This window comes from Nonlabens tegetincola, assembly GCF_002954355.1.
Taxonomy (GTDB): Bacteria; Bacteroidota; Bacteroidia; order Flavobacteriales; family Flavobacteriaceae; genus Nonlabens; species Nonlabens tegetincola.
Genome location: NZ_MQVV01000010.1, coordinates 57,672 through 173,014, shown reverse-complemented (window position 1 = coordinate 173,014; position 115,343 = coordinate 57,672). Strand labels below are relative to the sequence as shown.

Genomic DNA, 115,343 nt, shown 5'->3' with positions numbered 1-115,343 from the left:
ATTGTGATTATATGCATACAATCCAGCCTCAGCCAGACGTTTTGCCTGATTCTCCGTAATCATTCCTAGAGTACAACATACTTCCATATCTAGTTTATTGATGGTGCGCACCATCTCTAGAACTTGATCAAATTCTGGTCCATCCTTAACATTACGCCATGCAGCTCCCATACAAACTCGAGAACTTCCTCCAGACTTTGCACGTAAGGCTTGTGCCTTTACTTGCTGCACACTCATGAGGTCGTTTCCTTCAATGTCAGTGTGGTATCTTGCTGCTTGTGGACAATATCCACAATCTTCAGGGCAACCACCTGTTTTGATGGATAGTAATGTAGATACTTGTACTTGATTAGGATTGTGATGTTGCCTATGAACACTTGCTGCTTCATAAAGCAACTCCATCATAGGTTTGTTATATATTTCTAGAATCTCTTCCTTAGTCCAATTATGTTTCATGGTCTTCATTTATCAAGGGTAAAAATACACTTTATCAGTTGAACAGCCTTGACAGGCATGTTTACTTTAGTTTTTCAATTAATAAACTTACTGCATTACCACCAAAACCAGTTGCATTTACCAGAATTTTTTGTGCAGTATTAATCTTATGATTGTTCAAGTATGGTGGTGATACAATACATTGCTTTTCTAGCATTTCAATTGCCATACACACGCTTAATGCACCGCTTGCTCCTAGCGAATGTCCAACTTGCCATTTATTGTTACACAGTATCGGAGTCGTGCTACCAAAGAGTTTTTTAATAGCATTAAGTTCTGCACGGTCACCTTTTATCGTACCAGGAGCATGTGTGATCACTGCGTCGATATCATTTAATGGAGTTTTTCCTATAGCCTGCTTCATTGATTCTTGCAAACATGTACCTGTGTCTGATACGGATGTAGCGCTGGTTAAGGGCTCTATAGCAGTACCATATCCAGTGATTGCAATGTTAGTATTCTCTTGCTTTTTTGAAAGTAGTAATAGGGCAGCAGCTTCACCTAAAATCATACTATTTTCTTTTTTATCAACGTCCAGTGCTTTACATGGATATTCATCATCAATAGCTTCACTATAGATGCGCAACGCTTTCATTTGTGCTATGGTGAATTCTGTTAATGGGGCCTCGCTACCACCAGCAATAACTTGTTGTGCCATTCCGCTTTCTAACCACGCGATACCATTGACAATAGCATGCGATGCGGTAGCGCAGGTAATACTGTGTGACATTGCCATTCCCTTAAGATCTAAATCCTGTGCCACCCAGCTAGAAATATTACCCAATGTAGTGAGTGGTGAGGTAGGAGTAGGAACAGTTCCGCTTTCGCGAAAGCGAGAATAAAAATTTTCCCATAGTCCTGTAGCGCCACGACTACTGCCTATATTCACAGCAGTTTGTGTATTATTAACTCCTAAATCCTGCGCGCAGAGTAAAGCTAATTGAACACTACGATCTAAATTCTTGTAGGAAGAATGAGTTTCTAGAAAGCTTTGTAACCGCTCCTCATCTTTAGGATTAATACGGCTTACCAATGCGTTATTCTCTACAGTAAATTGAGCGTGTTGCGGTTGTATAGTAAAACTATCAACTGCAGCAATAAATGCAGATTTCTGTATGAAAATGGGTGATTTCAACAATGTAAATTTGTTTAAGGGCAAAAATCGGTAATAAACCCGACATTGCTGTTGAATTCTAGAATTCGTTTAGGAATTGCAGCATAGTTTCATGTAAGGATTTTAACTGCTCGGGCGATGTCGTAAAAGGCGGAACAATATAAATAGTATTGCCTAGTGGTCTCAAAAACACACCGCGATCCCAAAACCATTTAAACATTTTATCCCTTTGATTTCCGTAACGCTCCATTTTAATTGCAAGGTCCATTGCTAGTATTACTCCTTTACTGCGCGCATTACTCACTCGTGAATGGCTGGATAAAACATGTTTAAATTCTAGGTTTTTATTTGTAATATAATCTATATTCTGTTGAATGGAATTACTGGTCAATTGATCGATTGCTGCCGCAGCAACTGCACAGCCTAATGGATTACCACTGTAAGTGTGGCCGTGAAAAAGACCACGAGCCATTACATCATCATAAAAAGCGTCAAACACTTGCTGCGTGCATGTTGTTATTGCCATAGGCATAACTCCACCAGTTAAAGCTTTTGATAGACACATGATATCAGGCTTTTGATCTATTTGATCGCTTGCAAAATAAGTTCCTGTTTTACCAAAACCTGTCATTACTTCATCGGCTATGGTAATGATTCCTTGTTGCTTGCACAATTCTATTACCTGAGACAAAGCAGCTGCATCGTTAAGTTGCATTGCAGCCGCACCTTGGACAAGTGGTTCATAAATGAAACTTGAAATTCGGTTATTCTCTATAAGGTCTTTTAATGAATTGAGAATTTGTTCAACATTGTTTTCCGTGGGAGCAGGAATGCGAATTACCTCAATAAAGAAATCTTCAAATGGTCCGTTGTATACCGATAATCCCGAGGCGCTCATAGCACCAAAGGTGTCTCCATGAAAACCATTCTCTAGCGCGATGACTACATTGCGTTTTTCTCCTTGATTGTAGTGAAATTGAAAAGCCATTTTTAGAGCTATTTCAACGCTGGTCGATCCGTTTTCTGAGAAAAAAAGTTTCTCTTGATTATCAGGTAAGATATTTATTAAGCTTTTGCTTAATCTAGCAACCGGTTCATGTGTCATACCTGCAAAGACCACATGGTGTAGTTTATCAACTTGGTCTTTTAATGCCGTTGTTAATGCTGGATTCACATGTCCATAACTACAGGTATACCAACTTGAAATAGCATCAAAATAAGCCTTGTTCTCAAAATCATACAAATAATTTCCTTGCGCCCGTTCAATAGGAAGTGGATTACCTGCTGTCTTGTGCTGTGTAAGTGGATGCCAAACGTGTGCCTGATCGAGGGCTTTTATTTGTTCTTCTCTCATAAAGAGTGTAACGTCTCTTTAAATTCTTGTGCGTATTGATTAATAATTTGCTTATTAATCTCATTTTCTTTTTTCAAATGGCCCAAAGTAGGCACACCAGTCATTTTTTCAATAACCTCGATGGTACCATCCAAATCCACGTGGTTATATATGATTCCAGAACATGTTAATCCTCGTGATTTTAAACTTTCAACAGTAAGCAAGGTGTGATTGATACTTCCTAAATATCCTGAGCTCACTACTATGATTTTGTCATCTGGCAAAATTAAGTCGGCGATGGTTTGATCTTGATTAAGAGGAACTAGTAACCCACCAGCACCTTCAATGACTAAATGATTGTTAGTGTGTGGTCGTTTGATTTGTTGTAAATCTATAAGTACACTATCAATTTCGGCAGATTTATGAGGACTCATAGGTGTATTTAAACGGTATGATTCTTCATGAAAATAACTTTGGTCGTTGTCTACAAGCGAGGCAACGGTTCCTTTATCTGTTGTGTCTAGACCGCTTTGTACTGGTTTCCAATAATCGGCTTTTAAGGCTTGTGTAACTATAGCTGCAACTACTGTCTTTCCTACATCTGTTCCTATTCCGGTAATAAAATAGCTACCCATTTATATCAAATTTATGATTGCAATTTCTGCAAACATAGTGCTCGCTGCTCGTAAAGGGAAAAATGCTCAGGTATATTGCTGTTATTGTTTCCTTAAAATTAGTTGCGGTGTGCACATCATGCTGTTCCCTAACTTGTCTTTTTTTACAGTTTGGGCATTTTATTAGTTGCGTTACAGTAGATAAAATTTCAGGATTTACTGTTTCAATTATATTAATGGCTTTAAGATATTCCTCGCGGTAAACATCCATTTTAATTCCTCCTATAGCATTTGTAGCAAATGGATCGGTGGCGATGGTAAATTCATCTCTTAGAATTACAGTAACGCCTTCACTCTCCAGCTTGCTTTTGATCACAGCGGCATCGGCTGGATATGAGAAGATAGCAACTGTTTTAAATTTACTCATCTACTCAAATGTTTTTGGCAAGTAGTTGTAACAAATCTTGCATTTCGTTTTTAGTGTTAAAGGAGTGCAGGCAAATACGCAACCTCTCTTCTCCTTTAGGAACTGTAGGTGATAGTATGGCTCTTACATCAAAACCTTTTGCTTGTAATACACTAGAGAGTTGTTTTACTTTATGGTTATCTGGTATAATACATATTTGTATAGGTGTTACGCTTTCGCGAAAGCGTAATCTCAATCCCATTCTAACTATACATTTATTGAAAAACGCAATGTTTTCTTGCAGTTGTATAACGATTTCAGGTTGGTCTTGTAATTTTTTATAAGCCGATTGTATATAAGCAATTGCGTGCGGTGGAATAGCCGTAGTATAAATGAAAGGTCGAGAATAGTTTATTAAATATTCTTTGAGATCCTCACTACCTAGAACTGCTGCGCCGTGTGCGCCCATAGCTTTTCCATAGGTGATGATGCGTGCAAAAATAGCGTTATGCAAGTTTAAAGACTGCGCAAGTCCTTCTCCTTGATTTCCATGAACTCCTAGACTATGAGCCTCATCTAGGATGAGGTGAGCATTTTTAAATGAGGCAGTAATTTCTATTAACCTAGCAAGATCGGGTGAATTACCATCCATAGAAAACACGGATTCGGTAAGGATGTAAACCTCTCGATCTAGTCCATCATGAAACTTCTCAAGTAAAATTTTAAGATGATCTAGATCGTTATGTTTGAACTTAAGTGCCTTGGCTTTAGAAAGCTGTATTCCATCTCTTATACTAGCATGAACTTTTTCATCATACAGAATAAGATCCATACGATCTGTAAGTGATGAAATTACTCCTAGATTTGCATCATAACCTGAGTTGAAAAGCAATGCTGCCTCAACATCATGAAAGGCTGCAATTTGTTGTTCTACTTGTGTGTGGAATTGACTGTGACCCGTTATCAATCTAGAGCCTGTCGATCCTGATGGAAAATGTTTATGTTCTATTTTAAGAGAGTTGGAAAAGCCTAGATAGTCATTTGAGGCAAAATCAATTTTCTCATGAACCTCGCTTAATTTCCTTAGACTTCCTGAAAAATGCCTGAGTCCAATTTTACGATAAAGTTTATCTGGTAACACGTTATAAATGTAAGGATTAAACGTGATATTTTTTTACTATTGATCGGCAGCGTGCCACTCTGCATAACTGGTTTCAGTTTCTCTTAATCTAAGAGAATGTAGCTGTATTTCCTGTGGTAATCGTGCCTTAATTTTATCAGCAAAATCTAGGATCATCATCTCGCTGGTAGGCTGGTAATCTACAAGTATAACCTCGTGACCACGATCTGATAGTTCTTTTGCCAATTCTACGTGAGGTGTGTTTTTGTTAAATACAGTTGCATGATCAAATGGGTCTACAATTTCCTCTTTAACAATTTTCTTTAAGTCTCCAAAGTCGATTACCATACCATGCTTTACATGTCCTAGCTCATCTTTTGGTGTACCAATTACGGTTACCGCAAGTTTATAACTGTGTCCATGTACATTACGACATTTACCGTCATAACCGTATAAGGCATGACCAGTTTCAAATGTAAATTCTTTAGTAATACGTACCTTTTTCATCGACGTTTTCTTTTCCATTTATTATATAACACCACTACAATAAGAACGATTCCTAAAATTAGGAAAAGTCCATTACCACCTAGAAAGCCTAAAGCATCTGACCACGTCATGATTCGTATAATTTTGTCGCAAAGATAAGTTTTTACTTGGGTTGTCTACCTATCCTTTGTGTTTATAGAAGTTCTTTTATTTTTTGTTTAAACTTCACATGAAGTAAAATCGATCGTCCTAGCATCCATGCAAAAAAAGCGAGCCAGATAGCAAATAACTCAAGATTAAAGTAGTCTAAAATTAGTAAAACAGGTATGAAAACAAACCCAGTAAGAATCCATAATAAATTACGCAGGTAACTAGCCTCGCCCCAACCTTTAAAAATGCCGTCATAGACAAAAGCTACCGCGTTGATAGGTTGCATAACAAGCACAAGCCAAAATGTAATGGATAAAAGCTTTAAAACCTCACTATTATCTGTGAACAAATGTCCTAGAAAGGGATAGGCTACACCGCATAATATAGCCAAAATCAATGCAATCGCAATTCCATAACCGTTAGTCTTTTTTGATAGGTACAGTAATGAATCTGGATCTTTGGAGCCCAGAAGTTTTCCACCTAGTGCGTTTCCAGCATTAGCAAATCCATCAATTAAAAAGGAGAAAAACAACCAGATATTCATGAGAATGGCGTGTGTGGCCGCTTGTTCTATACCGTAATTGTTTGCATATCGATAGGATAAGTAAATTGCCACATTGATGGCAAGAGTGCGTAAAAAGAAATTTGCAGTAAGTTGAACGTGCTTTTTAAGTAAGTATAGATTTTTAAAATCTGGTAGGGTGATCCTATAACTAGTTTTTTTATAAAGAAAAAACAGAGCTACTAGGAGCAACGTGGCTTGTGCAATTACACTAGCAATTGCAGCTCCTTCTATCCCATAGGATTCGGAAAAAGGACTTCCTAGTACTAAAATATAGGTAAGAATAATGTTTACCGCTGCACCTGTTAAGCTAGCTATCATAGCCCAACTCGTATTTTGAATTCCTCTAAAGATTCCAAAAATTGCAAATGCACATAGAGTAAATGGAAACCCAAAAGCTCTTATTTTATAATATGAAACGGCAATGTCCAAAACCGGTTTCTCATTGGTATAAAAGTGAAAAATAGTTGGCGCAAGGAAATAAGTAATCACATAAATAAGTAATCCCAAACTTATATTCAACCATATAGCTTGTGGTATTAAAACGGATGCTTTAGTTAATTCACCAGCACCTAGCGCTCTTGATACAATACTAGAGATACTTGTTTTTGTTTGTGCGATTGTCCAGATGATGGCACTTAAAAAGGATCCTACAGTTCCCACAGCAGCTAGCGCAGTAGCAGAGTTTTCTGGTATTTGTCCAATGATTGCGAGATCAGTTAAGCTAATAAGCGGCTCTGCTATTCCTGCAAAAATTGCAGGAATAGCGAGTGACAAAATTTGAGAGGTTGTAATGTTTGGTTTATTTTGCACACTGCAAACTTAATATTTCAAAATAAAAGGGGAATTAGCTCAGTTGGCTAGAGCGTTTGACTGGCAGTCAAAAGGTCACCGGTTCGAGCCCGGTATTCTCCACTTTACTTATTTAAGAAGTTTAAACTACATTGTACCACACGTTGTAGGTCATTAGGCAAATTACTTCTATTCCAGGGATGCATGGCACCAAAAACATGATTTGCGCCATTTATAAAAGCCATTTCTGCGAGAGAATTAGCTTGTTTTAATCTATATGCTTCGTTGATAGAAACTGTTGGGTCTAATGTTCCATGAATAATAAGATGCGGACAATTTAACCGTGTGGCTTGGTCTAAAATTGTAAGCTCGTTTTCATGAGCGATAAAGTCTTGATAGAATTGATAATAAAGTGGCATTTCCTGTTGGGTGCGGCCATTTTTAATGTGCATAACGCCCTTATTCTCCCAATCTTTTAATTCTGTTCCACTAGGAAACCTTGATTTATAGTCTGCGACACCAGCAAGTGTGATTAGCTTTTTTATTCTTTTATCTTTAGCAGCGGTTATTGTGGTGATTCCACCAGCCCTAGAATGTCCCATAATTGTTATATGATCATGATCAATAGGTAAATTACTAGAGGTTATTAAATCTAGCATTCTGGTTGTATCACGTAGTTCAATATTGTAATTGTTATTGCCAAAGGCCTCTAAATCTGGAAAATCTATAGGTTGTTTTAAAGTACCGCCATTGTGGGAATAATTGAACTTGATTGTGAGATATCCCGCTTTCGCGAAAGCGGAACACATCAAATCCCACGCACCCCAATCTTTAAAACCTTTAAATCCATGACAAAACAAGATGACCGGATGTTTATCAGATACTTGTGGATCAAAAACGTCATATACTAGAGGACGATCATTTTCCCCTAAAACGGAAAGATTTCTTGTGACTTTCATGCTAAACTGTTTTTTCAATTATAGGTTGGTTAGGATCCATGATGTCACTTAACAGTAGGAAAAGTTGTTTTTCAAATTGGTCTAAAATTTCTATAGTGATTTGATGTTTGTTATCCACTTGCTCATCAGAGAATTTAATGAACTTCTCTTTAAAATTTTTAAAGCTAATGATACCAGCTTGATCTGGAAGCACGCCATATTCTTTTTCATATAAATATGCATACATGAGTACTTGAAAGGCCTTACTATACTCATAATCTAGTATGATATCTTGATAATTAGCATCCTTAATTTTGAGTTGATTGGACTTAACTTGTCCTGTTTTATAATCAATAATGCGTATTTGATTATTGTACAAATCAATACGATCTACATTTCCACGTAAGTGTATAATTCCTAATTCAGGATGGTCAATATGTGCTCTTATATCCTTTTCTAAAGATTTAATGATGAGCTCACTACCTGCTTCAATAGTTTCTAAATCTAGTTGCAATAGTTTATTAATATATTTACGGCACACCTCAAAAATTATTTTGTTTTTGCCTGTAGGAATTTGGTTGGTATTATAGGTTTTATAATAGGCTATTTGTAGTTGTTCATCGACCTGCTTAAATAATAATTTAAAGTGTTCTTTTTTGAGTGCTTGATTGATATAGGGTTTGTATAATTCTTCTAGAGCAGAATGGATAATGGTACCCATCGTATTTGCTTCAATATTCTCTTCTACTTCTTCTAATTGATCTACACGCAAAACTTTTTGACGGTAAAAGTCTAAAGGATTGCGCACAAAACTAGTTAATGCACTAGGGCTAAAGCCGCTTTGAGCAATCTCTTTTAATCGGTTGATCAAATGATCATTTTTATCAATAGAAATAAGTTCCCTAGAGTGAATTTCATTAGGCACCTCATAGCTTTCAATCACAAGTTGATGCTCATTTTCTTGATCGTTTATCAGTTGAACCAGAAATCGACTTTGTTCTTTTTGACCTATACTAGACTTAGTGTCTGAATTAAATATAAAACTCGCTTTTTGTACTCTATGTAATAGTCTATAAAAGTGGTATGCGTATACACTGTCTTTATCAGAATAGGTAGGTAGTTCAAATTCTTTTTTTACATCAAAGGGAATGTAGGAGTTAGTTGATTTTCCTGCTGGTAACGTACCTTCATTAACCGATAACATAATTACATTCTTATAATCCAAACCTCTCGTTTCTAAAAGCCCCATGATCTGTAGGCCTTGTACTGGTTCGCCTATAAAATCAAGCGTCTTTGAACTTATTAATTTATCATAAAGAAATTCAACTGTACGATAGTCACTTATTTCTGGGTAGTCGCTTAAAAGATTCTGTATTTGTGTGATTACTTCATAAATACCAACCAATTGTTCAAGCTCAAAACGTTTGTTTTTTTGATCAATCAAAACGTTTTTTGCATGAGTAATAAACTCTAAGGCATACTTTACTAAATCAGAAGGTTTATTTAAGGGTTCAAATAATATTGACCATGGTTCGTCTATGACGTCAGCAATGATTTGTTTATTTAGAACGACTAAATTTTCTTTATGGATTTTATTTTGTAGGGTATTTGAAGATTTTGAAAGGACTGTTTTAAATAACAGTGTATTGCACAAGGCTTGAACATCTTTATAATAAAACCCATTGTTTGTCATGCTGGTATACAAAGTCACAAGCTGTTTAAAAAAAGAACTGTATCCTACCGTTTCTAGAGGTAAGCCCATGGTAATATTATAGTGTTCTATTTCACTAGGGAGAGCATTAATTAAGGGTATAAGTAATTTTTCATCGGCTAAAATGATGGCAGTCTCACTGAGTTCATTGTTTGGTAGCTCAAGTAATTTTTTTATAGCTATTTGAACTTGAGTAAGATTTCCAGTAGCGCCGGTAATATGGATTTGTTTGTTTTTTGAGTAATTGTCACCAATAAACTGTGGACTGTTCCTTTCAAAATACTTCCAAGTATTAAAGTGTTTATTTAAAAAGTTACCAGCTTCATGGTACGGTCTAGACAAAAAATATTGGTCTGTATCCCAATAAATTTTTGCCTTTCCAGTATCTAATAATTCCTTTATAATATTTTCTTCTGCTGTGTTAAGAGCATTAAGACCTAGAAATACATAATTATCTTTTAGATTGGAAGCATTGTTCATTATAAGCTCGTGAGCTTGACGATAAGCTAATCCCTGATAGGATACACCAACTTTTTTACACTCATCTACTAGGGCTTGATAATATAAATGTAAGCGCTTCCAAAATTTTAAATAATCGGAGACCATTTTAGTTGGATTTGCCTCTAAGCTCCAGTGTGGATCGCTCAACTCTTTAATGTTGCCTAAGTAGGTAAAGAATCTGTCAGTTGGTAGGATATAGCGATCTATTTCATTGAAATCTTGTAATACCGTCATTGCCCAAGATAAAAAGCTTTCAAAGCTTTCTGCCTGAACACCTTCTACAGATTTATATGCTTTATAAAAATGAGGAATGATTTCAAGATCAGGCTTTATTTCAAGCCCTGATTCTCTAGAAACGAATTCCTCAATACTTAAAATTTCAGGTTGAATAATAGGTTGATCATAACGGCTAGCTATATACCTTGTAAGGAAAACTCCAACTCTTCTTGATGGTACTATATAAGTAAGTTCTAGGAGGTTTTCACCTTTTCTTGTAAGGTCGTCAATTATGTGTTCAAGGAAAGTTTGCATAAGTGAAAAGTACTAAGAAGTGAAATGTTTATCAATTAAAAAACCCACTCTTTTTCAAGAATGGGCTTTTCGTTTTTTGATTGTTAAAAGTTTATCTCTTCGTGATCGTGAATTCTGATCTACGAGATAATTCGTATTCATCTTTGGTACATTTTTTAGCTGTACAATCAACGATAGGGTTTTCTTCACCACGACCTTTAGCTTCTAATCTTGATGAGTCAATACCTTGTGATACCACATAATCAACAATAGATTGAGCGCGTCGTTGTGTAAGAGCTAGGTTGTATGAGTCAGAACCTCTGATATCTGCATAAGTTTCAGCTAGTACTTCTAGAGTTGGATATTTCTTCATTAAGTTAACTAAGCGATCAAGTTCAAGCGCAGCATCAGGTCTAATATTAGACTTATCTAAATCAAAGTATATTTTATTAAGAATAATCTTTTCTTCAACTATTTCTGGTTCTGGCATCATAGTAACTTCAACCATTGCGGTTTCCTCTTCTACAATAGTTAATGATGCTTCACCACTTTCATACTTGTCTTTTGCGCCACGAGCAGTAAGCTCTTTATTACATTCAACCATAAACACGGCTTCTCCATTACTATCAGTAGTTTGGCCTGGCATAGTCATACCATCAGCATCTTGTAAGGAAACGATAGCACCTGGAATAGGTTGATTCGTTTGTTCATCAATTGCTTTAACAGTTACAGCAACTTCGCAAATTTCAATTCTTGTAGCACTATAAATATCATCACCACCTTTACCGCCTTTGCGGTTAGATGAGTAGAATCCTTTTCCAGTATTTTCAGAATATGAAAAAGCAAAATCGTCTAATGATGAGTTGATAGGAGCACCCATGTTAGAAACTTCTCCATCTTTATATTTGAAGATATCAAGAGCACCTAGTCCTAGATGTCCATTACTTGAAAAATATAATGTACCATCCTCTGCAATGTACGGGAACGAATCGTCACCAGCTGTATTAACCTTAGAACCTAGGTTTACTGGGTTAGAGATTTTACCATTATTAAGATCGGCTTTGTAAATATCAGATCCACCTTGTCCACCTGGAGCTTCACTTGCAAAATAAATAGTTTTACCATCTGCAGTGATGCTAGGATGACCTACACCATAGGCTCTTGCTTCTAAAGAAGTAGTTTGAACATCTTTCCACTCACCGCCTACATTTGTAGCTCGATAAATGTTAAGTTTACTTTCACCATCTTCAGCTTTTTCATAATCACCATTGTAGTAATCTACTCTTGTAAAGAACATGTACTTTCCATCAGGAGTAACCGCTAGTGTGCCTTCGTGATATTTAGTGTTAACGTCTCCTTTTAAAAGATTTGCTTCACCTACCACACCAGCTTCATCAACAGTTGCTTCGTATATATCAAGGTAAGGTTCTTTATTCCAAGAGTAATTACCTCTTTTTTCATTACGTGAACTTGAGAAATAAACTTTATTACCTACCTGAACGGCCGCAAAGTCACTAGACTCACCGTTAGCTTTAAAAGCTTCACTGGTAAATCCAGGCTCCATTGCCATGATATCATTAAGGTAATTAGGATTTGCTTTAAACATTTTTGCTCTATCGTCGTTTGGAGCAGCACTAGCAAATTGTTTCATTATAGTGTTAGACATATCAGTCTTACCATTTGCTTTTAAGGTTTGTGCGTATCGATAAAGAGTTTCTGCGTCTCCTCCTTTTTTAACCGCACGAGCATAATTGCGCTCCGCATTAGTAAAGTCAGAGTTAAAGTAGTACGCATTAGCTAATTGAGTGTATACATACTCAGAACGCTCACCATTTTTAAGGACTTTTTCATAAGCCTTGGCAGCATCCACATAACGTAATTGGTCATATAGTTTGTCTGCTTTTTTAGTAGCATCGCTTTGCGCGAAAGCATAAACTCCAGCAAACAATACAATAAATATGAAGGTAAATTTTTTCATGATTCTTTGGTGATTATTTTAGAAGAAACGAGGTGATTGCATTACTCTACGTGGGAATGATAGGTCGAAAGTCACAAAAACTTCATGAGAACTATCAGAAGCAACAGAGATGTCAGAGACAACTCGGTCATAAGCATAACCCACTTTTAAAGTGTCTGTAAGATTAACACCAAAAAGACCTGTAAAAGAATCCTCATAACGGTAACCTACACCTAATTCAAAGCGATTATTAAATAAGAAATTAGTATTCACATCAAAACTTATAGGAGCATCAAAGGCACCTTTAATTAAGGTATGAGGTTTAAACTTTACTGTGTCGCTTAGATCAAATACATAACCTGCAGTTAAGAAAAAGTGTTGTGTTTCACTTCCAAATTCAAGGCCATTTTCATCAAGGTGAGTAGCACTTAACATATTAGGTACTGAGAAACCAGTATACCAATTTTCCCCATATAGAAAAGCTCCAGCTCCAATATTTGGATAAAGTTCATTTAATCTTTCACTAAATAAAGGGTCGCCTGGTTGTGTGGTGCCTACCGTTGCTAGGTCTACGTTATGAAAGGTAACACCAGCTTTAAGACCTAGTGCCAAAGTAGTTTTTTGTCCTACTTGTAATTTATAACTAAAATCAGCATAAATGTTTTTTTCATTTACTGGACCAATAACATCATTAATAAAGGATAATCCTAGTCCTACACGATCACCTACGGGTGCACTACCTGAAAAGGTGATGGTTTCTGGGGCTCCTACTACACCGGACCATTGCTGTCTGTAAAGTGAAGTAACTGATAAGCCTTCTTTAGTACCAGCATATGCTGGATTAATAATGTTTTGGTTGTACATGTACTGGGTGTACTGAGGATCTTGTTGCGCTTGCACTACGCTGGTACAGGCTAGTGTTAAGAGTATCCCCATTGCAAGTAATTTTCTCATTCTTACAAGTTGGTTTAATTATGTAAATTAAGTTTTCCGTTTGTTTAATTATCAAATGTAGTATAATTGTTTTAATACAACACTCCATAATGTTCGAATATATGAAAATTGATTTTCTGGAAGCCTATAAGATTTCCTTAATAGATTAAGAGCATCGTTTTGAGGACTAATGGATGTTAGTTTCGTCTAAAAACACTATAAACGGGAAAATGATCACTATATCCACCTTTGTATCTTCTTCCTACAAAAGTTCTTGAAGGTTGACCTCTATATTTACCTTTCCATTGTCTTAACATGATGTCGTCAAAAATATTGGCTTTTGAAAAGTATAATGACTTAGGGATATCATTTTCAAGACTTTGACTTATAATGATTTGATCAAATAAATTCCACTTAAATTGATGGTTTAGGGTACCTCTATAAAAAGTTTTAAGTGGAGCTGTTACATTTTTAAAGCCTTGTGGTATAATCACATTTTTAATACTATCATTCTCAGGATCGTCATTAAAATCACCTAGAATAATTATGTTATGACTGTCATGTGTATCGTGAGTGTTGCTATATCTCTTTTTTTCAGGGTCATTGTTGTTGATATGAGCTATTAATTTTTTAGCAACTTCGACTCTTTTATGATTGGTCTCTTCGGCGCCATCTCTTCTCGACGGCCAGTGATTTACATAAATATCTAAAGGCATGCCAGCTAGCTTTCCTTTGACATATAAAATATCTCTGGTATAATCCTTAGTTCCGTTCTCTTCTATAAGTTCTATGCTTATAGGAGCACTATGATGTACGGTAAATAGATCCTCGTTGTAAATAAGGGCAACATCGATTCCTCGTTCATCGGGACTGTTGTAATGAATAAAGTTATAGTTTTGATGAGACAGTTTGGGTTGACTAAGTAACTCTTTAATAACTTTTTTATTCTCAATTTCAGCTATACCTATTATTACTGGCAATTTTCCTGTTTCTTCAAAACCAATTTTACTTATGCAATCACTTATTCTATTCAGTTTTTTTTGATACCTATGTGGAGTCCATTCATTTCTTCCAAACTCAGTAAAATCATCATCTAAAATATTAGGGTCGTTTATTACATCAAAAAAGTTCTCGAGGTTATAAAACGCGATGGTGTATTGTTCAAAAGCATGACTAGGTATCGCTGCTGACATAGTGTTGTTGATTTAATTTTTAAAAGTAAGATCCTTGTTTTTACAAAGTAGTGGTTTAAAATACCAAACAGTATCCAACAAAATTTAATTTAAATGGAAATGGATAGATTGTATTTTTTTAAAAAGTCAATACAATTGGTAATTGCCACCGTATCTCTCTCTAATTTACTCATCATTACGGCGCCTTCCAATGTTGCGATATAAACGTTTATTAACTGCTCCGTATTTATATCAGCTTTAATTTGTTTATGTTTTATTCCTTGTTCAATAATTCGTTTTATGGAGCTTTTTAAGTTTACAAGCATTCCAAAAGATTGCTGTCTGAGAACAAGATTTGCGTCATCACTTTCAATGGCGCTATTAAGCAACGGGCATCCTCCTTCAAATGGTGGATCTACTAGATAATTCTCAAAAAAATCAAATACTACATTCATTCTAGATATAAAATCTGTGGCTTGTTTGATGTTTGTAGTTAAAGTGGAGAACATTCTTTTATTTAAGCTGCGTAACGCCTGTTGTTCTAGGTCTTCTTTATTCTTAAAATGTTTGTAAATGGCTCCTTTAGTAAAGCCTGTAGCGTTAGTAATATCACTTAGTGAAGTGGCTTTATATCCATGCTTATTGAATAAATTTGCACTTGTATTGAGAATATGTGATTTTGTTTTTTCTGGATTGCGCATACTCAAAAATACCAAATGGTATCATAACATACAAGTATGAAATTAAGTTACGAATTAGTGCCAGGTAATAAAGAAAGCATCGTTTTGTTACACGGTTTTTTAGGATACAAACAACAGTGGAATGGATTATTGCCCTTTCTAAAGGGGTTTAATCTAATTTTTATAGAATTACCTGGTCATGGAAACAGTGCTAGTCAAGATGAGCCCTATTCAATTGAAGATCTGGCAAATGAAATAAACACGCTTATTGAATCAATTGGAGTATCTAAATTTCATGCGGTAGGTCATAGTATGGGTGGATATGTGTGGTCCGCTTTCGCGAAAGCGCAATCTAACAAACTATTGTCGCTTACATTAATTAACAGTTTGGGTACTCGTGATACCGATCAGCGTAAAGAAGTACGTAATCATTCATTAAACTTTATTGATAAATACCAAGAGACCTATATGAAAATGGCTATTGGAAATTTATTCACTGTCCAAGAGAAGTCGGTTCATAAGGGAATTATCCGTGATATGATCAATAAAGCAAAAGAAATGGATATTACTAGCGTACGTCATGCTATAGTAGCAATGCGTGATAGACCTTCTTATTCAAATGAGCTAAGTAAGGTGAAAAATTTAATCTATATAGCAGGTGAAGAGGATGAAGTTGTTCCTTTAAATAGGATTAAAGAAGAGATTAAATTAACTCGAGGAGATCTTGTTGTAATAGCGTGTGGACATATGAGCCTGGTAACTCATCCTGAAGAAATTGCAAGAAACATGCATTTCATCGAATAAAAATATCATTTAATAGGTTTTTTCCTTAAATAAAGCATAAATTCATCCTCGTAATTAATCATTTGTCAATTATGAGTAAGAAGTTTTCCTCTAAATCCTTGCTTTGTTCCATCACTGGACATAAATACCGAGTGAGTAAAGAAATAACCGAGCACGTGAAGGAGTATACATGTTGTAAGTGCAACAAGAAAATGACATCGACCATTTATGGTCAACTACTACCTCTTAATGATCAGTACTCTAGATTGAATAGAGCGCTTAGCTCATTACAACAAGCCAAAGTATTAAAAGAAAGCTATTCTTGAAAGCTGTTCCAGCCCATTGCCTTGATCTCAATTTGTTCTCCACCTCTTGTGACTAGATGGTTGCCAAAGCTTTTATCCACTACATGTCCAATCACCGTTAGATTAGGGTTTGCCTTGATCTTTGGATAATCTTCTTGACTAATAGTGAATAGCAATTCATAGTCTTCGCCGCCACTTAAGGCGATAGTAGTACTGTCTACGTTAAACTCTTCACAAACATTAATTACAGTTGGATCTAACGGTATTTTTTCTTCATAAAGTTTGATACCAACATCGCTATTTTTACTAAGGTGTAAAATTTCTGAACTTAAACCATCACTCAAATCAATCATTGAGGTAGGAACTACGTCTAACTGTTCTAATAGTAGTGGAATATCTTTTCGGGCTTCAGGTTTTAATTGCCTTTCCAGAAGATAACTGTAAGGCTCCATATCGGGTTGATTATTTGGATTTGCCTTAAAAACGGCTTTTTCTCTTTCAAGAATCTGTAATCCCATATAAGCCGCACCTATATCTCCAGTGAGTACGAGTAAATCACCATCATGTGCGCCGCTGCGTTTTACAATTTTACTTTCCTCTTGATGACCTATCGCAGTTACAGAAATTATTAGACCGCTGGTGGATGATGTGGTGTCACCACCTATTAAATCAACACCGTAAGTTTTACAAGCAAGGTGAATTCCTTGATAGAGTTCTTCAAGGGCCTCAAGGGGAAAACGGTTAGATACAGCTATAGAAACAGTTACTTGAGAAGCCTGGGCATTCATAGCATAAACATCAGATAAATTAACCATAATAGCCTTATACCCTAGATGTTTTAATGGAACATAAGAAAGGTCAAAGTGTATACCTTCTACCAGCATATCAGTAGTTATGACATTAGGTTGTTTGGTATGAATAATTGCAGCATCATCACCTATTCCCAGTAATGTACTGTCATTATTAATTTCCACTTGTTTAGTAAGAGTCTCTATAAGACCAAATTCACCTAAATTCTCTATACCTGTACGGCTTTGATTTTTATTCTCTAGCATGATGCAAAATTACAATTTACTAACGGTTTTACCCGTGTACAATCTCTATCTTGTTATAGGTAGTATTTATAAGTGTATTAACCCTTTGTATGCCCTTGCTGTCGTATATTTGCACACATTTTGATTAATCAAATAATATTATGATAAACGTTTCAGAAACAGCTAAGGTTAAGCTAGCTCAACTTATGAGCGAGGATGGATTTACCATAGATAAGGACTATGTGCGTGTAGGAGTAAAAAGTGGTGGTTGTAGTGGTTTGTCATACGAGTTAAATTTTGACGACTCAACAACTGATACAGATAAAATTTTTGAAGCAAACGACGTGCGTATAGTGGTCGATAAAAAAAGCTTTCTTTACCTAGTAGGAACAACTCTAGAATATAGTGGTGGACTTAATGGAAAAGGGTTTGTGTTCAATAACCCAAATGCACAACGCACATGCGGTTGTGGTGAGAGCTTTTCGCTTTAATTTTTAAACACATTTAAGATGTCTAAGTACACAGAAGAAGAATTAAAAAAGGAACTCGAGACTAAAGAGTACGAGTACGGCTTTTATACCGATATTGAATCTGATACGATTCCCGTAGGTCTTAATGAGGATGTGATAAAACTAATTTCTCAAAAAAAGAACGAGCCACAATGGATGACAGATTGGCGATTAGAAGCGTACAAGGCTTTTAAAGATATGGTCGAGCCAGAATGGGCAAACGTACATTACAAAAAACCAGATTTACAAGCTATATCATACTACAGTGCTCCTAATAAAAAGCCTAAGTACGAATCTCTAGATGAAGTGGATCCAGAATTGTTGGAGACCTTTAATAAATTAGGAATTTCCCTTGATGAGCAAAAGAAATTAGCAGGAGTAGCTGTGGATATTGTAATGGATTCAGTTTCTGTGGCAACGACCTTTAAAGAAACCCTAGCCGAAAAAGGAATCATATTCTGTTCAATTTCAGAGGCTATTCAAGAACATCCAGAGTTAGTTAAAAAATATATAGGAACTGTTGTACCACAAAAGGATAACTACTATGCAGCGTTAAATAGTGCTGTGTTCTCAGATGGATCTTTCTGTTACATCCCAAAAGGTGTGAGATGTCCTATGGAGTTGTCTACTTATTTTAGAATAAATCAAGCAGGAACTGGTCAATTTGAACGCACCCTTGTAATTGCCGATGAAGGTAGTTATGTTTCTTACCTTGAAGGGTGTACAGCTCCTAGTCGTGATGAAAACCAATTACATGCAGCAGTGGTAGAGCTCATTGCACTTGATGATGCAGAGATTAAATACAGTACCGTTCAAAACTGGTTTCCAGGTGACAAAGAAGGTAAAGGTGGAGTATTTAATTTTGTAACAAAAAGAGGTTTGTGTGAGAAAAATGCAAAAATCTCATGGACACAAGTTGAAACCGGTAGTGCTGTTACATGGAAATACCCTAGCTGCGTATTAAAAGGTGACAATTCAATAGGTGAGTTTTACTCCATTGCAGTTACTAACAACTTTCAGCAGGCAGATACAGGGACCAAAATGGTTCACCTAGGAAAGAATACTAAGTCCACGATTATTTCAAAAGGAATAAGTGCTGGAAAATCTCAAAATTCATATAGAGGATTAGTTCACGTAAGTCCACGTGCTGCAAATGCTCGTAATTTCTCTCAATGTGATAGTTTACTTATGGGGAATGAATGTGGAGCGCACACTTTCCCATACATAGAGAACAAGAACAGTAGCTCTCGCATAGAGCACGAGGCTACAACTAGTAAAATAGGTGAAGATCAAATATTCTATTGTAATCAACGAGGAATAGATACTGAGAAGGCAATCGCCCTTATTGTAAATGGTTTTTCAAAAGAAGTACTTAATAAGCTTCCTATGGAATTTGCTGTAGAGGCTCAAAAACTTCTTGAAATAAGTTTAGAAGGATCTGTAGGATAAATTAATAATAAAAAGTAGTTGTTTAGGATATCGCTTTCGCGAAAGCGTACTTAAAAAAAACCAATCATCATTTTATTCACTATGAGAAAAATACTAGCGATTACACTTTTAACAATCATCTCACTAGCTTGTAAGCAACAATCCAAGGATGAAGAAAACACGGACGCTTCTGTGGTTGAAATGGACAATACAAGTAGTATTCCTGAAGGTCAAGTTGAATTGCGAGGAGAATTTATTGTATACGAGGATATTATCGTTCTCAATACAACTAGTAAAATTCATGAAGTAGAAAGAAATGATGTGGCGTTACAACTAGTTGATAGAACAAATCCACTTAAAAAGAATGAGTACGACGCGCCTATAGTTACTCTTCAAGGTAAACTTAAACCAAACCCAAAGCTAGAACGAGGTGAAGAAGGATGGCCAGAAGTTTTTACCATTCATAAAATAATAGAAATTAACCCAGCTCTTGAGAGCAACGTGATCACAACAGGATCCAAAGTAGAATTAAAAGACATCAAGTAGATCGATATGTTAAAGATAAAAAACCTTAAAGCCTCAATTGAGGACAAAGAAATCTTAAAAGGAATAAATCTAGAAATTAAGCCTGGAGAAGTGCATGCTATAATGGGACCTAATGGTTCTGGTAAATCTACATTTGCCAATGTTATTGCAGGTCGCGAGGAATATGAAATGACAGATGGTTCTATCGAATTAGATGGTGAGGAAATTTCTGAACTTGATCCAGAGGAAAGAGCACACCGCGGCGTTTTTCTTTCGTTTCAATACCCAGTAGAAATTCCAGGTGTATCAGTAACAAATTTCATGAAAACTGCGATCAACGAGACTCGCAAGGCACAAGGTAAAGATGAAATGCCTGCAAAGGACATGCTTAAATTGATTCGTGAAAAATCAGAGCTACTTGAAATTGATCGTAAATTTTTGTCTCGATCGCTAAATGAAGGTTTTTCTGGTGGTGAGAAAAAGCGTAATGAAATTTTTCAAATGGCGATGCTAGAGCCTAAACTATCTATTCTTGATGAAACAGATTCAGGATTAGATATTGATGCATTGCGCATTGTTGCAAATGGTGTGAATAAGCTTAAAAGCAAGGATAATGCAACCGTAGTGATTACTCACTATCAAAGGTTACTTGATTATATAGTTCCAGATTATGTACATGTACTATATAAAGGTAGAATTGTAAAGTCTGGTGGTAAGGAACTAGCTCATGAGTTAGAAGAAAGAGGTTACGACTGGATTAAAGAAGAGGTTGACGCCTAGTAGTCTAATAATGATTTTTGCAGTTGATCAAACATTTACGATAATACTGTAAAAACATAATAAAAAGAATTATGAGTTTTAAAGACAATATTATTTCCTCCTTTATAGCGTTAGAATCTCAGGTAGATACAGATTCTTATGTACATGGATTGCGCAGCGATGCTTTAAAGCAATTTGAAACAGTAGGAATACCGCAACGCAAGGATGAAGCTTATAAATACACGAGTTTAAAATCTCTTTTTAATAAAGACTATTCTTTATTCCCAAAAACAGATTCTCATATCGAATATCGTGACATCAAAAAGTATTTGATGCACGAGATTGATACTTACAAGGTGATTTTTGTAGATGGTGTTTACAATTCCCAATTATCACAAACTACACACGACAAGTATGATATTTGTTTGATGTCAAGTGCGTTAAGCAAGGATAAATATGCTCCTGTAATTGAGAACCACTACAATAAAATTGCTGGTAATGATAGCTTAACTTCTCTCAATACAGCATTTGCTCGTGAAGGTGCTTACATACATGTTGGTAAAAATGTAGCAGTACGCAAACCTATTGAGATAGTTTATTTCTCAACAGGAAATGAAAATGCTGCAATGATGCAACCTAGAAACCTAGTTGTAGTAGGTGAGAATTCTCAAGTTCAAATTATAGAACGCCATCAAAGCCTGAGTTCAAACTCTGTGTTGACAAATGTTGTTACAGAGATTTATGCAGATCAACGCGCTATGGTGGATTATTACAAAATACAGAACGACAATGTTGAAGCTTCTTTAATAGATCACACAAGCGTTGAGCAACAGTCAAATAGTGAGGTAAGATTGCATACTTTTTCATTTGGCGGTTCTATAACACGTAACAATTTATATTTCTATCAAAAAGGAGAGCACTGTAATTCTTTACTTAATGGTGTGACTATATTAGAAGGTAAACAACATGTAGATCATAGTACACTTGTTCATCACACACAACCTAATTGTGAAAGCTATCAGGAATACAAGCAAATCTTTGATGATAGATCTGTAGGTGTATTTAATGGTAAAGTTTATGTAGATAAAATTGCCCAAAAAATTAACGCCTTCCAGCAAAACAATAATATTTTAATTAGTGATAAAGCAACTATAAATGCAAAACCACAATTAGAAATTTTTGCTGACGATGTAAGATGTTCACATGGTTGTACTATTGGCCAATTAGATGAGGATGCTATGTTTTACATGCAGTCTCGTGGTATTGGTAAAAAGGAAGCTAGAGCTTTACTCATGTTTGCCTTTGCAAACAGTGTATTAGAAAGTGTTAAAATACCAGAAGTAAAGTCTAGAATAACCAAGATCATAGCTCTTAAATTAGGAGTAGAAATAGGATTGGAATTATAAAGATTATTAGAAGTAATACTTTAAAAACCAGTCCTTGAGACTGGTTTTTGTTTTAAAAAATTAAACTTAAGGAAAACACTATTCTTATCGTAGTGTTCACTTACAGAACGTACCTTTGTAATATGTTTGATGTACAAAAAATAAGACAACAGTTTCCAATACTTCAAAGAGAAGTCAATGGAAAGCCTTTAATATATTTTGACAATGCTGCAACCTCACAAAAGCCCCAAGCAGTAATTGATGCCATCGTAAAATATTACAGTCATTACAATGCAAATATTCATCGTGGTGTTCATGCTTTAAGTCAGGAGGCGACAGATTTATTTGAGCAAGCCCGTGAAAAGACAAGAGCATTTTTTAATATACCACAGGCTAAACAAGTAATCTTCACATCGGGTAATACACATTCGATAAATGCAGTTGCCAGTGGAGCACATGTTTTTGTCTCAAAAGGTGATGAGGTGATTGTAAGTGCAGTTGAACACCATTCAAACATAGTTCCTTGGCAAATGCTTTGTGAAAAAGTAGGAGCTGTACTTAAAGTGATTCCAGTTTTAGACGACGGTACATTAGACATGAAAACCTATTCTAATCTACTAAGTAATAAGACTGCATTTGTAGTTGTAAACCATATTTCAAATGCACTAGGTGTTACTAATCCTGTTAAGGAAATAATTAAACAAGCGCATGAGTTTAATGCTTTAGTTTTAGTTGATGGTGCTCAATCTTGTGGACACATGACTGTCGACGTGCAGGCTCTTGATGCAGATTTTTACACAATGGCCGGTCATAAAATGTGCGGTCCTACTGGTATAGGAGTTTTATACGGTAAAGAAAACTTGTTAAACCAATTACCACCTTATCAAGGTGGTGGCGAGATGATTGATCAAGTAACTTTTGAGCACACTACCTACGCAGGTTTACCTCATAAATTTGAAGCAGGAACTCCAAATATTGCTGGTGGTATTGCCTTAGGAGCGGCTATCGATTACCTAAATGAAATAGGTATGGACAATATTGCAACATACGAGAATGAGTTATTAGAATACGGTACAGCACAGCTCAAAACAATTCCAGGTGTTACAATTTTAGGCGAAGTAACTGACAAAGCGGCGGTAATTAGTTTTGTTGTAGATAAGCTGCATCCATACGATATAGGAACCATTGTAGACAAATTAGGCGTTGCAGTACGCACGGGTCATCACTGTGCACAGCCAGTTATGGATAGATTTCAAATTCCAGGAACTATAAGAGCAAGCTTTGCTTTTTATAATACTAAAGAAGAAATAGACATAATGGTACAAGCTTTGCAACGAGCTGTTAATATGTTAGCTTAGTGTAAGCTTAAATAAGTGAAGTTATGATGAAAAAAGCAGCAATTTTTGTAATGATCATTTTTACAACCTTAAGTTGTAAAACGATAGAAGACATGAATGGTAATTATAAAGTAACTACTGTAGGTGGTAATAATTATGGTGAGTATGATATCACTTTAAATATTGAAACCGATGGAACAGTGAATAGAATCTCTGGAAAATCTGCTTGTAACCAGTATTCGGGTGAATTTAAATACCAGGGAACGTCTATTGAGATTGGACCACTTATGGGCACAAAAATGTATTGTAGGGAATTGGACAAAATCGAAAGAGATTATACCGCACACTTGGCAAAATCAGTGCAAGTAAAACCTACTGAAGATGGTCTAGAATTATTTGATGAATCAGGTACACTTACTATAAAAGCAATCAAGATTAAATAATGGCTACTATACAAGATATACAAGAGGAGATAGTTGATGAGTTTGCAATGTTTGATGACTGGATGCAGAGGTACGAGTACATGATTGATCTAGGTAAGAACTTACCATTGATTGACGAAACTCAAAAAACCGAGGACAAACTTATTAAAGGTTGTCAATCCAAAGTTTGGGTTGACGCGCAATTAGATAACGAAAAAGTACATTTTACGGCAGATAGCGATGCTATTATTACCAAAGGAATTATAGCTATACTTATAAGAGCTTGGTCAGGTCAAAAACCACAAGATATTATTGCCGCAAATACAGATTTTATAGATCAAATAGGTCTCAAGGAGCATTTATCTCCTACCAGAGCAAATGGTCTTGTATCAATGATTAAACAGCTTAAAATGTATGCTGTAGCATACCAATCACAATTAAATTAAACCATGGAAGAAATAAACGGTCAGGAAATAGGAGAAAAAGTAGTACGAGTTCTTAAAACTATCTACGATCCAGAAATCCCAGTAGATATATACGAGCTAGGACTTATATATGATGTGATGGTAAGCACTGATGCCGATGTGAAAATCCTCATGACCTTAACATCACCTAATTGTCCGGTGGCAGAAACTCTACCAGTTGAGGTAGAAGAGAAAGTAAAAACTCTCAAAGAGGTTAACGATGCCGAGGTAGAAATCACCTTTGATCCACCATGGAGTAAAGATCTCATGAGTGAAGAGGCAAAACTAGAATTAGGCATGTTGTAGTATGGAGGAAATCGTGAATCGAGTAGCGCAAAGCAAGCTGCGCACCATTGACCTTGAAGATTTTTATTTGCCAGGAACACGCAGTGTTATTGATATATCACAATGGTTACTTGAAGGTCTGGTAGTGGTAGAATCTCGCTTTCGCGAAAGCGTAAAAAACACTGATTTCTCTATTTATAAAGACCACTATGTAGCCATTCATTGCAGTACCGATGCAATCGTGCCACAGTGGATATGGATGTTGTTACAAAGTCACCTTACTGGAATAGCAAAAAAGGTGGTTTATGGAGATCTTCAACACCTTGAAAGCGTGTTGTATACAGAAGTTCTTAATAACCTTGATTTATCAGAATATCAAGACCTACCAGTAATCATTAAAGGATGTTCAAACAAACCAGTACCGGTAAACGCCTACTTAATGCTTACTGAAAAATTACAACCTATCGCCCGATCTATAATGTACGGTGAGGCATGTAGCGCCGTTCCTATTTTTAAAAAGCCTAAAAAATAACAATGTCTTTTATAGGGTATATTGCTGTTTTCTTAATCTTAAGATGGTTATATGTGAGCTTTATGGGTGGTTATACCCAACAAAGCTCTACCCAACCTAGATATCGCAGCCATTCTAATAATACAGTAAGTCCACAAGATTTTGAACTCAATTTACTTTCGCTTACTAGTATAGTCATTAAGGCAGATGGTAGTGTAAGTCAACGAGAACTGGATTATGTGAGAAATTACTTTGTAAGTTCTTATGGTAAGGAAAGAGCCAATGCTGTTTTTAGGGTATTTAACGATGTGGTAAAAAAGCGACAAGTAAACGCACAACGCATTTGTCAAATGCTTAATACTCGTACCACCTACGAGACACGATTGCAAATTCTTCATTTTCTATTTGGTATAGCACAAGCCGATGGTCACGTTAGTGACTCAGAATTGCGAGTCCTGCAAAACATAGCTAGTTACTGTAGATTAAGCAGTAGAGATTTTATATCTATTAAGGCCATGTTTGTAAAGGATCGTGATAATGCTTATAAAATCCTTGAGATAGAAAAATCGGCAACAGATAATGAGGTGAAAAAGGCCTACAGATCAATGGCCAAAAAGTATCACCCAGATAAACTTGTCCACATGGACGAGGCGTACCGTAAAGGCGCCGAAGAAAAGTTCCGTAAGGTACAAGAGGCTTATGAGAGTATCAGGAAAGAACGCGGCATGAATTAAATCTCTTTCCTTTAAGATACTTATCCTGGTGAATTTTCCTTTGAGATAAATTACTTTTGCAGGCAAATCACTTTTCACATGAACGTACTTATTTTAGGTAGCGGTGGTCGTGAGCACGCATTTGCCCACGCTATTGAAAAAAGCGAATTACTAACCCAATTATATGTTGCACCTGGTAACGCAGGTACGGCAGCAATAGCAACAAATGTTGATCTAGGTGTCACTGATTTTGATGCTATCAAAGAGTTCTCGTTAAAAAACGATATTAATATGATTGTTGTAGGTCCAGAGGCACCACTAGTTGCCGGGATTTATGATTATTTCCAACAAGAAGAAACATCACATATTAATGTTATAGGTCCTTCAAAGAAAGGTGCTGTTTTGGAAGGTTCTAAAGAGTTTGCCAAGGAATTCATGCAGCGCAACGGTGTTCCAACGGCTGCCTATTCTAGTTTTACGGCCCAAACTGTAGAGGATGGAAAGAGATTTTTAGAAACTCTAAAAGCTCCTTATGTGCTTAAAGCCGATGGTCTAGCAGGAGGAAAAGGTGTACTTATAATTAAGGATCTTAAAGAAGCTCAAGATAACCTAGAAGAAATGCTTGTAGGAGGAAAATTTGGTGAAGCGTCCAATAAAGTCGTGATTGAAGAATTCCTTGACGGTATTGAAATGAGTGTATTTGTAATGACCGATGGAGAGAATTATAAAATATTACCTAATGCTAAGGACTATAAACGAATAGGTGAAGGCGATACTGGTTTAAACACGGGTGGAATGGGCGCCGTGTCTCCAGTACCATTTGCAGATCATATCTTGATGGAAAAGGTTGAGCAACGTATTATACAGCCTACCATTTCTGGATTTAAAAAGGAATCGATTACTTATAAAGGTTTTGTATTTATTGGCCTAATGATAGTAAATCAAGAACCCTATGTAATAGAATACAACGTGCGCATGGGTGATCCTGAAACAGAGGTTGTTCTACCTAGAATTAAGTCCGATTTATTAAGACATTTGTCCGCTTTCGCGAAAGCGGAATTAAACAAGGAGCAACTTGAAATAGACAGTCGTAGTGCTACTACAGTAATGTGTGTGTCTGGTGGATATCCAGAAGCCTATGAAAAAGGGAAAGTGATTACAGGGATTAATGAAGTTGAAGACAGCATTGTGTTTCACGCAGGTACAACTGTTAAAGATGGTGCTGTTGTCACTAATGGAGGTAGAGTTATTGCTGTAACCAGTTATGGTGAAGATTTCAAACAGGCACTAAAAAAATCTTATCAAAATGTAAAACAGTTACAATTTGATAAGATGTATTATAGAAGTGATATAGGATTTGACCTATAAAACTTATGATTCAAACGTCTTACTTCAAAAACGAGTGAGACGTTTGTGTTTTATCTTCTTCACCATTTTGGTCAAAGATGCGCAATTGCTTCATCCAGTAACCTAATGCTACGATAAGTATAATGATGGCGATCCAAGTAATAGAGTTTGCAGCCCACCAATTTTCATTTTCTAGCTCTCTTAAAAAATCTAAAGGAGCAAATAAAAGATCTACAAATAAGTATTCGATTCCTTCTAATAATTCTTTCATTGCAGTAAATTGCTTGTTATCCTGCAAAAGTAATATAAAAAGCTGATGCTACATAGATTTTTTGAAACTACTCAACCTATTCATTACGCACTTTATAGTGGGCTCGTAATTGTTGCTGGATTTACATCTGTATTTTGGTTTGAGCAACTCTCGTTCCAGACGGTTATAACCGTTTTGGGATTAGTCTTTTTATTGCTGTTGACTCAGTTCATTCTAATAAAAAATGAACTTACTCAAAACTCTAGTTATGCTTTTATGAGCATGTCTGTGTTATTGTGTTTGTTGTTTCCTGATGTTTTTTTGGATTGGTTGTGGTTAGCTAATCTTTTAATATTTATGTCTTTAAGGCGATTGCTTAGTATGCGTACTAGGCATTCCATATTGGCCAAAATTTTTGATGCTAGTTTCTGGATAACTATAGCTTCCTTAATTGAACCAAAATTTTGCCTTTTTTTTCTTCCAGTTTTTGTTGGAGTCTTTTTGTGGGCTCGCAATAATTATAGATTCTGGGTTATTCCATTTTTAGGGATTACAACCGTGTTAATAATTAGCTGGGTAATTCAATTATATTTTAATATTGACTTATTACCTAGATTAATTTTGAGTTCTTCCTATGAGTTTGCGGAATCACATGTTTTACAACTTAACTGGGTTTCTATCCTATTGCTATCACTTATTGTAGCAGGAATAATTTTATATGTAGGATCAATAATAAGTGTCATTCATAAGACTAGAGCAAAGTATTCAGTGTTATTCTTTTATAGTCTAGTTTCTGCAATAATTTTTTTATGGTTAGATAAAAATCAGACAGCCAGTCAACTATTACTGTTTTTACCAACTGTTCTTTTTCTAAGCTACATTTTTACTTCTTCATCAAATAGAGTTTTAAAAATCATTCTGGTATTAATCCCTATTACGATTTTAGTAGTGAGAACGATATTCATTTTGTAAAACACTCTTTACAGGCATGGTAAAATAAAATAATTGTAAAATAATTGCCGTTCTACTATAAATCAGTGATAACTGTATTAACTTTAAGACATTATCCGATTACTAACCATACCATTATGAAAAAACTTCTTTTATTGTCGTCTTGTTTATTATTACTTTTTTCATGTTCTGAGAAAAACCCTAAAGAACTTCAAGAAGAACAAGCTGCCGAGTTTTTTAAATTCCGAACTATAATAGATCAAGTAACCGATAATGTTGTAAGTGCTCATGAAAATATAACTGTAAGATTTACAAATCCACAAACTAATTGGAATTCTGGACAAATAGTACCAGAAGATGTGTTTAAAATATCTCCAGAGGTTAAGGGAAAACCCATTTTTATTGATAATCAAACAATTTCATTTGTTCCGGACGAACCTTTAGAAAACAACACTAATTATCAGGTCAAACTTCAGGTTGGTAAATTATTACAGGTAGAAGACGATTTAAAAGAGTTTAATTTTTCTTTCAAGACGATTAAGCAAGATTTTATAGTAAACATTGAGCCTGTTATAAGCGTTGACAAAAACACACAACGTGTTATAGGCTTTATACGTGCAAGCGATATTCTTACACTTGAAGATGCAAGAAAAATCGTTACAGCCAGGATTAACAGTAAAGAACAAGATATTAGCTTTCAATCTGATATTGAAAAAGCCAGTTCTTTTAGCTTTATAATTGACAATATTAAACGCACCGTCGACGATCAGGAGCTTAAAGTTTTTTGGAATGGTACTGCAATTGGAGTAAACGATAAAGATGAAGTATCCATTACCTTACCAGGAAAGGATAATTTTTTAGTCACTGATATTCAACTTGTCAATTCAGAATCATCTTATGTTGCTGTGCATTTTTCTGATCCTTTGAAAAAAACACAAAATTTAGATGGCTTAATTTCTATAGAAGGACAAAAAGATCTCAAACTAGAAATTGAATCTAATACTGTTAAAGTCTACACACTAAATGCTATCACAGGTTCCAAAATGGTCGAGGTTTTCAATGGTGTTGAAAGTACTGATGGATACAAATTGAAAAAACCATTTTCTAGCTATATCGCTTTTGAGCAAGTAGAGCCAGAAGTCAAATTGATTAAGTCTGGTGCAATTTTACCTAGTTCACAAAATACTAGCGTTCGTTTCAAAGCGGTAAACTTAAACGCTGTTGATGTAATGGTTTATCGTATATATGAAAATAATGTTTTGCAATTTCTTCAATCTAACAATATAGCATCTACTGGGAATATGAGAAGGGTTGGTAGGCCTATTGCACGTAAGGTACTTGATTTGAAATCTTCCGTTAAAAATATCAGTACATGGAATGTATTTTCAGTTGATTTAAATGAACTTATTACACCAGAACCTGGCGCAATATATCGAGTAGAATTGGATTACAAACTAGCTTACAGCGCCTACTCTTGCAACTATACTGCCGAAAACCAACCTGAAATCGAAGAAATAGATTATAACGATTCCTTTGAAACAACAAATTGGGATAGTTACCAAAACTATTATTACGATGAATACGATTATTCCTATAACTGGCGAGATAGGGAAGATCCTTGTACACATAGTTTTTATAGGAATAAAACAGTAAGCACAAACATATTAGCTAGTGATATAGGAGTCACCGTTAAAAAAGGACAGGATAATAGCTTTTTAGTAGCTGTGACTAATTTACTTTCAACAAGTCCTCTTGCTGGATCATTAGTGACCTTTTATAACTACCAGCAACAAGAAATTGCAACTACTAGGACGAGTGCCAGTGGACTCTCGCAAATTAAACTAGATCAAGTCGCTTATTTTGTTAAAGTTAAATATAAGGATCAATATGCTTACGTAAGATTAGATAACGGGCAAGTATTACCGGTAAGTAAGTTCGACACGTCTGGAGAACAATTGCAAAAGGGAATTAAAGGATATATCTACACAGAACGTGGAGTATGGAGACCAGGAGATCATATTTATTTATCATTTGTTTTAAATGATAGTGATAATAAACTGCCTGCTAATCACCCTATCAAACTAGAGTTAAGAGATCCTAATGGTAAAATGATACATCAAGAGGTTCAAAAAAATGGCTTGAATAAAGTGTATCAATTTGATTTACAAACAGACGAAACAGCACCTACTGGAAATTGGAATGTACAAGTTCAAGTAGGAGGAATAAGCTTTTATAAAACTTTAAAGATTGAAACGATAAAACCTAATAGGCTTAAAGTGCAGTTAGATTTTGAAGATGATCTAATCACCAGCGGTAAAAAGGTTGATATTGATTTATCTGCTATGTGGTTACATGGTGCCAAGGCTAAAAACCTAAAAGCAAATACTACTGTAAAATACTATAGTACATCGACAAACTTTCCTAAATATGACAACTATAATTTTGATGATCCATCTCGATATTTTGAAATGATAGAAAACGAGGTTTTTGATGGCAAATTAAATAATGATGGAAAGGCAAGTTTTTCTATTAATCCTGAGCTGAATAGTCAAGCACCTGGAATGCTAAAAGCTAACTTTCTCACTAAGGTTTATGAAAACGGTGGTGATTTCAGCACCAATGTTACTTCATCGTCCTACTCACCATATACACATTATGTCGGGTTAAAAGTACCACCAGGAGATAAAAGACGTGGGATGTTAGTAACCGATAAAGACCACACCTTTGACGTGGTCACAGTTAATGAGAAAGGAGAGGCAGCTGCTAGACAAAACCTTGAAGTGAATGTATACAAAGTATCGTGGAGATGGTGGTGGCAAAGCACGTCAAACTCATTATCGAGATATGAGTCAATGGAATCCAGGCAATTAGTAAATTCTCAAAAAATATCCACAAACGGCTCTGGAAAAGGTAGTTTTAAAATGCAAATCAAGTACCCAGAATGGGGTAGGTATTTTGTTAAAGTTTATGATCCAGAAAGTGGTCACAGTACAGGTAAAATAGTTTACGTGGATTGGCCAGGTTGGGCAGGGAAATCACGAAAAGCTGATCCAGAAACGGCAAGTATGCTGGTTTTTAATGCAGATAAAGAATCCTATAATGTAAATGAACAAGCGCAAATAACATTTCCTAGCAGTTCCGGTGGAAGAGCTTTGATTACCATTGAAAATGGAACAGAGATTTTAGACGCAAAATGGGTTCAAACCAACAAGGATAAAACGACCACCACATTAACAATAGATAGCAGGTATGTTCCTAATGTATATGTACATATAACATACTTACAGCCTCATGCATCAACAGCAAACGATTTACCATTAAGAATGTATGGAGTAATACCTTTAATGGTAGAAAATAAAAACACGCATTTACAACCAGTTATTAAAATGCCTGAAACGTTACAACCAGAAAGTAAGGTTTCTATAACCGTAAGTGAAAAGAATAACAAGCCTATGACCTATACACTGGCTGTTGTGGATGAAGGGCTACTAGACTTAACAAATTTTAAAACACCAAATCCTTGGGATAAGTTCTTTGCAAGAGAAGCCCTAGGTGTAAAAACCTGGGATATTTATGATGATGTAATTGGAGCTTATGGTGGTAGAATAGATGCGGCATTTGCAATAGGTGGTGATGGTACAGCACAAGCGGCCAAAGCAAAAAAGGCCAATCGATTTGAACCTATGGTGCGTCATATTGGTCCTTTTGAGGTAGCAGCTGGTAAAAGTCGTACACACACCATTGATATTCCCAATTATGTGGGATCAGTGCGCACTATGGTTGTTGCTTCAAATGTTAAAGACGAGTCTTATGGAAACGCTCAAAAAACAACACCTGTAAAAAAACCATTGATGATGCTGGCTTCGCTTCCGCGAAAGCTTACTCCAGGAGAAACTGTCAAATTACCAGTAACAGTGTTTGCGATGGAAGACAATATTAAAAATGTAACAGTCAGCTTTAAACCATCAAATCATTTTGAAATAGTAGGGCCTAAGCAACAACAGTTAAAATTTGAAGAAGTAGGAGATCAATTAGCTTATTTTGATGTTAAAGTAAAAGATCAGGTAGGAATTGCTCAATTAGAATTTTCTGCGAGTTCATCTGGTGAAAAGGCAAGTTATAAAACTGAAATTGATATTGTCAATCCCAACCCTTTTACCACAAGCAGTCAGCAGGTATTACTCAAGGCAGGAGAAAGTAAAACAATTCCTATAGAGCCTTTTGGAAGTAAAGGAACAAATTCGGGAAAAATCACAGCCTCAACCTTGCCAGAAATGAATATTGGTAAACGATTGAATTATTTAATAAGGTATCCACATGGTTGTGTGGAACAAACCACTAGTGCAGCGTTTCCACAATTAGGATTGTCTACTGTTGCAAACTTGAATTCTCAAGAGCAATCGACACTCTCAAACAATGTAAAGATGGCCATCAATAGGTTGACGAGTTTTCAACGCCCTGATGGTGGATTGTCATACTGGCCAGGCGCAGGAAGTCCAAATGATTGGGGAACAAGTTATGCTGGTCATTTTATGTTAGAGGCAGAACGTGCAGGATACGCCATCCCAGTTACTTTCAAATCAAATTGGATAGCTTATCAAAAACAAGCCGCTAGTAGATGGCGTTACAATGATCACAATGACTTTAATCAAGCGTATCGATTGTACACACTAGCGCTGGCTGGTGTTGCAGATTTAAGTGCTATGAATCGCTTTCGCGAAAGCGGTAATTTATCAAACAATTCTAAGTTACGACTAGCAGCAGCCTATGCTATGGTGGGACAGCAAAAGGTAGCAAATGAACTTTTAAGCAATTCAAATATAGATTTTACACCCTATCAATGGGATTACAGGTCATATGGGTCGCCAGAAAGAAATCGTGCTATGGCATTGGAAACTTATGTCATCATGGGTAAAAAAGAAAAAGCAAGAGAATTACTTGAGAATATTGCCAAACAACTAGCTGACAATCGATATATGAATACGCAGGCAATAAGTTACAGTCTGGTATCAATTAATAAATATGTAGAGAGTTTAGGCGGTACAGGATTTAGTATCGAGTTGCTTGATAAGGGTAATAAGGAAGTTATTGAGTCCAAGAAAAGTATAGTGATGCGAGATTTACAAGTGGCTTATAATCCAACAACTATTCAAGTGACCAATACAGGGAATGTAGACGTGTTTCTAAATACAGCTTTAACTGGGAAATTACCCGTAGGTAAAGATAAAGTAATCCAAAGTAAATTGTCAATGGTTGTTGCTTATACAGACAAAAATGGAAATCCAATAGACGTTAGTAATCTTTCTCAAGGAACCGAGGTTACCGCAATAGCTACCATAACAAATACAACAGGTGTCACTATTAGAGATGTTGCTTTTTCACAAATTGTGCCGTCTGGTTGGGAAATGGTAAACACTCGATTTACTGAATACGGTGACGAAGAAAACAATCAGGTAGAATATAAGGATATAAGAGATGATAGAGTGCATTACTATTTTGACTTACAGCCTAAAAAATCCATTAGTTTAAAAACGGTTATTAACGCAAGTTATTTGGGAGACTACTACTTGCCAGGTTCACAAGCTGAGGCTATGTACGATGGTGATTATGTTGTGCGCAGTCAGGGAAAATGGATTACAGTAAAGCGGTGATAAATGATAACAACTCCTTATTATGCAGTAATCTTCACTTCAATTCTTAAAAAAGATGATCCTGAATATCATTCAATGGCCAGTTTAATGGAACAGGCTGTTACTAACAATGACGGATTTATACAACTTGAAAGTGCCCGTGATGATTTAGGGATTACTATATCATACTGGAAGGATTTGAGCTCCATTAAAAAATGGAAACATAATTTGCAGCATTTGAAAGCGCAAAAATTGGGTAAAACCCTATGGTATTCCTATTATAAGGTTCGCATTTGTAAGGTAGAACACGAATATGAATTTAAAATTTAAATACATTAAAATTAGTTTATTTTCTTTCCTTTGCAAGCTATGACACAAGCTGACAATCCTTTTTCACAAGGTAAAGTGATATTAATTGATAAGCCGCTAGAATGGACTTCATTTCAAGTAGTGAATAAAGTGCGCTGGCTGATTAAAAGAAAGTTTAAGCTTAAAAAGATCAAAGTAGGTCATGCAGGTACTCTAGATCCACTAGCAAGCGGATTACTTATATTGTGTACTGGTAAAGAGACTAAAAATATTACTACCTATCAAGCGCAACGTAAAGAATATACCGGTACCATTACTTTAGGAGCTACTACACCTAGCTACGACTTAGAAACTGAGATTGATAAAAGGTTTGATTACGATCATTTAACTGAAGACGACATTAGAAAAGCGGCAAACAGTTTTGTGGGCACCATTGCTCAAAAGCCGCCGATATTTTCGGCTATTAAAAAAGGTGGAAAACGTTTGTATGAGCTAGCTAGAGCTGGTGAAACTACCGAAATAAAAAGTCGAGAGGTGACCATTCATGATTTTGCAATCACTAGAATTGATTTGCCAGAAGTGGATTTTAAAGTGAGTTGTAGTAAAGGAACTTACATAAGATCTCTAGCTCATGATTTAGGCATCGCATTAAATAACGGAGCTCATTTAAGTGCCTTGCGTAGAACTGCAATAGGTGATTATCGAGTAAAAAATGCTATGACTGTTAAAGAGTTTGAAGAACAATTAGATTAGCTTAAAAATTAAAAAATTATTGTTTTTCGATAATTAATTATATATTTGTTATCGAAAAACGATAATTATGAAAGCTATTCAAGTTCTAAGAGCTATTTTAAGATTGCTTTATTTTTTTGCCATATTGAAAATAGTATTTCTTCCAATTGAGTTTTTACTTACTGTAAATAATATAGAAATATATGAACTATCAGGATTCTTAATAAGTAATCACCATTGGTCATTCTATCCAGTTTTACTACTTTTCTATGTTGGTCTTGTATTCTTCGTAATAATGCTGTATCATTTGAAAATTGCTGCGTTTACAATTACACCTAAACATTTATTTAATCTTCAAACAGGAGAGTCGCTTAAAAAGGCTGGGTGGTTTTGTATAACAGGCGTTTTATTAACGAATATTCCAGTATGGGCATACCATATTTACTCGCTTACTTTGAAAATCAAATTTTTTGATCATTCAGTAATTAGGGTAGGGTCTGGCTTTGGAGCTACTTTAGTTATTATTTCTTTTGGTCTATTCTTAATCATCTTGAGCAAATTAGCTTCTGAAGGAGTGAAATTGAAACAAGAAAATGACTTAACTATTTAGCCTATGCCTATTGTAATCGAATTAGATAAAATTCTCGCAGAGCGAGGTATGAGAAGTAATGAACTTGCTCAAGCAATAGGAATTACCACGGCAAACCTTTCTATTCTAAAAACGGGTAAAGCCAAGGCAGTTAGATTTTCTACTTTAGAGGCTATCTGCAAAGTATTGGATTGTAAGCCAGGTGATATAATTAAATTTCATTCATAATGTAAAGGTTGATTAGGTAGTATAAAACGATTTTGTTTAATTATTTTAAAGATATTCTTAAGATATCAGTATATTTATCTTTTAAATTAAAGAAAGAATGAAAAAAGCACTTTTGTTAATAGCATTTATTGCAGGAACTTCGGGAGTTTTTGCACAAGATTTATCTAAGGAAATGACTATAGCTCTCAAAAATGATGATGTTAGAGCTATTTCTTCATTAGTTAATGATTCTAACAAGGATGCATGTCTAGTATCTGGAAGTCAGGAATACAACCTTCTTCAATACAGTGCTATGATGAAAAGTAATGATATAGCTGTTTATTTAATACAACAGGCTAAAGCAGATGTTAATGGCACTTGTAACAACATGACTCCATTAATGATGGCCGCTAAAGCAGGGAATAGCTCTTTAATATCTACATTGTTAGAAGCTGGTGCAGATGCATCAATAAAGATAGATGGTAAAACAGCACTAGATTATGCTGAAGAAACTAAAAATATTGCAACTATAGCTGCACTAAGAAAGTAATATATACTCTTAACTATAACCAACGGAAACCCTGACAGTTTTGTCAGGGTTTTTTTTTTGAATGATTCTAAAAAACTGAACTCAATTATTGTTTAAATTTTATCAAATAAAACTAAACAAGTATCTTTACTAAGTTAAAAAATTAACGATGTTAAAATCTTACCCTAAAAAAATTGAAATTTCTACATGTGAAGACGAGCCTATACGTTTTATACATAGAACTCAATCACATGGTGTACTATTAGTCATAGATAATGATTTTAACATCCTACAATATTCTAAGAATGCAACCGATTTTTTGAATGTTCAGATTGATCTTTTAAACAGTAACTTATCTACGTTACTGCAGGAAGAGGTAATTTATAAATTGAAAATACAGCTTATAAATAACGATTTCAAGACAGTAGTAGACGGTGAATTTTCTTATAAACTTTCTTTGAGTAATGAGGGATTGTTGTTGGATATTGAAAAGTATGATTCAAAATTAAATCTTCTAGAAGAGCAACAACTAATTATAAGCGCTCTCAATAAAATGTCTTCGTGTAATAGTGTTCAGGAGGTTTTAAATACTGCAGTAAATGAAATAAAACATTTCCTTAATTATGATAGGGTTATGGTTTACAAGTTTGATGCAGATTGGAACGGAGAAGTAATAGCAGAAGCGGCTAATAATGATTTGCACTCCTGGTTAGGTCTACATTATCCTGCCGGTGATATACCAAAAAACGCACGTGACCTTTTTAAGGAACAAGGTGTAAGAATTATATCAAATCTAAAAGAACCAGATTACCCTTTATTTCCTATGGTAAATCCACAGTCAGGTTTTTTAACTAATTTAAGTAACTCTATTCTTAGAGGTTCTAGTGATATTCATAAAGAATATTTAGGGAATATGGGAGTTTGTGCAACTTTAAGTTGTGCAATAGTGATCGAGGATAAATTATGGGGATTAATTGCTTGTCATCATTATAGTCCAAAGTTTATCGACTTTCAAAAACGTCAAACCTGTTTTTTACTTTCTGACATAATAAGCAATCAAATTACGATAAAAACGTCAAATGACTTTATATCACGTTTGAATCAAAACAGTCATGTACGTTCTAAACTTGTTCACTATATGAGTGAAAAATGGGATCTCGTGCACGGACTTACAAACAATGAGGTTACCGCACTAGATTTGGTTAAATCAGATGCTTTTATCATTAAGTATGACACTCAATTAAGCTCAATAGGTCTGTCATTGGAAGTCACAGATATTAAAAATATAATCAAGAAATTTGAAGTTCTATGTGATGAAAACGGTTTTTATAGTTCTAATTCCTTTAGCAAAGAAACTTCCATTCCTAGTTTAGAAAAGTTACAATTCGCTGGTGTGGTCTTATATAAAATAAGCAAGAAGAAAGGTGACTGTATAGTATGGCTAAGAAAAGAACAGATTGCTGAAATTAATTGGGGTGGTAATCCAGACAAAAAACAAATCCAAGGAAATCTAACTCCTCGTAAATCATTTGAAAAATTCACAGAACAAGTAAGAGAGCATTCCATACCATGGCAAACACACGAAATAGCAGCTATTAAAGCCTTTGTTGAGGATGTTAAAAATATAATCGTAACTAAATTTTCTGAAGTATCTAAACTAAATAGACAGCTTTTGTCTTTAAATCAAGAATTAGAAAGTTTTAGTTACAGTGTATCGCATGATTTGAGAGGTCCATTGCGTGGTATAGATGGTTTTGCTCAAATACTTATGGAGGATTACATGGATCAATTAGATGAGGATGGTAAGCAGAGTCTTCAAATAATCATTAATAGTGCCGCTAGAATGAACGATTTAATGGACTCTATTTTGAGTTATAGTGGTCTTAGTAAGCTCAGGAAAATTGATGATGATATCGATGTTGAGAAACTTTGTAATGATATCTTAAAAGATAGTAATATGAAAAGGCGCTATCCAAAGACTCAATTTAATATTCAAAAAGGAATACCTTCAATATATGGAGATAGAGCAATGTTGTACCAGTTGTTTTTTAATTTACTATCAAACGCTTTTAAATACAGTTCCAAAAAGGAAGCTCCACAAGTAACCGTATCGCAATACAACGACGGTGAAAAGGATGTTTATGTTGTAACTGATAACGGTGTAGGATTTGATCCTAAATATGGTAAAAAGATTTTTGGTGTATTTACACGTCTTGTTAAAGAAGAGTACGAAGGTACAGGTGTAGGACTGGCTATTGCGCAAAGGGTGGTGTTTAGACACGGTGGCGATATCTGGGCAGAAAGTGAACTAAACAAAGGAACGACGATAAAATTTTATTTTAAATCAATTAGGTAGAATGGATTCAATTCAAAGAAAAAATATTGTCTATATAGAAGATAGGTTAGAAGATATACAATTGTTTAAAAGAATCATTAAGAAAGAATTTTCTGACTCAAATTTTATATCTTTCGATGATTCAGAAAAAGTACGGCATTTAATTGAGAACAATGAATTTGAAAAAATTAGACCAGATTTAATTTTTATTGATTTGAAAATGCCAAAAGTTTCTGGATTGGAGCTTTTGGGAGATTTAAATAAACAAGAATTCCGTAGAATTCCAAAAATAATGTTTAGTTCAAGTACTATAAATAGTGATATCGAACACGCTTATAATCTAGGTGCTAACTCTTATGTGGAAAAACCTAAATCTTTTCAGTCGTTGAAATATACCGTTGTAAACGCTGTAAAGTATTGGGTTGAAATTAATCTAAGTTAAAATGATCAACCAAAATCTACGAATCCTTATCGTTGAAGATCTAGTAAGCGATACCATTCTACTGCAACGACAGTTTGAAAAGTTTGTTTCAGAACCTGAAATTAGAATTTCTGATAAGCTCAGTAATGTGCGTTATGCTCTTAAAGATTTTATACCTGATTTGGTTTGTACAGACTATGATTTGGTTGGGTTTACAGCAATTGATGTAATTAATGCCGTAAAAGAGATCGAGCCTAGTACTCCTATAATTGTAATAACAGGTACATTGAATAATGAAGAATTAGCAGCTAATGTTATTTTGAGTGGAGCATCTGGTTATTTATTAAAGAACGATATCAGTAATCTTCATAAACGGTTAGAACCATTAGTCCAGGATATCATTGTAAAAAAGCAAAAAACATTGGATAAATTAAACGAACTAAAATTAAGGAGAGAGGAGTTACGACGTATTCATGAAATTTTAAAATCTGCTGCAAGAACAGATGAAAAAGATCTTAAATTGAAAGAGTATTATGATAAAGTAATACAGGATCTTGATGAGAATATTTCTTCTTTTTTTAGGGTATGACACTAATTAATAACCTAAGATCGAGAACCAAGGAGTTACATGAGAAATTGGATAAGGCTCCTCATTCTATTGCCATTTTTAATCAGAATATTTCAAGAGAATATTTTTTAGAAATATTAATGCTTAATTATAAAGCTTATCTACCAATTGAAAAATCATTAAGTATGGAAAGGCAACCCATATCTAGGTGGATTGAGCATGATTATTTTGAACTTACACAACGAGATATTCACTTGCCAAATATAGAATCCATTTCTTTCACACCTTTAGAAATGATAGGTGCGTTATACGTAGTAGAAGGATCTTTATTGGGCGGTGCAGTAATAGGTAAAAAGCTATCAGAGAATAAAAACTTAGATTATAATATCAATTCCATGCAGTTTTATACTTCTTCTAATGAAGAAAGACGGGCTAGATGGAAAGCTACTTTAAAATTACTTAAAGAGGATTATTCAACGTCTGAAATGGATGAAATCGTGATGGGAGCGATAAAAACATTTAATCACTTTATAAATATTATGACATAAAAAAACCAGCTCATTGAGCTGGTTTTTTTTATAAGTAAGTTGTATTAGTCTGCCAGTACAACTGCTTTGTTATCTTTCATTTCAATCACACCACCAGAAATTTTATAATTAGTTGTGCCATCATTAGAAACAAACAACTTTTGTTGATCTTCATTTAAAGTAACTGATCCATAAATACGAACATCGCCTTCTACTAGAAGAGAAACTACAGGCGCGTGATTGTCAAGCATCTGGAATTCACCATTGACACCAGGTACAGCTACAGATTCCACTTCACCACTAAAAACAGTTAATTCTGGAGTTACAATTTCTAATTTCATAATAGTGTTTTTCAGAATTAAGCTTCAGCAAGCATTTTTTCTCCTGCTTCAATAGCTTCCTCAATAGTACCCTTAAGGTTGAAAGCACTTTCCGGTAAGTGATCTAGTTCACCATCCATAATCATGTTAAATCCTTTGATAGTATCTTTAATATCAACTAATACACCTGGTATTCCAGTAAACTGTTCTGCTACATGGAAAGGCTGTGATAAGAAACGTTGAACTCTACGTGCACGAGATACCGCAAGTTTATCTTCTTCAGATAATTCTTCCATACCTAGGATGGCGATAATATCTTGTAGCTCTTTATAACGTTGTAACAACTCTTTTACACGTTGTGCACAGTCATAGTGCTCGTTACCTAAAATATCAGCAGTAAGAATACGAGAAGTAGAATCTAATGGATCTACCGCTGGATAAATACCAAGCTCAGCAATCTTACGAGAAAGTACCGTTGTCGCATCTAAGTGAGCAAACGTTGTTGCCGGTGCTGGGTCAGTAAGGTCATCCGCAGGTACGTATACAGCTTGTACAGATGTAATCGAACCTTTCTTAGTTGAGGTAATACGTTCCTGCATAGCACCCATCTCAGTAGCAAGTGTAGGTTGATATCCTACCGCCGATGGCATACGACCTAATAGTGCCGATACCTCAGAACCTGCTTGAGTAAAACGGAAAATATTATCAACGAAGAAAAGAACGTCTTTACCTTGACCATCGCCTGCTCCATCACGGAAGTATTCAGCTATTGTAAGACCAGATAAAGCAACACGAGCACGTGCTCCTGGTGGTTCATTCATTTGTCCAAATACAAAGGTAGCTTTAGATTCTTTCATTGCTTCCTTATCAACCTTTTGAAGATCCCATCCACCTTCTTCCATAGAGTGTAAGAAGTCATCACCATACTTGATAATTCCCGATTCAAGCATCTCACGTAAAAGGTCATTACCTTCACGAGTACGCTCTCCTACACCAGCAAATACAGAAAGTCCACCGTGACCTTTTGCAATGTTGTTAATTAATTCTTGTATAAGTACCGTTTTACCTACTCCAGCACCACCGAAAAGACCAATTTTACCTCCTTTTGCATAAGGTTCGATAAGATCGATTACTTTAATACCAGTGAATAAAACTTCTGTAGAAGTCGATAAATCTTCAAAGGCTGGCGCTGCACGGTGAATAGGTAAACCATTATCACCTTCTTTAGGTAATTCACCTAATCCGTCAATTGCACTACCTATTACATTAAAAAGACGACCGTATACATCGTCACCTATAGGCATTTGAATTGGGTTACCCGTAGCTACAACTTCTGCACCTCTACTTAATCCATCAGTAGAGTCCATAGATATAGTACGCACAGTATCTTCACCTATGTGAGATTGAACCTCTAATACAAGTTTTGTACCGTCAGCTTGCGCTATTTCTAGTGAGTCATAAATTCTAGGAAGGGCACCTTGTGCCGCGTCAAATGTTACGTCAACCACCGGTCCGATGATCTGTGAAACGCTACCTTTTACTTGAGACATTTATATAATGTTTTAGTACTTAAATAATTGCAGCTCATTAGAGCTGTTTTTTCGTCGTGCAAAGATACTGCTTAAAATGTTTAAATTGTATCTATTGATTTGGATTTTTTTAGCCTATTCTGATGTGTGGTCTAAATAGCTTGTATTAAGACTGTTGTGTTTTTGTATTTTGCTTTCGCGAAAGCGAAAACCATCTTACAAAACGGTAATAGCAATCTTGAGTTTCTCATTATTAATTATTTCTTAAAGGCCTTACCGTCACTGTTTATGATATATTTTTGTAGGCTTAAATTTTTATTTCATGAATATAGCAGTAGTAGGTGTTACCGGAATGGTAGGCCAAGTGATGTTACAAGTGCTGGAAGAGCGAAACATCCCAATTTCAAACTTGATACCTGTTGCCTCAGAAAAATCAGTAGGTAGCGAGATTACTTTTAAGGGTAAACAGTATAAGGTAATAGGTATGAAACAGGCTATTGAAATGAAACCTGCAATTGCCTTATTTTCTGCCGGCGGGAACGTTAGTTTAAAATATGCTCCTGAATTTGCTGCAGTAGGAACCACAGTTGTTGACAACTCTAGTGCTTTTAGAATGGATGCAGATAAGCGATTAATAGTTCCTGAAATTAACGCGCATACCTTAACTAAAGACGATAAAATTATTGCAAATCCCAATTGTTCAACTATTCAAATGGTGCTTGCTTTGTCTCCTTTACATAAGGAGTATCGTATAAAAAGGCTTGTAGTTTCTACCTATCAATCTATAACTGGGACTGGTGTAAAAGCTGTTCAACAGTTAGAGAATGAATATGATGGTAAAAAAGGAGAGATGGCTTATCCATATCAAATTCACCGTAATGCCTTACCGCATTGTGATGTTTTTGAGGATAATTTGTATACCAAAGAGGAGATGAAGTTAGTAAGGGAAACTCAAAAAATTCTTGATGATAATACAGTTGCTGTTACAGCCACAGCTGTTCGTATACCGGTTGTAGGTGGCCACTCAGAATCTGTAAATGTTGAATTCAGGTCTGATTTTGATGTAAAAGACGTGCGTCGATTACTCTCACAAACTGATGGTGTTACAGTGCAAGATAATGTTGATGTGAATAATTATCCTATGCCACTTATGGCACATGGTAAGGATGATGTTTTTGTGGGTCGTATACGTAGAGATCACTCGCAAGAGAATTCACTTAATATGTGGATTGTGGCAGATAATCTGAGAAAAGGAGCTGCGACAAACGCTGTTCAAATCGCTCAGTATTTAATTGAAAACAAGTTAGTATAGTGGTTGTGATTAGTTTTATCAGGTAGTATCTTTACTTCTTAATGTAAAGATTTTACTAAGTATGAAACTAGTACTTGCACTAATAGCAGTAGTATTTACAACATCAACGGTTCAAGCTCAATTTTGGCGTGTAGAAGCTTCGGGATTTTCTAATACCTCTAGAGGTGTCAATAAAATCCACATAGGAACTGCTACAACTGCATGGGGTGTTGCTTATGATGGAATAACTCCTAGTAACAATATTCAGGAATTTGTTAGAACAAATGATGCTGGCCAATCATGGATACCAGGAAGTTTTGATTTAGGAAATGTCAATCTTGGTATATCAAATGTTTGTGATGCAGGAGGAACTACAGCTTATGTAGCAGCTCATCCATTAAATGCAGGAGATCAAGGTGGTGTGTGGAAAACTACCGATGCTGGATTAACTTGGACACGACAGTCAGGAGCGCTATATCAAGATTCAAGTAGTTTTCCCAATTTTGTGCATTTTTTTGACAACGCAGGTGTGACGGCAGGTGACCCTGTTAATGGGTTTTGGGAAATATATGTTTCTAGCAATGGAGGTTCTACTTATACAAGAGTTCCTAGTGCAAATATACCAGCTGTTTTACCAGGTGAATTCGGATATTTTGGACAGTATACTTACTATGGTAATAATATCTGGTTTACTACTAGTAAAGGACGAATCATTCACAGCTCAGATCGTGGTGTGAATTGGACAGCATATCAGTCACCGTTATCAGATTTTGGTGGGACAACTGTTTTTGGAGATATTTCATTTGCTGATTCAAACAAAGGGATCATTCAGGATAACAATGGTAACTTATATAGAACCAATGATTCAGGAGCTACCTGGCAAGGAATTAATATTTCAGGAACCGGATTTCCATATGGTGATTTTATAGCATATGTGCCCGATTCCAATAGAATTGTGAGTTGTGGGCAAAGAACTACTTATTCAGGAAGTTCATACAGTCTAGATGATGGAGTAACCTGGATTAATATTGATACAAACCAGCATTTAGATGTGGCGTTTTTTAATGAAGATACGGGATATAGCGGTGGTTTTAATATATCCTCAACTGTTGACGGTATGTTTGTTTATGACAGCAACGTTCTTAACTTGGCAGAAGAAGAGCACGCATCACTCACAATGTTTCCTAATCCAGCTACCGATATCGTTAGGTTCACAATAGCAACTTCATTTGACGCGATTATGATATACGACCTAAATGGACGAGTAGTTAAGCAGGAATTTAATGTAGAAGAAATATCAATAAGTGACCTTAAGACAGGAACTTATCTATTAACGATAGAAAGTAAGGAGGCTTTAAATAGTGGAAAAACGGTCAACTCAACTAGTTATAAGACCTTTAAGCTAGTTAAAATATAAAAAACCAAAACTGAAATACTATGAAAAAAATTCTTTTAGGAATGGCCGCAGTAGCTGTGTTCATTTCTTGTGAAAATGAAAACAAAAAGAATGATGACGCAACAATGGCGATGACTTATCCAGAAACTAAAAAAGTAGACACAGTAGATGTTTATCACGGAAAAGAAGTAAAAGATCCTTATAGATGGTTAGAAGATGATAAGAGCAATGAAACTGCACAATGGGTAGCTCAACAAAACAAAACAACCTTCTCATTTCTTGACCAAATAAGCTATAGAGATAAAATAAAAAATCGATTAACTGAGCTTTTTAATTATGAGAGAGTGAGCGCTCCATCAAAGGAAGGTGATTGGGAATATTTTTCTAAAAATGATGGTTTACAGAATCAGAGTGTTCTTTACAGATATAAAATAGGAGATAAACCAGAAAATGCCGAATTATTCCTTGACCCAAATACGTTTAGCAAAGATGGAACAACTTCTCTAGCAGGCAGTAGTTTTACTCAGGATGGTTCTCTTTTTGCCTATGCAATATCTGAAGGTGGTAGTGATTGGCGTAAAATTATAGTACTGGATACTCAGACTAAAGAAATGGTTGGCGATACCCTTAAAGACGTGAAATTCTCTGGTATATCTTGGAGAGGTAATGATGGTTTTTTCTACTCTAGCTATGACAAACCAGATGGTAGTGAGCTCAGTGCCAAAACGGACCAGCATAAACTGTATTATCACGTTTTAGGTACTTCCCAAGATAAAGATAAGGTAGTTTTTGGAGGTGTTCCACAAGAGAAATATCGTTATGTAGGAGGAAATGTTACCAAGGATGAGCGATACCTTATTATAACAGCAAGCACTTCTACAAATGGGAATAAGCTATTTGTAAAGGATTTAGTGAAAAATACTCCACCGGTCGCAATTATCGACAATTTTGATACTAATACTTATCCAATTCACAATGAAGGTGACATGTTTTGGTTAGTGACTGACTACAACGCACCGAATCAAAGAATTGTGAAAACAAAGTTGGGTAACCTAGACCCAAATAAATGGATTGATATAATTCCAGAAGCCGAACAAGTAATGAGTCCTTCAAAAGCAGGTGGCTATTTCTTTGTTGAATACACGGTAGATGCAGTTTCAAAAGTTGTACAGTATAATTATGATGGTACTGAAGTTAGAGAGATAGAACTTCCAGGGATTGGTAATGCAAGCGGTTTTAGTGCAGAGGAAGATGAGAAAACATTGTATTATTCATTTACAAACTATGTTATACCATCAAGTATTTACGAATTGAATATTGAAGATGGTACCTCAACCATGTATCGCAAGTCGAAGGTGAATTTTAATAGTGATGACTATACAAGTACCCAGGTATTTTACACCTCAAAAGATGGTACAAAAGTACCCATGATCATTTCCCATAAAAAGGGTCTTAAACTGGACGGTAAAAACCCAACTATACTTTATGGATATGGTGGATTCAATATAAGCTTAAATCCATCATTTTCAACTTCTAGAGCAGCATGGATGGAAATGGGCGGAGTTTACGCAGTAGCAAATTTAAGAGGTGGTGGAGAATACGGTAAAAAATGGCACGATGCAGGTACTAAAATGCAAAAGCAAAACGTATTTGATGATTTCATAGCAGCAGGTGAGTGGCTCAAAGCAAATAACTACACTTCTACAGAGTACCTCGCTATTCAAGGAGGATCAAATGGAGGTTTATTAGTAGGAGCAACTATGACTCAACGTCCAGACCTAGCAGCAGTTGCCTTTCCTGCTGTAGGAGTTTTAGATATGTTGCGTTATAATAAATTTACAGCTGGCGCAGGTTGGGCATATGATTATGGAACGGCAGAGGACAGCCCAGAGATGTTTGAATACCTAAAAGGCTATTCTCCTTTACACAACGTTAAGGAAGGTGTAGAATATCCAGCAACAATGGTTACCACTGCAGATCATGACGACCGTGTAGTACCAGCGCATTCATTTAAATTTGCAGCTGAGCTTCAATCTAAACAAGCAGGTGATGCGCCTACATTGATTCGTATCGATGTTGACGCAGGTCATGGCGCAGGTAAATCCACAGAACAAACCATTAATGAGCAAACAGATATATACAGTTTTGCTTTATACAATATGGGATTCACTGAATTACCTAATGATCAGCAACAAGTAAAAATGTAATCAATTACACGCATTAAATTAGAAATAACCCTAGTCAAATGGCTAGGGTTTTCTGTCTCTTATCTTTGTATTTATGTTACGATTAGTAGATATAAATTTCGCTTTCGCGAAAGCGGATAATCAAAACCATGAATCATCGTACAATCTAAAAAATATTAACCTGGCAATCAAAACAGGTGAGATTGCGGCAATTATTGGTGAAAGTGGATGTGGCAAAAGTACGTTGTTGAATTTGACATATGGATTATTACAACAAGAAAGCGGTAAAGTTTATTGGTATGATGAAGAATTACTAGGTCCCGATTATCATTTGGTTCCCGGGCATTCAATGATGAAATACGTGCCACAAGAATTTGATTTGATGCCATTTACCACCGTTGCCGAAAATATAGGTGAACATTTATCAATTCAAAATGATGACAGAGTAAACCGTATTGATGAACTTTTAGATACAGTTGATCTTACGTCATTTAAAAATACAATTGTTAAAAACCTTTCTGGTGGACAAAAACAAAGAGTAGCCCTAGCTAAAGCACTTGCGCAAGAGCCACAGCTTTTATTGCTAGATGAGCCATTTTCACACATTGATAATTTTAGGAAAAACGAATTAAGGCGTAGGTTATTTGCCTATTTAAAAAGCAATCGGATAGCGTGTATGATTGCTACTCATGATAAGAATGATGTTCTATCGTTTACAAACCGTACTGTTGTGATGAAAGATGGTCATATAGAAATTCAAGGTGATACTCATAATATTTATAATTTTCCCGGCACCTTCTATACAGCATCTTTATTTGAAGAGGTGAATGTGATACCACCAGGATATCTTAATAATAATAAAGAGTTGCTAGTCTATCCTCATGGCATTGAGATTGTTGATAATGAAGGAGTCAAAGTACAAGTTGTGCAAACCTTTTTTGAGGGAAGCACCTATCTAGTAAAAGCTTTATTAAAAGATATTTACGTGTACTTTTATCATGACAGTGATATTAGTATTGATATTTTTGTTTCTATAAGAATAATTAAATAATGAAAAAGATTTTTATACTTTTTGTCGTTGCATTGGTTTCCTTTTCTTGTTCCAATCCATATGAGGATGTAGTGTTCTTGCGAATTGAGCAAGCAGAGTTATTAAATATTACACGAGATTCAGTTGAGCTACAAGCAGTTTGTGTAATGTATAACCCTAACGATATTGGTCTACAATTAAAACAAGCTGATTTTGATGTATACATTAATAATTATAAGTCTGCTACTATTCATCAAACATCAGATGCAATAATGCCAGGAAATTCAGAATTTGAATTCCCCATTAAGGCTCAGTTATCGCCTAAAGATTTAATCGGAAAAAGAGGTAATCAAATGATTGATATCGCCCTTCAGGTATTGGGCAATAAAAAGGTAGCTGTGAAGTATGATGGCTCAGTAGATATAGAAAAAGGTGTTTTTTCTATTACAGTTCCGGTTATTGACAGCTTAGAAGTCCCTGTGAAATTCAAGTTTTAAGGTAGTAACCTCTTTTTAAGTACAAAGGCCACTATTATAATAATAGTGGCCTTTTATATTGTAAGTGAATGAACCTTAAGATTATTCTACAGTCACTGACTTAGCAAGATTACGAGGTTGATCTACGTTTTTATCTAATAAAACAGCGATGTGATAAGATAAAAGCTGTAGAGGTATCGTAGTTAATAGAGGAGTCATAAACTCGATGGTTTCAGGAACTTCAATTACATGATCGGCCATGTTTTTTACATCCTTATCACCTTCGGTCACTATACCAATAATTTTACCGCTACGGGATTTAATCTCCTGAATATTACTTACAACCTTCTCATAATGTCCTTTTTTTGTAGCAATAACTACCACTGGCATTTGCTCATCGATTAAGGCAATAGGACCATGTTTCATCTCTGCCGCAGGATATCCTTCAGCATGAATGTAACTAATCTCTTTAAGCTTTAAGGCTCCTTCTAGAGCTACAGGGAAGTTAAAACCTCTTCCTAAATACAAACAGTTTTGAGCGTTCTTGTAGATATTTGCTATTTGTAGGATATGATCGTTTGATTGCAATGCCTTTTCTACTTTAGCAGGTATAGTCTCTAATTCGGCTAAATAAGTATGGAAATCACTTGTAGAAATTTTACCTTTCTTTTTAGCTAGTTGTAATGCTATAAGAGTAAGGACAGTTATTTGAGTTGTGAATGCCTTTGTACTAGCAACACCTATTTCAGGTCCTGCATGAGTATAGGCACCGGCATCAGAAAGTCTAGAAATAGAACTTCCAACCACATTACAAACTCCAAATACAAATGCACCATTTTCCTTAGCCAACTTAATAGCTGCCATAGTATCAGCGGTTTCTCCTGATTGTGATATCGCAATTAGAATGTCGTCCTCATAAATAACAGGATTTCTATATCTAAATTCAGAAGCGTATTCCACCTCAACAGGTACTCTTGCTAATTCTTCAAAAATATATTCAGCAACCAATCCTGCATGCCAGCTCGTTCCACAGGCAACGATTAAAATTCTTCTTGCGTTTAAGAATTTATCTATATGATCATCAATTCCGGCCATTTTGATTAGACCTTGATCTACTAGCATCCTACCTCTAAAAGTGTCTTTAATGGCGTCAGGCTGTTCATATATTTCCTTAAGCATAAAGTGATCATAGCCTCCTTTTTCTATTTGCTCAAGATTCATTTGAAGTTCTTGAACGTAAGGTTGTACAAGACTATCGTCTTTAATCTTACGTACCTTCATAGGCTTATGCGTTCTTACCACAGCCATTTCTCCATCCTCAAGATAAATAGCATTTTTTGTAAACTCTAAAAAAGGACTTGCATCACTTGCTATAAAAAACTCATCTTCTCCTACGCCAATCGCCAGTGGAGAACCCAATCTTGCAACCACAATTTCATTAGGTTTGTTTTTATCAAACACAGCAATTGCATAGGCGCCAATGGTTTGATTTAAAGCTATTTGAACGGCTTTCCCTAGTTTAACCTTCTCTTTAGTTTTAACATCTTCAATGAGGTTTACCAATACTTCGGTATCGGTATCTGATTTGAAGGTGTAACCTCTATTAGTAAGTTCCTGTCTTAATGGCTCATAATTCTCAATAATTCCATTATGGATTATAACTAGGTCGCCACTGTTTGACAAATGTGGGTGAGAATTTACATCATTAGGAACACCATGTGTTGCCCATCTAGTATGACCGATTGCTATAGTACCTTCGGTGCTTATCTCTGATTCTAATTTTGTAGCTAGGTCTGCTACTTTACCTTTAGTTTTTGAGTAGCTTAATTCAGAACCGTCATAAATCGCGATTCCGGCACTGTCATATCCTCTATATTCAAGTCGTTTTAAACCGTTTAAAACGATTGGATAAGCCTTTCTATGGCCTATGTATCCTACAATTCCACACATAATAGGTTAGTTTGTTTCTGTATAAAAAACTTTAAGTTGTAATCGCTTATCAGGATCTGTAGAAAGATTACCATGAAGTACAGTACCTTCAGGAGCGATTACAGTTGACAAAGGTACATTTTCTAATTCAATAGAATCTGTAGCATCTTTAATTCTTTGTCCTGTGATTACATTTACATTTTGAGAAACTACCACGGCTATCGGATCATTAATCGGATTGGTTGAGTTTAGTAATGAATTAAGATGATTTGTCAACCTAATTCGATATTTAACGCCTTTACTCGATAAATCATCTTCTGTTTCTCTTTCTAGTCTCCCTAAATGAACTGTGTTGGAATTTAGAGCACTTACATTACTTGAAGTGAAGTTGTAATCTGCTAGAATTTCTCCATTTCTTGCATTATATACAAGAATACGCTCAGGCTCTATTTCTCCATTTATACCAGTAAAACGCGACTGGTCTACATAAAAATCAAGATAAGCATCATTAATGAGCCAATTATTTTCTAAAAAAGCATCAAATTCAGAATCGGATGGAAACAGTTTTATTATAGCAGCGCTTCCTGGACCTCCTTTTAGAAAAAGTCGTTCCGCGCCATTATTATTAGAATTTGAAGTTATTTCATTTTCAATATTTACCGGAATTTCTTGATCAATAAACTGTACAGATCGAGGAGAGAAGTCAAATCTAAATGCACTGCTTATCGTGTTTATTTCATTAACGTCACCGTCACCGTCTAAATCTGAAGTGTCCCTATTTGAAACTAAAACTTGCAGATTCACATGTGCATCTGCTAAGTTGACATAGATAGCATTACCTCCAGCCCCAGAAGGTGTAACCTTAAAATATAATCCTCTGAAATAATTTTGAAAATTTGAATCACTAGCAAGTACCGAAGATCCTTCTTGATTCAGAATTGTATCTTGAAAATATTGAATTAATTCGGTATATGGAGAGTTTAACACATATTGATCCTGTACGTTAGGATCCTCACAACCGGCAATGCAAGAGATATCAGACTGCTCAGATATAATAAATCTTGGGGTTTTCCTTTGCTCAACTTCAAAATCTCGATCTAGCACTTCCACCTCAAGATTATCAGGTTTGAAGGAAGAATTTGAGTATATAGGAGTTGGATCTAGAGAATTTTCCACCAAGGATTTTTCATCATTAAAATAAACTTGGTCTTCATCTAGGTTGTTTGGATTCAGTGAATTAATAAAGTAGTTGTTTCTAAAAATTTCGACTTTATAGGTTACGTCACCATTAAATAGTGAGTCTAATTCAAATTCTCTTGACTCTCCATCGATACCTGTAATCGTTGAATAGTATGGTATTTCAATACTTACTCTTTCAATTAAAGGTGCAGGAACAGGATTTGTCATATCAGTATCGGTATCATGTGATCCGAAATCAAGACCTGCAAAAGGCAACGATAATTGACTTACAAAACTGTATTCAGTTCGACCATAAATAGGATCGTCATAAATACCTAAGACATGAGGTCTATCTGCTGTGCTCACAATTTGACGACCCGTTTGAACAGCGTCTAGTCGTTGTGAATAAGCAGTTACTTCAAATTCTGTTTCTTTTATAATGTCATTAGGATCCACCCCAATAAGATCCTGACCAATTGTTGTAGGATCTTGGTCACAAGATAGGATACACAACATCCCGACAAGAAGGGTTGTTAATCGTAAAGCAATTTTTTTCATGTGCAATTAAGCTTCTTCTTTTTCTTCAGTTAGAACATCATTAAGATAGAAGTTCTCATAAGCGTCAGCAAATGAATCAGGTGCATGATACTCCAATACTGGTCTATCTAATGAATTCACAAAAGATTCTATTTCTGGACTTAGTTCTTCACTACCTTTAATAATGGCATCACTATATTTTAACGATGTTTTCATGATATTATCATAAGTAGGTTCTTCAAGAAACTCTAGTGCTTCTTCATCCAATGCATCAAACCTTAACTTATCTATCATTTCATTATCTAACGAACCATCAAATGATTGATTGTATACCGAGGTAACAATTTTACTATCTTCAAATAATGGGTCGTTCCCATAGTAGTTCTTTAGATATAAGGGTAACATTCCAGCCATCCAACCATGAACGTGTATAATGTCTGGTGCCCAATTCAATTTCTTCACAGTTTCTATAACCCCTTTGGCAAAGAAAATGGCTCTTTCATCGTTATCAGGAAACAGATTTCCGTCTTCATCCGTAAGAGTTGCTTTACGTTTAAAGTATTCTTCATTATCGATAAAATAAACTTGCATACGTTCCTTTGGGATAGAAGCAACCTTAATAATCAATGGCATGTCTAGATCATTAATGATAAGATTCATTCCACTTAAACGTATTACTTCATGCAGTTGATGTCTACGCTCATTGATATTACCGAATCTCGGCATGAATATGCGTATTTGTCCACCTCGATCATTAACCATCTTAGGTGAAAAATAAGACATTGAAGATGCTTCGGTTTCTGGTAAGTAGGGAATTACTTCTGAAGATACGTACAGTACTCTTTTTTCCTTCATATATTGTATTATTGTAGCCTTACATTTAGCAAGATGCAAAAATAAGCATTTTTAACCACTTTTGCGTCAAAACCCTTGTATAACAACTGCTAATGATTGTTAAGCACTATGATTGTTAAAACTCACAACAGCCTTAAAAAGCAACTCAAATCAATACAGCTAGAGAATAAAACCATTGGTTTTGTCCCAACAATGGGAGCATTGCACAAGGGACACTTATCTCTTATGCAACAGGCAGTTAATGAAAATGATGCCCTAGTGGTTTCCATATTTGTAAACCCTACTCAATTTAATAATCAAGATGATTTAGAGAAATACCCTAGGACGATTGAAAAAGATTACTCATTAATTAAGAAAGAGTTTAATGATGCTGCTATTTTAGTTTACACACCTAGTGTGCAGGATGTGTATGGGGAAAATGTACATTCAAAATCTTACCAATACGATGGATTAGAGAAAGTCATGGAAGGCGCAAATAGGCCAGGTCATTTTGATGGTGTTGGAACTATACTAGAATTTTTATTTAAAGTGGTGTCACCAGACAAAGCTTATTTTGGTGAAAAAGATTTCCAGCAGCTCCAAATTGTGAAAAAATTGGTGCAAAAATTGAAACTCAATGTAAAGGTTGTTGGCTGTCCTATTAAACGAGAGCCAAATGGTCTTGCAATGAGTAGTCGTAATGAAAGGTTAAGCTCACATGCTAGACATGAATCACAAGTGATTTTTCAAACTTTGCAACGTGCAAATGATTATTTAAAAAATAACAGTATTTCATCCACCATCAACATGGTGAATAATATTTTTGAGAATCTAGAGAATTTTGAATTAGAGTATTTTACTATAAATCGAGAAAGAGATTTAAAACCTGCAATTCGTAAATCAAAAAACACTGCTTTAAGGGCGTTTATAGTAGTGCACGTTGAAGGTGTAAGACTTATAGATAATCTGGCATTAGATTTGTAAATCATTTTTTAAAAGTCTGTTAGACTATATGTTAATCTAATTATTACATAATCGTATCTTTGCACCATGTTAATTACAGTTGTCAAATCAAAAATTCACCGTGTTAAGGTCACAGGAGCAGATCTTAATTACATAGGCAGTATCACCATTGATGAAGATTTAATGGACGGTGCAAATATTGTAGAAGGTGAAAAAGTCCAAATAGTAAATAACAACAACGGGCATAGGCTAGAAACATATGCAATACCTGGTCCTAGAGGAAGTGGAGAAATCACACTTAATGGTGCTGCTGCTAGATTAGTCTCTCCAGGTGATGTTCTTATCTTAATTACCTACGCACAAATGACCATGGAAGAAGCTCGCAGTTTTAAACCATCTCTTTTATTTCCTAATGAGGAGAACAACTTGCTCACCTAATCTTTGAAAAACAATCTGATTAAATTTTTGAAAATAGGCTTGCCTTTATTTATAGGTGCATGGCTCATTTATTATTCATATAATCAGTTCACAAACGAGCAGTTAGAACAAATATATGCACAAATTAAAGGTGCAAATTATTACTATGTTATAGTTGGTTTAATTCTAGCTTTACTCAGTCATTTGTCTAGAGCTTGGAGATGGAATTACATGCTATCCCAGTTTGGAAAACCACCTACATTTTTGACAAATATTACTGCAATTGGAATAGGGTATGCTATGAATATTTTTATTCCTCGTAGTGGTGAATTATCTAGAGCGATAGTTGTAAATCGTAACCACGGTATACCTGTTAATAAAGCAATAGGTACTATAGTTGCAGAACGTGTGCTGGATTTTGGTATCTTACTATTAATAACCGCCATCGCTTTATTTTTATCACAAGACGTCTTTTTAGAATACTTTATTGGTGGTTTTAAGTCCGCTTTCGCGAAAGCGAACTCATCACAATTACTGTTATACTTAGCAATAGTAATCTCAGTAATACTACTGGGAATATTTTTAATCAAAAGGTTAGGATTGTACCGAAAAGTACTTGACTTTTTAAAAGGTATGAAAGAAGGCTTTTCAACCATTTGGACAATGAAAAAAAAGTGGCTGTATTTAATACATACTTTTTTTATCTGGTTCATGTACCTAGCCATGTTTTACGTGAGTGTATTTGCAATTTCATATGAGGGAACATTTGCTGTTGCTGCTATATTAGCAGCCTTTGTAGCAGGTAGTTTTGCAGTAGCGTTTACAAATGGAGGATTTGGAGCTTATCCTTTTTTGATTGCTCAGGTGTTATTATTGTTTCATGTACCAGAAACGGTAGGAACTTCATTGGGCTGGATATTGTGGCTATCACAAACAGCACTGGTTCTAGTGTACGGATTAATTTCTTTCATATTATTGAGTTTAAAAAATAATCTCTTCATTTTTCTTAAATTCAGCATCTCAAAAAACGGAGATGAAAAATATTGTTATTGCGTTTGCTTTTCTGTCCTGTTTAACCACGTATTCACAAGCATTGTACAGGTCATTTCCTAGCGATGTTTTAGGAGGAGAACGCAACGTAAAAATTCTTAAACCACGTAACTACAATAGTAACCAAGAAAAAACTTATCCATTAATCCTAGTCTTAGATGGTGATTATCTTTTTGAACCCGTTTCAGGAGTAGTGGATTATTTGTCTTATTGGGATCAAATGCCCGAATCCTTTGTAGTAGGAATAAATCAACGTAAAAGCCGGTACGATGATACAGCTATCAACGTCGAATCAGGCTTTCCCGAGGAGCAAGCTCAACGTTACATGGATTTTATCATGGAACTTGTGACGACCATGCAAAAAGAATATCGAGTTGCACCATTTACCGTTTTAGTGGCAAAGGATATAAATGCAAATCTTGCGAGCTTTTTTCTCATGCGTAAAAAAGTGGCTATAGATGCTTTTTTACAAATAGAACCGGATTACACTACACTTATTCAAGAGAATCTAGTTAACAAAATATCTAGTCTGGATGAGTACAATTATTTTTATGTAGCTACCAGCGCACAAAAAAATGTCGCCAGCGAGCTGTTCTCTGAACAAACAGATTCTCTGTTTTCTACTAAAGAGAATGTGAAGTTGAAGCATGAAAGTATTGAAGAAACTAATTTTTATAACGTTGCAGCGCAAGCTATACCACGTGGATTGGATTTCATATTTAATGAATACCAATTGGTAGAAGGTGAGCAACTATTAAATTCCAATCTTGCTCAGGATACCTCTAAAGAAAGTGCAAATCGTACTGCTGATATGAAAACAGCCGTACAAACTTTGCTGGACAAATATGAATATGTGAAAAAAGTGTATGGCATCGACATGAAATTGAGATTAAAGGACCTCGTAACTATGTCAGAATATATTATTAGAGAAAAAGACTGGGAACAATTACTCGATATGGCAACCATTGTTGATAAGGAATATCCAGATATCATGTACGGTAAGTTTATAGAAGGAATGGGATACGAAGGTATAGGTAGATATGGTCGTGCGATCAAATCTTTTGAACAGGCCTATATATTAGAAGAGGCTGTAGGTTTAACAAAGGATGATTGTTTAGATAAGGTAGAGGCCTTACAAGCTAAAGAATAATGGCAAAAGTAAAGACAACGTGGTACTGTCAAAATTGTGGTGCCCAGTACGCAAAATGGCAAGGACAATGCACCACCTGTAAAAAGTGGGATTCTTTAGTAGAAGAAGTAGTTCAAAAAGAGCAAACTCCTAGTTGGCAAACAGGTGATGTGCCAGGTACGCTTTCGCGAAAGCGTAATTCAAAACCTCAACGCATTTCCGAAATAAATGCTCAAGAAAGTCCACGATTGGATACTACTAATCTAGAGTTCAATAGAGTGCTAGGTGGTGGATTGGTTCCTGGATCGGTTACCTTGCTAGGTGGTGAACCAGGTATAGGTAAATCAACACTATTGTTGCAAGTGTGTTTGAATTTGCCTTTTAAAACTTTGTATGTAAGTGGTGAGGAAAGTGCGCAACAAATAAAAATGCGAGCAGATCGTATTAACAAAAACGCCGAAAATTGCTACATACTCACTGAGACGAAGACTCAAAACATTTTTAAACAAGTAAGTGATATTGAGCCTGATGTTTTAATAATCGATTCGATTCAAACTTTACAAACACAACACATAGAAAGTACCGCAGGTAGTGTTTCACAAATAAGAGAATGTACAGGTGAATTAATAAAATTTGCTAAACAAACAGCTACTCCTGTTATTGTAATAGGCCACATTACAAAAGATGGTCACATTGCTGGGCCCAAGATTCTTGAGCACATGGTAGACACCGTGCTACAATTTGAAGGAGATCGCAACCATACGTATAGAATTTTGCGAGCTCTTAAAAACCGTTTTGGCAGCACTCATGAAATAGGTATTTATGAAATGTTAGGCCATGGATTGCGTGAAGTAACTAATCCTAGTGAAATATTGATTGCTAACAAAGATCTTGAAATTAGTGGAACCGCAATTGCAGCTACGATGGAAGGTATGCGACCACTTATGATCGAGGTTCAAGCACTAGTAAGTACGGCTGTTTATGGAACACCACAACGCAGTGCAACGGGTTATAATTTAAAACGTCTTAATATGATACTAGCAGTCCTAGAAAAAAGGGCAGGATTCAAATTAGGACAAAAGGATGTTTTTCTAAACATTACTGGCGGTATTAATGTTGATGATCCAGCAATCGATCTTGCAGTGGTCGCAGCTATATTGTCATCAAATTTTGATATAGCACTCAATCCCAAACACTGTTTCAGTGCTGAGGTTGGTCTGGGCGGAGAAATAAGAACAGCTAGTAGAATGGAGCAACGTATTAATGAAGCTGGTAAATTAGGCTTTGAAAGAATTTGTATTGCACCAGCCAAACAAAATTTTAAAAACTCTACTGCTCAGGTTGTTGCCTTTTCAAAAATTGAAGACTTAGTTAGATACCTTTTTGCTTAATACTTAAAAAATGAAATATTTATCTATTATAATTTGTTTGTTATTGATCATTACCTCTTGTAATGAGAGTAAATCTGTAGAAAAGACAGAGAAACCCAGAAAGGTAAGTGAAGTGGACATGAGCAGCAATGATGTAGTTCATTTGTCAACAGTTGATGGGACTTACGATAATTGGGAAAATTTTCTAGAGAAAAACCGTGGCAAAGTAGTTTATCTAGATATTTGGGCAAGCTGGTGTGGACCTTGTAAAGCTCAATTTCCTCACGCCAAAAAACTTAAAGAAAAGTTCGCAGGTAAGGAAGTTGTATTTGCTTACATATCCATCGATCAAGCAGAGGAAAGATGGAAACAAGGAATTCAACAATATGATATTAATGAATATTCTTTTCATGCAAAAAATTATCCAAAAGCCGCCTTGTTCCAAAAAAATGATGTGAGTCGCATACCTAGATATATGCTTTTTGATAAAAATGGTAGACTGGTAGATAACAATGCTGCAAGACCTAGTCAACCTTCATTAGAAACTACCATAAATAGTTTTTTAGCTCTTTAAAAACTATTTATCTTTGATAGCATATCACGTAAACAAAACACACCATGAGTCTAGATAAAACAGGAATTGCCAAAAGAATCGCTCAAGAACTACAAGACGGTTACTACGTCAATCTAGGGATTGGAATTCCTACCCTAGTTGCAAATTATATTCCTGAAGGTGTTCAGGTTGAATTTCAATCTGAAAATGGTGTGTTAGGAATGGGACCATTTCCTTTTGAAGGAGATGAAGATGCTGATGTAATTAATGCAGGTAAACAAACTATTACAACTTTACCTGGAGCCAGTTTTTTTGATAGCGCAACAAGTTTTGGGATGATACGTGGACAGCACGTTGATTTAACGATACTGGGAGCTATGGAAGTCGCCGAGAACGGTGATATAGCAAATTGGAAAATTCCAGGTAAGATGGTAAAAGGAATGGGTGGTGCCATGGATTTAGTTGCTAGTGCCGAAAATATTATTGTAGCTATGATGCATACAAACCGTGCTGGTGATAGTAAACTTCTTAAAAAATGTTCATTACCTCTTACCGGTGTAAACTGTATTAATAAAGTGGTTACCAATCTTGCTGTGCTCGAGGTTACTGATGATGGTTTTAAATTACTAGAAAGAGCTCCAGGCGTCTCTGTAGACGATATAAAAGCAGCAACTGAAGGTACTCTTATCGTTGAAGGTGATATTCCTGAAATGTCCTTATAAGTAAAGTTCCTATGAAAAGACATTTGCTTGATCCACAATTGTCACAAAAAGGTTATTTCCCTCTTGACCTTTCAATCAATAATCCTTTTTGGAAACTTAATGATGTGGCCGACATATCGGTGTGTCATGAGTATATCGAGCAACAGCGTAAATCTCACGACGCTTTTTTGGCCATAGGTGGCTACTTAGAACAGCGAGCTCTTTATCAAAAAAATGAAAGATTCAATAAAGGAATTGTACGTGACATTCATCTAGGAGTAGACATATGGGCGCCAGCAGGAACCACTGTTCATGCAATGTATGATGGTGTAGTTCACAGTTATGCGCACAATAGTGATCCTGGAAATTATGGTCCTACGTTGATCTTGCAACACGATATTGATGGACAAGCGATATATACACTGTACGGTCATTTGAGTTTGGATGATGTAAAAATATGGGAAGTTGGATATCGCTTTCGCGAAAGCGAAATAATAGCTCATTTAGGAACACCTCAAGAAAATGGTGGTTATAGTCCGCATTTACATTTTCAAGTAATGACAGATATGAAAGGATATCAAGGAGATTTCCCAGGAGTAGCCGCTAAAGAGGAGCTTGAACATTATAAGGATATAGTATTAGACCCTATGTCATTTCTCGAGTAAGTAGGGTAATTACTTATATTTGCTTCTACAACCTCATCTATGAAAAAGCGCGTACTTATAACAGGAGCAGCGGGATTTTTAGGGTCTCATCTATGTGATAGATTTATAAAAGAAGGCTTTCATGTTATTGGAATGGATAACCTGATTACAGGAGATCTTAAAAATATAGAGCATTTATTTCCACTAGAACAATTTGAATTTTTTCACCATGATGTTTCAAAGTACGTCCATGTTGCAGGAGATTTAGATTATATTCTGCATTTTGCGAGCCCAGCTAGTCCTATAGATTATCTTAAAATCCCTATACAAACCTTAAAGGTAGGTTCGCTAGGAACTCACAACTTACTTGGTCTAGCCAAAAATAAAAAAGCCAGGTTGCTTATCGCTAGTACTAGTGAGGTTTACGGTGATCCTCTTGTTCATCCACAAGCAGAAGATTATTATGGTAACGTAAATACAATAGGTCCTCGTGGTGTATATGATGAAGCAAAGAGATTTCAAGAGTCTATAACGATGGCTTACCACAGGTTCCATGGTTTAGAAACTAGAATTGTACGCATTTTTAATACCTACGGACCTCGTATGAGACTTAATGATGGTAGGGTAATTCCTGCTTTTATGGGGCAAGCGCTGCGTGGCGAGGATCTCACTGTTTTTGGAGATGGATCACAAACCAGGTCTTTTTGTTATGTAGATGATCAGGTAGAAGGTATTTTTAGGTTATTAATGAGCGACTATCCCATGCCAGTAAACATTGGTAATCCCAATGAAATATCGATAAGTGATTTTGCACAAGAAATAATTAAATTAACAGGTACTGATCAAAAGGTGATTTATAAGGACTTACCACAAGATGATCCTATGAAGCGTAAACCTGATATTTCACTTGCCAAAGAAATTTTAAACTGGGAACCACAAGTTTCAAGAGAAGAAGGGATGCGACGTACTTTTGAGTATTTTAAAACGTTATCTCCAGAAGAATTAGATAAACGTGAGCACAAAGACTTTACACAACATAACCGAAGATAAAATCACTTATAGAGATCAACGGTATTCTGGGTTTATAAGGCCATTATCGTATCTCATTGATTTAAGTTTGATCGTCATATTTGCTTCACATTTTTTTGCGAGCTCCTTTGACGTGCTTACCTATGGAATTTTTATTGGTATTTGCTGGGTGCTAGTATCCATGCAGTTTGATTTTTATAAAACTCAACGCAATACTGATATAATAACCCTTTTAGGAAGACTGGTTAAACAAGCCGTAGTTTTTGCATTTATGGTATTTGCCTTCTTTGGCTTTTATTATGAGATAAATAATAATACTATGATTGTTTCCAAATACCTACTGTGGACCATGGGAACAATCTCGATAATAAAAATAAGTTTGTTCTATATTTTAAAACATTATAGGTCGGTTTTAGGCGGTAATTTTAGAAATGTAGTACTACTAGGAGTCAACAAGGATACCAAGCAGTTATCAAGTTTTTTTAATAAGCACAAGGATTACGGTTATCGCACTCAAAATATTATTGACACTAGTTCTAGCGAGTTTTCCATGCAGGAATTTCAAGAATATGTTTTAGACAATCAAATAGACGAAATCTTTTGTTCAGTTAGAGAACTTAAAAATGAAGATCTCATTGATCTTACTGAATTTGTAGACAATAATTTAAGGACACTTAAATTCATACCCGATACTGATATGCCTCTTTCTAGGCAATTACATTATGAGTACTACGGTCGTACACCAATAATATCCCTACGTCAAATACCTTTAGATGATTTTGGTAATCAATTTATAAAACGAGCCTTTGACATTCTTTTTTCATTATTTGTTATTGTTTTTTTAATGTCATGGTTAACACCTTTGATAGCTTTGATTATCAAACTAGAATCCAAGGGACCTGTCTTTTTTGTGCAAAAGCGTAACGGTTTGGACTATAAAGAGTTCACGTGTTTTAAGTTTAGATCCATGGTTCCTAACAACAAGGCACACCTGGAACAAGTAACACGTGGCGATCAACGAATAACCAAAATTGGTAGGTTTTTAAGGAAAACCAGCATTGACGAATTACCTCAATTTTTTAATGTGTTACTAGGCTCCATGAGTGTGGTAGGTCCTAGACCTCATATGGTTAGTCACACACACATGTATGCCGAACGTATCGATAAATTCATGGTGCGTCATTTTGTGAAACCAGGAATAACAGGACTAGCACAGGTAAGTGGATATCGCGGCGAGGTAGAAACAGAAGACGATATTAAAGGTCGCGTGCGCAATGATATTTACTACATTGAGAACTGGAATATTAATTTGGACATCAAGATTATAATTAAAACAATCACCAACGTGTTTAAGGGTGAGGAAAAGGCATATTAATGGATTTAGTAAGTGTTATAATACCAACTTACAACAACCAAGATACATTAGGAGAAACCCTAGATAGCGTTTTAAATCAAGACTACCGGCCTATTGAATTAATAATTGTTGACGACTGCAGTGTTGATGATAGTCACGCTTTCGCGAAAGCGTATTCTACAAAAAATTCTTCTCAAGGAATAAGTTTTATAATTCAAGAAAATAAAGAAAACAAAGGAGCTGGTTTTACTCGTAATCGGGCAGTCGAGCTAGCAAAGGGTAGATATATTGCCTTTTTAGACGCCGATGATCTTTGGAAACCCTATAAACTCTCCTTGCAAATCGAACAAATGAGACTGTCACAAACGGCGATGTCCTATGGTGCTTATGAGATATTCACAGAAAATGCGAATGAGCCTAAATACCTTCAAAAGGTTTTCAATTCACTAACTTATAAAAAGTTACTACGAGCAAACTATGTAGGGAATTTGACAGGAATTTACGATACCCATAAAATAGGAAAGGTTGCTGTGTCTTCATTACGTAAAAGACAAGATTGGGCCATGTGGTTGGATGTGATTAAACTATCGGGCACAGCTATTGGTATAGAAAAACCCATTGCGAGTTATAGAGCAGGCAATGGGTTGAGTTCACGAAAAAGTAGTCTGATTAAATATAACTATGCTGTATATCGCAACCACCTTAACTATTCTTTTTTAAAAAGCTGTTGGTCCATGGTGCTTTTTATTTATGAGCAATGGTTTATAAAGAAAGCCATGATTAAAAAACTGGATTAAAGTCCTAGAGATTGTTGTTGTGTACGTTCTTTCTCTTCAGGTTCTTCTACTTCATTGTTTCTTAGACCATAATTTCCAAAATTGTAAGTGAATGCGACACTAAAGGTGTTAGTCTCTGGTAAATAAGTAACGCCTACGTCTTGATTACGATAAATAGACTCCATTAATCTGTTTTGACCTCTAAAAACATCATTATATGCAATCCTAAGATTTGCTCTACGGTTCCATAACGATTTGTTTATGGCAAAGTTACTCACGATCATATTTTGCATTCTAAACGAACCAAATAAGATATCACTTACATAATTTAGCTCGGCATCCAAAGACCAGGTACGATCTTCTGAAAGACTAAATCTACTAAAGCTAGAGAGATAAACTCCTGTCACGTCCTGCTTTTGGTCCACACCGCCGGACTGTACTGCAACAAATTCGTTTTCTAAATAAAAGAAACTAGCAGAAAGTGCAAGCAACCAAGAATCAGTTGGGTATTGAAAGGTTTCAATATCTAGACTATATTGTAGCTCGTAGTTCAAATTAGCATTTTGAAAATTTAAACTGTTTGCATTATTATCTTGAAAAGGTAGAATAGAAAGTAAGTCCTTTGAATACAAATAATAAGCGTCAAAAAACCAGGTGTCGTTATGATTCCATGCAACACTATATTTATTGTTGAATGATGGCATTAAATTAGGATTACCAGAATTAAAATTGGTTTCATTTACAAAAATTCTATAGGGATTTAGACTCTCATAACGTGGTCTTTCAATGCTTCTTTTGTAACTTAAAGTAAGAGTGTTGCTTTCATCAAGCGAATGTCCTAATGATGCCGTAGGAAACCATGAAAGATAGTTTTGAGTATTCACTATTCCTAGACTTCTTGAATCACCTGTAATATCAGTTTGCTCAGCTCTTAGTCCAGCGGTCAGAAACCATTTTTCCCAATTGCGTTCCATTTGTCCGTAGAAAGCAATGATTTTTTCATCATAGGCATAGTTATCCGAGTTAGCAGGAACAATAATCGGTGAAGTTCCATTTGAATCAAAGAAATCCTGTACGGTTTGTGAATCAATTTGATTATACTTAGCTCCAGTGCTTAATTGGTATTCGCCTAATGCGAATTGATAGTCTATCCCAGCTGTGTAAATAGCCACATCAAGATCTATGTCCGACAAAAAACTATTACTTCCAGTGGTATTATTTTGAGTGTCAAAAAATCTTGTAAAAACATCCTGATAGTTGTCTTTATTGGTAAATACATGATTTCCATAAAGCCTAAGGACATTCCCGTTATCTGCATAATAGTTGTAGTCGGCATTCACAAAACCAGTTGTTGCGTCTCGTTCATTGAGACCGTTAGTTTCTAAGCCTGAAAAATCGGTATCACCATCTTGAAGAATTAATGTGCGTGTAAAAGCATCACCATCTTGATTGTTGTTAACGTTAATATTTCCAGAAACACTTAGATAGCTTTTACTACTTAAGCTAAAATCTATAACAGTATTCAGGCTGTGAGCATCACTTTCATTCACATTATTATAATCAGTGAACCAGCGTTGCGATCTAGTACCATCAGGATTAAAAAAGCCTATTTCGTTTTCTTCTATATAAAGATCTTCTCTTGGGTTGTAACTGTAGTTGGCATATATATTTACCCAATTATTTTTATAAAAATGTGAAGTACCTATTTTGTATTTGGCAAGCTCGTCGATAGTATAACTACCCATCACATTACCCTTGTAACCTAATGAGATTCCTTTACTAGTGTTAATATTTATGACTGTTCCACCTTCGGCATCGTAACTTGCCGGTGGATTGGTAATGACCTCTACATTTTTGACATTATCACCACTGTAGCCAGCTAGTAATTGATTGAGCTCATCATCGGTTAGATATACTCTTTTATTATTAATATAAATTTGAGCGGCCTGTCCTTTAACTATATAAGTGTTGTTTTGTTTAAAAACACCAGGCGAACTGCGTAATATGGTCAATGCATCAGTATTACTCAGACTGGTATTCTCTACATTAAAAATGAGCCTATCCGCTTTCTTAGTTACAGTAGGTCTTTTGGCTGTGACAGTGACCGCATCCATGGATTCAATTTGCTCTTGGACTATAAGGTCACCTAGATTTTGATTGCTGTTAATGGTAAGCTTTCGCGAAAGCGTAACATAACCTACACCTGTAACCACCATCGTATATTCACCATCTTCTATGTTCTTAAAAAGGACTTTACCCAGATCGTCACTGCTTGTACCTTGATAAAACGTACTGTCTGGCATTTTGTAAAGAATACTATTTAGATAGGGTAGGGATTCATTCTTTTCATCGATGAGTCTTGCTGTAAGCTCGTGCTGTGCAAACGAACTAAAAGAAACAAGGAAGAATAGGTAAGGGAAAAATCTATTCATGAGGCTTTTGAGTTGGAATTTAGACCACTAAAATAAAAAAGGGATAGGAAAATACCGACTTTAAATTCGACTATATTTGCATCTCGATTGAAACGACTATGAAGAACATACGTAATTTTTGCATTATTGCGCATATTGACCACGGTAAAAGTACACTGGCAGACAGGCTGTTAGATGCTACTCAAACTGTTACAAAGCGTGAGGCTCAAGCACAGCTATTAGACAATATGGATCTAGAGCGTGAGCGTGGTATTACCATTAAATCTCACGCGATACAGATGAATTATACAGCTCCAGATGGCGAGCAATATATTCTTAATCTGATAGATACTCCTGGTCACGTAGATTTTTCCTATGAAGTTTCTAGATCTATTGCTGCTTGTGAAGGTGCTTTGTTGGTAGTTGATGCCGCACAAAGTATTCAGGCACAAACGATCTCTAACCTTTATCTAGCATTAGAAAACGATCTCGAAATCATACCTGTGCTTAATAAAGTTGATTTACCTAGTGCAAATCCAGAAGAAGTAACCGACGATATTGTAGACCTGTTAGGTTGTGCCCCAGAAGAGGTAATACCAGCAAGTGCCAAAACAGGAATAGGAATCCAAGAGATTCTAGACGCTATCGTTGAGCGTGTACCAGCTCCTGTAGGTAATCCCGATGAGCCGTTGCAGGCATTGATTTTTGATTCTCAATACAATCAATTTAGAGGTGTGGAAACCATCTTTAGAGTTATAAATGGTAGTATTAAAAAAGGTCAACATATTAAGTTTGTTGCAACTGGTGAAAGCTACTATGCCGATGAGATTGGAACTCTTAAGCTGAAACAAGAACCTAAGAAAGAAATAAGCTGTGGTGATGTAGGTTACTTGATTACAGGTATTAAAGAGGCAAAGGAAGTTAAAGTAGGTGATACCATAACTGATCACGATAATCCGACTAAGAATGCAATTGAAGGTTTTGAAGATGTTAAGCCTATGGTTTTTGCAGGTATATATCCTGTAGACACTGAGGATTACGAGGATTTAAGAGCTAGTATGGAAAAATTACAACTTAATGATGCCTCGCTTGTATTTCAAGCTGAAAGTAGTGCTGCATTAGGATTTGGTTTTAGATGTGGATTCTTGGGAATGTTACATTTAGAGATTATACAAGAAAGATTAGAACGTGAGTTTGATATGACGGTGATCACTACGGTACCTAACGTATCCTATCACGCTTACACTAACAAAAATCCTAACGACATTGTAATCGTTAATAACCCTAGTGATTTACCTGAACCATCAACACTTAATCGAGTAGAAGAGCCATTTATTAAAGCTACGATTATTACAAAATCTGACTTTGTGGGTAATGTAATGTCATTGTGTATTGAAAAACGTGGTCAAGTAAAAAATCAAACCTACCTTACTCAAGAGCGTGTGGAACTAGTTTTTGACATGCCGTTGGCAGAAATCGTTTTTGATTTCTACGATAGATTAAAAACAGTAAGTAAAGGTTATGCTAGTTTTGATTATGCGCCTATTGGTATGAAAGAGTCAAAACTTGTGCGAGTAGATATTCTGTTAAATGCTCAAACTGTAGATGCTCTTAGTGCGCTTGTGCATTTTGATAATGCTTATACTATTGGTAAAAAGATGGTTGAAAAATTAAGAGAGTTAATCCCTAGACAGCAATTTGACATACCGGTACAAGCAGCCATAGGAGCCAAAATTATTGCTCGTGAAACTATCAAAGCGTTGCGTAAAGATGTGACGGCAAAATGTTACGGTGGTGATATTTCTCGTAAGCGTAAGTTACTAGAAAAACAAAAGAAAGGTAAAAAGCGTATGCGCCAGGTAGGTAATGTAGAAATTCCACAACAGGCGTTTATGGCGGTATTAAAGTTGAATGATTAATTCAATAGGCTTTATAAAATAAAACAGCGACCAATTGGTCGCTGTTTTTTTATTAATTTTCTTCAAGTAGTACTTCACCGGTGGTAGTTTCTACTATTTCTTTACCTAGATATACCAGCAAGGATCCTTCATCTATTTCAAGATCTTGATTAAGTGACGGTATAACATCTATTGCCTTTCCTTTGCGTATAAATAATGGAATGATATTAGAGTCGGTTTTTGTTATTTCTAGAAGAGCATTAAAATGTTCTTGAGATTTTAATTCAATTTCTCTTATGTGACCGTGATATCTAGCTACTTCATTAATATTGATAAAATCGTCGGTAGGAGAGAATAAACCTTCCTCAGGATTTTGATTAGGATTATTTATTTCATTGGCATGTACCAATCTAAAGGTGCCGTTCTCTCCAAATTGATTACCGAACCTTTCAACCGCATATTCATTAATTTGAGAGTTTCCAGTGAGAGCTAGCAAAAATCCAATGTTATTAAATTCAACATCATCTGTAAGAGCGTCACTATATACATCAGCGATGACAGCGTCTAGACCTTTTTCCTTAGCCAGTCTTACATTATTAGCATTACTGTCAACTAGCACAACCGCACGTTCGTGTTTTTTTAAGTAGTCAGCCACAAGTCTTGAGAACTTGCTGGCTCCTATTATCATAATTCCATTAGATTTCTTAAGAAAAACTCCTACGATTTTTGCAAAAGCACGTGCCGTGGTAGCATTAAGAAGTACAGTTCCTAATACGATCATAAAAACGAGAGGTGTAATATACTCTGCCCCTTCAATACCTTGAGAAACTAATTTTGATCCAAATAAAGATGCAATACCAGCTGCCACGATACCACGAGGACCTACCCATGATATGAAGAGTTTTTCATTTATTTTAAGTCCGCTGTTGACAGAACTCGCAAACACACCCAATGGTCTTATTAAAAGTACAACTATGGCAAAAAGCACTGCAGTTTTCCATGTATAGATTAAGTATAGATCTTCCATGTTAATATTTGCTGCTAGCAAAATGAATAAGATGGAGATTAATAAAACACTTAGGGATTCTTTGAAGTAAAGGAGTTCCTTAATATTGGGTAAATTAATGTTACCCATCACCATTCCCATAACTACCACGGCAAGTAAACCAGATTCTTTAGCAAAGGTGTCGCTCAAAACAAAGACGCCCAATACAGCAGCTAGAGTCACTACATTAAGCAAGTAATGTGGAATAAATTTTTTCTTGATAGCAAAGGCAAGCGCATGAGCAAAAGAAAAACCAAAAGCAAATCCGAACAACACGATTTTACCAAACTCTTCAAGTGCCACTATGGTAAATTTTCCGCCAGATCCGGTGCTTATAAATTCAAATACCAATACGGCAAATAGAGCTCCTATAGGATCAATGAGTATTCCTTCCCATTTAAGAATAGAACTTATATCTTTTTTCAATGGAATGTTTCGTAAAATAGGAGAGATAACGGTAGGACCAGTAACAATAATCAACGCACTGAATAAAAGTGAAATTTCCCAGCTCAAGTCAAAGATATAGTGAGCAGCAACACCAGCACCTATAAACGTAATTATTACAGCCACAGATATAAGTTTTCCAATAACAGGACCAGTATTTAGAATTTCGGCTCGTTTCAGGGTTAAACCACCTTCAAAAAGAATTATACTAATTGCTAATGAGACAAAATAGAATAAACTTTCTCCAGGAAACAGTCCGTTATCACCATTCCAAATGGGGTGAATGAGTTTCGTGTGATCTTCCGTATAAATGGTTGCGATGGGACCTACTAACAGTCCAATGATGATAAGGGGTAAAATTGCGGGTATTTTAAAACGCCATGCGACCCATTGCGCTAGTATACCTAAAATTATAATTCCTGCTAGTTCTAGCATATTTGGATAGATTTTAGGGCCAATTTACGACCTTTTTTAAATAGATGTTGAGGTTCCGCTTTCGCGAAAGCGTAATTACCACATTCTTAACGTGCAATTATGATATACCGCTATTGATTTTAACATAGATTCATGATGCATAATTAGCTATTAAAAAACTGATAAATGACCACTGATTACCAATGCCTATTTTGTATTTTGCAGCAATGAAAATACATAAGGTAGAATCTGGGAATTTTAAATTAGATGGCGGTGCTATGTTTGGTGTAGTGCCTAAATCTTTATGGCAACGCACAAATCCAGCCGATTCAAACAACATGATCGACATGGCGGCGAGATGTTTGTTAATTGAAAATGGTGATCGGTTGACTTTAATTGATACCGGAATGGGTACTAAGCAATCGGAAAAATTCTTTGGATACTATTACATGGACCATAGATTTGACTTAGATTCCAGTCTTAAAAATCTAGGTTTTAATAGAGATGATATTACCGATGTTTTTTTGACACACCTACATTTTGATCATTGTGGTGGCGTTATAAAAAAAGCTGGTAATCACGATGGATATGAACCTGCTTTTAAAAATGCCCGTGTTTATACCAACGAATCACACTGGCAATGGGCAATTGAACCTAACGCTAGAGAAAAGGCCTCATTTTTAAAAGAAAATATTATCCCGATTCAAGAAAGCGGTCAATTAGAGTTTGTAAAACAAAATCAAACTTTTGAGAAAGCAAATGAAATGGATTTTGACATATTGTTTGTTGATGGTCATACAGAAAAAATGATGATACCGCATATTGAGTATGATAGTAAAACATTTGTTTTCATGGCCGACTTATTGCCTACCGCAGGACATTTGCCCCTGCCATATGTTATGGGATACGACACAAGGCCTTTACTGACTCTTGATGAAAAAGAGAGGTTTTTACAAAAGGCAGCCACTGAGAAGTACTACCTCATTTTAGAACACGATCCTTTTAATGAGATTATTACGGTTAAACACACCGATAAAGGTGTGCGATTGGACCAAGTTTATACATTTAATGACTTTTTTAATAATTAGAATATGAAGTTTACATTTAAAAATACCCTTGTGGTAACAGCCGTTGCTGGTATGCTAGCTAGCTGTGGTAGTGGATTTGATATAGTATCACCACCTATTGAAAATATTGATACTACTCCTATTAAGACAACTGCCCTTACTGAAGAGCAAGAGAAAAATTGGAAGGACTACGATCTTCAACAGGATACTATTCCTGGAATGAGTGTTAATAGAGCTTATAATGAAATCCTAAAAGGAAAAAAAGGTGAAACTGTTGTAGTCGCAGTTATTGATAGTGGTATTGATGTTGAACACGAGGATCTAGATGATGTTATTTGGGTAAATGATGATGAAATCCCAAATAATGGAATTGATGACGATAACAATGGTTATATCGACGATGTTCATGGATGGAACTTTTTAGGAGATATTGTTGATGAAAATTTAGAATATGAACGTATTGTTCGTGATAAGGATAAGCTACCTGCAGATCTAGTGGCTAAAGCTCAAAAAGAGTACGACGAGAAACTAGAACAGGCTCAAGTTGCAAAGGGTCGTTATGAACGAATCCTTCAGCAAATAAATCAAGTTGATCCGTTGTTGAAAAAAGCGACTGGAAAAGACGTATACAAATCAGAGGATTTAAAAACCGTTGAATCTGAAGATCAAGCTGTACAACAAGGCAAGCAATTGATGATGTTCTTGTTCTCTCAAGGTTTAGAGTCTAACAAAGATGCAATAGACACTATTACCGAGCTTATTAACGATCAAACAGATTTGTTAAACGGATCTAAGTTAAAGACAAATTATAGAAAAGATATCCTAGGTGATGACCCTTATGTATGGGACACTCCTGTCTATGGAAATAATGAGTATAGTGGTCCAGATCCAAAGAAAGAAGATGCTTTTCATGGAACACACGTTGCTGGGATAATTGCTGCAGAGCGTAATAATGGATTAGGTGTTAATGGAGTGGCTGAAAATGTAGAGATAATGGTTCTAAGAGCTGTATCTACCGCTGACGAATACGATAAAGATATTGCTAAGGCGATACGATATGCTGCGGATAATGGTGCTAAAGTGATTAATACAAGTTTTGGTAAATATCATTCTCCTAATCCAGAATGGGTATGGGAAGCAATTAAATATGCTGCTAGTAAGGATGTTCTTATTGTAAATGCTGCTGGAAATGAAGGTATTGACACAGATTTTACTCAAGTATATCCTCAAGACCAACAAGGAGTAGGAGAAGAAATATCTGATAACTTTTTAACTGTAGGAGCTATGGGTCCGGAATATGGAGCTAATATGATTGCTGGTTTTTCTAATTACGGTAAATCTAGTGTAGATGTTTTTGGTCCTGGAGTGAAAATCTATTCAACTGCTCCAAATAGTGAGTATAGATTTGCGCAAGGTACGTCTATGGCTTCTCCTGCAGTAGCAGGAGTTGCTGCCGTAGTGAGAAGTTATTTTCCTAAATTGAGTGCAGGTCAAGTGAAGCAAGTTATTATGGAAAGTGGATTGACTACAAATGCAAACATGACTTTAAGCAGAAGTAGAGAGACAACAAAGCCGTTTAAAGAGATTACTAAATCGGGTAGAATGGCAAACCTTTATAATGCTTTAATACTTGCTTCAAAAATGTAAGAAGCTGTTTTTATATTACTAATAAAAGTGCCTCATTAATATAGTGAGGCATTTTTTTTGATATAGATTGTAGTGTAAATTTAAAACTTAATCATAGCGAATATTATAGATAATAAACATTAAAAAATCGATAAACGGTAAATTTGTTTAAATTGACATTAAGTTTACAGCTCTTTTTTTGGAGAAGATTGATAAATAAATATATTCGCAACTTAAAGAAAATGCCCCTATGCAATTCTTGTTATTATTAATACTTGGTACAGGTACTGGTGGACCTACGCCACCGCCACCGCCGCCTCCTATGGGGCCACCGCCACCTGTTGGTGATGTAGTTCCAGTTGATAGTGGTATTGTAATACTTATTGCTGTTGCACTTGCTATAGGAATTTACTCCGTTTTACAAAGAACAAGAATTACAAAAGCTTAAAAAGCTTTTAATTATTTTGTAATTCCATTAAACGTTTTACATATTTTCCTATAACGTCAAACTCTAGATTTACGATATCACCTGATTTCATCTCCTTAAAACCAGTGTATTCATATGTATAAGGTATTATAGCGACGGAAAACTCATTGATTTTTGAGTTTACTACAGTGAGACTTACGCCGTTAATACAAATACTTCCCTTTTCAATAGTCACATTATTCAAAGCAGAGTCGTATCTGAAAGTGAATATCCATGACCCATCTTGTTCCTCTACATTTATACAGGTTCCAGTCTGGTCCACGTGTCCTTGAACAATATGTCCGTCTAAACGGGCATTCATAAGCATGGCACGTTCAATATTTACGGTGTTGCCAACTTTAAGTTCGCCTAAATTGGTTTTTTTAAGTGTTTCGTCGATTGCAGTAACTGTATATAAGTCTTCATTCAGATCAACAATAGTGAGACACACTCCATTATGTGCTATGCTTTGATCAATTTTAAATTCATTTGTAATATCCGAATGTAATGTAAAATGAATATTAGACCCTTCTTTTTTTATTTCAACTACACGTGCAGTTTGTTCAATAATTCCTGTAAACATAACTTGTGAAAAAACCTTAATTTTACTTTTTCAAAAATACGGCTTAAATAGCGCAATACATGGTAAAAACTGACAATATCAAAGTAGGTATATCAATAGGAGATCCTAACGGAATAGGTGGTGAAATTATTCTCAAAGCTTTTGAAGATAATAGAATGCTAGAAATGTACACGCCTATAATTTTTGGGAGTACAAAATTGTTTTCCTACTACGCAAAAGTTTTTAAAATCAACACAAAGTTTCAAGGGATAAAGTCTTTGGAAGATGTCGTGCCGGGTAAAATTAATGTTATGCGTCTTTTTAAGGAGCCTTTTCATGTTGATTGGGGTAAAGTAGATAAAAAAGCAGGAGAAATCGCGGTTAAAAGTCTTCAAGAAGCAACCAAGGCGCTTAAGTCAGGGAATATTGACATACTTGTAACGGCGCCTATTAATAAAGAGTCCATTCAAAGTGAAGAGTTTAAATTCCCGGGACATACGGACTATTTGAATCAGGAACTATCAGGAGAAAGCTTAATGTTTATGGTTTCGGATAAATTAAAGGTAGGTTTGCTTACCGACCATGTTCCAGTAAAAGATGTTCCGTCAAACATTACGGCTAAAAGTATTAAAACCAAAATAGGAACAATAAAAGAGTCATTAAAACGAGACTTCAAAATTTCCAAACCAAAAATTGCAGTTCTAGGAATTAATCCACATGTAGGAGATAATGGCGTTATAGGAGATGATGATCAAAAACAGCTAATACCAGTTTTAGAGGAGTTACGCAATGATGGTACTTTGATATTTGGCCCTTACGCAGCCGACTCTTTTTTTGGTCAGAAACGTCACGAACAATTTGACGCTATTTTGGCAAGCTATCATGACCAAGGTTTAGTTCCATTTAAAACATTAAGCTTTGGTGAAGGTGTTAATTACACAGCAGGATTAAGCCATGTGCGCACCAGTCCAGATCATGGAACTGGTTTTGACATAGCAGGAAAAAATGAAGCAAGTGCTAGTAGTTTTACTGCTGCTGTACATATGGCTGCAGATATTTTTAATGCTAGAAAGGAATATGATGAACTGACTTCAAACGTATTAAAAATACAATCTAAAAAACGAAGATGATATTAACAGTTGATTTTTAATAACTTTTATTATCTTTGCACGCTCTTTATAAGAGCTATATTATGGAACTCAAAGCTTTTAATATTGCGTTTGCTGGTCTTAAAGTAGGGCAGCATCAATTTGAGTACGAGGTCGATAATACGTTTTTTGAAAATTTCGGATTTGAAGAGTTTAATAGCTCATCCCTTGCTGTAACTGCGGTACTAGATAAAAGAACCACAATTATGGATCTTAAATTAACAGCTCATGGAGTGGTTAACGTTAATTGTGATGTGACTAATGAACCCTTTGATTTACCTGTTGAGGTAGATATGGATTTGGTAATCAAATTCGGTGAGGAGTTTAACGATGAAAATATAGAGTTGTTAATTTTACCTCATGGTGAATACCAATTCAATATAAGCCAGTACGTATATGAGATGATTGTTTTATCAATTCCTCAAAAAAGAGTACATCCAGGTGTTGAAGACGGCACACTAGACTCAGAAGTGTTAGATAAACTTGATGAGTTAAGTGTAGCAGCTCCAGAAGAGAAAGAGACAGAACAAGTAGATCCCAGATGGGACGCATTAAAAAAATTAAAAACGGATAATAATTAATAGCCATGGCGCATCCAAAGAGAAAAATCAGTAAAACAAGAAGAGATAAAAGGAGAACTCATTATAAAGCGAGTGTTCCTCAAATCGCAGTAGATTCAACAACAGGAGAATCTCACTTATACCACAGAGCTCACTGGCACGAAGGTAAATTATACTACCGTGGTAATGTTTTAATTGACAAAACAGAAGAAGTAGAGGCTTAGTCTCTATCGTTTAACACAGGTTATTCGAAATAATAACTTATTTTTAAAATTATTAAAATGACACATTTTCAATTAAAAATGTGTCATTTTTTGTGGTTTTAGACTGTTTTTTAGTAGCTTTCGCAGCTCTAATCGTCTAATTAGAACGATACTTATGGGTAAAATAACAGCAGCAATAACAGGTGTAGGTGCCTATTTGCCAGAATATCGCCTTACAAATGCCATTCTTGAAACAATGGTAGATACTAATGATGAGTGGATCACCACGCGTACAGGCATTAAAGAGCGTCGTATTCTAAAGGAACCTGGTAAAGGAACCTCATATATGGCCATTAAAGCTGCACAAGACCTTATAGAAAAAAAAGGTATCGACCCTAAAACAATAGATTTAGTATTACTAGCTTCTGCTACACCCGATATGCCGGTTGCGTCAACAGGAGCCTATGTAGCAACACAAATTGGAGCTACAAATGCTTTCTCATATGATTTAATGGCGGCATGTTCAAGTTTTCTTTTTGGAATGAGTACAGCTAGCAGTTACATCGAATCAGGTCGATATAAACGAGTATTACTTATTGGGCAGATAAAATGTCCTCAATCATAGATTACGAAGACCGCGCTACTTGCATTATCTTTGGAGATGCAGCTGGCGCGGTTCTTTTTGAACCTAATGAAGAAGGCTATGGTGTTCAAGATGAAATTTTAAGAACCGACGGTATAGGTCGTGAATTCTTAAAAATTGAAGCAGGTGGATCAATTCTTCCAGCCTCTCATGAAACTGTAGAAAATAAGCAACATTATGTTTTTCAGGATGGGAAAAGTGTATTTAAGTACGCGGTTTCCAGCATGGCCGATGTTGCAGAACAAGTAGTTCAAAGAAACGGTTTAAGTAACGATGATATAGATTGGTTAGTTCCTCATCAAGCAAATAAACGTATTATAGACGCCACAGCTAGGAGAGTAGAATTACCACAAGAAAAAGTAATGATGAACATACACAAATATGGTAATACAACCAGTGCTACCTTACCTTTGTGTTTATATGAATATGAATCCCAATTAAAGAAAGGAGATCATCTCGTGTTTGCAGCCTTTGGTGGTGGCTTTACATGGGGATCAGTTCTACTTACTTGGGCCTATGATAGTTAATCCTTTAATTAACCACCCTTAAATTATGGAATTAAAAGAAATACAAAACCTAATCAAATTTGTCGCAAAGTCTGGCGCAAGTGAGGTGAAATTAGAAATGGATGATGTAAAAATCACCATTAAAACACAATCAGACGAACCTGTTACTTATGTTCAACAAGCACCGGTAATGGCAGCTCCACAACCAGCAGCTCCTGCACCTGTTGCACCAGCAGCGCCAGCAGCACCGGCTTCAAGTGATGCTCCTGCACCAGCAGCTGTTAGCGATGACAGTAAGTACATTACAGTAAAATCACCAATTATTGGAACTTTTTATAGAAAGCCAGCTCCAGACAAACCACTGTTTGTTGAAGTAGGAGACTCTATAAAAGAAGGTGATACCTTATGTATCATTGAAGCAATGAAACTATTTAACGAAATCGAAAGTGAAGTTTCTGGTACTATCGTAAAAGTATTAGTAGACGATTCTTCTCCAGTAGAGTTTGATCAACCATTATTTTTAGTAGATCCTTCTTAATTTAAGAGGGATTTATTGTTTGTGTTAGTGTCCATGGAAAATTACGCTTTCGCGAAAGCGTAATCCAAAACAACACTATCGCGGTAACTAAAAAACTGATTATCATGTTTAAAAAAGTATTGATAGCAAACCGTGGTGAAATTGCTCTAAGGGTTATAAGAACCTGTAAGGAGATGGGTATCAAGACAGTAGCTGTATATTCTACTGCCGATGCTGAAAGTTTACACGTGAAGTTTGCTGATGAGGCTGTGTGTATAGGTCCTGCGCCTAGTAGCGAGTCTTATCTAAAGATGTCAAATATTATAAGCGCTGCAGAAATTACAAATGCAGATGCTATTCATCCAGGATATGGATTTTTATCTGAGAATGCTGATTTTTCACGTATTTGTCAAGAGCACGATATAAAATTCATCGGTGCTAGCCCAGAAATGATAAGCAAAATGGGTGATAAGGCAACTGCCAAAGCTACTATGAAAGAGGCTGGTGTTCCTTGTGTTCCTGGATCTGAAGGTGTAATTCCTGATTTTGAAACTTGTTTAAAAGTAGCCAAAGAAACTGGTTACCCAGTAATGCTCAAAGCAAGTGCTGGTGGTGGTGGAAAAGGTATGCGTGCTGTGTGGAAGGAAGAGGACCTTGAAGACGCATGGAATAGTGCTAGAACGGAATCAAAAGCGGCATTTGGTAACGACGATATGTACATGGAGAAACTCATTGAGGAACCTCGTCATATCGAAATTCAAATCGTTGGAGATCAAGATGGAAAAGCGTGCCACCTATCAGAACGTGATTGTTCTATTCAACGTCGTCACCAAAAATTAACTGAGGAAGTTCCTTCTCCTTTCATGACTAAAAAGTTACGTAAGGATATGGGTGAAGCAGCGGTAAAAGCAGCAGAGTTTATTAAATACGAAGGTGCCGGAACTGTAGAATTTCTAGTAGATAAACACCGTAATTTCTATTTTATGGAAATGAATACTAGGATTCAGGTTGAGCACCCAATTACTGAGCAGGTAATTGATTTTGACCTTATTAGAGAGCAAATATTAGTCGCTGCAGGTGTTAAGATATCTGGTAAGAATTATGAGCCTACTTTACACTCGATAGAATGTAGAATTAATGCTGAGGATCCTTACTATGATTTTAGACCTTCGCCAGGAAAAATAACAGTGTTACATGCTCCAGGAGGACACGGAGTGCGTTTAGATACTCACGTATATGCTGGTTATTCAATACCGCCTAACTATGATTCTATGATAGCTAAGTTAATTACAACAGCTAGAACTAGACAAGAGGCTATTGATAAAATGAAAAGAGCTCTTGATGAGTTCCATATAGAAGGAATTAAAACTACGATACCTTTTCACAGACAATTAATGGATCATCCAGATTATGTAGCTGGTAATTATACCACTGCTTTTATGAATGATTTTGAAATGAAAAAGTAGTCCTTTTTAAACTTAGTTTATAAATCCCAAGTCATTTCGGCTTGGGATTTTTTATTTCTCGGGTTATTGATAAAATATTTTAAAATTGTGGTAGTTTGCTGTTAGTATGAGGTTGGTCTTGTTTCTTTTCTTCTTTTTGGCATTGGGAAATTGCTATTCTCAAAGTTTTGAAAATGTAAAGGTGAAGACTTTTAAACTATCAGATAGTTTATTAATAGATAGTCTTCCTATTCAAAAATCCAATTTCAAATTAACCAATATTAAGGGCGTTGCGATTGATACTAGTTTATATACAGTTGACTATGCAACAGGCCGTATTTATTTAAACCCCATTATAGCAACCTCTAACGACTCATTGCGAGTACAATACCTACCTTTTCCCAAGGAATTATTCAAGGGAGTTCGATTATATGACCCTTCTATCATCCTAAGTGATGAAAGTCCACAAGAACAGTTAGTACAATTAATCCAGCCCAAAAAACAAGAGATTCAAGTGCCCTTCAATGGTTTACAAACTAGCGGAAGTATTTCCAGAGGTTTAAGAATAGGAAATAATCAAAATAGTGTAGTAGATGCCGAGTTGGATCTTAGGATAACGGGTAAGCTTAATGATAAAGTATCCTTAAGAGCATCCATTCAAGATGCAAATGTTCCTCAAACACAGAATGGTTATTCTCAAAGATTGGACGAATTTGATCAGATTTTTATTGAGCTATATAGTGACTCATGGAAAATAAGAGCTGGTGATGTAGATCTAGAGCAACAACAATTTGCCTTTAATAAATTTACCAAAAGAGTTCAAGGTATTTCTGGATCGGTGCGGTTTGATGGAGACTCATCAAACAGTTATATAAACGCAGCTGGTGCTCTGGTAAGAGGAACATTCAATACTTCTAGATTTGTGGGTCAAGAAGGTAATCAAGGACCCTACAAATTAACTGGGCAAAATGGAGAACTGTTTATTCTAATTGTCTCTGGTAGTGAGCGAGTATATGTAAATGGAATATTACTACAACGTGGTGAAAACAATGATTATGTAATTGACTATAATGCTGGTGAGGTTAGGTTTACACCAACTTTTCCGATAACAAGTGAAATGAGAATTTCTATAGAGTATCAATATAGCGAGCGTAATTTTACCCGTTTTGTGGGTTATGGAACGGCAGGATATCAGTCAGAAAAACTTAATATAGAGGCATATGCCTATACCGAGTCTGATGCAAAAAATCAACCTTTACAACAAAACCTCTCTGAACAACAAGTGCAAGCTCTTGCAGCTGCAGGAGATAATCCAGATTTACAAGTAGCACCTAGTGCGATTCCTGATGATTTTTCAGAAAATAAGATTCTTTATAGACGGGACATTATTAATGGTGTTGAACGTTTTGTGTTTTCTCAGGATCCCAATGATGATTTGTTTACAGTTCGATTCACTTTAGTTGGAGACAATCAAGGTGATTATGTATTGATCAATGACCAAGCCATCGCAAATATTTATGAATACGTAGCACCTGTGAATGGTGTTTCACAAGGTAATTATGCACCTATAGTAAGACTTTTTGCTCCTCAAAATTTAACCATTACGGGTGTTAAGGCTGACTATGCTCCGTCTGAAAAAACACAGATAGCAACCGAGTTTGCCGCTAGCCGCAATGATCTTAATAAATTTTCTAATCTAGATGATGATGATAATGATGGTGTTGCAGGTAGGTTTGCTATCAAACAGGTATTGATTAAAAAACCTAAAAAGTATGATGTAGCTTCATCACTATCTCTTGATTATATAAATGAGAATTTTAGGAACGTTGAACGTATTTATAACATCGAGTTTGCTAGGGATTGGAATTTAGTTACTCCACAAGGAAATCAACTGTTTACTACACTGTCTACTGATTTTAAAATAGATTCAACACTCACAACTACTTATTCTTTTCAGCATTTAGAATTTAGCGATACCTATAATGGGAATAGACACGTTTTAAGTGGCGCTTATAACGATAGTTTGTGGCAGTCACGCTTTCGCGGAAGCGTACTAAAAACAAGTGGTACTGAATTTTCTTCAAAATTTAACAGATACGATATCGCCGTTAAAAGAAAGATTGGAAAAAACTATATAGGAACTAATTTCAACGGTGAGGGAAATGAGCAGAAAAACGTAAATACCGATCGGTTTACAAATTTATCACAGCGATTTAATCAATATGAGATCTTTGCAGGTCGCGGCGATACTACTAAAGTTTTTGTTGAATTGGGTTATAGGCATAGAGTAAATGATAGTTTAAGGGACAATCAACTGGTACAGGTTAATAAATCAAACAATTATTACATAAGAGCACAACCCATTAAAGATGAGAAACAGAAACTACTGTTGTACGCAAATTATAGAAAACTTAAAGCCACTGTCGATAATATTGAAGATGAAGTTTCATTTAATTCAAGAGTTCAATACCAACGATCCTTTTATGATAAGAAAGTAAATTTCACCTCTGCCTATGAGACTAACAGTGCATCAATCGCACGTCAAGATTTTACCTACGTCGAGGTTAATCCTGGCCAAGGAACCTTTACTTGGATTGATTATAACAATGATGGAATACAAGATTTAAATGAATTTGAAGTAGCCCAATTTCAAGATCAAGCAAATTATGTAAGAGTCTTACTTCCTAATCAACTATTTGTTCCTACTCATCAAAATAAACTTGCTCTTACTCTTAACCTAAATCCTAGTTCGTGGAATGATAAAACAGGATACAAAAGGATATTGTCTCATTTTTTTAATCAAACTAGCTATCAAATAGATCGCATGATTGCAAGAGAAGGTACAAGTTTTAGCCTAAATCCTTTTAATGATGAAGATGAGCAATTAGGATTGAACAAATCCTTTAGAAACAGTCTTTTCTTTAATCGAGGAAAGCAGGATTTTACTACTAATTACACCTATATCTCTACAGAATCGCAAAACTTGCAAAGTATAGGTTTGTTTTTAAGTAAAGTAAATAGTCACCAGTTAGGAATGGTCCATCGAATCAAGAAAAGTTGGCTTATTGATATAAGCTTACAATCTGGATCTACAACCAGTTTGAGTGAAAATTTTGAAAATCGAAATTTTAAAATAGATCAAAGCTTGTTTAAACCTAAATTGAGTTACTTATTTAGTGCCAGCAATCAATTTGATTTATTTTATCAATATCAAAAAAAGGAGAATAAAGTCAATAATCAGGCTAATTTAGAACAGCACAATTTTGGGGTTAATTTTTCATTTAATAAGCAGCAAGCATATGCTATTAATGGTACTCTTACATATATCAAAAATGATTTTGAGGGACAAGCTTTTTCACCAGCAGGTTTTCAAATATTGGAAGGACTACAAGACGGTGATAACTTGACCTGGCAATTACTGTTTCAACGTAATATCACCAGCTTTTTAGACCTTAACTTATCTTATAACGGTAGAGCAACTGAAAGTGCGCCTACAGTGCACACGGGCAGTGTGCAGTTAAAAGCCTATTTTTAATTGCGACCCTTTTCATTGGGATAAAAGGTGTGAACGGGATCGCTTTGCCAGACTGTTTTATCTTCAATGCATATTGCTGTTAAAGGTCCTTTGTAGGCTGCGCCTGTGTCTATATTCCATACATTGGCTGCGTTAATAGGTGAAAAACTGTCTAGTCTTGTTGTTGGAGTATGTCCAATAAAAATCTCATGGTACAATTTTAATCTATCAGGGTACCGTTCGTTTTCTACGCTAAGTTCAGGATTCAAGCATAAGGCGAGTTCCCATAATGATCGATCCCAATATGTGATATTTGAATAATATTCGAATTTGGGACCTTTCAAATTATGAAACCCTGCATGAAAAAATCCATTGTTACCTTTCTCAAAATAGGGTAACAAGTGTTTTTCCAAAAACTCTACATGTTGATTGATAATTGCAGGTTCTTTAGCTTTATACTTATCTACAGTTATCTGTCCGCCGTGTTGTAACCAAGAATTGTTTTTCTGGTTGGTTTTAAAATAATTTAGTAATAATTCATCATGATTACCCATGAGATAAACCGGTTCTAAATGACCGTTTTCTTTTCTTTCTTTTTTAAAATTGATTAAAAAGTCAAGGACTTCGACACTTTGTGACCATCCATCTACATAGTCTCCTAAAAATATTAAATGATCATCACCTTTAATATTTATGCGGTCTAACAATTGTAGTAAGGCTTTGTAGCCACCGTGTATATCTCCTATTGCTATAGTTCTCATGAATTGTATTGTACTTTTCTTAAAATGCGTAAAGCTTCTTTAAATGCCTTATATGTTTTTACATATTTTTTGAGATGTTGCTTATGAACTCGCATTTTTTCAATCGGTTCACCTACATTGTTAAACTTACAAATAAGCATGGTTTCCGGCAACTGCCTAAGATCCTCTAGTTCCCTATCGGTAAGCGGTGAATCAGTTGCTATTTTTTGCAATAAAGCCAGGTTTGCATTGTAAATGTGGTGTAGCGTTCTTCTATCGTAGTAAGGAGGATTAAAGAGAATTTTATTCTCTAAAGTATAGGTTCCATTAGGCAGAAATCTAAACGTTTGCTTTTCAAGTGGATGATACCGCTGTTGTGCTCCAATGCCTAAATGCACAAATTCAAGTATACTAAAACTGGAATCATCATGTGTGATTTGAACTTCATCCAGGGCACTGTAAAAAAGTTGTACTTGCTCATTGACCATTTCAATGTCAACTCGTGAATAGTAAGTTTGACCTTTTTTATGTTTTACTTTGCCAGACCAACATATGACAAACTGTTCTTTAAAAACTTTATATTCTGCATGTAGACCGTTGTGACGCCTTTCCATAAACGTCACTACACTATCAAGTGTGTGTTCAATATGGTTGCTCGATTGTTTTTCAATTTGTCGAACGATTTCAGAATTAACGTCATTGATTTCGCTATAGAAATCCTTGGGCATTGAAATGCTTCCATCTCTAAAAAAGGCTGCTCCGCCATAATATTTCCATATGTTTTTGCGTAGGACGGTAAGACCATTTTGTGCTCGTATAGTAACTAATCCGACCACTTTTCCCATAGGTAAGTGTGGAAACGCAATATTCTCATATTGAATTATAGGAGCGTTTTGTAAATAAGCATTGACAAGGTTTTGTAGTTTAGAATCATCAAAAAAATCTACGCCTACAATGGAGTTACTCGCATCATCGATCCCTATAACAATGTAACTGTTGTTTTTAGGATTAGAATTTGAAAGCGCACAAATATGTTTTAAAAACTTAGCCTTTCCTTCTTTACTGCCTAAATCAATTCGCAACTTCTTGTCATAAAAACTATTCTCATCATTATGAGCTAATAGGTTTTTTACGAGAAGTCGTTTATTAATCATGTGGTCTAAAGATAAACCACAATTAATAGTAAGCCATTAAGAAACAGTTATTTTACGGTTGCTATTTCAATGAGCTCATCGCTTTCAATCCGCGATTTTTCATACCCATGTAATGCTATATGAATCATAGCAGTGGCGATTGTTTTTGGTGCAATACTGCGGTATTTTTTAAGAGGTCCTATAAGAAGTGGATCAATCAATTTCTGTACTTTTTTCCACATGCTTTCAAAGGGGCGTTTTTCATCTCTGGGTCCACTTATCAATGCTGGTTGAACAAAATAGGCGGCTTTGAAATTTAGATCCTTTATGTCGCGCTCCATTTCTCCTTTGCCTCGGTTATATAGAAATCTGCTTTCAGGATTTGCTCCTAGTGCACTTATGGCTATGACAGTGGATATTTCATTGTCCTTAGCCTGTTGAGCTACTAAAAGTGGTAGATCATGCTCAATTTTGTAGTATTCGGCTTTATCTGGTGTCTTTGATTGGGTAGTACCGGTACAAATAAATAAATGATCTCCATGTAAGTGGTCCACATAAGTAGATGGATCAAATAGGTCAACAATATAATTTTTATGTTTAGGGTTTTGGTGGTTGATACGCTTTCGCGAAAGCGTAATCACACTATCATACTGCTCATTTTGCAGTAATTTTTCCAATAAAACACTACCACATAGACCAGTGGCTCCAATTATTATAGCACTATAACCCATAAAGATTGATTTGAGGATAGTACTAAGATAAGTGTTATCGTATTTGTACAATAGTAAATTGGCAATCTTCAATACCTTCTGATAGGTTTACAGTAGCTCCAAGGTCTGAAAAAAGTTCAAATGTGATAGTGTCACCTGTATTTAATTGTTCTAGTGACTCAACTTTTCTTACTGGTGGAGTTACAGGAAGCTCAAGAAGATCTATTTCGGGAATAGTTATTATTCCTACTGTAAGTTCTGGAAAAACAACATCTACAGTAATATTGGCAAAATTCTCACGAGCAACAACAACACCGTTCTTCCTTATACAAACACCATAGTTAATAGATGCATTAATTGAATTTGAGGCATTTATTCTCACTTTTATGGTATAAATACCATCTTGTTTTGCTGTGAAGGTGTGAGTGGCAGGATCATACTCATCATTAAGATCAAACTCTTCACTGTCAAAAGGAATTTGTGTATAGGTAGATGAAAGAACAAGTGTTGCAGAGGTCGCATTTGTAAATCCTCCTTTTACCGCGGTTTTAAGGGTGGCGTTTAATACATCGCTAGATGAAACTCTCATCACCTCGTTATTAGATCTCACAAGTATACTATCTTGTGCAGCGAGATTTCTATCAGTAGGATTTGTAACTGGATCTACATTACGTATCATAACATTTCCATTTATGTCTAAGGTGGCTTGTGGCGTGGTGGTGTTTACTCCAACTTGACTGTAAATGAAAGTTATATTATAGAATATAAAAATTAAGGTTAGCAGTGATTTCATAGACTGTATTAGATTGATTATCATAAATATATATATCTATATAGCGTATCGACCTGTTAAAAGTGTATTTTAACTAAAATCACTATTGTTTTAATTTAAAACATAGACAAAATACAAATAAAGCAGATTAAACGATTGTATATGAATTAAAACTATATTATAGTTAACAATGAACACATAAATTAAGATAAATGCAAATAGGTTAAATTATTCATTGCTCCATATTTTTGATTTGCTTATTACGATATTTGTAGTTGAAAATGTCAAACGAATCACATCAAGTATCTAGAAAAATTATTCATGTTGATATGGATGCTTTTTATGCAAGTGTCGAACAGCATGATAACCCATCATTACGAGGTAAACCTATAGCTGTAGGTGGTAGTAGTAAGCGTGGAGTAGTAGCTGCAGCAAGTTACGAGGCTAGAAAATATGGTGTGCGTAGCGCTATGCCCAGTGTCACAGCTGCACGATTGTGTCCTCATTTAATTTTTGTAAAACATAGGTTTGATCGCTATAAAGAAGTGAGTAATCAAATAAGAGAAATATTCCATGATTATACTGATCTAGTCGAACCTTTATCACTAGACGAGGCTTATCTAGATGTTACGGCAAATAAATTTAATTTTCCCAGTGCTACTATAATAGCTTATGAAATTCGTAGGCGTATTTATGAAACTACTGGTCTTACCGCTAGTGCTGGCATCTCTATAAATAAATTTATTGCTAAGGTTGCCAGTGATATAAATAAACCTAATGGTCAAAAAACAATAACTCCTGATCAAGTGGTTTCTTTTTTAGAAAAATTAGAAATCAGAAAGTTTTATGGTATAGGAAAGGTAACCGCAGACAAAATGTATCAACATGGAATCTTTACTGGCGCCGATTTAAAAAGTAAGTCTTTAGAATATCTTGCAGAGCATTTCGGTAAAAGCGGTAGGCATTATTTTAATATCGTACGAGGTATTCATAATAGTCCCGTACAACCTCATAGGATACGTAAATCTCTAGGAGCAGAGCGTACTTTTGCCGAGAATATTTCTAGTGAATTATTTATGAAAGAGCGCTTGCAGCAAATAGCAGGCGAAATAGAAAAACGCATTGAAAAATCTGATGTTGCTGGTAAAACGGTAACCCTCAAAATCAAGTACAGTGATTTCAAAACTCAAACCCGTAGTATCACCTTACCCTACTACATTAGAGATAAGGAGACTATACTGAGAACCGCAATTGAACTGTTAGAACAAGATCGCTTTCGCGAAAGCGTAAGACTATTAGGTATAACCCTTAGTAATCTTAATAATGATCAATCTGAACAAGATGAACATGAAATTGAAGAGGTGCAATTAGATTTTAAGTTTTAGTACTGTAACTTAATTTTACCTGGTTCATTTTCATACTTAACTAACTTGCACTACATTTAAGTATGACTTTTAAAAACACACAATTTACAATCATACATCATGATTTGAAAACAACACCACTGATTCCTTGGAAGGTTGTAGGTAAATTAATGTGGGATCTTACACCTAGAATATTGAATAAAATGGACGAGATAGCCAGGAAATATGATTGGCATTTTAATTATTTTGTTGATGGATACAGCCATTCTACTGACTATTCGGTTATCATTACTGGTTCAGATTTAAAAATCGTATTTGCGTCTAAGAATATTGAAGATTTGACCGGTTATGACCCTTATGAAATGGTGGGACAAACTCCAAAAATATTGCAAGGTGTTAATACTGATCTAGATGCTGTTGAGCGTACTCGTGAGGCTTTGATATCCGGTATAGCTTTTAAAGCTAGGTTGCTTAATTATAAAAAAGACGGTGTAGAATATGGTTGTGAGCTGGATGCTTTTCCTATATATAATGGAAATGGAGTTCTCACCCATCATATAGCATTTGAGAAAGAATATAAGTTGATATAAATAAAGCCGCATTAAATGATGCGGCTTTATTTTAGTTAAGTTATTCCACTTCGGTAACTCTTAAAGTGTTTACCATTCCTTTATCAGTTACAGGCATTGCAGCTAGATTAATCAAGAAATCTCCCTTGGTAACAAACCCTTTTTCTTTAGCGAACTTGTTTACATCTTCAATAGTCTCATCAGTACTTACAAACTTTTCATACATAAAAGCTTTTACGCCCCATAGCAAGCTGAGTTGAGTTAATATTCGTTCATTAGAGGTGAATGTAAGTATGTGTGCATCTGGTCGCCAGGCGCTTATTTGAAAAGCAGTGTAACCAGAATTGGTCATGGTAGTTATGGCTTTGGCATCTATTTCATTTGCCATTTTGGCTGCGTGATAACACACCGACTTAGTGATATATCGTTTTGTTCTTATGTGTGGTGGTTCATAAGGAACTTTTATTAAGTCACTGTCTTCTACTGATTTACAAATACTCGCCATCTTTTCAATAACTTGTACAGGATACTTACCTACCGATGTTTCACCAGAAAGCATTACGGCATCAGCTCCATCCATAACAGAATTTGCTACATCATTTACCTCTGCTCTAGTAGGAGTAAGACTAGTAATCATAGTTTCCATCATTTGGGTGGCTATAATTACAGGTATACGTGCTTTTTTAGCTTTTAATACAAGTTGTTTTTGAATAAGCGGAACTTCGTGTGCAGGAATTTCTACTCCTAGGTCACCACGTGCTACCATAAGACCATCGCAATATGCTACTATTTTATCAATATTTTCTACTGCTTCAGGTTTCTCAATCTTGGCAACAATAGGTATTTTATTTTCACTATTTTCCTTAATCAAGTCTTGCAGTTCCATCAGATCTTTGCTGTGACGCACAAATGACAATGCCATCCAATCTACCTGAAGTTCACAAGCAAATTTTGCGTCTACAATATCTTTTTCAGTAAGAGCTGGTAGTGAAATATTCGTTTGTGGTAAGTTCACTCCTTTTTTTGAACGTAAAGGACCACCTTGAATAACCTTGGCAACTACTTCATCTTGTTTATTAGTAGATTTTACTTCAAATATTAGTTTACCATCATCTAGAAGTATGCGTTCACCTTTTTGAACATCTCTTGGAAACTGTTCATAATTCATATAAACACGTTCCTTAGTTCCTTGAAAAGACTCTCCAGTTGCAAACGTGATTTCATCACCAGGTTGTACTACTACTTCTTCTGCCATAACACCTACTCTTAATTTTGGGCCTTGTAGGTCTCCCAAAATTCCTGTAGTATAACCGTGTTCTTTGTTTAAGTCACGAATCATTTGAACGCGCTCTCTTACATCATCGTGATCAGCGTGTGAGAAATTAATTCTAAATACATTTACACCAGCTTTCATCATATTAAGGAGTGTTTCCTTGCTTGATGTTGCTGGTCCTAGTGTGGCTACTATTTTAGTTTTTTTAGATGTCGGCATTTATTCAAAGATTAAATAGTCTTTATTTTTCAATTTAAAATAATCTAATAAATAACAGCTTGTGAAAGCTTGGGCTTTATTCAGATCATTTATTAATTTTTGCACAGGATAGCTCATGTTATTCTGTTCTATTTTAAGGATAAAATCAACCTTATGATATTCCTTAAGCAACGTCACAGTAATTTCCTCTTCATCTATAGTTTCAAAAAGCCCTGTGCCAGATACTCCTTTTAAAACGCCCTTAAACCTATTGGCAACTAGATAAAGTTGAGTTTGCAGTTTCTCGTCATAATCCTTGTACACAGGAAACGTTGCTATTATCCTATCAGTAAACAGTTCATGATCTGTTTGTTTTCTTTCAAAACAATGTTCACTGTGCTTATTGATATAATACGCAACACGATAGGCAGGTAGGCTTGAGTGAATTCCTATAAGAGAAACATCCTCTTCTTCTTCCCAATCACTTAATTTAAAAGTTGCCATAAGCGAGATGCATAACCACACAAATATATTTAACTACTTGATAAATTAAGAGTGTAAGATGTTGTATTACCGTTAATTCTTTACGAAAACGATATAGGGATGTTTTTATATTCTTTATCGCCAGTGAAACATATTCCTTTACCAACAGGAACTTATAGAAATAGAAGATTATAGGGTAAGCTATGTTATCGCTTTCTATTGTTCATTTTATCTTGTAAAGCAAAGTAGGCTCTTTTACTTGCTTTCTCCTCAGCTTTTTTCTTGCTTGTGGCTCTAGCTTTGGCAATAACCTTGTTATCTAGGTACAACTTAACAGCGTAGTGTCTAAGTTCACTTGCCCCAGTATCTTCATAGGTATGATAACGAAATTGCTTTTTATGCTTTTGACACCACTCTATTAATAAGCTTTTGTAGGAGATAATTTTGCCTTCCAATTTTTGAATGTCCACGTAGGGTTCGATAACCTTGTTTTCAATAAATCGTTTGCAAAACTTGTATCCGCGGTCTAGATAAACGGCACCTACTAAGGCTTCAAATAGGTTTCCATGGATGTTTCTTCCAAAGTTTTCTACGGGAACCTGAGCTTTAATAAAGTGGATAAGTTCAAAGTCTTCTCCTAATTCATTAAGGTGTTCGCGGCTTACGATTTTAGATCTCATTTTTGTGAGATATCCTTCATCACCACTAGGTACTTCATTATAAATATATTCGGCAATTACAGCGCCCAATATTGCGTCGCCCAAAAACTCTAGACGTTCATAACTTATGGCAATGCCATCTTCAGTCTTTTCACCTGTGGATTTGTGTGTAAAGGCTGTATGATAAAGAGATACGTCTTGAACTTTAAGACCTGTAATATTTTGAACTGAAACCGCTAATGGATCTACGGAAGATTTTGAACGATTTGAAAATATTTTACGGAATCTATTCATTCAAAACAATAGCCATTAAATCTTTCTGAAAGCGATACAGCAATTGTGTCCACCAAAACCGAAGGTGTTACTCAATGCTACTTTAACTTCTCGTTTTTCAGGTTGATTTAATACTAATTTTAAAGAAGGATCGATATTCTCATCAACAGTGGTGTGGTTAATCGTAGGAGGAACGATACCTTCTTGAATAGCCATTACACTTGCGATGCTCTCTACGGCGCCTGCTGCTCCTAATAAGTGACCAGTCATAGATTTGGTAGAGTTAATGCTTATGTTAGGAGCGTGATCACCAAATACAGCTTTTATAGCTTTAAGTTCGGCAACATCTCCCAGAGGTGTTGATGTTCCGTGTGTATTTATGTGATCTACATCTTCAGGATTAATACCGGCATTTTGTAATGTGTTTTTCATTACAGCAATTACTCCGGTTCCTTCTGGATGTGGTGCAGTCATGTGGTAGGCATCACTTGAGAATCCACCACCAATAACTTCGGCATAGATTTTTGCTCCACGAGCTTTGGCATACTCATATTCTTCTAGAACAAGAGCTCCAGCTCCTTCACCTAGGACAAAACCATCACGTGTACCATCAAAAGGTCTACTTGCGGTTTCTGGACTTTCATTGCGAGTTGATAAGGCGTGCATGGCATTAAAACCACCCATTCCTGCTTGTGTAACGGCAGCTTCTGATCCACCTGTTACAATTACGTCACAATGTCCTAGTCTAATATAGTTGAGTGCGTCTAGCATCGCATTGGCACTAGATGCACATGCAGAAACCGTTGTGTAGTTAGGTCCCATAAATCCATATTTAATGGAAATATGAGCTGGTGCGATATCTGCAATCATTTTTGGTATAAAGAAAGGATTAAATCTAGGAGTGCCATTACCATTGGCAAACGATTTAACCTCTTCTTGAAAAGTTTCTAGACCGCCGATTCCTGCACCCCAGATAACTCCGACTCTGTATTTATCTACAGAGTCGGTGTCTAATCCAGAGTCAGCTATAGCCTCATCGCCAGCAACCAGTGCATACTGTGCAAAACGATCCATGCGTCTAGCTTCCTTACGGTCTATGAAGTCTTGAACATTAAAATTCTTAACCTCACAAGCGAATTTAGTCTTGAAATGTTCTGTATCAAAATAGGTGATAGGAGCAGCACCGCTCTTACCAGCAATTAAACCTTCCCAATATTCCTGTAAATTGTTACCTATAGGAGTAAGGGCTCCCATTCCAGTAATGACTACTCGCTTTAATTCCATGTAATTAAAATTACGCTTTTGCTTCTTCTATGTATGAAACTGCTTGACCTACAGTAGCTATGTTTTCTGCTTGATCGTCTGGAATTTGGATATCAAATTCCTTTTCAAATTCCATAATTAGTTCAACAGTGTCTAGAGAGTCTGCTCCTAGATCGTTTGTGAAGCTTGCTTCTGCAACAACTTCATTTTCATCTACGCCTAATTTGTCAACGATAATCGCTTTTACTCTTGATGCAATGTCTGACATAATATTCTTTTTTTAATTTTAAATGAATGGCAAAAATAACAAACTTTGTGACAAAACCGTCTTTTACTTATTTAGAGTTAACTTGCCATTGAATTTATTAATCTATTTTATTCTTAACTCTACCAGTCGGGTAACAACAAGCTTGCCATAAATTTATGAAGAAAATTGTAATATTTGCTAGTGGTAATGGGTCTAATGCTCAGGCAATTATAAATCATTTTGAAAATAATGATCAAGTACAGGTAACTCATATTTTGAGTAATAAACCTAACGCATTTGTTTTAAAAAGGGCTACACAAGCTGGTATTGAAGGGATAAGTTTTAACAAGTTCGCTTTCGCGAAAGCGGGATCCATTCATTCTATTTTAAAACAAATTAATCCTGATTTAGTCGTGCTAGCAGGTTTTTTATGGAAGATACCAGAGTTTATGGTTGAAGAGTTTCCCAATCGTATAGTTAATATTCATCCTGCTCTATTACCGAAATATGGTGGAAAAGGAATGTATGGAAATCATGTACATGGTGCTGTCCTATCTAACAAGGAGAAAGAAAGTGGGATTACCATACATTACGTAAATGAACATTATGATGAAGGAGGAATAATTCATCAAGCTACTTGTCCTGTTTTAATGGATGATACAATAGAATCACTTGCAAATCGTATTCATCAATTAGAGCACGAGCATTTTCCAGTAACTATAGAAAAATTACTGTCTTAATGGATGTGGTACACATTTATACTGATGGTTCATCGAGAGGAAATCCTGGTCCTGGCGGCTATGGTATTGTTATGATGGATGTCAATAAAAAAATAAAAAAGGAATTTTCTCAAGGTTACAGAAAAACGACAAACAATAGAATGGAGCTGCTTGCAGTTATCGTAGCTCTAGAAAAGATCAAAAAACAATCCGTTGATATTACTGTTTTTTCAGATAGTAAATATGTGTGTGATGCAGTAAATAAAAAATGGATCGATGGATGGATAAGACGTCAATGGAAAAACGTTAAAAATCCCGATTTATGGAAACGTTTTATAAGAGCTTACAATCGTGCACCTGCAAAATTTCAATGGGTTAAAGGTCATAATAACAATCCTATGAACGAGCGCTGTGATCAACTGGCAGTAGACGCCGCTCTCAATAAATCCACTCACCTAATTGATGAAGGTTTTGAAAAGAAGGAAGAGGGACTTTTTTAATCTTAACAAAGCATTAATTTCTTCAAACTCAATTTCTACCTTATTTTTGCTTATTCAAATTAAGTCTAAATAACAGTTGAGCATAACAATAGCCCATTTAAAAAGAGGTGAAAGCGCCATCATACTACATTTTAATGAAATTGATGTTCCATTAAAATTATTGGAAATGGGATGTTTGCCAGGTAATGAAGTAACCGTAATGCAAAGTGCTCCATTTCAAGATCCTATTTACCTAAACATAAATGGTACTCACCTAGCTATACGTAGAGAAACGGCCCAAAAAATTTCTGTAGAACGTTATGGCTAGATCGATTAAAGTTTCTCTTATAGGTAATCCAAATACTGGTAAAACCTCATTGTTCAATAGATTGACTGGGCTCAATCAAAAAGTAGGTAATTATCCTGGAATTACGGTTGAAAAAAAGGAAGGTATATGCAAACTAGATCGAGGAATTAAAGCTCATATCCTTGATTTACCAGGTACCTATTCTTTAAATACAACCTCACTAGATGAAAGTGTTGTTATAGAAACTTTACTTGATCGTACCTCTAAAGATTTCCCTGATGTTGCTGTCGTGGTAAGCGATGTAGAAAACCTAAAACGCAACCTTTTACTTTTTACTCAAATAAAAGATTTAGAGATTCCTACAATTCTTGTCATTAATATGGCCGACAGGATGAAAAGGAAGGCAATTTCTCTAGACATTAAGCAATTAGAGGAAGATTTAAAAACGAAAGTTGTTCTAGTAAGTTCTCGCAAAAATATGGGAGTAGAGGAGCTTAAAAAAGCTATCACTGATTTTAAAAGTTTAGATATTGAGCCTTGTGTTAACGCCTCGGTCATCGATCCTGTATATTTTGAGCGACTTAGAAAGGCCTATCCTAATCAGTTGCTGTACAAGTTGTGGTTAGTAATTACACAGGATGTCAATTTTGGTAAGATTGATAGAAATCGCGATTTAACTGATCTTAAAACCACGTCTTTTGAAATTAAATCTGAAGCAGATTTAAAGAGATTACAGCACAAAGAAACTGTTGTGCGTTACCAATTTATAAATGGTCTACTTAAAAAGGCGCTGTCTATAGATACCGCAACAGCCAAAGATTTAAGATCAAGACTGGACCGTATACTGTTGCACAAAATTTGGGGTTACCTAATATTTTTTACTGTTTTGCTAGTTATTTTTCAAGCTATCTACGATTGGTCTGGTTATCCTATGGATTTCATTGACGAGTCTTTTGCTAGTTTGAGCAGCTGGTTGTCAAACAAGTTACCTGCTGGACCCATAGCCGACTTGCTGTCCGAAGGTATTATACCTGGATTAGGAGGTATTGTCATTTTTATACCACAAATAGCTTTTCTGTTTTTATTCATATCAATTTTGGAAGAAAGCGGTTATATGAGTAGGGTAGTTTTCTTGATGGATCACTTGATGAAAAAATTCGGGTTAAGTGGTAAAAGTGTTGTTCCTTTAGTTTCTGGAACGGCCTGTGCAATTCCAGCAGTTATGGCTACTCGTAACATTGAAGATTGGAAGGAGCGTTTAATTACCATTTTAGTGGTGCCATTTACGACCTGTTCTGCTAGGCTGCCTGTTTATCTTATTATTGTAGGATTGGTTATTCCTGAAGGTAGTATTTTAGGTGGTTTATTAAGTTACCAAGCGCTTACTTTAATGTTGCTGTACCTATTAGGATTTGCTACAGCGATTCTAGGAGCTTGGGTGCTTAATAAGATCTTACCAATTAATAGGAAGTCGTTTTTTGTCATGGAAATGCCTGCCTATAAGCTACCCATACTTAAAAACGTCCTTTATACAGTACTTGAAAAAACAAAAAGTTTTGTCTTTGGTGCAGGGAAAATTATAATGGCAATCTCCGTTATTCTATGGGTATTAGCAAGTTATGGTCTAGGCGAGCAATATACTAATGCAGAACAAATTGTTACAGAAAAGTACGAGTCAGAAAATTTAAGTGAGAAAGACTTAAATCAAAAGATCGCATCCCATAAATTGGAATACAGTTTTATAGGATATATAGGTAAAGGAATAGAGCCAGTAGTAGCCCCACTAGGATATGACTGGAAGATAGGTATTGCTATTGTAAGCTCATTTGCGGCAAGAGAAGTATTTGTAGGTACTCTAGCTACAATTTATAGTGTAGAAAGTGATGGAGAAGATGAACTTACTATTAAAAACAGGATGAAAGAAGAGGTTAATCCCATTTTGGGAGGACCATTGTTCAATTTTGCTAGTGGTATCTCTTTGTTGCTTTTTTATGCATTTGCCATGCAATGTATGAGTACTCTAGCCATTGTAAAACGAGAAACCAATAGCTGGAAATGGCCAGCCATCCAATTTGTAGCGATGACGGTTATAGCCTATGCTAGTGCCTTGGCTGCATTTCAAATTTTAAAATAATGTATACTGCTCAAATCATTGTAGTCGTAATTCTATTTGTTATAGCCCTGTTGTGGTTGTTACGCAAGTATATAGGGCAATCTAAAGACTCAAACAATTGTGGTAATGGTGACTGTGGATGTAAGTAAGATAGTGGATTTTCTCGGTTAAATAAGAGTTTTAACGAGTTTAAGATTCTGTCTTATATTCGTGAAAAATTTTAACCAACCAATATGAAAACAAAGTTATCGTTGCTATTGTTCCTATCAATAGCTTGTTTTACTTACGCTCAATTAAGCTCTGTAGGAAATGTCTCACTACAATTTGGTAGTCATGTTACAGCGCCAAAAGGTGATGTGATTAAAGTGGCAGGTGAAGTAGATGGGGTAAGATATGCTCTAGCAAAACACAAGAAAAAATTCTTTATTCAAACCTTTGATGCCTCTTCAAACGATTACCTTAAGTGTAGTAAGGAGTTGAAGATAGAAAAAATAGGAAAAGCTCGTGTTAATATCGAGGACATGGAAATCATCGATGGTAAACCATACATCTTTGGAAACTATTACGATAAAAAAGCAAAACAAGACATCCTTGCAGCATTTCCAATTAAGTCTAATCTTACTCTCGGCAAGCCTATAAAAGCTGTAGCTATTGATGTAGAGAAAAAAAGTAAAAGAGGTTATTTTTTCTATAAACCATCATATGACGAGCGCAATTATATAGTAACTTATGTAACTGTTCGTAGCTGGGAAGAATCACTTACATATGATGTAACACTGCTAAACGGCGATATGGAGACCGTGTTTACAAAGCATAATGAGCAAGTGTTTAAGGACAGGAAAGATCTTGACTTTAGCTTTGACGATTTTATCGCAAATGAATACGGTGATGTATTTGTTGTTATTAGTGATTCCTATAGAGATAAAAAGAAAAGAACTACAGTAACAAGATTGATGATACATGCTTATTATGCAAATAATAATTATGAAATGACTGAGATTCCTGTAGATCTTAAAGGTAAAAAAGTGGTTAATTGTAATATGTTAAACACCTTACAAGGTCGTTTACAATTAGTAGGTTTCTACTCAAGCCTTACAAAACGAGGTCGATCAGAATATAGAATTGAAGGTATTTTCAACGTAAGCGTTGATACGGAGACTAATTCAGTCGTAAAAAACAATTTCAATACATTTACTTATGATGTAAAGAAAAAATTAATCGGTGAACGTAGAGCCAAAAAAGGTAAAAACTTACTTCCTTTTTATCGCAATACTCATATCATTGAAAGAGATAATGGTGGTATAATCGTGATGTCAGAGTTTTATCAAACATTTGTTGGACAAAGCTCGGGTATAGGACCACTAGCCTTCACTCCCATTACTTACATTACTAATGAAGTTATCGTGTCAGCCATGGATGCTGAAGGTAACTTAGAATGGAGTAATGTGTTGCCTAAAGAACAAAAAGTAACCGTGACTCAACTATCTATTGGATTTTTTGCTGTTGGTGGTGGGAACGGAGTAAACATTGCTGCAGGATTTATGTTTCCGCTAGGAGTGCTTAATGAGGGACCAGAGTATTTAAGCTCGATTGCTATGTATGAAAAAGGGAAACTATCTGTACTTGTAAACGATGACCCTAAAAATATTGGAATCACTGAAATGGATGACATGCGCAAGGTGCGTAATGTAAAAAAAATGATTCCGGTGTTGTTTGAATTTGATGATGCCACAGGAAAAATGACTCGTACCGATCCTGATGAATACAAGAAAAAGCAACTTGTTTTACGTCCTGCTATTACCTATAGAAAGGCCCCAGGTGAATACGTTATTTTTGCCAGCAATAAGGATAAAAAGAACTTAGGAACTCTTTACCTCAATTAAACATTGGGAAGTTTATTAAAATAGAAGCCTCAACTTAAGTTGGGGCTTTTTTTTACGCTTTCGCGAAAGCGAACTATAACTACTTCCATTATACTTTCTTATTTTTACAATAATGAGTAAACAGCCTTTAGGTTTTTTTGATTCTGGAGTAGGTGGAACCAGCGTGTGGAAAGAAGTAATCAAATTATTACCACACGAAGACACGATTTATCTAGCTGATTCTAAAAATGCACCTTACGGTAGACGTAGTAAGCAAGAAATCATTGAGCTGTGTGTCAAAAACACGGAATATTTATTGGATCGTGGATGTAAATTAATAGGGATTCCTTGTAATACAGCCACTACAAATGCTATCTCGTATTTACGTGATAACTACGATGTGCCATTCATTGGAATTGAGCCCGCAATAAAGCCAGCGGCACTTAATTCGACTACAAAAAAAGTAGGTGTGCTTGCTACAAAAGGGACGTTATCCAGTGAACTTTTTAATAAAACACATGCAGAGTTTACTACGCATGTTAATACAATTGAAATCGTAGGCACAGGAATTGTTGAACTAATTGAAGCCGGAAAAAAGGATACTGTACAAATGCGAGAACTACTTATAGGAATTATTGAACCTTTCATGATTTCTGGTATAGACTATTTAGTTTTAGGTTGTAGTCATTATCCTTACATCAAAGATCATCTTGCTGAATTGCTACCAGCGAGAGTGAAAATAATTGATAGTGGTGAAGCTGTCGCTAGACAAACCTTACATGTACTTAAAAACGCTAATCTATTAAACTTAAAGAAAGAATTAGGGCATCATTACTTGTATTCAAATCTTAAAACTGACGTACTTTCAGAATTAACCAACGAGGTGAATAATAAATCAATTAGTTTATTAGATTTTTAAACCCTTATTTGAAGTAACTAAACAGCGATGATTTTTTACTAGGGCTTACTGATAATTCAGTATTTGCTACTATCACACTACCACCTTTTCCTTTTTTATAGGCAGTTACATGGCTGGTGTTTATAAGGTAAGATTTATGTATACGGCAAAATCCTTTATCGTCTAGTAACTCTTCAAAATGCTTAAGTGTTTTTGAAACAAGTTTGGTGTCATTAGTCAAATGAACGTGGGTATAGTTATCGTCTGCCTGACAGTATGTTATTTCATTGATAGAAAGAACTTCAAAACCTTCTTGAGTAGGAATAGTTATTTTGTCCTCTAGAACAGGACTACTAGCATGTAATTTTAAGTCTACTTGTAATTCTTCTTCTCGTGCTCTTATATTCTTGACAGTGTCAACAGCTTTAATAAGTTCGTCAATTTCAATTGGTTTAGTTAAATAGTAGGCTGCCTGCATGTTGAGAGCGTCTTTGGCATATTGATCATAGGCTGTGACAAAAATAGTCTCAAAGTCTTTTTGACCTACTTTTTCTAGTATGTCAAAGGCTGTTCCATAGGGCAATTCAACATCTAGAAAAACTAAATCCATGTCTGTTTTTCGGAGTACTTGTAAGGCTTCATCCACATCGGTTGCTTGTGCAATTACCTCTACTTCGGGACAGTATTTTGATAAATAGTTTATGAGAATTTCTCTAGAAATTTGCTCGTCTTCTACGATTACAGCTTTCATGGTTTTGATAGATTAGTTTATTATAACAATCACCGTTGTCCCTATATCGGGCTTAAGATTAGCATCTTCTACAGTAAGAGTGATGTTTTTATTATGAAGTTCATTAAGTAAGTCGATACGATTTTTAATATTGCCTAGACCTTTTGAATCTCTTTTCTTTTGATGTTTCGTTTTAAGCTCTTTGGATTTTTCTCTACCTATCCCATTATCCTGTATTACTACTTTAATCCCAGATTGATTGTGCGGTTCAAAACTTACTTTAAGCAGGCCCTTTTCCTTTTTGTATCGTAGGCCATGCCATACAGCGTTTTCAATTATTGGTTGCAGTAGCATAGGTGGAACAGGAATATTAGACTCCTTTATAGATGGGTCTACACTTAATTCAAATTCAAATTTGTCCTTAAATCTCTCATGTTCTAGATGTAGGTAAAGATTGAGCAACTCAATTTCCTTACTAGCAGGAATAAAGTCTAATTCACTGTTTTCTAGCACGCTTCGCATTAGTTTGGAAAAATCTGCTAGATATTTATTGGCTTTACGTTCATCATTAGTAGCGATAAAGTTATTGACTGAATTAAGCGCGTTGAAAATGAAATGAGGATTCATTTGACTGCGCAGAGATTTAAGCGCTAGTAAATGATTATTAATTTTTTGCTGTTTATTGTTACGGTACATGAAATAAGCTAACGTAAGAAGCAGGATTACAGCGGCACCTAGTGAGTAGATAATCCAGCGCTGTCTGCGATTTGCTTCAATGGATAATGCCTGTTCTGCACTCGCTAGGGCTAGTTTATTGTCAGTCAGTTTACGGTCTTTTTCTAGAGTGAGAATACGTGTTTGTTTTGCGACTAATTCTTTGGCATTGCGAGTAGCTTCTTCTAATTGATTTTCTTTCTCAAGGTACAATTGGTCGACGGCTTCAATGTACTTTTCACTGAAGGTTAACGCCTTGCTAGAGTTTCCTTTAATTCGATATAATTTTGAAAGCTCCTTAGATGCATCTTTTAATACATCTAGATCCTCGTTTTTTTCGGCTTCATTCAGACTTTTTAAATAGTAATCAATAGCATCATCAATTTTGTTTTGCTCTTTAAGAGCGGTAGCAATTTTAAGTTGCTCTTTTTGAAGAGTAAGCTTTGGTGCCTCAGGAGTAATAACAGCTGTTTTATTTGACAAAATGCTAGTATCTGAAAAAGTCTCACGATCAGGTGTTATCGAGTCCTTTTCTTTGGCTTCTTCTTCAAACAGCTGTATGTTTTTTTTACGCAGGGCAATCTCCTTGTCATATTGCTGGTTAGCATTATAAAAATCGGCAGTTTGAGATTGGGTTACTATGGTATTTGAACGACCTTCAACGGTAGAATTTGAAATGGCTTTATTAAAATATCCTTCAGCTTTTTCAGTTTGTCCAGCGCGATCAAGATTGTTTCCTATTTTAGTGTTTAGGGTGGTTACCTCATTTAAGTTACCTACTTCTTCAGAAAGTAGTAATGCCTTTTGATACACAGCAATGGCTTGTTGTTGATCGTTAGTTGCGGCATAAGCATCTGCTAGACCTTTTAAACGTTTAATTTCATCATCCTTGTTTTTAAAAGGACCTAGTTCAATAAAAGCCTTTATGGATTCTTGATAATTTCCGTTTTCTCTTAAAGCTGAGGCTCTTTTTAGGGAGACACTTTTATTTGCAATAAAGTTTATTGACGCTTTAAAATTGTCAATTGCAAGATCATATTGTTTATTATTAAAGTATAAATCACCTAATTTTTCATAGGCTGCGGCCTGTTGTTGTTTTGATAATGATTTTGGATTGTTTGATAAGGCGGCGATTAGGAAATCTGCCGTTTTTTTTGGATCCTTATTAAAATATACTTGGGCACTATCTATGGCTTGTGAGTAAGTAAGATCGTTTAAGGAATCATCCTCATCAGTTACCCTAATCTCTAAATCGTCGTTGCTGTATACAGTATGATAAACAGTTTCAAAATCAATACCTCGTATAACTAATCTATCTCCATAATTGGCAGGAATTTGAAAATTCCCGCGACTATCTGTACTGGCGTATCTGCCATTTGGACCTTCAATATTGACTCCTACAATAGGCTTTCCATCTTCCGTGAGTACTCTACCCGAAATGGATAGGCTTGTCTGCTCTGTTTTGGTTTTAGAAAACTTGGACTGCGCATTTAAGGACGTGCAGCTTATAAGTAATATTATTATGACAAGAATCTTTTTCATCATGTGGTAAAACTAGTCATTATTAATTTGATAGTTACTCGTCAAGTTCCTAGAATGGGCCGATTTAAGGGTTTTTATTATGCTTTCGCGAAAGCGTACTCAACACCTACAATACTTCACTCATTCAAACCTATCGTTCACTCATTATAACTGTGATACACGTAGTTCAAGCCGGTACATTTGATAAAAATAATTGACATGAAAACTATTCTATGTATCTGTTTTCTAGCTGTATGCAGCGCTATACCAGCCCAACACCTAGGAAATTTTAATAATCAGGCGGTTCAAATGGATATCTCACGTGCAAATATTGCTACTTCCATGGGTAACGGACATATCAATCAACAAAAGCGCCACCATTCTCAACCCTTGCAACCTAGTAATGTACTTACCTTAAATTTAAAATCCTTATACAATATTGAAGCTACAGATTATACCGCGGTTTTCAATATCAACCAAGTAGGTGCAAGTGCTCAGGAGGCAACAGATTTAATGAATCAAAAAGTAGATGCTATAAAAGCTGCTCTCAAACAAGATGGATTCACAGGACAGTTTTCCATGGATATGATCTCGTTTGTACCGCAGTATGAGATAGAGGTTACTAAAAAATTATTTTCCAAAACTTACACCGAGGTTCCTGTAGGATTTGAGCTGCAACAAAATCTATTGATTAGTTACAAAAACGACGATGACTTTCAAAAAATTCTCACTGCATGTGCAAATAATGAGGTTTATAACCTAGTCAAGGTAGATTACTATGTGAATAACCTAGACGAGATCTATAAAAAACTGCAAGAAAAGCTGTTAGAAGAAGTTAGTGCAAAAAAGAATTATTATGAAGCATTAGGTTTTGATATGAGTACCTACGATGTTTTCATGGCCGATAAAAAGTACTATCATGTGCCTAAGGATTATTACCGCAGTTACCAAGCTGCCGAAAATGTAAGCGTAGAAGCTGCTCAAAAAAAGAAAGTAACCAGAGTAAAAAAACCGACTTCCTATTACTACGACCCAATCTCTTACGATGGATATGATGTTGTGGTTAATGCAGGTATATCAAAACCTGTAATACAACTGGGCATGGATTTGAGCTTACGATATCAACCAAAACCAGAAAAACCTAAGGAGCCTAAACCGGCGCCACCTGCTCCAGCACCACCTAAACCTAAAGTATATGTGATCTCGCCAGATGGACCAGTTCACATTAAACAAATGCCGGATTCTTAAAAATATAGAAAGATGAAAAAGCATGTGTGTATTATGCTATTCCTGCTAGCAACTGTTTTAAGTCATGCACAGGAGCGAGAGGCGATTGTGGTAAATGATAGCTTACCTAAACAGTTCATTGTTTACGGTTTGGTGCCGCCTTCCAGAGACGATGTCAAGGAATTCGAAGATAAATATGGAGTTGGCTCTATATCAATGGGATGTGTTATTGATCCACTATCGTCAGTAAAAGCTACTAAAAACAATTGCGCAATAGCTGCCTATTTGGATCAAAAGTATGGCAGTGTATGGCGCGAGGAGATTAAATATCATCCCTATGGACTGGTCTTAATAAATAAAAATAAATAACTATGAAAAAGAAAATATTGATGCTAGGACTAGCTTTAATAAGTATAGCATGCAACGCCGAGAAAAAAGAAACCGAGGTGCGACTTTCGATTAATCAACAAGCACCTATTGATCAACCGGTTGATAGATCCAAAAAAGCAACCATTCAAATCGCTTTATTATTAGATACGAGCAATAGTATGGATGGACTTATCAATCAGGCAAAATCTCAGCTGTGGGATGTGGTCAATAAAATGACTTCGGCTCATTGTAACGATCAACAGGCAGGATTAGAGATTGCATTATATGAGTACGGGAATTCTGGCCTTTCTGAAAAAGACGATTACATCAGACAGGTGTTACCTTTTTCTACAGATCTAGATATGTTGAGTAAAGAGTTATTTGCCTTGCGCACTAATGGCGGTGACGAGTATTGTGGAGCAGTAATTGACAACTCTATAAAGAAACTGGAATGGCGTGATGGAAAACAAGATCTTAAAATGATTTTTATCGCAGGAAACGAAGTTTTTACACAGGGAACAATTTCGTTTAAGGAGAGTATCATTGATGCGCAAAAAAAAGATATTACAGTAAACACCATTTTTTGTGGTGAATATCAAACGGGTATAAACCTCAAGTGGAAAGAAGGTGCTTCACTAGGTAATGGAGAGTACACTAATATTGATGCTAATAAAAGAACGGTGTATGTCGCGACACCTTATGATGATAAAATTTTGGAGCTAAATAATCAACTCAACTCTACCTATATCGCTTATGGTGATTATGGTAATCAAAAACAAAAATTGCAAATTGAGATGGATGTTGAGGCAATGGTTGTGTCTGAAGAGGTTCAGGTAAAAAGATCGGTAGCAAAATCGTCTTCGAATTACCAAAATGCGAGCTGGGATCTTGTCGATAACGCAGGTGATGACAAGCTTTTGAAAAAGATTATAAAAGAAAACAAATCTACTTTACCAGATTCACTTAAGAATAAAAGTGTGGATGAGGTAGCCGCTTTCGCGAAAGCGGAATTAAAAACTAGAAAACAACTACAAAATCAAATAGCTGGGTTAAACATAAAACGCGAAAAATACATAAGTGAGCAAAACATGGCCGAAGGTAATGGCCTGGAAACAGCCATTTTTAAGGCGATCCAAAAGCAAGCAGAAAAAAAGAGCTACACGTGGAAATAAAGGGTTGAATTTTGAGTTTTAATAGAAACGTGCTGTTTGTAGCTTTCTACTGTATTTAATTGAAGTAGAAAACAGCACGTTTTGCTTTTTACAAAATGTGGAAAAAAGAACCTGCGTTGAATAGCGCATCACGACACGTAATTGTACCTTTGATTTTCATCAGAAATAAAAAAGGTTTTGGCTTCAAAAGCAAAAAAGGTTACCCCATTAATGCAACAATACAACAGGATAAAAAGTAAGTATCCCGATGCTTTACTGTTGTTTAGGGTAGGAGATTTTTATGAAACCTTTGGTGAGGACGCAGTAAGAGCAGCGCGCATATTAAATATAGTACTTACTAATAGAAACAATGGTGGTGAAAAGACTGAACTTGCAGGGTTTCCACACCATTCTTTAAACACCTACTTACCCAAGTTAGTAAGGGCAGGTGAGCGTGTTGCAATTTGTGATCAATTAGAGGACCCAAAATCAGTAAAAGGTATTGTTAAGCGTGGAGTAACTGAATTAATTACACCTGGAGTAGCGCTTAACGATGAAGTGCTGTCTTCAAAATCGAACAACTTTTTAGCAGCAATTACCTTTTCAAAAAATATTTACGGTGTTGCTTTTCTAGACATTAGTACTGGTGAATTTTTAGTGTCTCAAGGTAATAAAGAGGAAGTTGATAAATTATTACAGAACTTCAACCCTAGTGAACTGCTGGTGCCACGTAGCTTGAAGAAAGAGCTTGCACAACAGTTTCCTTATGACTTGCCATTTTTCCATCTTGAAGACTGGGTTTTTCAAATAGATTATTCACGGGAATCACTTTTAAACCATTTTAAGGTAAATTCTTTAAAAGGATTTGGTGTAGAAAACCTAGAAACTGCGCTTATTTCGTCTGGAGCGATTCTACATTACCTTGCCGAAACTCAACACAACAAAATAGACCATATAGCCAGCATTTCCCGTATTGAGGATGATAACTACGTATGGATGGATAGGTTTACTGTGCGTAACCTAGAGCTTTATCAAGCGCTTAGTTCAGGTGCTGTCACACTAATTGATGTGATTGATAAAACCACTACCGCGATGGGTGGTAGGATGTTGAAAAGATGGATGGCTTTTCCGCTAAAAAGTATTCAGGAGATCAAACGTAGACATGATGTAGTAGAGTTTTTTACAAAACAAATAGAACAACGTGAGAGTGTTAAGGATCTTCTTAAGCAAATGAGTGATTTAGAGCGATTAGTGTCTAAAGTCGCTACAGGCAAAATTTGTCCACGAGAGGTTGTTCAGCTTAAAAATAGTCTCGAGGCTGTAGCGCCTATTAAAGAGCTTGCTCAAACGGCAGGAAACAAAGCACTTAATATAATTGGTGAACAATTAAATCCATGTTTGCATTTGATAGACACTATAAAAAGTGCTATACATGAAGAAGCTCCTGTAAATATTTTAAAAGGGACCACAATTGCATATGGATATCATAAGGAATTAGATGAGATAAGGGAATTAGTAACTTCTGGTAAGGAATATCTTGATAAAATGCTAGAAAGGTGTTCTCAAGAAACCGGTATTTCAAGTCTAAAAATAAGCAGTAATAACGTATTTGGATACTATATTGAGGTGAGAAATGCTCATAAGGATAAGGTTCCAGATACCTGGATTAGAAAGCAAACCCTAGTAAATGCAGAGCGTTATATTACTGATGAATTAAAAGAGTATGAAAGTAAAATTTTAGGTGCAGAAGAGCGCATTAATGTTTTACAACAAGAATTGTATGAAGAGGTGGTAAGAGAAATAATGCCTTTTATTAAAGCAATTCAACTAAACGCACAGTTATTAGGAAAGATAGATTGCTTAATCTCCTTTGCAGATCATGCCATGATTTCCAATTATGTTAGACCAGAATTACTGGAGGAAGACGTTTTGGAAATAAAAAGTGGTCGTCATCCGGTAATTGAAAAAATGTTGCCAGCAGATACTCCTTATATTCCTAACGATGTTAGGTTGGATAGGGAATCCCAGCAAATAATTATGATTACTGGACCCAATATGAGTGGTAAATCTGCCATTCTTAGGCAAACTGCACTTATAGTGTTATTAGCCCAAATAGGAAGCTTTGTTCCTGCTGAGAATGTTCAAATGGGAATTGTAGATAAAATATTCACCCGTGTGGGCGCTAGTGACAATATTTCTCAAGGAGAGTCAACATTTATGACAGAAATGAATGAGAGCGCTAGTATTCTTAATAACATCTCTGAAAATAGTTTGGTGCTTTTAGATGAAATCGGTCGTGGGACTAGTACTTATGATGGTATTTCTATTGCTTGGGCTATAACTGAATATTTGCACGAGCATCCTTTTAAACCTAAAACCTTATTTGCAACTCACTACCATGAGCTTAATGAGATGACGGACAAATTTGAACGTATCAAAAATTATAATGTTGAGGTTAAAGAACTTACTGATAAGGTTCTTTTTATGCGTAAGCTAGTTCCAGGCGGTAGTCACCATAGTTTTGGAATTCACGTAGCAAAGATGGCAGGAATGCCACAGCAAGTTATTCTTAAAGCAAATAAAATTCTAAAGACGTTAGAGCACTCTCACAAGCAGCAAGATGATCAAAATGCAATAAGTGCTTTACAGGATGAGGAAATGCAACTTAGTTTTTTTCAATTAGACGATCCGTTGTTAGAGGATATTAAAAATGAAATATTACAGGTTGATATTGATACACTTACCCCAGTAGAAGCTTTGATGAAACTTAATGAAATAAAGAGGATGTTGATTGGTAAAAACAAAGTAGATTAATAATTTTTCATTTTTTTCTTTGACTTGTGATTAAAGTTGTTAAATTTGCAATCCGATTTGAAAAAGTCGATTGTTCATCAACAAAATGAATTGCGAAAGTAGCTCAGGGGTAGAGCATCACCTTGCCAAGGTGAGGGTCGCGGGTTCAAATCCCGTCTTTCGCTCTAAGTTCGATTAATACGAATTAAACAGTGCCGCGGGCACTTCCATGCTGAAGTGGTGGAATTGGTAGACACGTTGGACTTAAAATCCAATGGGCAGTAATGCCCGTACGGGTTCAAGTCCCGTCTTCAGTACTTATAAAAGCTCCTGTAATTTCAGGAGCTTTTTTATTATATTAAAATAAAAATGTTTCCAATAAAAAAATCCGCTGGAACTCCAGCGGATTTTTTTATGAATTAAAGTTTGAGAATTTACTTACCAGTAACTTTTTTGGCAGCATCTTTCATTCCTTCTTTAGCATCTCCAGCGGCTTTTTTCATATCATCACCTGCCTGCTCTAGTGCCTCTCCAGCATCTTTAATACCTTCTTTTGCTTTTTGAACTCCTTCTTTAGCAGCACCTTCAAGGTTTTCTGCTGCATTATCCATCGCCTCTCCAGCCTCATTTAATCCTTCCTTAGCGTCTTCCATTGCTTCATCAGCAGTTTCCATTGCCTTATCAGCAGCATTTTCTAATCCTTCACCAGCCTCTTCTAGTCCTTCTTTTGCGCTATCAGTAGCATTTTCAACACCATCTTTCGCATCCTCCATTCCTTCTTTAACTTCTTTACAGCTTACTGCAAAGATCATTGCTAGTGCAGCAGCACCCATTAATAATTTTTTCATTTTTTGTTTATTTTGATAATTGATTTAACAAATGTATGTTTTTTAAGAAAACTACAGTAAAATTTGTTATAAAATCAAATTTGTTCCATGATTTACACCTTTCATCGATTAAAAACAGGGTGAAAGTTATACTTTTTCACTCAAGTATTTCCAGTACCTTTTTGGAACGTGCTGTATATGAAGTTTTAAATTTTTTCTAGATTCTATGTTGGTACTCTTAAAATATTGATTCCAAAGATTCGTGTAATTATTTTCTTTAAGTTGTTTAGTGGTGAGTAAATTTTTATCTCCTTGTCCAGTCTGAATAGTGTTATAAATTCCTTTTTTATTTTGAGTGGTTAGATCAATTGTTATTTCCTTAACTGTTTTTAGGTCATAGAATATGCCATAAGATCTTTTAAGATCATATATAATCCATTTTTGATCCGCGTACCTGGATTTAAAATGTTTTGAAATTAGTGGAAGAACATTAAAATCGGGCTCAATGTTAGCATAATAAATATCTCCTTCAATCAAATGAAATCTTACAAAGGCTTCCATACGATGTTTTTCTCGATGAACTTTTTTTACAAGTTTATCAAAGCTTAGAACAATATCATTAGCCGCATCATTTAAAATAGATTTGTTATTAGAGATACTTGTTTTAATTATATAGAAGAGTAAATTTTCTACATCCTGACTCTCACTAAGGAAAGCTTTAAAAATTTTGTTTAAACCAGATATGCCAAAAAGTTGCAACAATTTTTTTTGAAGTCTTTTTACTTTTATCTCGTCTGTAATTACTTCTTGGGTTTCGTTAAATATTTCAGGCTGATAGACGCGGACGGATCGAATTTCTACCGAATCAAGCTTATAAAGATAGCTGTCGAATATTGCACTAAGTAAACCGTCAAAAGTATCATCATATACTAAAATCATGAAAACAAGGTTAACTGATTATTTAGATGGGTTGAGTATTTACTGCTACTCTCTTGCAATATCTTATTTTTTAATTGTAATGGAGTAAGGTCTTTTTTCTCAAAATACGTTGAATCACATGTAATAAAATATTTACTTCTGTTTAAAGCGATTCCAATTTTTTTGAGATGCTCCCAATTCAACTTTCGATATCTACGTGCATTAATTATTTTTCTTACCGATTTCATTCCGACACCGGGAATACGCGATAGCATTTCCTTGGAACATCTATTAATATCTAAAGGAAACAAATGTAAGTTTCGAAGTGCCCAGTTTAATTTAGGATCAATATCCATATCTAAATTTGGTTGATCTTCATTTAACAACTCTTTGATATTAAAACCGTAGAACCTAAGTAGCCAATCTGTTTGATAAAGTCTATTCTCTCGTATTACGGGTACTGCAGTACCTATCGAAGGCAGTCTTTTATCATCTGCTACGGGAATATACCCAGAGTAGTAAACTCTTTTCATTTTAAATTTCTCGTAAAAAAAATGAGCACTATACATAATATCCTTGTCTGACTCGCCTGTTGCTCCGACAATCATTTGTGTGCTTTGTCCAGCAGGAGCGTATATAGGTGTGTTTTTTATTAATCTTTTCTCCGATTGATATATCTCAATGTTAGATTTAACCGCCTTCATGGGTTGTATAAAATCTTTATGATCCTTGTCTGGGGCTAATAGTTTAAGACCTTCTTTTGTAGGGATCTCTATGTTCACTGATAAACGATCAGCGTATAGACCAGCTTCTTTCATAAGCTCATCGCTAGCACCTGGAATAGATTTTAAATGTATATAACCGTTAAAACTCTCTTCTTCTCTCAGTTTTTTGGCTACTCTTATAAGCCTCTCCATAGTAGTATCTGGGTTTTTAAATATTCCAGAACTCAAAAACAGCCCTTCTATATAATTACGCCTATAGAAATTTATAGTTAGATCTACTACTTCTTGTACTGTAAAAGCAGCACGTTTTATATCATTAGACTTTCTAGTAACACAGTAAGCACAATCAAATATGCAATGATTGGTAAGCAATATTTTAAGCAATGAAACACACCTACCGTCTTCCGTATAGCTATGACAAATCCCGGTGCCGTTGGAATTACCCAATCCGCCATTTTTATTTGCCCTTTTACTTCCGCTACTACTACAACTCACATCGTATTTTGCTGCATCAGCCAGGATTTCTAATTTTTCTTTGATTCTTTCGTAATTCATTTTAATTCATGTTTACTTCATCACTGCGTTTTCCAGTTGAATTACCTAGTCTGCGATCTCTCAAACTGGTTTGTTTATCTAACCTGTGAATGGTTTGTGGGTTGTCTTCAGCGTATCTAGGATCTTGGATATAATCCATTTTGTCCATATGTGTGACCTCAATAGAGTAAAAGTCAAATTCTTCTACTACCTTGCCGGTGACTTTATATATTCCGCTTCCGCGAAAGCGTAATTTTGAAGCCACTTGAGGAAACATCACGGTATCAAAAAAACCACCATCACGGTCTAAAAAAGTACCAAACTGCATACGTTTTCTATTTGAAGTATGAGTAGTTTTAATGTTAATTACATAACCGTATATTGTTATTGTTTTACCTTTTTTTGATGGTAAATCTTTGTGAGTTAAATCGTTGTCGGGCTGTTGAGCCAAAAGTTCAAAATGAGAACATAACGGAAAACCTAGTAGTTCCATTTGCTCAAAAGCATGTTCTAGTTTTGAAGTTTTTAGTTGCGGTAAATTGACCTTTTTATTTTGTGGAGCAAACAATTTACTTTGCACATCAACTGCGGTTTTTTTGTTGAGTTTAAAGTATGCCTGCCACAGTAAAATACATCTGTCTAAACCCGTAAATCTAAAAGCATTTATCCTTATTAGAATAGCCGCTTGGTCTGCGCTTATAGGAACTCGATTTATAAAATCGTCAAATGAATTAAAAGGCCCATCAAAATTTCTACTCTCAAGAAGGCGCTGTATAGTACGTTTTTCTAGTTCTTTTAAGTAACCTAAGGCTAGGTAAATGGTTGTTCCTTTTATAGTATTCTGAAAATCACTGTTATTTATACAAGGAGCCTCTATAGTTGCTCCACACATTTTAGCCTCATGAACATATAACTCTGGTCTGTAAAAGCCACCGCCGTTATTAAGTGTGGCTGTCATGTACTCTAATGGGAAATAGCGTTTTAAATACAGACTTTGATAACTCTCAACAGCATATGATGCCGAGTGTCCTTTGGCAAAGGCATATCCTGCAAAGCTTTTAATTTGTTCCCAGATTTCTTTTGCTTGCTTATCGTCACGGCCATGTTTTTTACAATTGTCAAAATATTGTTTTTCTACGGCTTTAAATTCCTCTCTAGATCTATACTTGCCGCTCATTCCCCTACGTAAAACATCTGCAGCACCTAAATCTAATTTTGCATAATAATGAGCGACCTTGATAACGTCTTCTTGGTACACCATTATTCCATACGTGTCTGGCATAATACTAGACATGATTGGGTGTGCTTGCTTGCGACGCTCGGGATATCTAGTACGCAGTATGTACTCTCTCATCATACCGCTTTGCGCTACTCCTGGTCTTATCACAGAACTGGCTGCTACTAAACCTAAGTAATCATGGGTGCGCAATTTGCTTAACAACATGCGCATGGCTGGCGATTCAATATAAAAGCAGCCTATACACTTTGCTTGCGATATCATGGCATTAATCTCAGGATCTTCTTTAAACTCTTTTACACAAGCTCTCAAATCCTTAATATCGGCATTTGGCTGGTTGTATTTAACGATACTCACGGTATCTCGTATTTTTCCTAAACCTCGTTGTGCCAGAATATCAAATTTGTGAATTCCGGCATCCTCTGCAATGTGCATGTCAAATTGAACAGTAGCAAATCCTTTAGGAGGCAAGTCGGTAGCGCTGTAATAATGAATATTTTTTTGTGTAATTAAAATACCACCAGCATGAATACTTATATAATTGGGCATGCCTTGTATAAGGTTACCGTACTTAAAAACCAGTCGGTGCATATCGTCCATTTCATGAGCAGGTAGTTGCCCGCTGGTAAGTTTGTCAATATCGCTTTTAGGTAGTCCAAATACTTTACCCAATTCTCTTATTACGGCTCTAAATTGAAAAGTGTTGTAGGTTCCTAATAGAGCTGTGTTTTTGAATCTTTTAAAGATAAACTGTGTAATATCTTCACGGTCGTCCCATGAGAAATCTAGATCAAAATCTGGTGGGCTGGTCCGGTAGTCATTAATGAATCTTTCAAAGTATAAGTCTAGATCTATAGGGTCAACCTCTGTTATTTGTAGTAAATACGCAAGTATACTGTTTGCGCCGCTACCACGACCTACATAGAAATAATTACGTTCACGGGCATACCGGCAAATTTCCCAATTAATCAAAAAGTAAGCGACAAAACCTTTGCGTTTTACAGTAGTAAGTTCTTTTTCAATGCGCTCGTAAATAGCAGTTTTGTCAACCACGTCCTGATATCGCAAGTTAATCCCGTCATGTGCTAGTTGACTAAGTAACTTGAAATCATCTTCTTTATTTTCTGTAAAAATTTGCTGATTTTCATTGAGTTGGGCATTATCAAAATTAAAATCTATAGAGCATTGTTGCAGTAGCTTTTCTGTATTCTCGATTAACTCAGGAAATGATTTAAAATGCTCCTGTAGTTCTTCTACTGGAATCATTTTATCGTTAGGATGTCCTTGTTGATCTTCGGGTAATTGACTTAATAAAAGATTACGATCAATAGCACGTAGCAATCTGTGTGCATTATAATCCCTCTTGTTTCTAAAACTTGTAGTTTGTAAAATAACAAGGTGGTCCTTGTAGCTCGCATACTTGGTAAAAATCAATTTGCGTATCGATGCTGTTGAGATTCCTATTTTTTCGCTTTCGCGTAAGCGTACTATTCCCATTTCCATCACTCGTTCTAGAGGATAGACTACATAAGCGTGTTTAAATACAGGAGCTCTATCGGGTAGAGTTTTTTTACTGTGTAAATGATCGGATAGGAAGGAGTTGAGTTCTTGAAATCCTAAATTATTACGAGCTATACCTACATACAACTGCTTATTGTCATTGCGAAAATCGATTCCTACAATACTTTTTAGGTTTTGCAGGGTGCACAATCTTACAAAATTTAGACAAGCACTAGTGTTATTGATATCTGTAATCACAAAATGTTTTACACCACATTGTAAGCTTAAATCAATCAATGATTGCTCATCATAGGTACCGTATCTTAAAGAGTAATAGGTGTGATTGTTTAAATACATGTTGTCTGAAGCTTAATCCCTAATATGATTGTGTTTTTTCTTTTTTATTGTTTGCGATGAGCTAGTACTACGGGTGGTAAGCCATTGAATGGATTCATCATACGTCCTATAGTTTTGGCACCCATTCCAGAGGCGCGTATTACTTTGCGGTCACCATATTTTTCTCTTATGTGGTCTAGGGCGTGGTATAAATTGAGTGCTTGTTCTGTATCATCAAATAGGTTTATTTGATAGTTGCCAGTGACTAGGTGTGAAAATCTCACACCTATTAATCGCACTCTTAACCTACGATTGTACAGTTGTTTAAATAATTCTAGCACCTTGGGAATCAAAATATGATCTGCACTGCAATAAGGTATTTTGACCTGTTTACTATAGGTGTTAAAATCAGAGTAACGTATTTTAATACTCACACAAGCGGTTAATTTCTCACCACGTCTTAATTGAAAAGCAAGGTTTTCTGTCATAGCGGTAAGTATGCTATGTAATCGTTTTACGTCTATAGTGTCTTTGTCAAATGTGCGCTCGGTTGATATAGACTTACGTTCGTTAAATGCAATAACAGGCGTGTTGTCTATACCATGTGCTCTACGCCATATGAGTAAACCATTTTTACCTAATACATTTTGCATAACATCACTAGGCATTTCTTGTATGGTTTTTATTTTTTTGATTCCTAGGTTACGTAGGGTTTGATATGTTTTATCTCCGACTTGAGGAATCTTTTTTATGGACAATGGCGCTAGAAAAGGTTTTTCTAAACCATAATCAATCATGAGTTGATTGTTAGGTTTTGCCTCGCCGGTAGCCACTTTAGAAACAACCTTATTGATGGACAAACCAAATGAAATAGGTAATCCAGTCTCCCTTATAATCCTACGCCTCATCTCAGTAGCAAACTTGTAACAGCCGTAGAATTTGTCCATTCCTGTTAAATCGGCATAAAATTCATCTATGCTAGATTTCTCAAAAAGAGGAACCTCTTCTTTTATTATTTCTGTTATTTCGTCTGAATGCTTTGAATACACACCAGCATTACCCCTGATAACGATAGCTTCTGGACACAGTTGCCGGGCCAGCTTCATGGACATACCACTGTGTACCCCATAACCACGAGTTTCATAACTGCATGCCGCTACTACACCACGATCACTTGTGCCACCTACTAGTATAGGTTTTGTTTTTAACCTAGAATCCATTTTGCGTTCAACAGAAACGTAAAAGGTATCTAGATCTAAATGCATGATGTGTTTTTTTTGAACTGACATTTATGTCTTTACTTTAAAATTAGAGGTTAAAAAACCTCACTAGGAAATCCTGTGAGGTGCAATTCGTGTTATAAAGGAAGCTTTATTTTTAATCGTCCATGTTTTTTATGACAATGTCATGTACTGTAGGTTCCAAATAACTAATTATTCCCTCGCGTTCTAGGTCATTATTCCATTTGATTTGATGCTGTAACAATACTTCGTTGATGACCTCGTAAGCTTTATTAACTAGTTCATTAGTCTCTGCAACCTTTTCTGGCCAGCTTTTTACATTTTGTTTTAAAAGTTGAGCTACTAGAAGTGATTTTTTCCTGTGCTGCATGAGTTGTTCAATCCTTGATGCAACCTCACGTTTAATTTTTTCTATTGACATTTCATTCACGGTATTTGTGATTAAAACAATACAAATTGATCTCCTTCAACCAGGCGTTCTTCTCTTATACTATAAGAATGCTCTTCCTTGTATTTCAACTTTTCATAAGGACTGCGATTAAAGTCCATAAATAATTTATCTCCTATTGGTTTTAATAAGTCTAAACCGTTAGATTTTGGATTTTTAATTTTTTGAGAAATAGGATATGCGTTAAAACCTTTAGGGTCAAAAGGCTTCATAATTGATGATAATTGTTTTACATCTAGATCTGTGTCTAGCCAAAGCTCTTCTTGTTTTTTTGTAAGGACTAAAGGAGCGCGGTGATGCTCGATACGTTTTGTGATACGATTTGCAGCTGTGGTTACTATCGCTACTGTGTGATGTAATTGACCTGTAAGAGGATGTTGCCATATGTCGTAAATACCAGCTAGTGCAAATGGACCTTGATTTTGATTTGGATAAATAAAATACGGTCTATTTAGTTTCTCGTGTTTAGGTCCTTCAATAAAACCATCGACTAGCACTAAGCAACGCTGGCTTTTTATCGCTTTACGAAACATAGGTTTCTGGAAAATACCTAGTGCTCCATCATATTGACTGTTGTTTTCTTTATTGTTACTTCCTTCTGCACGAGCATTAAGCATATAAGTTTGCTTGTGTGCCCAGTGTGGAGTAAATCCTAATGTAAACATTTGTATGTGATGTGGGTTACTAGATGTAACTACAGGTATGAGGTCACCAGCGCTTATGTTTACATTTTCTACTAATGGTATTTTACTAGCAAATCTTGCATTAAATCGTTTTTCTAATGTTGCTTGTGACGATAGTAAAGTTGCTCTTCCACACATAATAAATCTTATTTTGGAATAATTCCAATAAAAATTCCGTTTAACAGGTCAAATATATGGAATAATTCCATTAAGTAGGAAATATTCCAGTGTTAAAATTGGAAATATTCCATTAATATGTATATTTGTTTTATGGCACAAGACATTCCAATAGAGGCTAAACGCTTTAAAATAATTAGAGAAGAGTTGGGTAAAACCCAATCTGAATTTGCTCAATTGCTAGGAGCTGGATCATCAACCGCAGATATTGAACGCGGCAAAAAGAAGATTACAGGAAGCGTAGTAGTTGAACTATTAAAGCAATTTCAAGTAAACCCTATGTGGCTGTATGGTACAAGTTATAATAAGAAGCTGGATACAAGCGCTAGTACTTCACCAAAAGTGGTAACTCTAGATTCAAATGAACGCGAGAATATGATTATGGTGCCTATTAAAGCTAGTGCCGGTTATGCCAGTAATGTGCAAGATACAGATTGGTATAATGAATTGCCTGCTTTTAATATACCATTACCTCAATATAAGGAAGGTAGTTATAGAGCTTTTCAAGTAAAAGGAGATAGTATGTTACCCGTACTACAACCTAAAGAATGGGTAATGGGTAAAGCGGTAGAAAGTATGGCTGCTGCAAATAACAATCGTATTCATGTTGTAGTAACACCTGATAGTGTTCTAGTTAAAAAACTACGTAAAACCGAATC

At 35.6% G+C, this 115,343-nt stretch carries 107 protein-coding genes, 3 tRNA genes and 1 pseudogene (2 of these 111 cut by a window edge); 69 read left to right on the top strand and 42 right to left on the bottom strand.

What is annotated here, in order from left to right:
• The 8 genes from bioB to BST93_RS01260 all read right to left on the bottom strand — a co-directional run.
• A protein-coding gene (gene bioB / locus BST93_RS01295; protein WP_105017797.1) for a biotin synthase BioB crosses the window boundary here: on the bottom strand, positions 1-465 show its 5' portion. It extends 630 nt beyond the left edge of the window; only the first 465 of its 1,095 coding nucleotides appear in the window; it begins with the start codon at positions 463-465; its stop codon lies off the left edge, out of view.
• Between the two features lie 52 nt (positions 466-517).
• Positions 518-1,630: a beta-ketoacyl synthase N-terminal-like domain-containing protein gene (locus BST93_RS01290; RefSeq protein ID WP_105017796.1), complete on the bottom strand. Its 1,113-nt coding sequence runs from the start codon at positions 1,628-1,630 to the stop codon at positions 518-520.
• A 58-nt stretch (positions 1,631-1,688) separates the two neighbouring features.
• Positions 1,689-2,963 (bottom strand): adenosylmethionine--8-amino-7-oxononanoate transaminase, encoded by a 1,275-nt coding sequence (gene bioA / locus BST93_RS01285; RefSeq protein WP_105017795.1) that lies wholly within the window; start codon positions 2,961-2,963, stop codon positions 1,689-1,691.
• Complete coding sequence (bioD, locus tag BST93_RS01280) at positions 2,960-3,577, bottom strand: dethiobiotin synthase (RefSeq protein WP_105017794.1); 618 nt, start codon at positions 3,575-3,577, stop codon at positions 2,960-2,962. Before bioD ends, bioA begins: the two co-directional genes overlap by 4 nt.
• The gene (locus BST93_RS01275; RefSeq protein WP_042276588.1) at positions 3,570-3,983 is read right to left on the bottom strand and encodes a hypothetical protein; all 414 of its coding nucleotides are present in this window, start codon (positions 3,981-3,983) and stop codon (positions 3,570-3,572) included. The genes bioD and BST93_RS01275 overlap by 8 nt, the downstream gene beginning before the upstream one ends.
• Before the next feature lie 4 nt (positions 3,984-3,987).
• Complete coding sequence (locus tag BST93_RS01270; protein ID WP_105017793.1) at positions 3,988-5,103, bottom strand: aminotransferase class I/II-fold pyridoxal phosphate-dependent enzyme; 1,116 nt, start codon at positions 5,101-5,103, stop codon at positions 3,988-3,990.
• Positions 5,104-5,139: 36 nt separating this feature from the next.
• Positions 5,140-5,589, bottom strand: a complete 450-nt coding sequence (locus BST93_RS01265; protein ID WP_042276583.1) for a 6-pyruvoyl trahydropterin synthase family protein — start codon at positions 5,587-5,589, stop codon at positions 5,140-5,142.
• 172 nt (positions 5,590-5,761) lie between these two features.
• Positions 5,762-7,093 carry an MATE family efflux transporter gene (locus BST93_RS01260; RefSeq protein WP_105017792.1) on the bottom strand — a complete coding sequence of 444 codons (1,332 nt, stop codon included), beginning with the start codon at positions 7,091-7,093 and terminating at the stop codon, positions 5,762-5,764.
• 28 nt (positions 7,094-7,121) lie between these two features.
• Here BST93_RS01260 and BST93_RS01255 point away from each other — a divergent pair.
• A tRNA-Ala gene (locus BST93_RS01255) sits at positions 7,122-7,195 on the top strand.
• Positions 7,196-7,197: 2 nt separating this feature from the next.
• On the opposite strand, the gene BST93_RS01250 is transcribed toward BST93_RS01255, so the two are convergent.
• From BST93_RS01250 to BST93_RS01225, 6 genes are all read right to left on the bottom strand, one after another.
• A complete protein-coding gene (locus tag BST93_RS01250; RefSeq protein WP_105018126.1) occupies positions 7,198-8,031 on the bottom strand; it encodes an alpha/beta hydrolase family protein in 834 nt (277 codons plus the stop codon).
• A 1-nt stretch (position 8,032) separates the two neighbouring features.
• A complete protein-coding gene (locus BST93_RS01245) occupies positions 8,033-10,753 on the bottom strand; it encodes a PD-(D/E)XK nuclease family protein (RefSeq protein WP_105017791.1) in 2,721 nt (906 codons plus the stop codon).
• 91 nt (positions 10,754-10,844) lie between these two features.
• Complete coding sequence (locus BST93_RS01240; RefSeq protein ID WP_105017790.1) at positions 10,845-12,710, bottom strand: OmpA family protein; 1,866 nt, start codon at positions 12,708-12,710, stop codon at positions 10,845-10,847.
• A gap of 18 nt (positions 12,711-12,728) precedes the next feature.
• Positions 12,729-13,643, bottom strand: a complete 915-nt coding sequence (locus tag BST93_RS01235) for a PorP/SprF family type IX secretion system membrane protein (RefSeq protein WP_105017789.1) — start codon at positions 13,641-13,643, stop codon at positions 12,729-12,731.
• Between the two features lie 176 nt (positions 13,644-13,819).
• Positions 13,820-14,815, bottom strand: a complete 996-nt coding sequence (locus BST93_RS01230) for an endonuclease/exonuclease/phosphatase family protein (RefSeq protein WP_105017788.1) — start codon at positions 14,813-14,815, stop codon at positions 13,820-13,822.
• Positions 14,816-14,904: 89 nt separating this feature from the next.
• Positions 14,905-15,495 (bottom strand): TetR/AcrR family transcriptional regulator, encoded by a 591-nt coding sequence (locus tag BST93_RS01225; RefSeq protein WP_042276571.1) that lies wholly within the window; start codon positions 15,493-15,495, stop codon positions 14,905-14,907.
• 36 nt (positions 15,496-15,531) lie between these two features.
• Between BST93_RS01225 and BST93_RS01220 the strand changes: the two genes are divergently transcribed.
• The gene (locus tag BST93_RS01220; RefSeq protein ID WP_105017787.1) at positions 15,532-16,278 is read left to right on the top strand and encodes an alpha/beta fold hydrolase; all 747 of its coding nucleotides are present in this window, start codon (positions 15,532-15,534) and stop codon (positions 16,276-16,278) included.
• A 71-nt stretch (positions 16,279-16,349) separates the two neighbouring features.
• Positions 16,350-16,583 carry a DUF1660 family phage protein gene (locus BST93_RS14020; RefSeq protein WP_146104961.1) on the top strand — a complete coding sequence of 78 codons (234 nt, stop codon included), beginning with the start codon at positions 16,350-16,352 and terminating at the stop codon, positions 16,581-16,583.
• Here BST93_RS14020 and thiL read toward each other — a convergent pair.
• Positions 16,574-17,617, bottom strand: a complete 1,044-nt coding sequence (gene thiL, locus BST93_RS01215; RefSeq protein WP_105017786.1) for a thiamine-phosphate kinase — start codon at positions 17,615-17,617, stop codon at positions 16,574-16,576. The genes BST93_RS14020 and thiL overlap by 10 nt on opposite strands.
• A gap of 140 nt (positions 17,618-17,757) precedes the next feature.
• Here thiL and BST93_RS01210 point away from each other — a divergent pair, with 140 nt between their 5' ends.
• The 12 genes from BST93_RS01210 to purD all read left to right on the top strand — a co-directional run bounded on the left by BST93_RS01210 (position 17,758) and on the right by purD (position 27,302).
• On the top strand, positions 17,758-18,087 hold the full coding sequence (locus BST93_RS01210; protein ID WP_042276565.1) for a HesB/IscA family protein: 330 nt from the start codon (positions 17,758-17,760) through the stop codon (positions 18,085-18,087).
• An 18-nt stretch (positions 18,088-18,105) separates the two neighbouring features.
• Positions 18,106-19,554, top strand: a complete 1,449-nt coding sequence (sufB, locus tag BST93_RS01205) for a Fe-S cluster assembly protein SufB (RefSeq protein ID WP_042276562.1) — start codon at positions 18,106-18,108, stop codon at positions 19,552-19,554.
• 81 nt (positions 19,555-19,635) lie between these two features.
• Positions 19,636-20,079 (top strand): hypothetical protein, encoded by a 444-nt coding sequence (locus BST93_RS01200; RefSeq protein WP_105017785.1) that lies wholly within the window; start codon positions 19,636-19,638, stop codon positions 20,077-20,079.
• Between the two features lie 6 nt (positions 20,080-20,085).
• Positions 20,086-20,838: a Fe-S cluster assembly ATPase SufC gene (sufC, locus tag BST93_RS01195; protein ID WP_042276558.1), complete on the top strand. Its 753-nt coding sequence runs from the start codon at positions 20,086-20,088 to the stop codon at positions 20,836-20,838.
• A 71-nt stretch (positions 20,839-20,909) separates the two neighbouring features.
• Positions 20,910-22,223 (top strand): Fe-S cluster assembly protein SufD, encoded by a 1,314-nt coding sequence (sufD, locus tag BST93_RS01190; RefSeq protein WP_105017784.1) that lies wholly within the window; start codon positions 20,910-20,912, stop codon positions 22,221-22,223.
• A gap of 122 nt (positions 22,224-22,345) precedes the next feature.
• Complete coding sequence (locus BST93_RS01185; RefSeq protein WP_085775504.1) at positions 22,346-23,560, top strand: aminotransferase class V-fold PLP-dependent enzyme; 1,215 nt, start codon at positions 22,346-22,348, stop codon at positions 23,558-23,560.
• A gap of 23 nt (positions 23,561-23,583) precedes the next feature.
• On the top strand, positions 23,584-23,982 hold the full coding sequence (locus BST93_RS01180) for an META domain-containing protein (RefSeq protein WP_258150454.1): 399 nt from the start codon (positions 23,584-23,586) through the stop codon (positions 23,980-23,982).
• Positions 23,982-24,407 (top strand): SufE family protein, encoded by a 426-nt coding sequence (locus BST93_RS01175; protein ID WP_042276548.1) that lies wholly within the window; start codon positions 23,982-23,984, stop codon positions 24,405-24,407. The genes BST93_RS01180 and BST93_RS01175 overlap by 1 nt, the downstream gene beginning before the upstream one ends.
• Positions 24,408-24,410: 3 nt before the next feature.
• Positions 24,411-24,731: an iron-sulfur cluster assembly protein gene (locus tag BST93_RS01170; protein WP_042276546.1), complete on the top strand. Its 321-nt coding sequence runs from the start codon at positions 24,411-24,413 to the stop codon at positions 24,729-24,731.
• A gap of 1 nt (position 24,732) precedes the next feature.
• Positions 24,733-25,242 carry a DUF2480 family protein gene (locus BST93_RS01165; protein ID WP_105017782.1) on the top strand — a complete coding sequence of 170 codons (510 nt, stop codon included), beginning with the start codon at positions 24,733-24,735 and terminating at the stop codon, positions 25,240-25,242.
• 2 nt (positions 25,243-25,244) lie between these two features.
• Positions 25,245-25,955, top strand: a complete 711-nt coding sequence (locus BST93_RS01160) for a tellurite resistance TerB family protein (protein WP_105017781.1) — start codon at positions 25,245-25,247, stop codon at positions 25,953-25,955.
• Between the two features lie 78 nt (positions 25,956-26,033).
• Positions 26,034-27,302, top strand: a complete 1,269-nt coding sequence (gene purD, locus BST93_RS01155; RefSeq protein ID WP_105017780.1) for a phosphoribosylamine--glycine ligase — start codon at positions 26,034-26,036, stop codon at positions 27,300-27,302.
• A 19-nt stretch (positions 27,303-27,321) separates the two neighbouring features.
• On the opposite strand, the gene BST93_RS01150 is transcribed toward purD, so the two are convergent.
• Positions 27,322-27,552 carry a DUF6341 family protein gene (locus BST93_RS01150; RefSeq protein ID WP_060523411.1) on the bottom strand — a complete coding sequence of 77 codons (231 nt, stop codon included), beginning with the start codon at positions 27,550-27,552 and terminating at the stop codon, positions 27,322-27,324.
• A gap of 45 nt (positions 27,553-27,597) precedes the next feature.
• On the opposite strand from BST93_RS01150, the gene BST93_RS01145 reads away from it, so the two are divergent.
• The 11 genes from BST93_RS01145 to BST93_RS01095 all read left to right on the top strand — a co-directional run bounded on the left by BST93_RS01145 (position 27,598) and on the right by BST93_RS01095 (position 40,350).
• On the top strand, positions 27,598-28,503 hold the full coding sequence (locus tag BST93_RS01145) for a hypothetical protein (protein ID WP_105017779.1): 906 nt from the start codon (positions 27,598-27,600) through the stop codon (positions 28,501-28,503).
• A gap of 116 nt (positions 28,504-28,619) precedes the next feature.
• Positions 28,620-34,133 (top strand): alpha-2-macroglobulin family protein, encoded by a 5,514-nt coding sequence (locus tag BST93_RS01140; protein ID WP_105017778.1) that lies wholly within the window; start codon positions 28,620-28,622, stop codon positions 34,131-34,133.
• 3 nt (positions 34,134-34,136) lie between these two features.
• Positions 34,137-34,442, top strand: coding sequence for an antibiotic biosynthesis monooxygenase family protein (locus tag BST93_RS01135; RefSeq protein WP_105017777.1), 306 nt, complete (start codon positions 34,137-34,139; stop codon positions 34,440-34,442).
• A 39-nt stretch (positions 34,443-34,481) separates the two neighbouring features.
• Positions 34,482-35,174 (top strand): tRNA pseudouridine(55) synthase TruB, encoded by a 693-nt coding sequence (gene truB, locus BST93_RS01130; protein ID WP_105017776.1) that lies wholly within the window; start codon positions 34,482-34,484, stop codon positions 35,172-35,174.
• A 67-nt stretch (positions 35,175-35,241) separates the two neighbouring features.
• Positions 35,242-35,763: a DUF2975 domain-containing protein gene (locus BST93_RS01125; protein ID WP_105017775.1), complete on the top strand. Its 522-nt coding sequence runs from the start codon at positions 35,242-35,244 to the stop codon at positions 35,761-35,763.
• 3 nt (positions 35,764-35,766) lie between these two features.
• The gene (locus BST93_RS01120) at positions 35,767-35,970 is read left to right on the top strand and encodes a helix-turn-helix domain-containing protein (protein ID WP_060523406.1); all 204 of its coding nucleotides are present in this window, start codon (positions 35,767-35,769) and stop codon (positions 35,968-35,970) included.
• A gap of 97 nt (positions 35,971-36,067) precedes the next feature.
• A complete protein-coding gene (locus BST93_RS01115) occupies positions 36,068-36,499 on the top strand; it encodes an ankyrin repeat domain-containing protein (protein WP_052510257.1) in 432 nt (143 codons plus the stop codon).
• A 148-nt stretch (positions 36,500-36,647) separates the two neighbouring features.
• A complete protein-coding gene (locus BST93_RS01110; protein WP_105017774.1) occupies positions 36,648-38,834 on the top strand; it encodes an ATP-binding protein in 2,187 nt (728 codons plus the stop codon).
• A gap of 1 nt (position 38,835) precedes the next feature.
• Complete coding sequence (locus BST93_RS01105) at positions 38,836-39,255, top strand: response regulator (RefSeq protein WP_105017773.1); 420 nt, start codon at positions 38,836-38,838, stop codon at positions 39,253-39,255.
• A gap of 1 nt (position 39,256) precedes the next feature.
• Positions 39,257-39,823 (top strand): response regulator, encoded by a 567-nt coding sequence (locus BST93_RS01100; protein ID WP_105017772.1) that lies wholly within the window; start codon positions 39,257-39,259, stop codon positions 39,821-39,823.
• Complete coding sequence (locus BST93_RS01095) at positions 39,820-40,350, top strand: biliverdin-producing heme oxygenase (protein WP_105017771.1); 531 nt, start codon at positions 39,820-39,822, stop codon at positions 40,348-40,350. The genes BST93_RS01100 and BST93_RS01095 overlap by 4 nt, the downstream gene beginning before the upstream one ends.
• A gap of 44 nt (positions 40,351-40,394) precedes the next feature.
• Here the strand turns inward: BST93_RS01095 and BST93_RS01090 are convergent, their stop codons facing one another.
• Both BST93_RS01090 and atpD read right to left on the bottom strand, forming a co-directional pair.
• Positions 40,395-40,670 carry a F0F1 ATP synthase subunit delta/epsilon gene (locus tag BST93_RS01090; protein ID WP_042276521.1) on the bottom strand — a complete coding sequence of 92 codons (276 nt, stop codon included), beginning with the start codon at positions 40,668-40,670 and terminating at the stop codon, positions 40,395-40,397.
• Positions 40,671-40,687: 17 nt separating this feature from the next.
• The gene (gene atpD / locus BST93_RS01085) at positions 40,688-42,199 is read right to left on the bottom strand and encodes a F0F1 ATP synthase subunit beta (protein ID WP_105017770.1); all 1,512 of its coding nucleotides are present in this window, start codon (positions 42,197-42,199) and stop codon (positions 40,688-40,690) included.
• A 301-nt stretch (positions 42,200-42,500) separates the two neighbouring features.
• On the opposite strand from atpD, the gene BST93_RS01080 reads away from it, so the two are divergent.
• The 5 genes from BST93_RS01080 (at position 42,501) to BST93_RS01060 (ending at position 48,578) form a co-directional block, all read left to right on the top strand.
• Positions 42,501-43,490, top strand: coding sequence for an aspartate-semialdehyde dehydrogenase (locus BST93_RS01080; protein WP_105017769.1), 990 nt, complete (start codon positions 42,501-42,503; stop codon positions 43,488-43,490).
• A gap of 61 nt (positions 43,491-43,551) precedes the next feature.
• The gene (locus tag BST93_RS01075; RefSeq protein WP_105017768.1) at positions 43,552-44,886 is read left to right on the top strand and encodes a T9SS type A sorting domain-containing protein; all 1,335 of its coding nucleotides are present in this window, start codon (positions 43,552-43,554) and stop codon (positions 44,884-44,886) included.
• Between the two features lie 20 nt (positions 44,887-44,906).
• Positions 44,907-47,072, top strand: a complete 2,166-nt coding sequence (locus tag BST93_RS01070) for a prolyl oligopeptidase family serine peptidase (protein ID WP_105017767.1) — start codon at positions 44,907-44,909, stop codon at positions 47,070-47,072.
• 73 nt (positions 47,073-47,145) lie between these two features.
• Complete coding sequence (locus BST93_RS01065) at positions 47,146-48,102, top strand: ABC transporter ATP-binding protein (protein ID WP_105017766.1); 957 nt, start codon at positions 47,146-47,148, stop codon at positions 48,100-48,102.
• Complete coding sequence (locus BST93_RS01060) at positions 48,102-48,578, top strand: LEA/WHy family protein (protein ID WP_105017765.1); 477 nt, start codon at positions 48,102-48,104, stop codon at positions 48,576-48,578. The genes BST93_RS01065 and BST93_RS01060 overlap by 1 nt, the downstream gene beginning before the upstream one ends.
• A gap of 81 nt (positions 48,579-48,659) precedes the next feature.
• Here BST93_RS01060 and glmS read toward each other — a convergent pair whose 3' ends face one another.
• Genes glmS through BST93_RS01045 form a run of 3 tightly spaced genes read right to left on the bottom strand, consistent with a single transcriptional unit; the run spans position 48,660 to position 53,057 of the window.
• Complete coding sequence (glmS, locus tag BST93_RS01055; protein WP_105017764.1) at positions 48,660-50,507, bottom strand: glutamine--fructose-6-phosphate transaminase (isomerizing); 1,848 nt, start codon at positions 50,505-50,507, stop codon at positions 48,660-48,662.
• Between the two features lie 6 nt (positions 50,508-50,513).
• Positions 50,514-52,223 (bottom strand): BamH family beta-barrel-assembly machinery protein, encoded by a 1,710-nt coding sequence (gene bamH / locus BST93_RS01050; protein ID WP_105017763.1) that lies wholly within the window; start codon positions 52,221-52,223, stop codon positions 50,514-50,516.
• 6 nt (positions 52,224-52,229) lie between these two features.
• Positions 52,230-53,057: a glycogen/starch synthase gene (locus BST93_RS01045; RefSeq protein ID WP_042276500.1), complete on the bottom strand. Its 828-nt coding sequence runs from the start codon at positions 53,055-53,057 to the stop codon at positions 52,230-52,232.
• A gap of 108 nt (positions 53,058-53,165) precedes the next feature.
• Between BST93_RS01045 and panC the strand changes: the two genes are divergently transcribed.
• The 11 genes from panC (at position 53,166) to BST93_RS00990 (ending at position 63,043) form a co-directional block, all read left to right on the top strand.
• A complete protein-coding gene (gene panC / locus BST93_RS01040; protein WP_105018125.1) occupies positions 53,166-54,020 on the top strand; it encodes a pantoate--beta-alanine ligase in 855 nt (284 codons plus the stop codon).
• A 66-nt stretch (positions 54,021-54,086) separates the two neighbouring features.
• A complete protein-coding gene (gene panD, locus BST93_RS01035) occupies positions 54,087-54,437 on the top strand; it encodes an aspartate 1-decarboxylase (protein WP_042276495.1) in 351 nt (116 codons plus the stop codon).
• 27 nt (positions 54,438-54,464) lie between these two features.
• Positions 54,465-55,529, top strand: a complete 1,065-nt coding sequence (locus BST93_RS01030; protein WP_258150453.1) for a lysylphosphatidylglycerol synthase transmembrane domain-containing protein — start codon at positions 54,465-54,467, stop codon at positions 55,527-55,529.
• Positions 55,450-56,616 carry an alpha/beta hydrolase-fold protein gene (locus BST93_RS01025; protein ID WP_105017762.1) on the top strand — a complete coding sequence of 389 codons (1,167 nt, stop codon included), beginning with the start codon at positions 55,450-55,452 and terminating at the stop codon, positions 56,614-56,616. The genes BST93_RS01030 and BST93_RS01025 overlap by 80 nt, the downstream gene beginning before the upstream one ends.
• Positions 56,616-57,986, top strand: coding sequence for a DNA repair protein RadA (gene radA / locus BST93_RS01020; protein WP_105017761.1), 1,371 nt, complete (start codon positions 56,616-56,618; stop codon positions 57,984-57,986). The genes BST93_RS01025 and radA overlap by 1 nt, the downstream gene beginning before the upstream one ends.
• A gap of 10 nt (positions 57,987-57,996) precedes the next feature.
• Positions 57,997-58,539, top strand: coding sequence for a TlpA family protein disulfide reductase (locus BST93_RS01015; protein ID WP_105017760.1), 543 nt, complete (start codon positions 57,997-57,999; stop codon positions 58,537-58,539).
• A gap of 44 nt (positions 58,540-58,583) precedes the next feature.
• Positions 58,584-59,240: a CoA transferase subunit B gene (locus tag BST93_RS01010; protein WP_042276486.1), complete on the top strand. Its 657-nt coding sequence runs from the start codon at positions 58,584-58,586 to the stop codon at positions 59,238-59,240.
• An 11-nt stretch (positions 59,241-59,251) separates the two neighbouring features.
• Positions 59,252-59,884 carry a peptidoglycan DD-metalloendopeptidase family protein gene (locus tag BST93_RS01005; protein ID WP_105017759.1) on the top strand — a complete coding sequence of 211 codons (633 nt, stop codon included), beginning with the start codon at positions 59,252-59,254 and terminating at the stop codon, positions 59,882-59,884.
• Positions 59,885-59,923: 39 nt separating this feature from the next.
• Positions 59,924-60,913 carry a UDP-glucuronic acid decarboxylase family protein gene (locus BST93_RS01000; protein WP_060523391.1) on the top strand — a complete coding sequence of 330 codons (990 nt, stop codon included), beginning with the start codon at positions 59,924-59,926 and terminating at the stop codon, positions 60,911-60,913.
• On the top strand, positions 60,876-62,267 hold the full coding sequence (locus BST93_RS00995) for an undecaprenyl-phosphate glucose phosphotransferase (protein WP_105017758.1): 1,392 nt from the start codon (positions 60,876-60,878) through the stop codon (positions 62,265-62,267). The genes BST93_RS01000 and BST93_RS00995 overlap by 38 nt, the downstream gene beginning before the upstream one ends.
• Positions 62,267-63,043, top strand: a complete 777-nt coding sequence (locus BST93_RS00990; RefSeq protein WP_105017757.1) for a glycosyltransferase family 2 protein — start codon at positions 62,267-62,269, stop codon at positions 63,041-63,043. The genes BST93_RS00995 and BST93_RS00990 overlap by 1 nt, the downstream gene beginning before the upstream one ends.
• Here the strand turns inward: BST93_RS00990 and BST93_RS00985 are convergent.
• Positions 63,040-65,454, bottom strand: a complete 2,415-nt coding sequence (locus tag BST93_RS00985; RefSeq protein WP_105017756.1) for an outer membrane beta-barrel family protein — start codon at positions 65,452-65,454, stop codon at positions 63,040-63,042. The two genes, BST93_RS00990 and BST93_RS00985, sit on opposite strands and share 4 nt — an antisense overlap.
• A 98-nt stretch (positions 65,455-65,552) precedes the next feature.
• Here BST93_RS00985 and lepA point away from each other — a divergent pair, with 98 nt between their 5' ends.
• Positions 65,553-67,352 carry a translation elongation factor 4 gene (lepA, locus tag BST93_RS00980; RefSeq protein ID WP_105017755.1) on the top strand — a complete coding sequence of 600 codons (1,800 nt, stop codon included), beginning with the start codon at positions 65,553-65,555 and terminating at the stop codon, positions 67,350-67,352.
• Between the two features lie 52 nt (positions 67,353-67,404).
• Here lepA and BST93_RS00975 read toward each other — a convergent pair whose 3' ends face one another.
• The gene (locus tag BST93_RS00975) at positions 67,405-69,255 is read right to left on the bottom strand and encodes a cation:proton antiporter (protein ID WP_105017754.1); all 1,851 of its coding nucleotides are present in this window, start codon (positions 69,253-69,255) and stop codon (positions 67,405-67,407) included.
• Positions 69,256-69,461: 206 nt separating this feature from the next.
• On the opposite strand from BST93_RS00975, the gene BST93_RS00970 reads away from it, so the two are divergent.
• From BST93_RS00970 to BST93_RS00960, 3 genes are all read left to right on the top strand, one after another.
• Positions 69,462-70,322: an MBL fold metallo-hydrolase gene (locus tag BST93_RS00970; protein ID WP_105017753.1), complete on the top strand. Its 861-nt coding sequence runs from the start codon at positions 69,462-69,464 to the stop codon at positions 70,320-70,322.
• Between the two features lie 3 nt (positions 70,323-70,325).
• The gene (locus tag BST93_RS00965; RefSeq protein ID WP_105017752.1) at positions 70,326-71,948 is read left to right on the top strand and encodes a S8 family peptidase; all 1,623 of its coding nucleotides are present in this window, start codon (positions 70,326-70,328) and stop codon (positions 71,946-71,948) included.
• Between the two features lie 229 nt (positions 71,949-72,177).
• Entirely contained in the window at positions 72,178-72,375 is a 198-nt protein-coding gene (locus BST93_RS00960) for a PID-CTERM protein-sorting domain-containing protein (protein ID WP_105017751.1), read from the top strand.
• 7 nt (positions 72,376-72,382) lie between these two features.
• Here the strand turns inward: BST93_RS00960 and BST93_RS00955 are convergent, their stop codons facing one another.
• A complete protein-coding gene (locus BST93_RS00955; protein ID WP_105017750.1) occupies positions 72,383-72,976 on the bottom strand; it encodes a riboflavin synthase in 594 nt (197 codons plus the stop codon).
• Between the two features lie 59 nt (positions 72,977-73,035).
• On the opposite strand from BST93_RS00955, the gene pdxA reads away from it, so the two are divergent.
• The 7 genes and pseudogenes from pdxA (at position 73,036) to BST93_RS00920 (ending at position 81,512) form a co-directional block, all read left to right on the top strand.
• Positions 73,036-74,085, top strand: a complete 1,050-nt coding sequence (gene pdxA, locus BST93_RS00950; RefSeq protein ID WP_105017749.1) for a 4-hydroxythreonine-4-phosphate dehydrogenase PdxA — start codon at positions 73,036-73,038, stop codon at positions 74,083-74,085.
• A gap of 62 nt (positions 74,086-74,147) precedes the next feature.
• On the top strand, positions 74,148-74,684 hold the full coding sequence (locus BST93_RS00945) for a YceD family protein (RefSeq protein ID WP_042276456.1): 537 nt from the start codon (positions 74,148-74,150) through the stop codon (positions 74,682-74,684).
• Positions 74,685-74,689: 5 nt separating this feature from the next.
• Complete coding sequence (gene rpmF, locus BST93_RS00940) at positions 74,690-74,887, top strand: 50S ribosomal protein L32 (protein ID WP_042276454.1); 198 nt, start codon at positions 74,690-74,692, stop codon at positions 74,885-74,887.
• Between the two features lie 154 nt (positions 74,888-75,041).
• Positions 75,042-76,036: pseudogene (locus BST93_RS00935) on the top strand (beta-ketoacyl-ACP synthase III).
• Between the two features lie 25 nt (positions 76,037-76,061).
• Positions 76,062-76,553, top strand: coding sequence for an acetyl-CoA carboxylase biotin carboxyl carrier protein (gene accB / locus BST93_RS00930; RefSeq protein WP_105017748.1), 492 nt, complete (start codon positions 76,062-76,064; stop codon positions 76,551-76,553).
• Between the two features lie 104 nt (positions 76,554-76,657).
• Positions 76,658-77,998 (top strand): acetyl-CoA carboxylase biotin carboxylase subunit, encoded by a 1,341-nt coding sequence (gene accC, locus BST93_RS00925; RefSeq protein WP_105017747.1) that lies wholly within the window; start codon positions 76,658-76,660, stop codon positions 77,996-77,998.
• A gap of 181 nt (positions 77,999-78,179) precedes the next feature.
• Entirely contained in the window at positions 78,180-81,512 is a 3,333-nt protein-coding gene (locus tag BST93_RS00920; RefSeq protein ID WP_105018123.1) for a DUF8818 domain-containing protein, read from the top strand.
• Here BST93_RS00920 and BST93_RS00915 read toward each other — a convergent pair.
• Genes BST93_RS00915 through BST93_RS00900 form a run of 4 tightly spaced genes read right to left on the bottom strand, consistent with a single transcriptional unit; the run spans position 81,509 to position 84,867 of the window.
• A complete protein-coding gene (locus BST93_RS00915) occupies positions 81,509-82,252 on the bottom strand; it encodes a metallophosphoesterase (RefSeq protein WP_105017746.1) in 744 nt (247 codons plus the stop codon). The genes BST93_RS00920 and BST93_RS00915 overlap by 4 nt on opposite strands.
• Complete coding sequence (locus BST93_RS00910) at positions 82,249-83,385, bottom strand: ATP-binding protein (RefSeq protein ID WP_105017745.1); 1,137 nt, start codon at positions 83,383-83,385, stop codon at positions 82,249-82,251. Before BST93_RS00910 ends, BST93_RS00915 begins: the two co-directional genes overlap by 4 nt.
• 47 nt (positions 83,386-83,432) lie before the next feature.
• Positions 83,433-84,095, bottom strand: coding sequence for an NAD-dependent epimerase/dehydratase family protein (locus tag BST93_RS00905; RefSeq protein ID WP_105018122.1), 663 nt, complete (start codon positions 84,093-84,095; stop codon positions 83,433-83,435).
• A gap of 34 nt (positions 84,096-84,129) precedes the next feature.
• A complete protein-coding gene (locus BST93_RS00900; RefSeq protein WP_105017744.1) occupies positions 84,130-84,867 on the bottom strand; it encodes a hypothetical protein in 738 nt (245 codons plus the stop codon).
• A 260-nt stretch (positions 84,868-85,127) separates the two neighbouring features.
• Between BST93_RS00900 and dinB (BST93_RS00895) the strand changes: the two genes are divergently transcribed.
• Together dinB (BST93_RS00895) and BST93_RS00890 are read left to right on the top strand one after the other, a co-directional pair.
• Positions 85,128-86,231 carry a DNA polymerase IV gene (gene dinB / locus BST93_RS00895; RefSeq protein ID WP_105017743.1) on the top strand — a complete coding sequence of 368 codons (1,104 nt, stop codon included), beginning with the start codon at positions 85,128-85,130 and terminating at the stop codon, positions 86,229-86,231.
• Positions 86,232-86,293: 62 nt separating this feature from the next.
• Positions 86,294-86,800, top strand: a complete 507-nt coding sequence (locus tag BST93_RS00890) for a PAS domain-containing protein (protein WP_052510254.1) — start codon at positions 86,294-86,296, stop codon at positions 86,798-86,800.
• Between the two features lie 40 nt (positions 86,801-86,840).
• On the opposite strand, the gene pyk is transcribed toward BST93_RS00890, so the two are convergent.
• The 5 genes from pyk to BST93_RS00865 all read right to left on the bottom strand — a co-directional run bounded on the left by pyk (position 86,841) and on the right by BST93_RS00865 (position 91,196).
• A complete protein-coding gene (pyk, locus tag BST93_RS00885; RefSeq protein WP_105017742.1) occupies positions 86,841-88,271 on the bottom strand; it encodes a pyruvate kinase in 1,431 nt (476 codons plus the stop codon).
• A complete protein-coding gene (locus BST93_RS00880; protein ID WP_105017741.1) occupies positions 88,272-88,754 on the bottom strand; it encodes an IPExxxVDY family protein in 483 nt (160 codons plus the stop codon).
• Positions 88,755-88,939: 185 nt separating this feature from the next.
• A complete protein-coding gene (gene rnc / locus BST93_RS00875) occupies positions 88,940-89,686 on the bottom strand; it encodes a ribonuclease III (RefSeq protein WP_042276433.1) in 747 nt (248 codons plus the stop codon).
• A 15-nt stretch (positions 89,687-89,701) separates the two neighbouring features.
• Entirely contained in the window at positions 89,702-90,949 is a 1,248-nt protein-coding gene (fabF, locus tag BST93_RS00870; protein ID WP_042276431.1) for a beta-ketoacyl-ACP synthase II, read from the bottom strand.
• A gap of 10 nt (positions 90,950-90,959) precedes the next feature.
• Entirely contained in the window at positions 90,960-91,196 is a 237-nt protein-coding gene (locus BST93_RS00865) for an acyl carrier protein (RefSeq protein ID WP_042276429.1), read from the bottom strand.
• Positions 91,197-91,351: 155 nt separating this feature from the next.
• Between BST93_RS00865 and purN the strand changes: the two genes are divergently transcribed.
• From purN to murI, 7 genes are all read left to right on the top strand, one after another.
• Positions 91,352-91,915, top strand: coding sequence for a phosphoribosylglycinamide formyltransferase (gene purN / locus BST93_RS00860; protein ID WP_105017740.1), 564 nt, complete (start codon positions 91,352-91,354; stop codon positions 91,913-91,915).
• Positions 91,915-92,394 carry a ribonuclease HI gene (gene rnhA, locus BST93_RS00855; protein ID WP_105017739.1) on the top strand — a complete coding sequence of 160 codons (480 nt, stop codon included), beginning with the start codon at positions 91,915-91,917 and terminating at the stop codon, positions 92,392-92,394. The genes purN and rnhA overlap by 1 nt, the downstream gene beginning before the upstream one ends.
• A gap of 76 nt (positions 92,395-92,470) precedes the next feature.
• A complete protein-coding gene (locus BST93_RS00850; protein WP_042276422.1) occupies positions 92,471-92,701 on the top strand; it encodes a FeoA family protein in 231 nt (76 codons plus the stop codon).
• Positions 92,694-94,814, top strand: coding sequence for a ferrous iron transport protein B (feoB, locus tag BST93_RS00845; RefSeq protein WP_105017738.1), 2,121 nt, complete (start codon positions 92,694-92,696; stop codon positions 94,812-94,814). Before BST93_RS00850 ends, feoB begins: the two co-directional genes overlap by 8 nt.
• Positions 94,814-94,942: a FeoB-associated Cys-rich membrane protein gene (locus BST93_RS14910; RefSeq protein ID WP_105017737.1), complete on the top strand. Its 129-nt coding sequence runs from the start codon at positions 94,814-94,816 to the stop codon at positions 94,940-94,942. Before feoB ends, BST93_RS14910 begins: the two co-directional genes overlap by 1 nt.
• Before the next feature lie 84 nt (positions 94,943-95,026).
• Entirely contained in the window at positions 95,027-96,676 is a 1,650-nt protein-coding gene (locus BST93_RS00835; RefSeq protein WP_105017736.1) for a hypothetical protein, read from the top strand.
• 112 nt (positions 96,677-96,788) lie between these two features.
• Positions 96,789-97,574: a glutamate racemase gene (gene murI, locus BST93_RS00830; RefSeq protein ID WP_105017735.1), complete on the top strand. Its 786-nt coding sequence runs from the start codon at positions 96,789-96,791 to the stop codon at positions 97,572-97,574.
• A 4-nt stretch (positions 97,575-97,578) separates the two neighbouring features.
• Here the strand turns inward: murI and BST93_RS00825 are convergent, their stop codons facing one another.
• Positions 97,579-98,304 carry a LytR/AlgR family response regulator transcription factor gene (locus tag BST93_RS00825; RefSeq protein ID WP_042276415.1) on the bottom strand — a complete coding sequence of 242 codons (726 nt, stop codon included), beginning with the start codon at positions 98,302-98,304 and terminating at the stop codon, positions 97,579-97,581.
• Positions 98,305-98,316: 12 nt separating this feature from the next.
• Positions 98,317-100,542 (bottom strand): histidine kinase, encoded by a 2,226-nt coding sequence (locus tag BST93_RS00820; protein WP_105017734.1) that lies wholly within the window; start codon positions 100,540-100,542, stop codon positions 98,317-98,319.
• Between the two features lie 195 nt (positions 100,543-100,737).
• Between BST93_RS00820 and BST93_RS00815 the strand changes: the two genes are divergently transcribed.
• The 6 genes from BST93_RS00815 to BST93_RS00790 all read left to right on the top strand — a co-directional run bounded on the left by BST93_RS00815 (position 100,738) and on the right by BST93_RS00790 (position 106,375).
• Positions 100,738-101,766, top strand: coding sequence for an SIMPL domain-containing protein (locus tag BST93_RS00815; protein ID WP_105017733.1), 1,029 nt, complete (start codon positions 100,738-100,740; stop codon positions 101,764-101,766).
• Positions 101,767-101,799: 33 nt separating this feature from the next.
• A complete protein-coding gene (locus BST93_RS00810; RefSeq protein ID WP_146104960.1) occupies positions 101,800-102,114 on the top strand; it encodes an FEKKY domain-containing protein in 315 nt (104 codons plus the stop codon).
• Between the two features lie 2 nt (positions 102,115-102,116).
• The gene (locus BST93_RS00805; RefSeq protein ID WP_105017731.1) at positions 102,117-103,286 is read left to right on the top strand and encodes a vWA domain-containing protein; all 1,170 of its coding nucleotides are present in this window, start codon (positions 102,117-102,119) and stop codon (positions 103,284-103,286) included.
• A 177-nt stretch (positions 103,287-103,463) separates the two neighbouring features.
• The gene (gene mutS, locus BST93_RS00800) at positions 103,464-106,079 is read left to right on the top strand and encodes a DNA mismatch repair protein MutS (RefSeq protein ID WP_105017730.1); all 2,616 of its coding nucleotides are present in this window, start codon (positions 103,464-103,466) and stop codon (positions 106,077-106,079) included.
• Positions 106,080-106,171: 92 nt separating this feature from the next.
• Positions 106,172-106,243: transfer RNA gene (locus BST93_RS00795), tRNA-Gly, on the top strand.
• A 46-nt stretch (positions 106,244-106,289) separates the two neighbouring features.
• A tRNA-Leu gene (locus tag BST93_RS00790) sits at positions 106,290-106,375 on the top strand.
• 117 nt (positions 106,376-106,492) lie between these two features.
• Here BST93_RS00790 and BST93_RS00785 read toward each other — a convergent pair.
• The 7 genes from BST93_RS00785 to BST93_RS00755 form a co-directional block, all read right to left on the bottom strand.
• Positions 106,493-106,906, bottom strand: coding sequence for a hypothetical protein (locus BST93_RS00785; RefSeq protein WP_105017729.1), 414 nt, complete (start codon positions 106,904-106,906; stop codon positions 106,493-106,495).
• Positions 106,907-107,032: 126 nt separating this feature from the next.
• The gene (locus BST93_RS00780) at positions 107,033-107,824 is read right to left on the bottom strand and encodes a TIGR03915 family putative DNA repair protein (RefSeq protein WP_105017728.1); all 792 of its coding nucleotides are present in this window, start codon (positions 107,822-107,824) and stop codon (positions 107,033-107,035) included.
• Positions 107,821-109,083, bottom strand: a complete 1,263-nt coding sequence (locus BST93_RS00775) for a putative DNA modification/repair radical SAM protein (RefSeq protein WP_105017727.1) — start codon at positions 109,081-109,083, stop codon at positions 107,821-107,823. Before BST93_RS00775 ends, BST93_RS00780 begins: the two co-directional genes overlap by 4 nt.
• Position 109,084: 1 nt before the next feature.
• Complete coding sequence (locus BST93_RS00770; RefSeq protein WP_105017726.1) at positions 109,085-112,156, bottom strand: DNA polymerase III subunit alpha; 3,072 nt, start codon at positions 112,154-112,156, stop codon at positions 109,085-109,087.
• 44 nt (positions 112,157-112,200) lie between these two features.
• Positions 112,201-113,424, bottom strand: a complete 1,224-nt coding sequence (gene dinB / locus BST93_RS00765) for a DNA polymerase IV (RefSeq protein ID WP_105017725.1) — start codon at positions 113,422-113,424, stop codon at positions 112,201-112,203.
• An 88-nt stretch (positions 113,425-113,512) separates the two neighbouring features.
• The gene (locus BST93_RS00760) at positions 113,513-113,797 is read right to left on the bottom strand and encodes a hypothetical protein (protein ID WP_105017724.1); all 285 of its coding nucleotides are present in this window, start codon (positions 113,795-113,797) and stop codon (positions 113,513-113,515) included.
• A 20-nt stretch (positions 113,798-113,817) separates the two neighbouring features.
• Positions 113,818-114,645: an SOS response-associated peptidase gene (locus BST93_RS00755; protein WP_042276394.1), complete on the bottom strand. Its 828-nt coding sequence runs from the start codon at positions 114,643-114,645 to the stop codon at positions 113,818-113,820.
• A 132-nt stretch (positions 114,646-114,777) separates the two neighbouring features.
• Between BST93_RS00755 and BST93_RS00750 the strand changes: the two genes are divergently transcribed.
• Positions 114,778-115,343, top strand: the 5' portion of a protein-coding gene (locus BST93_RS00750; RefSeq protein ID WP_105017723.1) for a LexA family transcriptional regulator. The gene runs 205 nt beyond the window's last position; 566 of the gene's 771 nt are visible here — the first part of the coding sequence; the start codon lies at positions 114,778-114,780; its stop codon lies beyond the right edge, outside the window.

Bases quoted from the DNA above. Each gene is read 5' to 3' on its own strand.
- panD (WP_042276495.1), top strand. From the start codon at position 54,087: ATGTTAATTACAGTTGTCAAATCAAAAATTCACCGTGTTAAGGTCACA.
- BST93_RS00985 (WP_105017756.1), bottom strand. From the start codon at position 65,454: ATGAATAGATTTTTCCCTTACCTATTCTTCCTTGTTTCTTTTAGTTCG.
- BST93_RS01175 (WP_042276548.1), top strand. From the start codon at position 23,982: ATGGCTACTATACAAGATATACAAGAGGAGATAGTTGATGAGTTTGCA.
- glmS (WP_105017764.1), bottom strand. From the start codon at position 50,507: ATGTGTGGAATTGTAGGATACATAGGCCATAGAAAGGCTTATCCAATC.
- BST93_RS00965 (WP_105017752.1), top strand. From the start codon at position 70,326: ATGAAGTTTACATTTAAAAATACCCTTGTGGTAACAGCCGTTGCTGGT.
- BST93_RS00760 (WP_105017724.1), bottom strand. From the start codon at position 113,797: ATGTCAATAGAAAAAATTAAACGTGAGGTTGCATCAAGGATTGAACAA.
- BST93_RS01015 (WP_105017760.1), top strand. From the start codon at position 57,997: ATGAAATATTTATCTATTATAATTTGTTTGTTATTGATCATTACCTCT.
- feoB (WP_105017738.1), top strand. From the start codon at position 92,694: ATGGCTAGATCGATTAAAGTTTCTCTTATAGGTAATCCAAATACTGGT.
- BST93_RS01250 (WP_105018126.1), bottom strand. From the start codon at position 8,031: ATGAAAGTCACAAGAAATCTTTCCGTTTTAGGGGAAAATGATCGTCCT.
- BST93_RS01150 (WP_060523411.1), bottom strand. From the start codon at position 27,552: ATGAAAGAATTATTAGAAGGAATCGAATACTTATTTGTAGATCTTTTA.
- BST93_RS01065 (WP_105017766.1), top strand. From the start codon at position 47,146: ATGTTACGATTAGTAGATATAAATTTCGCTTTCGCGAAAGCGGATAAT.
- BST93_RS00780 (WP_105017728.1), bottom strand. From the start codon at position 107,824: ATGATTTTAGTATATGATGATACTTTTGACGGTTTACTTAGTGCAATA.
- BST93_RS00970 (WP_105017753.1), top strand. From the start codon at position 69,462: ATGAAAATACATAAGGTAGAATCTGGGAATTTTAAATTAGATGGCGGT.
- BST93_RS01000 (WP_060523391.1), top strand. From the start codon at position 59,924: ATGAAAAAGCGCGTACTTATAACAGGAGCAGCGGGATTTTTAGGGTCT.
- bioD (WP_105017794.1), bottom strand. From the start codon at position 3,577: ATGGGTAGCTATTTTATTACCGGAATAGGAACAGATGTAGGAAAGACA.
- BST93_RS01230 (WP_105017788.1), bottom strand. From the start codon at position 14,815: ATGTCAGCAGCGATACCTAGTCATGCTTTTGAACAATACACCATCGCG.
- BST93_RS01060 (WP_105017765.1), top strand. From the start codon at position 48,102: ATGAAAAAGATTTTTATACTTTTTGTCGTTGCATTGGTTTCCTTTTCT.
- sufB (WP_042276562.1), top strand. From the start codon at position 18,106: ATGTCTAAGTACACAGAAGAAGAATTAAAAAAGGAACTCGAGACTAAA.
- BST93_RS01145 (WP_105017779.1), top strand. From the start codon at position 27,598: ATGCTACATAGATTTTTTGAAACTACTCAACCTATTCATTACGCACTT.
- BST93_RS01010 (WP_042276486.1), top strand. From the start codon at position 58,584: ATGAGTCTAGATAAAACAGGAATTGCCAAAAGAATCGCTCAAGAACTA.
- BST93_RS01160 (WP_105017781.1), top strand. From the start codon at position 25,245: ATGTCTTTTATAGGGTATATTGCTGTTTTCTTAATCTTAAGATGGTTA.
- BST93_RS01275 (WP_042276588.1), bottom strand. From the start codon at position 3,983: ATGAGTAAATTTAAAACAGTTGCTATCTTCTCATATCCAGCCGATGCC.
- BST93_RS01210 (WP_042276565.1), top strand. From the start codon at position 17,758: ATGATAAACGTTTCAGAAACAGCTAAGGTTAAGCTAGCTCAACTTATG.
- bamH (WP_105017763.1), bottom strand. From the start codon at position 52,223: ATGAAAAAAATTGCTTTACGATTAACAACCCTTCTTGTCGGGATGTTG.
- accB (WP_105017748.1), top strand. From the start codon at position 76,062: ATGGAATTAAAAGAAATACAAAACCTAATCAAATTTGTCGCAAAGTCT.
- BST93_RS00820 (WP_105017734.1), bottom strand. From the start codon at position 100,542: ATGATGAAAAAGATTCTTGTCATAATAATATTACTTATAAGCTGCACG.
- BST93_RS01180 (WP_258150454.1), top strand. From the start codon at position 23,584: ATGATGAAAAAAGCAGCAATTTTTGTAATGATCATTTTTACAACCTTA.
- BST93_RS01245 (WP_105017791.1), bottom strand. From the start codon at position 10,753: ATGCAAACTTTCCTTGAACACATAATTGACGACCTTACAAGAAAAGGT.
- BST93_RS01025 (WP_105017762.1), top strand. From the start codon at position 55,450: ATGAAAAATATTGTTATTGCGTTTGCTTTTCTGTCCTGTTTAACCACG.
- sufD (WP_105017784.1), top strand. From the start codon at position 20,910: ATGAGTTTTAAAGACAATATTATTTCCTCCTTTATAGCGTTAGAATCT.
- BST93_RS01045 (WP_042276500.1), bottom strand. From the start codon at position 53,057: ATGAAGGAAAAAAGAGTACTGTACGTATCTTCAGAAGTAATTCCCTAC.
- BST93_RS00945 (WP_042276456.1), top strand. From the start codon at position 74,148: ATGGAACTCAAAGCTTTTAATATTGCGTTTGCTGGTCTTAAAGTAGGG.
- BST93_RS14020 (WP_146104961.1), top strand. From the start codon at position 16,350: ATGAGTAAGAAGTTTTCCTCTAAATCCTTGCTTTGTTCCATCACTGGA.
- fabF (WP_042276431.1), bottom strand. From the start codon at position 90,949: ATGGAATTAAAGCGAGTAGTCATTACTGGAATGGGAGCCCTTACTCCT.
- BST93_RS00880 (WP_105017741.1), bottom strand. From the start codon at position 88,754: ATGGCAACTTTTAAATTAAGTGATTGGGAAGAAGAAGAGGATGTTTCT.
- BST93_RS01070 (WP_105017767.1), top strand. From the start codon at position 44,907: ATGAAAAAAATTCTTTTAGGAATGGCCGCAGTAGCTGTGTTCATTTCT.
- BST93_RS01170 (WP_042276546.1), top strand. From the start codon at position 24,411: ATGGAAGAAATAAACGGTCAGGAAATAGGAGAAAAAGTAGTACGAGTT.
- purD (WP_105017780.1), top strand. From the start codon at position 26,034: ATGAACGTACTTATTTTAGGTAGCGGTGGTCGTGAGCACGCATTTGCC.
- lepA (WP_105017755.1), top strand. From the start codon at position 65,553: ATGAAGAACATACGTAATTTTTGCATTATTGCGCATATTGACCACGGT.
- BST93_RS00975 (WP_105017754.1), bottom strand. From the start codon at position 69,255: ATGCTAGAACTAGCAGGAATTATAATTTTAGGTATACTAGCGCAATGG.
- BST93_RS00905 (WP_105018122.1), bottom strand. From the start codon at position 84,095: ATGGGTTATAGTGCTATAATAATTGGAGCCACTGGTCTATGTGGTAGT.
- BST93_RS01165 (WP_105017782.1), top strand. From the start codon at position 24,733: ATGGAGGAAATCGTGAATCGAGTAGCGCAAAGCAAGCTGCGCACCATT.
- BST93_RS01240 (WP_105017790.1), bottom strand. From the start codon at position 12,710: ATGAAAAAATTTACCTTCATATTTATTGTATTGTTTGCTGGAGTTTAT.
- BST93_RS01005 (WP_105017759.1), top strand. From the start codon at position 59,252: ATGAAAAGACATTTGCTTGATCCACAATTGTCACAAAAAGGTTATTTC.
- BST93_RS01225 (WP_042276571.1), bottom strand. From the start codon at position 15,495: ATGCGCAATCCAGAAAAAACAAAATCACATATTCTCAATACAAGTGCA.
- thiL (WP_105017786.1), bottom strand. From the start codon at position 17,617: ATGCTAGAGAATAAAAATCAAAGCCGTACAGGTATAGAGAATTTAGGT.
- BST93_RS01125 (WP_105017775.1), top strand. From the start codon at position 35,242: ATGAAAGCTATTCAAGTTCTAAGAGCTATTTTAAGATTGCTTTATTTT.
- BST93_RS01220 (WP_105017787.1), top strand. From the start codon at position 15,532: ATGAAATTAAGTTACGAATTAGTGCCAGGTAATAAAGAAAGCATCGTT.
- murI (WP_105017735.1), top strand. From the start codon at position 96,789: ATGAGTAAACAGCCTTTAGGTTTTTTTGATTCTGGAGTAGGTGGAACC.
- rnc (WP_042276433.1), bottom strand. From the start codon at position 89,686: ATGAATAGATTCCGTAAAATATTTTCAAATCGTTCAAAATCTTCCGTA.
- pdxA (WP_105017749.1), top strand. From the start codon at position 73,036: ATGGTAAAAACTGACAATATCAAAGTAGGTATATCAATAGGAGATCCT.
- pyk (WP_105017742.1), bottom strand. From the start codon at position 88,271: ATGCCGACATCTAAAAAAACTAAAATAGTAGCCACACTAGGACCAGCA.
- BST93_RS01135 (WP_105017777.1), top strand. From the start codon at position 34,137: ATGATAACAACTCCTTATTATGCAGTAATCTTCACTTCAATTCTTAAA.
- BST93_RS00815 (WP_105017733.1), top strand. From the start codon at position 100,738: ATGAAAACTATTCTATGTATCTGTTTTCTAGCTGTATGCAGCGCTATA.
- BST93_RS01090 (WP_042276521.1), bottom strand. From the start codon at position 40,670: ATGAAATTAGAAATTGTAACTCCAGAATTAACTGTTTTTAGTGGTGAA.
- purN (WP_105017740.1), top strand. From the start codon at position 91,352: ATGAAGAAAATTGTAATATTTGCTAGTGGTAATGGGTCTAATGCTCAG.
- BST93_RS00960 (WP_105017751.1), top strand. From the start codon at position 72,178: ATGCAATTCTTGTTATTATTAATACTTGGTACAGGTACTGGTGGACCT.
- BST93_RS00810 (WP_146104960.1), top strand. From the start codon at position 101,800: ATGCTATTCCTGCTAGCAACTGTTTTAAGTCATGCACAGGAGCGAGAG.
- BST93_RS00990 (WP_105017757.1), top strand. From the start codon at position 62,267: ATGGATTTAGTAAGTGTTATAATACCAACTTACAACAACCAAGATACA.
- BST93_RS00890 (WP_052510254.1), top strand. From the start codon at position 86,294: ATGACTTTTAAAAACACACAATTTACAATCATACATCATGATTTGAAA.
- BST93_RS00805 (WP_105017731.1), top strand. From the start codon at position 102,117: ATGAAAAAGAAAATATTGATGCTAGGACTAGCTTTAATAAGTATAGCA.
- radA (WP_105017761.1), top strand. From the start codon at position 56,616: ATGGCAAAAGTAAAGACAACGTGGTACTGTCAAAATTGTGGTGCCCAG.
- sufC (WP_042276558.1), top strand. From the start codon at position 20,086: ATGTTAAAGATAAAAAACCTTAAAGCCTCAATTGAGGACAAAGAAATC.
- dinB (WP_105017725.1), bottom strand. From the start codon at position 113,424: ATGTCAGTTCAAAAAAAACACATCATGCATTTAGATCTAGATACCTTT.
- rpmF (WP_042276454.1), top strand. From the start codon at position 74,690: ATGGCGCATCCAAAGAGAAAAATCAGTAAAACAAGAAGAGATAAAAGG.
- BST93_RS00825 (WP_042276415.1), bottom strand. From the start codon at position 98,304: ATGAAAGCTGTAATCGTAGAAGACGAGCAAATTTCTAGAGAAATTCTC.
- BST93_RS14910 (WP_105017737.1), top strand. From the start codon at position 94,814: ATGTATACTGCTCAAATCATTGTAGTCGTAATTCTATTTGTTATAGCC.
- BST93_RS00785 (WP_105017729.1), bottom strand. From the start codon at position 106,906: ATGAAAAAATTATTAATGGGTGCTGCTGCACTAGCAATGATCTTTGCA.
- BST93_RS00915 (WP_105017746.1), bottom strand. From the start codon at position 82,252: ATGAGAACTATAGCAATAGGAGATATACACGGTGGCTACAAAGCCTTA.
- BST93_RS01265 (WP_042276583.1), bottom strand. From the start codon at position 5,589: ATGAAAAAGGTACGTATTACTAAAGAATTTACATTTGAAACTGGTCAT.
- accC (WP_105017747.1), top strand. From the start codon at position 76,658: ATGTTTAAAAAAGTATTGATAGCAAACCGTGGTGAAATTGCTCTAAGG.
- panC (WP_105018125.1), top strand. From the start codon at position 53,166: ATGATTGTTAAAACTCACAACAGCCTTAAAAAGCAACTCAAATCAATA.
- truB (WP_105017776.1), top strand. From the start codon at position 34,482: ATGACACAAGCTGACAATCCTTTTTCACAAGGTAAAGTGATATTAATT.
- BST93_RS00910 (WP_105017745.1), bottom strand. From the start codon at position 83,385: ATGATTAATAAACGACTTCTCGTAAAAAACCTATTAGCTCATAATGAT.
- BST93_RS01080 (WP_105017769.1), top strand. From the start codon at position 42,501: ATGAATATAGCAGTAGTAGGTGTTACCGGAATGGTAGGCCAAGTGATG.
- BST93_RS01185 (WP_085775504.1), top strand. From the start codon at position 22,346: ATGTTTGATGTACAAAAAATAAGACAACAGTTTCCAATACTTCAAAGA.
- rnhA (WP_105017739.1), top strand. From the start codon at position 91,915: ATGGATGTGGTACACATTTATACTGATGGTTCATCGAGAGGAAATCCT.
- BST93_RS00835 (WP_105017736.1), top strand. From the start codon at position 95,027: ATGAAAACAAAGTTATCGTTGCTATTGTTCCTATCAATAGCTTGTTTT.
- BST93_RS00775 (WP_105017727.1), bottom strand. From the start codon at position 109,083: ATGAATTACGAAAGAATCAAAGAAAAATTAGAAATCCTGGCTGATGCA.
- bioA (WP_105017795.1), bottom strand. From the start codon at position 2,963: ATGAGAGAAGAACAAATAAAAGCCCTCGATCAGGCACACGTTTGGCAT.
- BST93_RS01110 (WP_105017774.1), top strand. From the start codon at position 36,648: ATGTTAAAATCTTACCCTAAAAAAATTGAAATTTCTACATGTGAAGAC.
- BST93_RS01120 (WP_060523406.1), top strand. From the start codon at position 35,767: ATGCCTATTGTAATCGAATTAGATAAAATTCTCGCAGAGCGAGGTATG.
- BST93_RS00865 (WP_042276429.1), bottom strand. From the start codon at position 91,196: ATGTCAGACATTGCATCAAGAGTAAAAGCGATTATCGTTGACAAATTA.
- BST93_RS01200 (WP_105017785.1), top strand. From the start codon at position 19,636: ATGAGAAAAATACTAGCGATTACACTTTTAACAATCATCTCACTAGCT.
- BST93_RS00755 (WP_042276394.1), bottom strand. From the start codon at position 114,645: ATGTGTGGAAGAGCAACTTTACTATCGTCACAAGCAACATTAGAAAAA.
- BST93_RS01075 (WP_105017768.1), top strand. From the start codon at position 43,552: ATGAAACTAGTACTTGCACTAATAGCAGTAGTATTTACAACATCAACG.
- BST93_RS01100 (WP_105017772.1), top strand. From the start codon at position 39,257: ATGATCAACCAAAATCTACGAATCCTTATCGTTGAAGATCTAGTAAGC.
- BST93_RS01140 (WP_105017778.1), top strand. From the start codon at position 28,620: ATGAAAAAACTTCTTTTATTGTCGTCTTGTTTATTATTACTTTTTTCA.
- atpD (WP_105017770.1), bottom strand. From the start codon at position 42,199: ATGTCTCAAGTAAAAGGTAGCGTTTCACAGATCATCGGACCGGTGGTT.
- dinB (WP_105017743.1), top strand. From the start codon at position 85,128: ATGTCAAACGAATCACATCAAGTATCTAGAAAAATTATTCATGTTGAT.
- BST93_RS01095 (WP_105017771.1), top strand. From the start codon at position 39,820: ATGACACTAATTAATAACCTAAGATCGAGAACCAAGGAGTTACATGAG.
- BST93_RS01105 (WP_105017773.1), top strand. From the start codon at position 38,836: ATGGATTCAATTCAAAGAAAAAATATTGTCTATATAGAAGATAGGTTA.
- BST93_RS00770 (WP_105017726.1), bottom strand. From the start codon at position 112,156: ATGTATTTAAACAATCACACCTATTACTCTTTAAGATACGGTACCTAT.
- BST93_RS01235 (WP_105017789.1), bottom strand. From the start codon at position 13,643: ATGAGAAAATTACTTGCAATGGGGATACTCTTAACACTAGCCTGTACC.
- BST93_RS00900 (WP_105017744.1), bottom strand. From the start codon at position 84,867: ATGAAATCACTGCTAACCTTAATTTTTATATTCTATAATATAACTTTC.
- BST93_RS00955 (WP_105017750.1), bottom strand. From the start codon at position 72,976: ATGTTTACAGGAATTATTGAACAAACTGCACGTGTAGTTGAAATAAAA.
- BST93_RS01115 (WP_052510257.1), top strand. From the start codon at position 36,068: ATGAAAAAAGCACTTTTGTTAATAGCATTTATTGCAGGAACTTCGGGA.